Genomic DNA, 115,343 nt, shown 5'->3' with positions numbered 1-115,343 from the left:
ATCCAGCAGCGCCGGAAACGTATCGCGCAACATAGTCGGTCCGGTGGTCGGCAAAAGGCGGACGCAGCCGCAAGTTCGCCAATCGGACCCCTTGAGAAGTAGGTAGACGGGGTTCAGGCTGTCAAACGGGTCCGTTTCCATTTCGCCTTCGGTCTGCACTTCCCAATCGAGCCGCTTCTTGAAAACCCGATACCTAAGCCCGTGCATTTCCCTGAGTTCGCTCGCGAACTCGGCGTAGCAGTCGGGTGTTATCAGCTGCATCATTGTCGTCTCCGTGCGGGATGTGTCCACGCAATCGAAGGGCAAAGCCGTCATGAATGCAGCCTGTAGACCTTTACAGCTAGCCTTGGAGAGGATCAGGATCTCGCCCGAGCAGCCATCCGCACTATGGCCTGGTTGATGGTTCGCACGCCAAGCTTCGCCTTGGCGTTTTCCTGATGGAAGGTCACGGTGCGTTTCGAGACACCGAGAATCTGGCTGATATCCCAGGCCGACTTGCCGCACGCCGCCCATTTCAGGCACTCGAACTCCCGCGGGGTGAGCGTTATGCCATCTACCACGCAATCTTCGGCGAGCCTGCGCCGGGCATGGATATGAACGTTGATCGCAACCAACTGCATTGCTTTTTCGTAGCGCGTCAGCGACCTCAAAAGTGGCGGATGCGCCTCGTTGGAGGCGAAGGTCAGTGCGGCGAACCGGCCGCGATGATCATGCATCGACATGGTCAGTCCGCCGCGAATGCCGAACTCAGCTGCTTTTTCCAGGACTTCCTGCTGCGAGGTCGGCAAATAACGGTGATCGCGGTCCACACCCCAGTCGAAGGTATCCCAGCCTCGCAGTCCCCGCAGGATCACGGGATCCACGCTGTGGTAGCGCAGTTGCAGGTAATGTGATGTCCATGATGATGGATAATTCGAGATCAATCGCGGCGTGTCGCCGGAAGCGGATGGGTAGGTGAAATAAGCGAAGAACGGAAAGTCGAACCCGGCTGCGGCGGACGCCATTGCCTCATGGAGATCGACGGCATCGACGCTTGCAGAGAGTTGCTCGACCAAGGTTTCAAATACGCGATGCATCTGCGCTTTGCGTACCTCGCGGAGGTTGCTGGAAGCCGGGCGGAGACGTGGTTCTAAATGATGGCCTGTCCCTGCAGGGCGTACGACGCGCCGCCGTCATCACCGCAATTGCTGTGCTGCTTCCGATTGGAGAGAGCTCCGCGCACCTGACCAACTACCGATGGGTGATATTGCGACGTTATCGATGAGCCGCGTGTCGCCAAGCCAAGCCGCAGCAAGCAAGCGTGCCGGTCGGTCAAGGCTTGCTAACGATTGCAGGTCTGTTTCTCCGCGAAGCTCCAGGTATTCGAGCTCGCGATAGCCGCCAGCCAGAATTGTTGCACGCGCTTCATCAAGCGTAGGCAGGATGGGAGAGCCGCGTGCAAGCCGCTCGGCCGTATCGAGCAGGACCGATGCTAGTTTTGGGGCAATGGCGCGTTGGGCTGGGGAGAGCCGCACGTTACGCGACGATAGCGCAAGACCATCGGCTTCGCGGACTGTCGGACAGGGCACAATAGTGATCGGAATGTCGAGGTCCCGGACCAAGCGCCTGACAAGCTGGAGTTGCTGAAAATCCTTTTCGCCAAAAAAGGCGAAGTCAGCGCCGGCCTGCAGGAAGAGCTTGGCCACGACCGTCGCCACGCCACTGAAATGGCCGGGCCGGAATGCGCCGCAAAGGCATTCGCTGATGCCGGACACTGAAACGGCCGTGGCGAAGCCCACCGGGTACATTTCCTCTGCGTCCGGCACATAGAGCAGATGCGTGCCCAGCGGCGCGAGCTTGGCAGCATCTTCGCTTTCCGTCCGAGGATAGGCAATCAGGTCGGCGGGGCTGTTGAACTGCTTGGGGTTTACGAACAGCGTCACGATCACCCGCTCGGCCCTTTCAAGCGCCTTCCGCACAAGGCTCAGATGCCCGTCGTGCAAGGCTCCCATGGTCGGCACAATACCGATCGTGGCACCCGAGCGACGCCATTGCGCAACGACGGCGCGCAGCTCGCTCACGGTTCGAGCGATCGGCACGCTCATGTGAAGTCTCCGGCCTTCAAGGCGTTGACATAGAGATGTTCGACCGCCGGAAAGTGCCGGTTCCGCACATCGGTGGCGTAAGCGGCGATTGCCGCCTCAGCCTGCTCACCGAGCTCGGCATAGCGTTTGACGAACTTCGGCCGAAATGAGGTGAAGAGCCCGAGCATATCGTCGCTCACCAGAATCTGGCCGTCGCAAGCTGGCGAGGCACCGATGCCGATGGTGGGTATGTCGATATCGGCGGTTATCTGCCGTGCAAGCTGCTCCGGTATCTTTTCGAGCACCAAGGAGAAGGCGCCCGCCTCGGTTACCGCCCTGGAGTCGCGCCTGATCCGCTCTGCATCGGCTCCCCGGCCCTGCACACGATAGCCTCCGAACGTGTTTACCGCCTGCGGCGTCAGCCCCACATGGGCCATGACAGGTACGCCGCGCGCGGTAAGGAAGCGGATGGTTTCCGCGATGGTCTCGCCGCCCTCGAGCTTCACCGCTGAACAACCGGTCTCACCCATCACGCGCGCAGCGTTGCCGAAAGCGTGCTCTGGGCTTTCCTCGTAGGAACCGAAGGGCAGGTCGACGACCATCAGCGCGTGTTCAAGGCCGCGGCGAACGGCCTGTCCGTGCATGATCATCATGTCGAGCGTGACCCCCAGCGTCGACGACAGGCCGTGCAGCACCATGCCGACGCTGTCGCCGACAAGAACGATGTCGCAGTGGCGATCGAGCAGCCTCGCGACCGGCGTGGTGTAGGCCGTCAAGCATACAAGTGGCGTCTGGCCTTTTCGCGATCGAATATCTGGAGGAGTCATCCCTTTTATCTCACCAGCCGCGCTCAACCGAGGCCCCTTCCCTTACGTTACCAACAGCGGGTGTCGCGTTTGGCATATTTTTGTGCGACTGCGAAGAGCTAAAAACAGTGCTTGAGTAGTACGGTGTTGACGTGCTGGCTGCCAAGGTTACATTCAATCGATTAAGGCGCTCCGTTGGGCCAACCCACTTTCGCAAACATGGATCCTCAGACAAGAAGAACCAAGAAAGGCAAAGCCGCCGTCAAAGCTGACGAAGCCAAAGTGGACCTGACTGCCGTCGTGGTCGCCGTAAACGACAGTGAGCCCTGTGTCCTCACAGTCGGTCATGCGGACACCCTCCCTTCTGGACCTTTTGCCCTAGAGCATCGATCACTGCAGTCGGGTTTGAGGGGGTGGGTGGAGCAGCAGACCGGCCATGCACTTGGATACATCGAGCAACTCTACACCTTCGCCGATCGCGATCGCATCGGCACTGAGCGCCACCAGCGCGTCATCTCAATCAGCTATCTCGCATTGACCAGGAAGGAACAGGCAACGAACTCGGCCGCGTGCGGCTGGCAAAGTTGGTACGAATATTTTCCCTGGGAGGACCACCGCTTCGGCACGCCGCCTGTGCTGCTCGATAGATTGCGGCCCCGCCTGATTGAGTGGGCCGGCGGCGCCAGCGAGCCGACCACTCAACGCGAGCGCCGGCAGCGCGCTGCGATAGCCTTCGGCTTCGACGACCGCCATTGGAACGAGGAACTCACGCTCCAACGCTACGAGTTGCTCTATGAAGCTGCTCTGATTGAGGAGGCCGGTGGCGGCAGGGACGCGATTGCGGCCGCGGCTGGCAAACCAATGGTCGCTGACCACCGTCGTATTCTGGCAACCGGTATCGCGCGGCTGCGTTCGAAGATCAAATACCGGCCGGTCGTGTTCGAGCTTATGCGGCCTTCCTTCACGCTGCTGCAACTGCAGCGAACCGTGGAAGCTTTGGCTGGCAGGCTGATCAACAAGCCGAACTTCCGGAGATTGGTCGAGCAGCAGGAACTTGTTGAGGAGACCGGGGAGACCTCCCTCGACACGGGCGGCCGACCGGCGAAGCTTTATCGCTTCCGGCATGCCGTCCTCGACGACAGGGCTATCGCCGGGACAAAATTACCGCTGGCGCGGGCTTGACATACTTATAGTCAAGGTAGATATATTCCCTTATTGTCAAACCGAATATAATCGAGGCGCCAATGACTGGGGCGTTACCTATGGCTGCGTCCCTGTATGAGCGTGTCCGGCGGGTGATCCCACCCGTTGAATGGCCCGCGTTCGCCGGCGATATTGAAGCCATCTTAGCGCTGAAGCGTGAGCGCAATGCGGTGGTGCTGGCGCACAATTACCAGACGCCCGAAATTTTTCATTGCGTGGCAGACATCGTCGGCGACAGCCTGGCGTTGGCCCACAAGGCGGTGACGGTCGACGCTGACATCATCGTGGTTGCCGGCGTTCATTTCATGGCCGAGACGGCAAAACTGCTCAATCCGAACAAGACCGTGCTCATCCCGGATCTCCGCGCCGGCTGCTCGCTGGCCGAATCGATCACGGCAAACGACGTGCGGCTAATGCGGCTGCGGTATCCGGGGGTCCCCGTTGTTACTTACGTCAACACTTCCGCCGCCGTAAAAGCGGAGTCCGACATCTGCTGCACGTCCGGCAACGCCAAGGCGGTGGTGGAATCGCTTGGCGTGGCGCGTGTGCTGATGCTCCCGGACGAATATCTGGCGAGGAACGTGGCAGCCGATACAGACGTCGAGATCATCGCCTGGAAAGGCCATTGCGAGGTGCATGAGCGCTTCACCGCAGCAGACATCCGGGAACTGCGCGATGCCCATCCAGGCGTCATCGTGCTGGCCCATCCAGAATGCCCACCAGACGTTGTCGCGGAGGCGGAGTTCTCCGGCTCGACCGCGGCGATGTCGGATTATGTCGAGCGTGAGAAACCGACGCGTGTCGTCCTTCTGACCGAATGTTCGATGAGCGACAACGTCGCGGTCGCGCATCCCGACGTCGAGTTCGTTCGCCCATGCAATCTGTGCCCGCACATGAAGCGCATCAACCTGGCCAACATTCGCGCCGCACTCGAGCAGAACCGGCATGAGGTCCGGATTGATCCCGAAATTGCCGGCCCCGCCCGCCGCGCGGTCGAGCGCATGCTTTCCCTATGAGTCTGGAGGTTCGCGACATCGCCGGGGCGCCGGTCGTCATCGGCGGCGGCATTGCCGGCCTGATGACGGCGCTTCATCTGGCGCCGGAACCGGTCGTGCTTTTGACCAACGCGCCGCTTGGAACCGGAGCCTGCAGTGAACTTGCCCAGGGCGGTCTTGCGGCAAGTCTCGGGGGCGACGACGGCCCAGATTTTCACCTTTGCGACACGATAGCTGCCGGCGACGGACTCTGCGATGAGGCCACGGTGCGGCGAGTGGTACGAGCTGCACCCGAAGCGATTAGGACGATCCAAAGGTTCGGCGTCGACTTCGACCAGCACCCTGACCGCGCGTTGCGACTTGGGCTCGAGGCGGCACACTCGCGACGGCGGATTGTGCATGCAGCCGGCGACGCCACCGGTCGCGAGTTGGTGCGCGCGCTCGTCGCCGCGGTTCGGCGTACAGCCTCGATCACCATTATCGAAAATGTGGAGGTCCGCCGGCTGGTCGTGCAGGACGGGTCGGTCATCGCCGTGGTCGCAGCAGGACGAGCCGGCGCGCTCGCTCTGCCCACGCGTCGCGCGGTGCTGGCGACCGGCGGCGTCGGCGGGCTGTTTTGCGACACGACAAACCCCGCTGGCTCATGGGGTCACGGGCTGGCGCTCGCCGCATGGGCGGGGGCGGAACTCGCCGACTTGGAATTCATACAGTTCCATCCAACTGCGCTCGACGGTCCGCGCCGGCCGATGCCGCTGGTGAGCGAAGCCGTGCGTGGCGAAGGCGCGGTGCTCATCGATGAGCGAGGAGAGCGCTTCCTCGCCGACACACCTGGCGGTGAACTTGCGCCTCGCGACGTCGTAGCGCGCGCCATTTGGCACCAGCTTGCCGTTGGACGCCGCGTATTCCTGGACGCACGGCAAAGTCTCGGCCCGAGATTTGGCAAGCGTTTTCCAGGCATCGCCGAATTGTGCCGGAGCGCAGGAATCGACCCCGCGACCGACCTGATCCCGGTGCGCCCGGCGGCACATTATCACATGGGCGGCGTCGCCGTAGACAGCGCCGGCCGCAGCTCCATCGAGGGATTGTGGGCCTGCGGTGAGGTGGCCTGTACCGGCCTGCACGGCGCCAACCGCCTGGCCAGCAACTCGCTCACCGAAGCGGCGGTCACCGCGAGCTGGGTTGCCGAAAGCGTTGCCGGCACGTCGTATACCCGGCGACCGCGCAGATGCTCCACATTCGTCCCTCCACGACCAGACGCTTCCGTGGTCCGCCCGATTGTCTCCGCCGCCCTGGGTATCATCCGCGACGGCGAGGCAATGCGCGAAGCGGTGGCGACCCTGCTGCCGATCGCAGCCAATAGTGTCGCTGCCTCTGGTCCGGCTTTGGTCTCACTGATGATCGCCGCGGCGGCCCTGAGGCGGGAAGAGAGTCGAGGCGCGCACTGTCGGTCCGATTTCCCGCTCCACGATGCCAACGTGCGCCCATCACGGCTGACACTGCACAGCGCAATGCGGGCCGCGGCCGCACTCGATTGCCGGGCTACCATACGGAGCACTTGATATGACTTCATTCTCCCCCCTCCCCGCGACCCTGATCGAACCGATTGTGCGCGTTGCGCTCCTCGAAGACCTGGGCAGATCCGGCGACCTGACCACCGATGCGGTTATCCCGTATGATTGCACTGCCACGTTGGTGCTCAAAGCGAGGCAGGCGGGCGTCGTTGCCGGGCTCGATCTGGTCTCGTATGCCTTCCTTCTCGTGGAACCGGCGATCAACATCCAGATCTGGCGCCCTGATGGCAGCGAGGTTGGGGCCGGGGAAACCATTGCAAGATTGTCCGGACCCGCACGAGGCCTGCTCACGGCCGAACGCACGGCCCTCAATTTCTTATGCCGGCTGAGCGGCATTGCCACTGCCACAGCGGCCATGGTTGAGGCCGTGCGCGGTCACAAGGCGAGGATTGTATCGACGCGAAAGACGACGCCCGGGCTGCGGGCATTGGAGAAATACGCCGTGCGCGTCGGCGGCGGTGCCAATCACCGGTTCGGCCTCGATGACGGCGTGCTCATAAAGGACAACCACATCGCGATCGCCGGCGATATCCGCACAGCAATAGAGCGGGCGCGCGCCGCAGCAGGGCATATGGTGAAGGTCGAGGTCGAGGTCGACACGCTGAAGCAGCTCGATGCAGCGCTCGCGATTGGTGTTGACGCGGTGCTGCTCGACAATATGTCGGTCGAGGATCTTGCCCGCGCGGTTTCTATAGTGGATGGCCGTACGATCACCGAGGCGTCCGGTCGGGTGATGCCGAAAACGGCGGCGGCGATTGCGGCGACCGGTGTCGATCTCATCTCCATGGGTTGGCTGACGCACAGCGCCCCGATCCTCGACATCGGCCTGGACATGCCGGACCACCAGAACATCTGCAAGCACTTGAACTGAGGATTACGGCGTGAGGAGCAACATCAGCTCGGCAGACGTAGGAGGTGCTGGAAAGACGTGCCGCAGCTCGCCTTTAGCGAGTGTGCTCCAAAGCCAAGTCGGACCGGGCTTGCCGGTCGACAGACTCCTTAAGGCGTACCGGACTAGCAACAAAAGGTTTGACGATGACGATTGGAATGAACTCGGAGTTCGACGTGAACCAGACCATGCAATCGCTCGATGGAACGCCTCCGCGATGGAACCGCAAAGAGGCCGAGGCCATCTACGGCATGCCGTTCAACGATCTGCTGTTGCTAGCTCAGACGATCCACCGCCAGAACTTCGATCGAAACCGAGTGCAGCTGTCGCGGCTCCTTAACATCAAGACCGGCGGCTGCCCCGAAGATTGCGGCTATTGCAGCCAGTCTGCGCATTACGAAACCGGGGTGAAGGCGTCGAAGCTGGTGGACGCCAAGCATGTCATCGACGAAGCGGCCAAGGCGCGTGATGGCGGCGCAACGCGCTATTGCATGGGCGCGGCGTGGCGAAGTCCCAAGGAGCGCGACATGGACGTCGTGGTCGCCATGATCGAGGGCGTCAAGGCGCTCGGCATGGAGACCTGCATGACACTCGGCATGCTCGATCTTGAGCAAGCTGCTCGCCTGAAGCAGGCCGGTCTCGACTACTATAACCACAACATCGATACCTCTGAGCGCTACTATGGCGAGGTTATTTCAACCAGGACTTTTGCCGACCGGCTGGAAACGCTTGGGCACGTGCGCGCGGTTGGGATGAAAGTCTGCTGCGGCGGCATTGTCGGGATGGGAGAAGAAAAGACCGATCGCATCGACATGCTGGTCACGCTCGCGAACCTGCCCGAGCCGCCGGAAAGCGTGCCGATCAACATGCTTATTCCCATCGAAGGCACGCCGCTTGCCGCGGCCGACGCCATCGATCCGATCGATTTCGTCCGCATCGTTGCGCTCGCGCGGGTGATGATGCCGAAATCCTTTGTAAGGCTGTCCGCCGGCAGGACGGCGATGAGCGACGAAACGCAGGCGCTGTGCTTCTTTGCCGGCGCCAATTCGATCTTTGTCGGCGACACGCTGCTGACGGCGGGAAATCCCGGCGAGGACAAGGATACCCTTCTGTTCCGGCGCCTCGGCATTGAGCCTATGGAACTCGCCACGCAATGAAGGAGGCAATTCTTGCCCGCTATGACGCAACCTTGCGGGGACTGGGGCGCAAGGACCGGTTGCGGACGCTCGCACCGCGCGCCGGGCTCGACTTCTCGTCGAACGACTATATCGGACTTGCCGCCTCCAAAAGACTGGGCGATGCGGTTTCGACGGCGATTGCGCGGGGCACGCCAGTGGGCGCCACCGGATCGCGGCTGTTGCGCGGCAATGCACCGGAACATGAGCAACTGGAGGCGGACGCAGCGGCATTTTTCGGAGCCGAGCGTGCACTGTTCTTCGGCAGCGGCTATATCGCCAACTTCGCTCTGCTGACGGCCCTGCCGCAGAAAGGCGACCTGCTGGTCCTCGACGAGCTCGCTCATGCCAGCATGCATGAGGGTGCCCAGGCCGGGCGCGCTGAGTTCAAGCTGGCCGCGCACAACGACGTCGACGCTGTCGAGGACGCAATCACCCGCTGGCGCGCCGAAGGCGGCATGGGGCGGGTGTGGATCGCCTTCGAAAGCCTTTACAGCATGGATGGCGACCGTGCGCCGATGGAGAGCCTGGTCGCGCTGGCTGATCGGTACCAGGCATTCATCGTCGTCGATGAAGCGCATGCCACCGGCGTCTGGGGACCGGACGGCCGGGGACTGGCCGCCGCGTATGAAGGCCGCGACAACATCGTCACGCTCCACACATGCGGCAAGGCGCTTGGCGCATCCGGCGCGCTCGTTACCGGACCGCGAACACTGTGCGACTATCTTATCAACCGGTGCCGGCCATTCATCTATGCGACCGCACCATCGCCGCTGATGGCAGTCGCGGCACGTGAGGCGCTGACTATTCTGTCTGACGAGCCTATGCGTCGTGCTCAGTTGCACGAGCGTGTCGCTTTCGCGAGCCGGCAATTGGCCGAACGCTGCGGCGTGATGCCCAGCGGCTCGCAGATCCAGCCGCTTGTGATCGGCGATAACAGCCGCACCATGGCGGTGGCGGCAGGACTGCAGGCACGCGGCTTCGACATACGCGGCATTCGCCCGCCGACAGTGCCTGAGGGTACGTCGCGCCTGCGCATTTCGCTGACTCTCAACGTCGACGAAGCCGACATTTCCGCCATGGTCGAGGCTCTCGTCGGAGTGTTGGCCACAGCATGACCAAACGCATCGTCGTCACCGGAACAGACACTGGAATTGGCAAGACAGTGTTTTCGGCCGGACTTGCCGGGCTGCTCGACGGCTTCTACTGGAAGCCGGTGCAATCGGGCCTCGACGAGGAGAGCGACAGCGAGGTCGTCGCCCGGCTTTCCGGCTTGCCCGACGGACGCGTGCTGCCCGAAGTCTATCGACTGACGATGCCGCTGTCGCCGCATCGATCAGCCGAAATCGACGGCGTCGCGATCGAGGCCGACGATCTTTCATTTCCGGTCCTGCCGACACCGCTCGTCATCGAAGGCGCCGGCGGGCTGATGGTGCCGCTCAATCGACAGACAAGGTTCATTGACATATTCGAACAATGGCGGCTGCCGGTCATACTGTGCGCCCGCACCGCGCTTGGCACCATCAATCATACGCTGTTGTCGATCGAGGCCCTGAGAGCCCGCTCCATCCCGCTCATCGGCATTGCCTTCATTGGCGAAGAGGTGGCCGATACACAAAGGACAATCGTGGAATTCGGCGGCGTGCCGCAGCTGGGCAGGCTGCCGCACCTCGGTCCGCTGACGGGTGAAACGTTGAGAGATGCAATGATTTCCGGCTTCGACCTGGCCATGATTGCCGGAGGCGACTGATGGCGCAGTCTCGAGTCTGGCATCCGTTCACGCAGCACGCGCTAGAGCCCTCGATCCCTGAAATCGTGCTGACTGAAGGCGCCTATCTCCACAAGGCCGACGGCTCCCGCATCCTGGATGCGATTTCTTCCTGGTGGGTCGTCACTCATGGCCACCGCCACCCCCGCATCATGAAGGCCATCGAGACGACCGCGTCGAGCCTCGACCAGATCATCTTCGCAGGCTTCACCCACGAGCCGGCCGAGCGCCTGGCCGAGGCGCTTGTCGGCCTCGCACGCGCCGGCCTTGACCGGGTGTTCTATTCCGACAGTGGCTCGACCTCCATCGAAGTCGCGCTGAAGATGGCGCTCGGCTATTTCCGCAACATCGGCGCGCCGCGTTCGCGCATCGTCGTCATGGAGCACAGCTATCATGGTGACACGATTGGGGCGATGAGCGTCGGCGCCCGTGGCGTGTTCAACGCCGCCTACGAGCCCTTGCTGTTCGAGGTCGACACCATCCCCTTCCCGGCCGCCGGGCGCGAGCAGGAAACGCTGGATCGGTTCGAGGCACTCTCCCGCGACCGGCGCGCCGCCGCGCTGATCGTCGAGCCGCTCGTGCTCGGCGCCGGCGGCATGCTCATGTATCCGGCCTGGGTTCTGACCGAATTGAAGAGGATCACTGAGGCCGCCGGCACGCTGCTGATCGCCGATGAAGTGATGACCGGCTGGGGGCGCACCGGAACCATGTTCGCCTGCGAACAGGCGTCCGTCTCGCCGGACATCCTGTGCACCTCGAAAGGTCTGACCGGTGGTACCATCCCGCTGGCCGCCACGATCGCCACCGATGCCATCTTCCAGGCTCACTATTCCGAGGATCGCAAGAAGACGTTTTTCCATTCGAGCTCCTACACCGCCAATCCGATTGCATGCGCGGCGGCACTTGCCAATGTCGAGATCTGGCACGACGAGCCGGTGGCCGAGCGGATCGCGGCCTTGAGCGAGCGACAGGCCGCCGGGCTTCGACGCTTTCGCGACAACCCTCGCTTCACCGATTGCCGGACAACCGGCACCATCGCGGCAATCGACCTACGCACCGGCTCAGCCGGTTATCTGGCCGAGATCGGGCCAAAACTGCGCGCTTTTTTTCTTGAGCGCGGCCTGCTCGTGCGCCCGCTCGGCAATGTCCTGTACCTTCTGCCGCCCTATTGCATTACCGGCAACGAGTTGGATGGGCTCTATGACGCCATCGAGGAGGCCGGCGAACGCTTCGGCTCAAAGCCATGAGCCGATCATCGCGCATTCTCGGGCTTGGCCATCATGCGCCCGCGCGCAAGGTGGAGAATCCGGAAATCGAAGATCGTCTCGGGCTTGAACCCGGCTGGATCGAGCGGCGCACCGGGATACGGTCGCGCTTCTGGGCAGCGGACGAAGACACGCTGTCGGCCCTTGCCGCGCACGCCGGCGACATGGCGCTGACCAATGCCGGTATCGACCGCGGCGACATCGGCCTGCTGTTGCTCGCTACCTCCACACCCGATCATCTTCTGCCGCCAAGCGCGCCCCTGGTCGCACATCGGCTGGGACTAGGTCGCGCCGGCGCGATCGACCTGACCGGCGCCTGCGCCGGCTTCATCTATGCGCTGATGTTCGCCGACGGCTTCACCCGCCTGCACGGCAGGGCGGCCCTTGTCATTGCCGCCAACATCCTCAGCCGCCGCATCAATCCGGCCGAGCGCGCCAGCGCCGTGCTGTTTGCCGATGCCGCCGGCGCCGTGGTGATCGGCTCGTGCGACGACACTGACCGGGGCATTCTTGGCGCTTCGGTGGATTCCGACGGTTCGGGCTACGGGCTGATCCAGATTCCCGCCGGCGGAAGCAACACCCCGTTCCATGGCGACCTCGACCTCGAGCAGACACGGATGACGATCACTGACGGCCGTGAAGTGTTCAGCAAGGCCGTGGAGATGATGACCGCCTGCTCGAGAGATGCGCTCACTGCTGCCCGACTGAGGCCGCAAGACCTCGATCGTTTCGTGCCGCATCAGGCCAATGCTCGCATTTTCGAGGCGGTCGGCGGGAATCTCGGCATCGCAGATCACTCGATCGTCAAGACGATCGCCGAGTATGGCAACTCTTCCGCCGCGACGATCCCGCTCTCATTGTCGCTCGCCCATCGGGCGCAGCCGTTTCGGCCTGGCGAGAAAGTCCTCTTGGCGGCAGCGGGTGCGGGTCTCAGCGGCGGCGCGCTTGTCGTGGGAATTTAGTAAAGCGACGCTTGCGCACAGGACTGCTCATGAATGAGACTATGAGAATGGCTCAATACGTAAATAGTCGCCGGCAAGCTCCATAGAGCTGGTTCCGTGCGGTGCTCCGCGATGTCTAAGTACCGAACCGCTTGCTCAAATCGCAGCGCTCATCGAAGGCCAGCAAAACCTCATGCAGAGCGAAAATCCTCAACCGCCCGTTTCAAAGACGCTGGCTCCATTTCGAAACAAGGTGTTTCGCTCAATTTGGACGGCCACCCAGATTTCCAGCCTGGGTTGGCTAGTGCAAACGGTCGCCATCAGCTGGCTTATGGCAACGATTTCTGCGTCCGACCTTATGGTTGCACTCGTCCAGGCCGCATCTACATTGCCGGTGTTCTTCCTCTCAGTTTTCGCCGGAGCCATTGCCGACAACTTCAGCCGCCGGTGGGTGATGTTTGCGGGACACTGCCTGATAGCTTCGGCGTCGACGACGCTGATGATTTCTGTGGGTCTGGGATTTGTCAGTCCTTGGCTGATTCTCGGGTTAGGTTTCCTGGCCGGCTGCGGCTTTGCCTTGAATGATCCGGCCTGGCACGCTTCGGTCGGCGATATCCTTCACAAACGCGACATTCCGGCCGCAGTGACGCTTATGTCCGTCGGATACAACATTGTGCGCAGCGTTGGTCCGGCCTTGGGGGGCGTGATCCTGGCCGTCTTTGGGCCGCTGGCCGCTTTCGCCTTGGCTGCGGTGAGTGATCTGGCGCCTATAAGCGCGATATGGCGCACCAAATGGGAGGTCCGCTCTTCGCCTCTCCCTCGTGAGAGAATGACGACGGCAATTCATGACGGAGTGCGCTTTACGGCGATGTCTTTGGAGATCAGGGCAGCGACCGCCCGAGCAGCTCTTTTCGGATTGGCAAGCATCTCCATTCTGGCGTTGCTCCCTCTCGTCGTCCGGGATCAGTTGAAGAGTGGGCCAATTGTCTACGGTATCTTATTGGCCGGCTTCGGCATGGGTGCTTTCATAGCGGGCATGGGCAACGGCTTCTTGAGGAAGGTCACGTCTCAAAACAGGCTGGTGGCCTTCGCCTCTGTGGCTTGTGCAGTCTGTTGCCTCTCCCTTGCCCTGACATCGTCGGTTCCTGTGGCGGCCATTTCGCTGGCGCTCGGCGGAGCGGGTTGGCTTATCACCTGGACGGGCATTGACGTGTCGGTGCAGTTGGCAAGCCCAAGGTGGGTTGTAGGCCGCACGCTCTCCATTTACTACGCCTTGAGCGCAGGCGGTATGGCTGCTGGCAGCTGGATCTGGGGTTCTGTCGCGCAAAACTATTCCTTGACCTCAGCATTGGAGGGCGCCGCGGGCGCTCTGTTGCTGGTTGCAGCAGCGGGGATCGTGTTGCCGGTCCGTCCCTGGGAAGAAACGGATCAAGAAAGTTCAGTTTTTCATCCGCCGGACGTGGCTCTCGATCTGAAACCCAGAAGTGGCCCTATCGTGGCCAAGGTCGAGTATTTGATATCGGAGGAAAATATCGAGGCCTTTCTGGGCTACATGCGCACGCGGCGACACGTCCAGAGCCGTGCCGGTGCACGAAACTGGACGCTCCAGCGAAATCTGCAAACACCGTCACTTTGGACGGAGACATTCCGCACCCCCACCTGGATGGACTTTCTCCGCCTAAATCATCGACTCACCGCAGCAGATAAGGAAGTCGGCCAGCATCTCCTGTCACTGCATGAAGGAGAGCTGCCTCCGCAGACAGTGCTTTCGATTGAACGAACGACCGAGGCAATTCGTACCCGTACCTCGACAATCTTTTCTCGTCCTCCAAGATGACGCCAGCAAGCTGCTATCCAAGGACAGGGTGGATCACCGGTGCTTTGCAGAGCACAGCCTCACACCGAGAGCAGCGTGCTCCGAGTTGTGCGCTTTCGAGCGCACCCAGGCGAGATGATGGGAAACGCGGCGTCAAGTGGAAGTCCCCTGCATGCGCTTGCGGAGTCTTCTGCGAGAGCCCATGCCGACGAGCGCCAAACAAGGTCTGATGCCTTCCGAGTCGTGGCCTCAACTCATCGATTCGCGAGAAAAGCATCGAATGCAGCAGCAACGGCGCGAACAACAAAGCGGTGCTCCGGCCGCACGCGGATGAAGCCGTTTTCGACGTCCACGATCCCCTCCTCAGCCAGCGTCACCAAACGCTCAACTGAATCGAGAAAACGAGCTGGTTCGATTTCGTGGGCGGCACAGATGGTCGGCACGTCGGCCTCCAAATCGCACATCAGTCGCTCGATGATTGCTGCGCGCACCCGGTCATCGTCGGTCAGACGGTGGCCCTTTGATGTCGCCAGACGTCCACTTGCGATGTGCCGGGCGTAAGAATCCCGTGTTACTTCGTTCTGAACGTACCCCTCGCCGACTCGGCCAATAGCCGACGCGCCGAAGCCGATCACGGTCTTGCAAGTATCGGCCGAGTATCCCAGCGAATTACGCCGCAGACGCCCGGTCTTCTGCGCTAGCGCGAGTTCGTCGTCCGGCAAAGCGAAATGATCGAGCCCGATCTCCCGGTAGCCGGCGCCAACCAGTGTCTCGGCGACAGCTGCAGCCTGTTCGGCGCGAACATCGCCGTCCGGTAGACCTGCCTGCTCGATTAGGCGCTGATTCTTTATCACGGAAGGAATATGCGCGTAGCCGAACACCGCAAACCGGTTGGGGCGCATGGCGACCGCAGCCATCGCGGTCTGGATGCAGGACTGCACAGTCTGTTTCGGGAGACCGAAGATGAGATCGAAGTTGATATGGCCAACGCCATGCCGGCGGAGATTTTCGACGGCAGCGGCCGTCTGCACCTTACTCTGGATCCGATTGATCGCCTTTTGCACATCGGGATCAAAGCTCTGCACGCCGATGCTCGCGCGGTTGACACCGGTAGCTGCCAAGGCTTCGGCCATTTCCGGTGTGAACGTTCGGGGATCGATCTCCACGGCGATCGCAGCAGTTTTGCTGAAAGCGAAGTGGCGGCGTAGAAATTCCATCAGCGCCAAGTACTCGGCTGGCCCGATAAGGTGAGGCGTTCCGCCGCCGAAATGCACATCGCTCACCGGCAGCCCTTGCCGCGCTTGCTCCGACACCAAACTGATCTCCTGACGCAGCACCGCCAAATAATTAAGGATCGGGCCGTTGCGACGGGTGACCGCGGTAGGGAAGCCGCAATACCAGCACATGGATCGGCAAAACGGAATGTGGAAATAGAGCGACACCGATTCGTCGGCCGGGAGGCCCCTCAGCCATTCCTCATAATCGTCAGCACCAACCGCCGCAGAGAAGTCTGGCACAGTCGGATAGATGGTATACCAAGGCGGCCGGGGGTCCCGGTACTTTGTCAGGATTGAGGTGTGCAAGGAGCTGTCGTCCCACGTCGCTGATCCATCATTGTTTCGTTGCGCGCTCGTCCTGTCTCTGACCTAAGTCAGTGCGTCCCGCTTTCTCCGCGTTTTCAAGGCGGAGGCGGCGATGTCGCAGTCTCGCTTGGACAGGACGGTATCAACCGAGCGCGCGTGCCATGGTCCGCCTGAGGTGATGGTGCGGTGCCGCATTCAACGTTTGAGTACGTGACGCCGATGCAGTGTGCTTGAGGCGTCTGCGGAAGAACTTTGCAATGCGAAATTCATGTCCGACGCCAAACGTCGCAACGCACCTGTCAAGCCTCGTTCAGACGCCATCCAGGTCCAGCCAGCGGCCTTCCCTGCCGGCCGAAAAACCATACCGGCTTTAGCCACCGAGACGCTCTAAAGCTGACGTCCGCTCATTTGATGAAAGGAAGGCGCCGCTAGGGGGTGCACAAGGCTCCCCAGCTTGACGTCGCTTCGAGCGATGAGCGGCGGTGTGGCTTGTCGTCAAGCGCCGGGCAGCGTGCCCCCTACCGATATCCCGAAAAGATCGACCAAGATCGCCATCCCGACGCCACACGCGGTCTGGATGAGGCCGACCATGAAAATGCGATTGGCGCGTTCGTAGATGGGGCGGCGCAAGGAACTCATGTCGAGCAGCATGGACAGCGCTCTCATCTGCAGTGCGATGCCGAGCAGGATCGGCACTACGGCGAACAGATCGTAGAGTTGCCATGGCAAGGGGTTCGCCGCCCAATGAGTGAGGAAGCCGAGCGAAAAGGCAAGCAGGATACCCACGGCAGTGATTGTGCCGTTGCGGAAAATGGTCTCGATCAGTTCTTCCTTCGGATCGTGCTCGTCCAAGCGGCTTCCTTTCGTTGCTCTTTCCGTCGAGACTAAGTTCTCGAGAATGCTGTTCATCGCCAATTACTCGAGGCGAGCCGTAGGCAACCGTTTCAGGGTGCGATCCCTTCTCGCTATCGGCCGCGCAATGTACCTGCACGGCGAACTTACAGCGGCGAAAAGGTGCTTCGGCCACCATGCGACACATCGGACGTGGACGCCCTCTGTTCCTGGCGCAGCCCTTGCGGACCGCACGCGCGCAGTAATCCTTCTCGGTAGCGCATGAAGCGGCCTCCGTTGCGGTCAGACGGGAAGCCGTCGCTGTTAAACGAGACTGTCACATATCGAACATGGCGAACCGTGTCGCACATTGCTTTTCGCAGTGACCCTCAAAAAAAGTGATTCCAGCGAGACGAAGGCGCGTCGGCCCAATTTTGGTGTCGGCCGCATCTACGCTTCAGGTTGGCATGTCGCTTGCTGCTCTATTCCGAGGCTGCAGCGGTCTGACCGAAGTGTTTCACATATAAACGATAATGAATCTCCTAGCAGAAAACACTATTCTAAGTACATGTGGCTTCTACGCTGGATAACCTCCCATGTCAAGCGCTTTTACGTCCACAAATTGGAGACAACACGCACAAAATTTAGAGTAAAGCTTTCTCTTACGCCTCTATCCTTTTTATTCCTTCATGGAGATCTAGGCATGTACATCAAGAATCGTCTTCTCGGCTTAACTGCTCTGATCGCCGCCTCCGTCGTTCGAGCAGCTGGCGCCGAGCGGGAACCGGCCGAGTACATCAAGATCTGCGACGTCCTCGGCTCGGGGTATTTCTATATTCCCAACACCGACACCTGCCTGCGCATCGGCGGCTATGTCCGTTATGATATCGGCCTGGGTGATGTCCGATCCTATGACAGCGCAAGAACCTCGGATGTGAGAACTGGCGAGGACCAAGGCACTTGGCGAAACAACACACGCTTCACGTTCAAAACTTGGAGCGGCCAGCAGACCGAGCTCGGCGCGTTGACGACCTATACCGAAACCCACGTGAATTTTGGCAATAGCGCTAACTCGCGTGACAGTCCTCAGAACTATGATTTCAACAGCGGCCTCGCACTGGCTTCTGCCTGGGTCGAGCTGGGGCCTGCGAGTTGGCAAGGACGGGTCGGCCTTCGATACGTTTGTAAGCTACGCTGGCAACGTTCTCGATAGTATGCTCGTTCGGTCGGCCGGCTTCGACACCAATGTGGCTCAGTCCTACTTCGACGCCGGCAACGGCATTTCGACCGTGATTTCGCTCGAACAAGGATCGGGCTCAGCCGGTACTATCGACAGCTATATTCCGCACGTTGTCGCCGGCTTGAAATACACGCAAGGCTGGGGCTCGATCACCGGCGTCGCGGCTTATGACAGCAACTACGAAGCTTTGGCCGGCAAGATCCGTGTCGACGTCGCTGTCACAAACCAGCTGTCGCTGTTTGGACTGTTCGGCTACGGTTCCAATGGCAGTCTCAACGAGGACTCAAACGGCGCAATCGCCAATCATGGGCGCGGCTCGTACAAAATCTGGAACGGCCAGTGGGCTTTCTGGGCGGGCGCCACCTACGAGTTTGACGAGAAAACTTCGTTCAACCTTCAGGTCTCGGGTGATCAGCTCAAGGACTCTGGTGTGGCTGCAAACGTCGTCTATATGGTCGTTCCTGGCCTCACGGTCACAGCCGAGGTCGATTACGACCACTACGGCAACTTTGGCGTCGGCCCTGCCGACCCTACGACCGTCAAGGGCACGAGCAAGCCGAACAGCGTCGGCGGCATTCTCCGCCTGCAACGCTCATTTTGAAATCTCTCCAGCCGCGAGCATCTCTGGCAAAGGCACTTGCCTCGACAACGCACGTATGGAGAGCTTCTTTCGCCATCCTTGAAGTCTGCATCGACCGTCCACGGCCCATCGTACCAACTTGAGACTGAAAGGGGTGAGCCCTGTGTAATACAGCCTAGCCCTTGACCTGCCCAATGAACCGGCCAGGGGTGGTCAGTTCAAATTCGGGGCCGTTTAGAGGGCAGTGTGAGGCCGTGTCAGGTAAGTGCCACTGCTATGTCGGGACCGCGACACGCCTGTCGCTGTGGATGGCTGGAATTGCCCTTCGCGGCGCCATTCATTCTCTCAACATTTACGTGATAATGCACGCTTAGTCCGATCCGCGTGGCAGCACCCATCCTAGGTCGCTATCGGGTGGCCTTAAACCTGAACAGCTCCATCGTCGCGGCTGCTGCCGAAGCAGGAGCAATCACAGGGACCCGCACTGGTGCTTGTCAGCCGTCTGACCCGCTACTTCGTCTTAGGAAGAGCATTGTCTTTGCCAAAAGCCGGCCAGTATTTCGAGATTGCCAGTGTGGCGCCGGCTGAAGAGAAATGACCATAGTCGAAATACATAAACTCTCCTCTGTCGGAATAGGGGCAGCGTCCTGCGCTGCACAGGAATTTCAGCGGATCGATGAATGTGGCGCCTTTGGTAAATGAGCGCACACGTTCGTTGATGCCGGGGTCCATCGCCATCGGCCAGGACGTATCGTCCAGATTTTGGCGCTTGGCGAAGAACGCAATTTTCCGGACGTCAGTTGGGAACTGCGGAGACTGGCCGATGACAAACACGCGCACGCCCAGGGCACGAAGCGTATCGATTGTTTGCTGAAGACCGTCGAAGCCTCTGACCTCATAGTCACTCCATTTACCGCTGAGGATAACCGTCTTGATGTCCGCTTCCAAGATGATGTCCAAGGCCTTGCGATTGAACCGGACACAATCAAGACGAGCGTAAGAGTAGTAAGAGAGTATCGGCGGGCAGCCGGCGTACGTATATTCCACGATGTTCGCCTGCAACCGATTTATGTTAGCACCCAGGCCGGAAACATAGTGCGCGGCGAAGGAGTCGCCCCACAAAAAAACCGTTGTTGGAAAACCGCGAGTGCGCGTGCAATCCTCCATATTCCAGCTTTCGATCCGGCTGGTGCCCTCGTTGAAACAGATGCCATTCCTCCAGTCCCCGACGGAAATGCGCCGCTGGACATAGTCCGGAAACCGTTGCGGAAAGCCGTTGCCGAGCGCCCCCGCCGCTCCGCCGGCACAAAGAACAACGATCGCGAGCGCTGAAAAGGCGAAGATAGGCCCCGGGGCGGTGAAGGTCCTCTTCTGTCGAAACGGCTGCTCTACAAACTTCCAGGAGAATGCAGCCAATGCGAGGCTTGCCACCAACATCGCACCGGTCATCAACGGATCGAGTTTTTGGAACGAAAGATAATGCGCGAACGCATTGAGCGGCCAGTGAACAAGATACAACGAATACGAGATGAGCCCAATCCAGACCAGCGGCCGGACTTCGAGCATGCGGCTGGCGACCGTCGAGGGGGAATTTTGGCCAACATAGATCAGAAGGGCCGTTCCGATGCATGGATACAAGGCGTTGTAGCCTGGGAACGGATCACTCTCCGAAATCGCGAAGAACCCGATGGCGAGAAGGCCAAATCCGGCCAACCCCACCGACTCCATCAGGAATCGGTTGCCCAACGGCGGGGGGCGTTTGAGCATGAGCAGGGCGCCCAACATGAGTTCCCAGATTCGGGTCGGCAGCAGATAGAATCCGGCGGTGGGCGCCAGCGATGTCGCCATCACCGCCACTACGAAGCTGCAGAGAATTATCGGAAGAAGTGTCGTCAGCCAGCGCTTCCCGATGTAGCGATAGATTAGGAACATCAGGATTGGGGCGAAGATGTAGTACTGCTCCTCTACGGAAAGCGACCAGGTGTGCAACAGTGGTCGAAGCGCGGCATCGATCGAGAAGTAACTTGACGTTTTCCAGAAAAAAACGTTCGACCAGAAAGTCGAGGCAGCTATGATGCTAAGACTGAATTCGCGCAGATCCGATGGCAGAAGAATGAACAATGCCGCAATGCAGGTGAGAAGCATCACAAAGACGAGAGCCGGCAGAATGCGCCGGGCACGGCGCCAGTAGAAGTTGACGATCGAAAATTGGCCGCGTTCAAGGTCATCCAAGAGGCTTCCGCTGATTAGGTAGCCGGAGATGACGAAGAAGATATCGACCCCGCTAAAGCCACCCGGGATCGCCGAAATTCCGAAATGAAAGAGTACGACCGGAAGTACAGCAACAGCCCTAAGGCCCTCGATATCGCGCCTATATTGCATCCAGCGGTTCCTTTGATTTTAGATCAGGGCGAGATTGGAGCTTTCAATCCCCGGTAGGAGTGCTGCCAAGATAAGGGACGGTATCAGCCACCTTTATCCGTCCCGAATGTTCTGTAAGTGGCAACTGGTATAGAAGCACGATCGCCATCGCCGGACTTGACGGCCTGATTGTCGAGCAGATCGCGCGGATCGTTGACCATCACGGCCAGGTTATATCCTGTCGAACAACCAAGCGGCTGTTTGAAGGATTCTTCATTGGGTAAAGCACCATATGAGGGACAGACCGGCGGACGGGCGTGATAGACAATCGCCTCAATTCGCACTGAGCCGGCGTCGTGTTGATCGAGCAATTGAATGTTGTCTGCTTCGATTGCCAACTGCCTGGCCTGATGGGCTACCCGTGCGCTGAGCTGGGGCGAACCGCTGATCAGGAGGTGGAGGGCATCGAACCGGCCGCGACTGGCCTTGTCTAGGAAAACACGCAAACGCTGCCGTTCGGAAGCGCGCAGGCTTTGCAACGTCAGGACGGTGGTCTCCTCTCGGACAAGCATTGGTGCCGATGGTTCGACATCAACTGGCGTAGTGCTGGTGCAGCCACTTACGCTTGGTGCCAGAGCGACAAAGAGGATTATAAAACGCAACATCATTGGACGACACTATTCGATGATGAAGCCGAGACCGCCCTGGGCGCTTGGCGCGCCCGCACGGATAGCAGCGCGGTCTCGCGGGGGACTTGCCACGGAATTCGTCGGAGCGCCCCCTCCGTTCAAAGCCGGTGCCGCCCGCTCGGTAGGTGCGCTCATCTGGTTTGGGTTGGAGCCTGGTCTTACAATGTAAGGCGTAACTAGAATGACCAGTTCTGACTCCTCTTTTTGAAACGAGGACGAGCGAAAAAGCGGTCCCAGGATCGGCATTTCTCCGAGCCAGGGAAAGGCCCTGACATCATTGTTGACGTTCCGCCTGATTAGACCGCCGATTGCGAAGCTCTGCCCACTGGCGAGTTCGACGACCGTATCGGCTCGGCGCGTGGAAACTGCCGGCACGGAAATTCCGTTGATTTGCACGGCACCTTGCGTCGACAGTTCACTGACTTCGGGCGTTACGTGAATGTTGATTTGATTGTTGCTGAGAACTGTCGGCACAAATTCCAGACTGACGCCGAAGTGACGGAATTCAACCGATACCTGCCTGTTTTCCTGCAGGACAGGAATGGGAAATTCGCCGCCAGCGAGAAAGCTGGCTTTTTCACCCGACATGGCGGTGAGGTTCGGCTCAGCCAGGACGGAAGCTATATGCTCCTTGGCGAGCGCGTCGAGAACCGCGCTGACGTTGACGGCACCGTTGTCGAATCCGATTTCTGCTGTACCGCCACCCTGGGTTGAACCAGACCCAGCGCTTGCACCGCTTCCGCTTAGAACGCCCACTTTGAAATTGCCGATTTGACCGAAGGCGGACAGGTTGACGCCGAGTGACTTCATGGCGCTGCGTGAGACTTCGGCTACGCGCACGCTGAGGTTAACTTGCAGGGATCCAGTGACCTTGATGTTGTTGACGACTTGCGCTCCGTCGCCCAGATATTGCTCAGTGACTCTTTTTGCGGTGTCGGCGACCTCTGCGTCGGGCGCTGTCCCGCTAAGGATTGCGCCGCGCGGCGTATAGTTGACGCGGATGGGATAGTCGCCGACCTGCTCCCGCAACATGGCGCGTAAATCCCCGATCGGTTGCGTGACAACGATACGCAATTCGGCGAGAGGCTCGCCGTTGCCATCCAAGGCGAATAGGCTGGTCCGCCCCGATTTCTTGCCAAAGACGAAGATTGTTTTGCTCGATGGTGCCTGAAAATCCGCGATCGTGGGGTCAGCAACAAAGATGGTCGTGGCTGGCGCGGGCAGATGAACGGTCTCCCCGAGCGAAGAGGAAAGGGTCAGCGTGGCGTTGATGCTATTCGAAGCCGCACGCGGCGCGCCTTTGTCCTGCTTGTTTTGCGCCGCGACACCAAGTGGGAAAGTCACAATAAGCGCACAGAGGAGATGGCCCAGGTAACGGGGCACTGCAGGTCTAGGAACCTTGATGGCGATCGCCCGCCAATTGAGCGCAGGGCAAGGATGTTGAAGGATCAGCAAAATAGATCTTCTTTCGATTCGACAAACTATGCGGATGACGCGTCAGTCAATTCTAGAATGTAACCAATGCCACGGATGGTCTTGATCCGTGGCGTTGCACCTGATCTGGTCAGATGTCCACGTAAACGATAGATTCCGACTTCAAGCGCGTTGGCAGACACGTCGTCGTTGAACGAATAGAGGTGATCTTCCAACTGCGCACGGGGCACGATGCGGCCTGCCCGGTTAAGCAGATGCTCTAGAATACAGAGTTCGCGACGTGCGATCATCATTGGGTGCCCAGCAACGAAAACCTGTCGGGCGACCGGATCGAAGTTGAGATTGCCAAATACGAGCCTCAGGTCGGTCATTTGTGTCGCCCGGCGCAGAATGGCTCTCATTCTGGCGATAAGCTCATCGGTAGAGACGGGTTTGAGCAGAAAGTCGTCCGCACCACCGTTGAAGATCGCAATTCGCTTATCGAGATCGTTGAGGCTGCTCATAATGACGGCAGGAACTGAATGCCCGTGGGTCCTCAACTGCCTCAGCCAACCCAAGCCATCGCCATCTGGCAGAGCCAATTCCAGCAGGAGAATTTCATAGCTGGCGCAAGAAAATGCACTCGAGGCCAGTTCCAGAGTACCAACGACATCAACGACGAAGCCGCCATCCCCGAGCGCAAGTCGCATGGCGCGCGCAAGATCCGCATGATGATCCACGAGCAGCGTTCGCATTTCATCTCCTATCGAAGAGGGACGGCCCATCGAACGCGTCACCGGCGGCCATCTGATCGGAGCACACGGCGCGCAACTCGTCGCAGCTCTCGGAACTGGTCCGAGTCGGAGGGACATGCAAGTCGCTCGGTGGCAATAGGCGCGGGTGAGGACCAACTGGCGGGCTCAAATACGCCGGTCGGCGAACCCACGACGCCAGCAACCCGCGTGCGATTTCTCGTTGCATCATCTCTCCTACGTGCAGCCCCTACGCTCGCAAGGCAGCGTCGCGGCTCAGAGCCCGATTCCCACAGAGGGTAGGGTTAGCTTTCGAGAAACTGATTGAACAAATCGATTATTTGGATCAAATGCATCCACGGTATGGATGCAGCGCCGCATCTTCAACGACTGCGGCGTCCTGATGGATTCTTGTGTCTGTCGTGCTCTGCTTTTTTCGCTGTCCTTCAAGGCTGGCGAGTCTGGTGGAACCTGCGCGTCATTGGCTGTGGTAGCTTGATGCTCAAAAATGGAGCGCCCCGCGGAAAGCCGCTCTCAGATTTCCAAAAAGCCTTGCTGGTCCAAAAGAGCACTTCGCGTCTCGACACCAAAATGGGCGAGGAAAACTGACGTCTGACAGGGATGTGTATGCAACAGCCGATTTGCGGCACCAGGAAACGACCGCGTTCAGGCTGGAGATCGACGACCAACGTCCTCGATTTCCGCATTCAGGCCACGACGATCGACCGCTTTCCAAGCTCTTCCTGTGCGGGCGGATGCCGGCAAACAGCAGCACAGGGTCAGGGAAACCGCGAGCGGGCCTGCTTGATCGCCATGATCACATTGCCGCTGTTGCGCGTGCGGACCGGAATGCATTCGGTCCAGCCGGTGGCAATTTCGGTCAGCACCATCGTCTGCACGAAGCTCCCCGACCAAGACGTGCCCGAATGCGCTCAACCAAGCCGGGCGGCGGATCTTTCCAATCGCCGAAGGTGCGGGCTTGCACCGAGCGGCGAACTGCCGAACTCATTCCTGCCCGGCGGCGCTGGCCGCCGCGAGCGACGATGCGGACCTCAGCCGCTCCGAAGCCTCCCACAACACGATGAGCGCCTCGCGGACATCGCTGCCGTAACAGCGGCTGCGGCTCTTGCCCGCAGACGGCCTCTGCTCACGACGGTTCATAAGACGGATCGCGCGCGCTTGCGATAATAGCCGATTACCGCCCCGAACTCATTCAGAATGCGCCGCTTGTCAACGCCGCGATAACGCTCCACGATCGCCGCTTCAGTTCCGACCGTGTCGCCATGCTGAGCCGCGCCATACTTCCCCCGAACCGGAATGGCACGACCTGTCCAATGCGGCTCGTTGCCTTCCTTAATTCGCTGACCGGAAAGGTACCGGAAGTCGTCTAACGCATCTTACCCGCTGAAACGGCGGCAACACCTCGACCTCAATCGCAGATCTTAGGAAATAGACGATCGCGTGGGGGCCTGTGAGCATCCGTTCACCGGATTTCCGTCATCGGCTGAGGCGAATTGCCACCATCGACCGTTATCGGATGGGCCGCGATACGTCGCCGTATCATGATTAGGGGGCGCACCTAGCGGAGCCATAGCTCTCCACCCAGCCATGTTCCCCTCGTTGGAAGATGTCCGGCGGACCAGAGGGGTGCTGTCCCGTCAGCTTTTCCTGAAGAGCGGCCAAGGCGATCCCTACCAATCCATCACCACCTTCCCCGAATTGCCGCTCTTCATCGCCTCGAAACCGTCGAGGTAGTCATCGACCCCGATGCGGTGTGTGATCAGGCCCGACACGTCGAGAGGACCCTGCACCAGCGCGATCATCTTGTACCAGGTTTCGAACATCTCGCGGCCGTAGATGCCTTTGAGATGCAGCATCTTGAAGATGACCTTGTTCCAGTCGATCTCGAAGCCGGTCGGCGCGATGCCCAGAATGGCGATCTTGCCGCCATTGTTCATGGTGTCGATCATGTCGCGGAAAGCGGGGGCGGCGCCTGACATTTCGAGCCCGACGTCGAACCCCTCGGTCATGCCGAGCACCGGCATGACGTCGCGCAGCTTTTCCTTCGAGGCGTCGACGACATGCTGGACGCCGAGTTTCTTGGCTAGCGCCAGCCGCACCGGGTTGATGTCAGTGATGACCACTTTGCGCGCACCGACGCATTGCGCGACGAGCGCGCCCATGATGCCGATCGGCCCGGCGCCAGTCACCAGCACGTCCTCGCCGACCAGATCGAAGGACAATGCGGTGTGGACGGCATTGCCCAAGGGATCGAAGATCGCGGCGATCTCATCGGGCACGTCGTCGGGGATCGGCACGACATTGTGCTGAGGGATTGCCAGATACTCGCCGAAGGCGCCCGGCCGGTTGACACCGACGCCGACTGTGTTGCGGCACAGATGCCCCCTGCCCGCCCGGCAGTTGCGGCAATGGCCGCAGACGATGTGGCCTTCACCCGAAACCCGCTGGCCGACCTTGTACTCGGTCACCGCCGCGCCGAAGTCGGCGACCGTGCCGACGAATTCGTGACCGGTCACCATCGGCACCGGCACGGTCTTCTGCGCCCACTGGTCCCAATTGTAGATGTGGACGTCGGTGCCGCAGATCGCGGTCTTCTTGATTTTAATCAGAACGTCGTTCGGGCCGATTTCCGGCACCGGCACTTCTTCCATCCAGATGCCCGGCTCGGCCTTGGCCTTGACCAGCGCCTTCATCATGTTCGACATCAGGATTTCCCTATTCCGTGATTGCGCTTCTGGCGAGATAGCCTGCACAACGGGAAGGTAGGCCACTAACTCGTTTGAACGTCCGGAATGGTCAGCCCCGCCTGCTCGGCCTCGCGGCGCAAATTCTGACGGGGCCTGGGGCCGATCTGCTGGATCACCAATCCGGCTGCCAGTGAGCCAAGGTCGCCGCAAGTCTGCAGGTCGCGGCCTTGCGTGTAGCCATGCAGGAAGCCGGCGGCATAGAGATCGCCGGCGCCCGTCGTGTCGACCAGTTCCTTGATGGCGGTCGCCTTGATCACCACGGTCTCGTCGCCGCGCACGATGACGGAGCCCTTTTCAGAGCGTGTCACGGCGGCGATCCGGCAATCCTTGCGGATCTGGGCCAGCGCCTCGTCGAACGACGATGTCTGGTAGAGCGACTTGATCTCGTGGCTGTTGGCAAAGACGATGTCGACCGTGCCCGAGCGCATCAGGTCGAGGAATTCGTCGCGGTAGCGGTCGACGCAGAACGAATCCGATAGCGTCATCGACACTTCGCGGCCTGCCGCGTGCGCCAGCTTCGCCGTCTGGCGGATTGCCTCCTTGGCGCGCGGCGGGTCCCACAGATAGCCTTCGAAATAGGTGACCTTGGCGCCAGACGCCTTGTCGGCTTCGACATCCTCAGGGCCAAGCTCGACGCAGGCGCCGAGATAGGTGTTCATCGAGCGCTCGCCGTCGGGCGTGACGAAGATCATCGAGCGCGCCGTCGGCGGCTCACCCTTGAGCGACGTGGTGTCGAAGGCGACGCCCTGCGCATGGATGTCGTGGGCGTAGATTTCGCCCAGCGCATCGTTGGAGACCTTGCCGAAGAAGGCGGCGTGGCCGCCAAAGCTGGCGACGCCGGCCGCCGTGTTGCCGGCGCTGCCGCCGGAGGCCTCGATCGCCGGGCCCATGCGGCTGTAGAGCAACTCGGCGCGTTGTGTGTCGATGAGGTTCATCGCGCCCTTGATGATGCCGTTCGTCTCGAGGAATTCCTCGTCGCACTGGGCGATGATGTCGACAATGGCATTGCCGATGCAAAGCACGTCATAATCCGGCATCAAAATCTCCGCCATAACCCGAGCCGGCTTCTTGCCACGCCGGCCGGGCGTGGTCTCGCGAGTTGAAATGGGTTGCCGCATGCGCTTGATCCAGCCGCCCTCACGCAGCTGCCGGTCCGGCTTCACGCAGCAAATCGTCAGCTTTGTCCGTCTTCTCCCAAGTGAACTCAGGCTCTTCACGCCCGAAGTGTCCGTATGTCGCCGTCTTGCGGTATATCGGCCGTAAGAGATCAAGCATCTTGATGATGCCTTTCGGTCGGAGATTGAAAACCTCGAGAACAAGGCGCTCGATCCTTTTTTCCTCGATCCTTGCGGTTCCGAAGGTATTGACCATGACAGAAACCGGACTGGCCACGCCGATCGCGTAGGCAAGCTGAACCTCGCAGACCTCCGCAAGGCCGCTGGCAACGATGTTCTTCGCGACATACCGGGCGGCATAGGCCGCCGAGCGGTCAACCTTGGATGGGTCCTTGCCCGAAAAGGCACCGCCGCCGTGACGCCCGGTCCCACCGTAGGAATCGACGATGATCTTCCGTCCTGTGAGGCCGCAGTCGCCGGCAGGCCCACCGACCACGAACCGCCCTGTTGGGTTGACCAGAAATCTGATCCCCGAAGTATCCAGGTGGGCCGGCAGGACCGGTTTTATGATCTCCTCAATGACGCCTTCGCGGACCGTGGCTTGTGAGACCGCTTCGTCATGCTGCGTTGACAGGACTATGGTATCCAGCGCCACCGGGCGGAGCCCTTCGTAGCGTACGGACACTTGAGATTTCACGTCCGGACGCAGCCAGCCAAGCTGTCCCGCTTTCCGGACCTCGGCCTGTCTTTTCGTCAAATGGTGAGCGAGTTGGATCGGCAGGGGCATCAATGTATCCGTCTCGTTGCATGCGAATCCAAACATGATGCCCTGATCCCCTGCCCCTTGCCCGAGATCCTGCCCTCGTCCTTCATCAACGCCCTGGCTTATGTCGGGCGACTGCTCGGTGAGGGCCAGAACGACGGCGCAACGTCGACCATCAAAGCCAATCGCATCATCGTCGTAGCCAATATCGAGTATCGTATCGCGGGCGACTTGGCTGTAATCGATGTGTGCATGGCTGGTGATCTCGCCAGCCACAACGACCATCCCCGTCTTCACCAACACTTCACAGGCGACGCGCGCCTTCGGATCGGTGCGCAGGACCGCATCGAGAATGGCATCGGAGATGTTGTCTGCCATCTTATCGGGGTGTCCCGCGCCGACGGATTCGGAAGAGAACACGAACTGCCTGGTCATAAAAATGCCCTCGCTTCAAGTGCTGGAGTTAGTGAGGAGTTTCTGGATTGGGGTGGCTTATCGGTCGGTGATGCCGGGAACATCGAACGCAGTGCAGAAGTCGGCAACGTCTCTTCGTACGCTCGCATGAACTTCCTGGTCATCGGGCTGGCGGCAGACCGAGTCGATGAAAGCGGCGATCTGCACCATCTCCGTTTCGCGCATGCCCATGGACGTCACCGCTGGTGTCCCTAAGCGGATGCCGCTTGTCAGCGCCGGATGCCGTCGGTCGCCCGGGACCATATTGAAATTCGCAATGATGCCTGCACGCGATAAGCGCTCTGCATAGGCTTTGCCTGACAGCGGCCGGTCCCGAAGATCAAGGATCAGCATGTGATTGTCAGTGCCCCCGGTGACGAGTTCATAACCTCGCTCCAGAAGCGCCTGGGCCAGAGCCTTGGCGTTGTGGACGATCTGCTGACCGTAGACACGAAAGGACGAGTTCGCTGCTTCCTGCAAAGCGACGGCAAGCGCGGCGATAGTATTCATATGCGGTCCGCCTTGCAGAAGAGGGAACACGGCGCGGTCTATACGTTTGGCCAGATTGTGTTTGCTCTTCGGATGATGGAGGGGCTGATAACGGTCTTCATTCCTTGATAAAATGAAGCCACCCCGGGGACCGCGGATCGACTTGTGAGAGGTGCTGGTGACCACATCGCAATGGGACACGGGGTTCGGATGCACTCCTGCGACAACCAGGCCGCAGATGTGGGCGATGTCAGCCACCAGATACGAGTTCACCTCCGAAGCAATTTCGGCCATTGCCGCGTAGTCAAAAATACGCGGATAAGCAGTTCCGCCGACCCAAATTAGCTTCGGGCGTTCCCCCTTGGCGGTCTCGCGCAAGTGGTCATAGTCAATTTGCTGTGTCTTTTCGTGCAGCCTGTACGGGACGCGCTGATAATCGCTGCCGGAAAAATTGACGGACCAACCGTGAGTCAGATGGCCGCCTTCGGGTAAAGGCAAGCCCATGACTTTGTCACGGGGGCTCAAAAGCGCGCGATAGACAGCCTGGTTGGCTGGCGAGCCTGAATAAGGCTGGACGTTGGCGTGTTCACTGCCAAATAGCGCTTTCAGGCGCTCGATCGCGAGGATCTCAAGCTCATCGACGATCTCGTTTCCGGCGTAGTAGCGCGCACCGGGGTATCCCTCGGCATACTTGTTGGTGAAAATCGACCCGGTGGCTTCCAACACCGCCGAGGAGGCAAAGTTCTCAGAGGCGATCAGTTTGAGAGTTGTCCGCTCCTGGCGCTCCTGTCTTAGAAGCAGTTCGTGAACGCGGGAGTCGACGGCGGCTAAGTGAGGCCGCCCGTAAGTGTCGGGCTGCGCGATGGCGCCGCCGGCGGAGTTATCCATGGTAGTCGCGCTCCATTTGGACTGATCTATTTCACGATCAAGCAGGCGGTCCCTTCAACCGCGCGTCTTGTATTGCTTCTAGGCGTTGTAGGTCTCTTTTATGGTGGCCATCATCGTGGGGCAGGAGATCGACCACCAATTGAGCCAGCCCGCCATCCTTGCCTCCTGCTTGCATATGGTACGAAGACTGCGGACGTTGTTCGTTGCAGCAAAGAAAGTTGGCTCTGACCAGCCGCCGGACGTGGCGTCGAACCTGCTCGCGAGGCAGACTGGTAATATCGGCCAGCTCGCCGACGGTTAGATCCGCATGCGCGCAAAGGCCCAGGATTCGAAGACGATCAAGATGCGCTGCCGTCCTTAGGCGATTTACCAGTGTCAACATTGGTTGGCATCAACCCGGACGGGATGCAGCAAGCCGCTAGCCCTTCTATCCCCATCAATCCGCATGAGACCTCTCTCGTCATTTGCTGTAAATCCGCTGGTATGGATGCTAATGGAAGATGGATCACAGTCCTTTCTACGACTAAGACGCCAGATATTGTGGCGAATGTACCACCTGACAGGAGACTACGCTCACGAACATTATGTGAATTTTTTTTAACGTTGCTGAGAATCAAGAATGAGGTTTGGCGAATGTCTCGCCGTCGACTGCCGAATCCTGCCCGACGGGATTATGGGGTGCGTAGCCTACTTGTCCTTTCCACATGACCAGCGACGATGGGGCGAAGGCGGCAGACATAGCTCTGGAGCATGCTGCGGTGTCTTTGGCCTGAAGCCGAGGAAGGCGGACCGTGGCTTCCGCGCCGCTGCCGGGAGCCCGCGAACAGGCCAAGTGGATCAGCCGGGTGTTGCCGTCATAGAGCGTGAGACGCAAAGCTGGCCAGCCGCGCCCTGAGGCTGACGCACCGCTCAGCGTCCACCTTGCTCTCGAAGCCCATCGGCATAGCGCCGATAACGACTTGACCGCGTGCGTGTCGACGAGCGATCGGTGAGCGCAAGGATCGAGGGTGCAGTGCAGGATAATGCTGTTTTAAATCAGCGCTGTTTTCAGCCGACTGCCTTGAGCGTGGGCACAAGGATATAGGCCCAAGGCAGGAGATCATCGTCTGGCTGTTCGGGAGGCCGCCCTGGGCGCGCGACAGCCGTTCCTTCGGCTGCGCCGCTCCGCCACCATCCGCGCCGTGCCTTCCGGAGACCATTCCCGCTGCCGGCCGGCGCCCGTGAAAACCTCGACCCGGCGCACCGGCTCGAGATGGCTGGGCTCAGCGTAACTCTGAAGTCGTCATATACCGAAGCCTTCACAGACTTCGGACATCCCCCTCACAGTCCGATCCAGATGGCGTCAGGAACACCGCTTGCGTTGATGCGGATGAACCCCTGCTTGTGCCACAATGACCCTTATGTCAGCGCGCGAGCCAAAGCTTCCGCGCAAGGCGACGGCTAGGATAAGGCAATGCCGACGAAGGGCACATTGCTTGCCACACTCTGGAATGATGGCATGCTCGGCAGGCCTAGGTTTTGCTCAGGGCCGCCTGCAAGGCGCGCTTTGAGGTTATTCACATAGCCTTCTGCGTAGTCCTGCGCCGTCGAGACCGAAAGATCAATGCCTGCCGCCAAGGCCTCTTCCATCAGGTGCTTTACGAGCCCATTTCGAATGGCCAGCTTGACCTCGGGGCCTGCGATAAGGCCGATCGCCTGCGCGGCCATATTGAGGCCAGCTTCCTCCAGCGCTCGCTTCATATCGCCTCCGTTAATGGCCGTACGCAGGAGATTGGCTGCTTGCGACTCAGCCTCGAGAACCATCGAGGCAAGATCGGCTACTTGTCCGAGGCCCGGAATGAAGCTGAGCAGTCCCACCGCCGTTGCCGCCAAGTCGAGCACTTTCGTCTCGATTTTGAGCACGGAGTCGACGACGTGCATGACGGCCCCGCCGTTCTTTTTGGCTGACTTAATGTCAGGCTGGTCCATCAGGCCCATCTTCATGTCCGCGACGGCATTCTGCTCTTCTGCGGTTTGGGCGCCGTGGGTGATTGGCTGCTGAACGTTGCGGTTCGCAGACGACATGTTTGTGCAAAAATGGGCAAAGTCTTTTTTGCTGATATTGCCGGAATCAACCGTATGCCCGCCGCCAAAGTCGAAGAATTTATGATGGGTCTTATAGCCCGTGATCGAATTGTTCAGGAGGCCAAACAAAAGAGGATCTGAAAGGAGCTGAGAGGCTGCTTCCCGCACTTTCGGATCAAGGCTCTTGTCGTCTTTCATTTTCGCCAGTTTGTCGCGAGTCAGAACACCGCTTCCAAAGAACGTGTCCTGATGGTCCTTGATCATCTCGACCGTATTCAGCTCAGTTTGCGTGAGGCTCATCGACGATGAGGCGACTTGCAGGAAATCCTCTTTGTGCATCTTCCCTTTCGAGCCACCGCACAACTGGTTCCAAGCATCGGGGTGATCGAGGAAATATTGCGCCGCCGCAATGACCTGGGGCGGAAATTTGCCGTTTTTCGATTCGCCGCCGACCATTTTCTTGAACTCATCCAGACTCAGGTCCTTGGACAGATTTTCGGAGTACCGGTAAAACTCCCGCAAGGCATCGCTCAAAGTCATGACCGAAGGCTGCAAACCTCCGCTGCCGTCGGATGGTATGTAGTTCTGCTCGTAGCTTTGCGCTTGGGCTTCCTGAAATGCAGCAACTTGTGGGTGGTGGTTTGAAAATCCGGCCAAGTCCTTGGCGTTGATCTTGCCTCCACAGCGGCCGTCGCCCTGCGAGCCAATCGCATAAAAAAGTCCCGAATCCTGCTGCAGTCCCTGGATCGCCGCTTTCAGATCCGGTGGCGTAGAGGGATCATTGGCTTTGTCGGTCAACGACTTCCAAGTAAGCGGGCATTGGTCCTTGTGACGGTTGAGTACCGCAACAATCTGCAACTCAGCCGTGGTCAGCGACCCACCGTTCCACGTGATTCCGGGGCTCGGCCTGGGAGCCGGCTCGATCTTCGGGGTGACGCGGAGCAGATGTTGGGCTTCAGTCGCCTTGGAGCGTTGCGATTGGTCCTCCTTGAGAGCCGCCCTCATATTTGGCGGCAGCAGATCCAGTGGGTGTTGCTCCAAGCCCTTCAATGTCAATTCGACATCCGGTGCCAGATGGCCCAAAGGGTCCTGCCGCAAGTTATCCATTGTCGAATCAAGATTCGACGCTGGCAGATCCCCTTGCGCGAAAGAGCCGGGCTTGTCTGCCAGCACACAAGTGGACAGCATCGCTTCGAAGCACGATGCACTTTGCTGATGCTGGGTCGCAAAATGGGAAACTTTCAGGCCCGGCCAACCCCTTGCGGACTGTAGCGAATTTGAGCGGTAGAAAGTTGAAAGATTGCTGGCCGACATTATGCATCCTCAGACGTGACGTTGAAATCCCCACAAGAGACCCCGACAGAAGATCCCTTGCGTTTCACAAAATTCGACAATTCCAAGCGTCGGCAGGTCACGAATGCGCCTGCCCTGCCTTCAATTGCTGTGTTCCGGGCCGGCTCCAAGGTTCGGTCCAACACAATGGCCGGAGTCACCGCGAGAGCTGCCGGGACTCATCATGAGCGGATTAGCTTTCGAGAAACTGACGAGTTTGCGAAGAGTTCACAAAGGGGTAGCCGCAGTCATGTTCTTCAGAGCTGCGGGAAATCCTCAATGTTCATTTCTTGCCCAGCTCAGGCTTCCCGCCAACGCTATCCTGTTGTGGGATGTCAGAAGAATAAGAAGCATCCGGTCGTCCGTCGCGAACGACCGTAGTGGAGGAGCCACGAAACAAGATCAGCACTGATTCCTTTGGCGTGGCCGCTATGTGAGTCTGCGCCTGCGCCTCCGCCACCAAGCCGTTAAAGGTCTGCTCCACGAGTGCGACGAAGCGCGGTGGACCGGAAACGAAGACGAGGCCATTGCCTGGCACGGGTTTGACCACATAGCGCTCGTCGGAGATATCAAGCTTGTCGAGAGCCCCCTTGAACGCATCGAAGCGAATCGACGTCATCAAAAGCATTCGAGTTTGCGATTCTTGTGCAGCAGACACATAGAGTACAAGGCCGTCATAGTACCATTGGAGACCGTAAAGGTTCGTCAAGCGGTCGAGGAACGCGCGCGGTGGCAAATCAGGCATACGTCCGCGAATTCGCCCCTTCACCGCAGGACTGATGTTGACCCTGATATTCAGGTTGTTGCCGAATTCCTGCAACGCTGCAGCGAGTTCCTGATCCAGAACCGTGTATCTATAGGGTGTCGCCGGAAGGGACAGCGGGACTGCGTGCGCCGGTTGAATCCCGGTGGACAGAAAAAACCCGGCACAAAGAAGTCTCAAAACATGCAGGGTGACGGGTTGGATAAGCGTTCTCGGCATGTCGCACTGATAAACCAAACGCTGAAATCATCACAAGTGACTAAATTGCCGAAGAGATTTTAGATTGTCGAAATGACGCCGCCGTTAGTCAGCTTGTTGTCAGCTTGCCCCCCTAGGAGTGTTGCGCCGACACCGGGTGATGAATGGGCGGGGCTCGCCCGGTCAGAGAGAGCAACCGAGTCCTTACATGATGATGCCTGTCACGTCGATCTCTGCCACTCTAACGGCTGGCCTCCCCAGGGTCGGATCACCGTCGATTGTCGAGCAGGCCCAGTTTGAGCGCGCCTTAGGGCATGCAGCCGACTCGCTGAAAAACGATGCCGCCGCGGGGCCAGCGAGTGCGGCGCCAGTTGCTGCGGCGATGGATGTTCAGCGCGCGGCTGCGCCGACGAGCGGCATGGGCGATCGCGTGTTGCAGACGATTTCCTCCCTATATCCACACAATACTGTTTCCTTCCCCGCGCTCGACCATGACATAGCCCTTTCGAAGGGCGCTCTACCGGGACCGGCGCAGAAGCTTCCCGTCCCAGGTGAGGCGGGAACCGGAATCTCGGGCATTCCTCAACAAGGGCAAGACTTCGAAATGATGATGGCTGGTCTTCGGGATGTTTACAACGGCGTCACCCAGGTGGCGCTTATCTCCAAAGGCGTCAGCGGCGTCACATCATCCGTGAATAAACTTTTGAAGGAAGGCTGAACCGCGCGCATGATTGGCTTGGCCGAGGGCGAAATCATGCGTGGCCTGTCAGGGTGGCGGTCGGTTAGACTTGTCATGCTGCCAGTTCTCGTCGCCCTCACTGCTTGCAAAGCCGACCTCTACACGCAATTGCAAGAGCGTGAGGCAAATGAAATGCTCGCACTTCTTGAAGACAACGGGGTCGCCGCGATCCGGGTGGTCGCCAAGGATGGAACCAGCACGATCCAGGTTGACGAAAAGCTGCTCGCCTTCTCAATCAACCTTCTGAACGCCAAGGGGTTGCCGCGCCAATCCTTCAAGAACCTCGGTGAGATATTCCAAGGATCAGGCCTGATTGCCTCGCCGACCGAGGAGCGTGCCCGTTACGTGTATGCCCTGAGCGAAGAGTTGTCGCGGACGATCAGCGATATCGATGGCGTTTTTTCTGTACGTGTTCACGTCGTGCTGCCGCATAACGACCTTGTGCGAGCCGGCGCCACGCCATCCTCGGCCGCGGTGTTTATCAGGCACGACGCCAAAACAAATGTCGCGGCTCTGCTGCCAAAGATAAAGATGCTGGTAGCCGACAGCATCGAAGGCTTGTCCTACGATAAGGTGGAAGTGGTTTTGGTGCCGGTAGAACGGTCCGCACACGAGCAACGGCCCGATCCGACTGCTGTTTTGCCACAAGCATCAACACCTCTTCCTGCGCCAATTCTGGCGACCGTGACAGGTTTTGCCGCAGCCGTATTCGCAGTGGCCTGTTATCTCTTGGGCAGCGTTGCTACGCGTCGGCGCAAGCAATCAACCGGCGTTTCCAAGGTCGAGGGGCGCCGGGATGCTTCTGCTGTCGAGGCCATTCGCAAAAGAATGCCTGCAATTGGACGTGGGTGACATCTCATTGCCAATGCCTATACAGACCGCCCGACCTGATGGTCCGCACCAATTGCGTTTTCCGGGCGCGAGCGAGCTTGCGGCTTCGGCCCATCCGACCCGTCTAGCGGCGCGTCTTGATCCAGCGTTATCGGCAGAAACGTTAGTGAAGTTGCAGAAGTGTTCCAGACTGCATCCAAGGCTGGCAGAATTGCTGGGCAACTATGACGTGGATCTGAACCACATCGGCTGCAGGCCGGACCTTCTACGCGGGCACGATCCATATCGAGCTGCCCTTCTTGCTGGTAGTATCTGGCATGCCCGTTCGCTGGTCGCGTTTGTCTCTCAGCCTGAGCTTGCCATCCTTGTTAAACGCATCGGCGTGGATGCACACGCATTCGGAATCCGACACCTGCTGCATGCCGTTGAGAACAGACTGATCGCGGACCCAGAAAAACTCGCTCAGCAAATCGAATACGATGGACATGCATGTCTTGGGGTTTGGCTCCAGGACAGTTCAGCGACCGAGCGTAACCGCGTGCTTCTTCGGTTGCCCGAGGGGACTGCCGCGGAGACTCCAGCACCTGAGCATTGGACCGCCGCCGGCCAATTGCTTTCACTTGTACTAGCTCATTTTGAGACAGAGACCCCGGTGAAATGACAGCCGAACTTTCCGAGGGGCCAATAGCGCCGCAGATGCGTCCAATCGGACCACTGATACCCGCGAGCGAGCTCGAAACCTGGCACAGCGCCGCGCAAGCGCTTGCCGCGGCAGAACGGCATCGGCAGCGCGTTCGAAACTGGGCACGCGCCGTTTACCAGCGGGCGTGGGTGCGCGGCCACATGGAGGGCTCGAATGCAGGCACCGAGGAGATGGCAGGGCTGATTGCGGAGACAATCTCCGAAATCGCGCGACGAAAGGCGGCTCTGGAGCAGGAATTGCCGCAGCTCGTGATGGAAATATTGAGCGATCTTATCGGCGCTTTCGATCCGGGCGAGCTACTGGTGAGGGCTGTTCGTCACGCCATAGAGTGTCAATACAGCGGCGCCGAAGTTTGCCTTCATGTTTCTCCCATGCAAGTCGACATGCTTGCACGAGAGTTTGCTCGATGCGACGGCCAGGATGGTCGACCAAGGGTGCGGATCGAGCCCGACCCGACGTTGTCGCCGCAACGGTGCGTGCTGTGGAGCGAGTACGGCAATGTCGACCTGGGACTTGACGCCCAGATGCGCGCGCTGCGCCTTGGTTTCGGGACGCTATGTGAAAAAGGCGAGCTATGAGAAAGCCCGTCCCAGAACATAACGCTGACGCCGACACTCGAGCTCTCGTTCCAGCAATCTCGTCTTTGAGGGCTGCGGCCAAGCGAATTGACACGCGTGCGGTGCGCGGTCGGATCACGCGGGCTATCGGCACACTGGTTCATGCCGTCTTGCCAGATACTCGTATTGGGGAACTTTGCCTCCTAGAGGACCCGCGAACCGGGCTGTCGCTCGAGGCCGAGGTGATCGGCCTGTCGGGTGATGGTGTATTGCTGACACCGATCGGGGACTTGGTGGGCCTATCCAGCCGCGCAGAGGTCGTGGCCACTGGCCGAATGCGTGAGGTGCCCGTCGGCGGCGATTTGCTCGGTCGCGTGATCGACAGTCGTTGCCGCCCATTGGACGGCAAAGGCGAAATCAAGACCGTCGAAACTCGGCCCCTGCATGGCAGAGCCCCCAATCCGATGACGAGGCGCATGATTGAGCGGCCATTCCCGCTTGGGGTCCGTGTCCTCGATGGTCTGCTGACGTGCGGCGAGGGCCAGCGGATCGGGATTTATGGCGAGCCAGGTGGTGGCAAGTCGACGCTGTTGTCACAGATCGTAAAGGGTGCCGCCGCTGACGTCGTCATAGTGGCGCTCATAGGCGAACGTGGACGGGAAGTTCGTGAATTCATCGAAAGGAATCTTGGTGAAGAGGGCCTTCTCCGTACGGTCGTCGTGGTTGAAACCTCCGACCGCTCGGCGGTGGAGCGTGCGCAATGCGCTCCAATGGCGACTGCGCTCGCGGAATATTTTCGCGATCAGGGCCTACGCGTTGCTCTCATGCTGGATTCGCTGACGCGCTTCTGCCGCGCTATGCGCGAAATAGGCCTTGCTGCGGGTGAGCCGCCGACGCGACGGGGCTTTCCTCCTTCCGTTTTTGGCATGCTGCCAGGCCTGCTCGAGCGCGCCGGCATGGGTGAGCGGGGCTCAATCACGGCCTTCTATACGGTGCTTGTAGAGGGTGATGGCACGGGTGATCCAATCGCCGAGGAATCGCGTGGTATTCTCGATGGCCATGTCATCCTCTCACGCGCTATTGCGGCGCGATCGCATTTCCCCGCTATTGATGTGCTGCAGAGTCGCAGCCGCGTCATGGATGCAGTCGTTTCGGGGACACATCGCAAGGCAGCATCCATTTTCCGCGAGCTCCTATCGCGCTATGCCGAGACCGAGTTCTTGATCAATGTTGGCGAATACAAGCCAGGTGGAGATCCCCTGACTGACCGGGCCGTCGCGTCAATCGACGAACTGAGGGAGTTTCTGCGCCAGAGCGAAGATGACGCGTCAGATTTCGAGGAGACGGTCGCATGGATGTCGCGTCTGACCGCGTGAACTGGGTTCAGTCTTCGAGGTTACGGCTTCTGAAGGAAATGCAAGAGCGTCGTGCCCTTGGCGAGCTGTCCAAGAAGGAAGCCCAGCGCGATGTGGCCGCCTCAGCCGTACAAAATGCCTCTAGGGAGCTTGCAATGATACAGCAACATTGTTCAAGAAAAGAAGCAGCGCTCTATCAGCATCTGATGTCACTCGACAACTTGTCTAGCGCAGCGCTCGACCGTCACCGCCTTCACACTGAACAGCTTGCCGCTGAGATCAATTCCAGACGGCAGATGCTTGATGATACCCAAATCGCTCAAGAGGAGGCTGAGATGGCGGCGTCCAGGACGAGGGAGCTATGGGTCATATGTTCGGCGGCAAGGGACAAATGGCAACAAATCGAGGACGACGTGCGGCGCGCCGTCGAGACTCATTCGGAGGCCGCAGCCGAGATCGAGGCCGACGATGAGATACTGCTGAAATATGCGAGGGGGTCGCTTGCCTAAATGCCGCGCAACCGGATCCGACGGTCGCAAGAGGTCGTCCGAATGACACGACCGTGCAGTCTTTGATAGGCGCTGCGGTCACACCCGCCATGTTCGAACCAGTTCTGAAACTGTCCCGCACGGTTGTCTCGTGGCTCAATGATACAGGAGCGCCGCGCACGCCGTTTCAAAGCCGGATCAACGAGGTGCCGCTATCGGTGCGAACGGCAGGGCTTGTCTGGCAGCAGGAACCTGCTGCCATTCCGATGCTTGACTGCGTCTGGAGAGTGGGAGCCGAAACGGTCATCTTGTCACTGTCGCGCCCGCTCGTAGAGGAGTTCATCACGACAGTGCAGAACGGCTTGGCCTTCCCTTCCGAGCCAACTGCTTCGCTAATTCTCGAACTCGCTCTGGAGCCGCTTGTCACTCGACTGGAGGAGACGACGCGTCTGAACGTGCAACTCGTGCGGGTATGCGAAGCCACGATGCTGGCTCCTCATCTTGAACTCGACATCATTTTCGGCGCGGTCAAGGGCAAGGGCCGTCTATTCCTGTTCACGCCTCTTGACGGCTTAGTACCGCCTGCGTTTCGCGCGCTAGGCGAACTGCTTGCCCAGTTGCCGCGGCAGCTGGGCGGGCTGCCTCCAGAGCTCCCGCTCATTGTTGCAGGAGAGGTCGGCACGCTTCGCCTTCCTGCGGCGCTTCTTCGAAGCGCATGTGTCGGTGATGCATTGTTGCCCGATATTGCGCCGTTCGGCCGCGGCCAGATCACCCTAGCTGTCGGCCAGTTGTGCGCCGAGGCGGATCTTGACGGCGATGAATTAATCTTGCGGGGGCCTTTCCGCCCGCGACCGTGTCCTTTGGAGAGTGCGCATATGACACAACCCGGATCGCAACTGGAGCTTACTAAGGATCTCGACGATGTCGAGATCGTGCTTGTCTTTGAATGCGGCCGCTGGCCTATTTCTCTTGGGGAATTAAGAAGTGCCGGCGAAGGGCATATTTTTGAACTTGGATGGCCGATCGACGGCCCGGTCGACATAGTGGCCAATGGTCAGCGTATCGGGCGTGGCGACATTGTCCGCATCGGAGAAGAGCTGGGCATCAGGCTCCGTGGCGGGTTTGCATGCAATGAGTGAAGCTCAGCCGACAATCCTGGCGCTTCTTGCGGTTACCGCCGGACTCGGTCTGCTGGTTTTAGCAGTTGCCACGACAACGGCCTTTGTAAAGGTATCAATTGTTCTTTTCCTCGTCCGCAATGCGCTCGGGACCCAGACCATACCACCCAATGTGGTGCTGTACGCCGCGGCGATGATCCTCACTATGTTCGTTAGTGCGCCCGTTGCTGAGCAGACCTATGACCGCATGTCGGATCCCAAGCTCCACTATCAGACATTCGACGACTGGGTAAGCGCCGCTAAAGCCGGAAGTGAGCCCTTGCGCGAGCATCTCAAGAAATTCACAAATGAAGAGCAGCGGCGATTTTTCCTATCTTCGACAGAAAAGGTCTGGCCAGAGGAAATGCACGCTGCAGCCACGCCTGATGACTTTGCAATACTTGTACCATCTTTCTTGCTATCAGAATTGAAGCGCGGATTTGAGATGGGATTTCTACTTTATCTGCCTTTTATTGTTATAGATCTGATAGTGACAACTATCTTGATGGCAATGGGTATGTCGATGGTCTCACCAACTGTTATATCTGTCCCGTTCAAGATCTTTTTGTTTGTTGCCATTGATGGTTGGTCAAAATTGATGCATGGGCTTGTGCTGAGTTATACGTTACCGGGAGGCTGATCATCACTGAATCCAGCATCATTACTCTTATGAGCCAATCACTGGTGGTTTTCATGATCTGGATTCTACCGCCGCTCATTGCATCAGTGGTTGTCGGCCTCGTTATCGGCATCCTCCAGGCGGCGACGCAGATCCAGGATGAAAGCTTGCCGCTCACCGTGAAGCTTCTGGTCGTTGTCGCGGTGATTGGGCTGTTTGCTCCTGTGCTAAGCGCCCCGCTCATAGAGCTAGCCGATCAGATCTTCACCGAGTTTCCCGCAATGACACTTAGCTACTAGTCCTCCCATGGACGCGCTATCGGCCGATATTCAAATTCTGATCCAGACGGCTCTCGAACTCGTCGTTGCGGCAGGTCTTGGGGCAGCCCGCGCGATGGGCATCATGCTGATCTTTCCCGTATTCACACGCTCGCAGATCAGTGGGCTGATCCGGGGCTGTTTGGCTGTTGGCTTCGCACTACCATGCCTGGCACACGTCAGCGGCGGATTGCCGGCGCTGGATTCTGATACACGCCTGATCCAGCTAACCCTGCTCGGATTCAAGGAAGTTTTTGTCGGTGTACTCCTTGGCACTTTTCTTGGCATTCCGCTTTGGGGCCTTCAGGCTGCCGGGGAGCTTATCGACAACCAACGCGGCATCAGCAGCCCGACCGCTTCGGCCGATCCCGCGACGAACAGTCAGGCTTCCGCGATGGGCGTTTTTCTGGGGATCACTGCGATTGCCATATTCGTCGGATCAGGAGGCCTGGAAACTTTGATCAGTGTCCTGTACCGCAGCTACTTGATTTGGCCGGTGTATCAGTTTCACCCGACACTGAGCGGGCCAGGAGCAATGGAGTTGTTGGGGCTTCTCGACAGCATAATGCGCACGGCATTATTGGTATCGGGGCCTGTCGTGTTCTTCCTGATACTGATTGATATATCGATGATGCTGCTGCGTCGCTTTGCCCCGCAATTTAAGGCGAGCCAACTGTCTCCGGCAATCAAGAACATTGTCTTTCCAGTTCTCATGGTCACCTACGCTGCCTATCTGGTGGAGAGCATGAAACTGGAGGTCACACGTGCCAACGGCGTGCTGGAGTGGTTCGACAAATTGCTGCCATGAGCGACACAAGTGAAGAGAAGACACACGCCGCCAGCCCGAAGAAGTTAAGTGAAGCGCGCAAAAAAGGACAGCTGCCACGTAGCTCCGATTTCGTCCGCGCGGTCGGGACTTGCGCTGGGCTCGGCTACCTTTGGCTAAGAGGCAGCGTGATCGAGGACAAATGCCGGGAAGCGCTCCTATTAGCCACCAAGTTGCAGAGCCTACCTTTCGATACCGCGGTGCCGCAGGCATTGGTTGTGCTCGTCCAACTCACCGTCGCGGCTGTTGGCCCGCTGCTTGGAACCCTCGTCGCCGCGGTGATTTTGGCCAGCCTGCTAGCCAATGGTGGATTTGTCTTCTCTCTGGAGCCGATGAAGCTCAGCTTTAAGAAAATTGACCCCTTTGAAGGGCTGAAGCGCTTGGGGTCTGCTCGTTCCATGGTCGAAGTCTGCAAGACCATGTTCAAGGTATTGGTTCTCAGCGCAACCTTTTCCATTGTCCTTCTCGGGATGTGGAAGACAATGGTCCCTCTGCCGATCTGCGGCATGGGCTGTGTTGGCCTCATCTTTATGGAGACAAAATTGCTGATGGGAATTGGCGCCGGCGCACTGCTGGTCGGCGGACTGATCGATCTCCTGCTCCAGCGCGCGTTGTATCTGCGCGAAATGCGCATGACCAATACCGAAGTGACGCGCGAGTCGAAGGATCAGCAAGGAGCGCCAGAGTTGAAAGGTGAACAGCGTCGCATCCGCGAGGAGGCGGCCGACGAGCCTGCGCTTGGCGTGCATCGCGCCACGCTGGTCTTAACAGGAAGGGCGGTCCTGATCGGTCTGCGTTACGTTCGCGGTGAAACCGGGGTGCCGTTCTTAGTTTGCCGTGCCGAAGGTGAGCGCGTTTCACATGTGTTGAGTGAGGCGCGGGCACTACGCCTGACGATCGTCCATGACCATGTCTTAGCGCGTCAGCTGATAAGCACTACAAAACTCGGCCACGCGGTTCCTATGCAATATTTCCAGCCTGTCGCGAAAGCATTCTTTGCCGCAGGCTTGGCCTAGTCATTGGAAGTCCACGACTGCCCAGTTCAAAACTGACCTGGTTCCATGCTAGTGGCAAATGTCGGCTGGCCATCCGTGCCCCAGTGTCTCTGTCAGGCCAACCGCGCAACCGCGGGCCTGGGGCAATCACTCCCCTCGGATCTGCCACCCAGCAACTACGGCAAGTCCTCCGGGCATGACCTTTCAGCCTCTGCTGGCCGGTGCGTGGCGCAGTCCGAGGTTTTGAGGCCGGCAGTGCGGATTTGATTGGTGCAGCCGTTGGAATGCCCTCGTCAGCTAGTCGTCAACTAAGCGCCCTATGTTGAACAGCCGTGCTAACTTGAGCTCGGTTGCGAAACATAGGAGTACGAATCGTCATGTATGGTCGAATTGGTGGCTCATCCGATAGTTACCGCGCGCATAATGCCGGCGAGCAATCGGATGCAGGAAGCGAAGGGTTCGCGGACACATTTGCCCGAATGCACTTATCCGGATCGGAAGGTAGCGGCGCCTCATCATCGGCGGCTCCCCAAGCATACTCCCTCAATTCCCGACCTCCTGTGGTGGAGATCAACAGGACTTCCTTCAGGAGACAGGTGAGGCAATTTCATGGTGATGAAATCACGCACATCGCCGACAATCCTCAAGAGTATTCGGAGTTCGTATCGTCACGAGCCAGGCGCACCGCGGACGTTGCTCAGCAATATGGCATCCGTCGAGATACGGAGCACGCGCGATATTTCAGTTACCAATTGGGAGACCGGAGTGCCGGACTGCTGAGAATGGAAGGCGGATTCAGCATGAACGAGTTCGAATCGGAAAGTTGGCGGGAACAATTTCCTGGTCGAACTGAGGTCACTTCCATAGTGGATCTTCAAGTCGCCCATCCGCTCGTCGAAAATGCGGGCGATATTCTGCTGGAGCATCAACTTCGGATAGACGGCGACCGACCGTTGCTGAATTGGCGTGCGGCTAATCCGGAAGCACAAGCGCGCGCGCAGACGATGGGGTTTGTTGAAGTGGATCATGGCGACCTGGTGCTTGACCCTACGCAGCATCCCGACAAATGGACGAAGAACAGTGCCGGTGAGTGGCAGCGTGCAGGCAAACCTCCACTCTATCTCCACAAAACCGAGGACAGCGACAGCAGCGATAGCGGGTCCGACGACGATTTCATGTGATTTGTCGACCCGCCGCCGAGCCTTGCAACTGGTGACGGTTGCAAGGCTGTTGGCAGTGAATGCTAATTGTCCGGCGACAGCCCCGCCTTAGCGCCAGCGCCGCCGAGCAATCCAGCCCATCTCCCAGACAATAAACTGCGGATGCGCATCGTGGGTGCTTGCGAGCGGATTGTATTCGGGCCGGAACTCCGCCTCTTGGATACGAGCTCTCCCGAATCCAATTTTCTCCACCACACCGTTGGGTCGTTGCGATGCGCCGATCCCGATCGGATCGGCTATGCCTGCTCCGCGCTCGCAGGAAGACCTTCCGCCTCGATCTTGGCGGCGCGATCTCGGCGATAAGTTGGATGGGAGGCAAGATACGCCGCCACGTCAACAGCAGGTAACGCGACATCGCAAATCGGCCCTGACGGTAGCCGATCGACTCCAATCGCCGGACCGCAACTCGCGCAGCGGCATTCGCGGTTTGGCCAGGAGAAATGCTCGCTGACTCACAGCGTGGCCGGCCGCATTCTGCCCTAGACCCCAAAGTACGTGCCCTGTCATGCAGCCTGCGCCGACGGGAGCTCGGCACGCGAATGGCGTGGTTGGCGGCCAAGCCCCGAGGTCAACAAGGACTTACAGAAAGCGGGGGTGAGTTTGCCGCGATGAATTATGACCTTCTCGCGACCGGACCTAGCATCGGCTTCCTCTCGCTCTCGATTGTAGCCGCGCTGTTCGTTGGATTTAACGTGGCAAGCGGTGAATTCGGAATCAGCCAGCCCTTCCAAGTTTCTGGCCATGACGGGGCGACTCGTGTGGATGTGCACCCACATCGGGCTCGGCATCGCACCATTGACCAGCATCTTGGGCTGCAGCTTCATCTCAAACAGCTTTCCTGGCTCGCCACGCAGCGCGACCGGTGCCTCCGGCGGCATCAATTCGTCGGCATTGCACAAATGTTCCAGGTATTTTTGCGCCGGAAATGCGTAGGTCTTCATGCAATCAGTCGTAATGCCGGCTTTTCCTTCATTCAATGCGTTGGCCTGTCCCAGCACCATGTTCAGCAACCCTTTGAGCTGGTCTGTGCGTTCGTGCACTTTGGGTAGCTGGGTGGAGGTGAGTAGCAGGCGTACATTACGCCCCTGCAACCCGGCGAGACAGGTTTGCATCTCAATGGCCTGGGCTCGCAGGTACTGGGCCACATCGTCCACGACCTTACCGGCCTCCTCAGGCTTCATCTGGCGCACTTGGGAGACGACGCTTTGCTGACCGGCCAGATCGAACTGCAAAAGTTCGTCCAATCGTTTGAGCCGCTCCGTCAATACCTCCATTGACAACGCGGCGCCCCCGATTGTCGAGCCTGCCCCCGACGAACTCGCAGCCACCTCTTGCGCTCTCACCTGTGTACTCGCAACTTGATCCGAGCGCGCGAGAACCTTGGCTGCTGGCACTGTGCCGGCGTTCGCAGCGACTGGTGTTGATGGCTGCCCGGCGGCAGAAGTCCCGGCGCGAGCTGCCGACTTATGCTTTGACTTCCCTTTCCTTCGCGCTGTAGTGCCTTCTGACACTGCAGCCGTACCAGCAGTGTCAGCCGGTATCGCAGCGCCTGCCCTGGCCGGCATCGCAGCGCCCGCCTGGGCCTGTGGCGCCATGATGGCTGACGGCGGAGACTGCAGGTTCAACAAGTGCATGGCATCGTGCGCAGTGATCCATGCATCGTCCACGATCCGTTCGAACAGTTTCAATGGGAGGCCGGCATCTGGGTAGGTATGGCTTAGCTTGGTATGCACCTCGTGCAACGCCAATCCAAAATCCGAAAGCCGCTCCATGATTTTTTCTACAACCGCGCAATCATGAGCGTTGAGTGCTTTGCCATCATCCATTATGCCCTTCGCCAAAGAGAGGGCGCGAAGAGCTTCTTGAACGGCGCTTGCCATCAGCTGCACCACTCCATTTCGACCGACGAGGAGTTCCTTCAAATCTGGCTCGAACCTGCTCGCCCGCAGTTCAATCTTGGCCCGCGCAAGACCGATCCGCTCACGGACCAGCCAGATCCTGACACTCAGTACCGAGCCGGCACGCAGCCGCAGTGCGCACCGCTCGGCTTCCCGCATCACGGGCGTTCCACTGGATAGGCTAGCGGTGGCAGCGCAGGCGGATCGCTGCCGTTCGGAGCGCCATGCCTTTTTTTCCCACCACTTAATTGCCGCCGTATGGTGGTTCTCCACATTTAAAATCAACAGCTCCTGCCGGTCCGCCTGGGAGTAGGAGTAGAGTTTATCGACCATACCTGCCGCTTTCTTGGTCTTTTTGTCCAATTTCGTGATCGTCGACAGGCCAAGTTTGTCTACTTCATTCGCGGCGTCGCACACGATCTGGCAACATCTACGCACCTTGTCGTCTGGCATAATTGTCTGCGCCTCAGCCGCAGGCAGGCTAGCGCGGTACTCCAGAATTGCTGAGGCTGCATCGACGACCCGACTGATCAGCTCCACCGCCTCCTCGGGGACGTCGGTTTTCCTGGCCGCAGCCTCGCAATCAGTCAGTTGTTGAACAAGACTGTTCATTCTGAGCTGTGTCGGACTGATATCTTGATTTGACGATGAGCTGGTGCCTTCCACCTGCGCGGTTGATAGTTGGCTACCGACCGGCGCCATGGCTTCGCCCTCAGACATGGAGGGAGAACCGCGCCGCCTTGCGGCTGCGCCACGTGGCGCTACGGTTCCGCGTGGTGGCGCAGCGGCTCCACGTGGCGGTGCGTTCAGGATTTGATCTTCGCCAATCGAGGCGCCTGGCAGACTTTCGCGGGCATCGCCTGGACCGCGCGCAACTGGAAGGGAGGAGGGCCTCCTATCGGCGTCCCCAGAGCGCATCTGCTCCACAACGGAATCGAATGACTGTCCACCTTCTCCCGCAGCAAGACTTGATTGCGAAAGGGAACTGCTCGCCCGCCCCGCGCGGCTGGCTCCAGTTTCAGCCTGCGATTTCCGTGGTCGGCCAATGCCCTTCATATTGCGTCTCCGTAGTAGGCGAGAATGTGCTGCTATTGTGCTGGCGGCTGACGAGACCAGCGGCATCTTTCGGTTAACGTCACGGTCAGCCAGACCCGCGACGGCGTAATGTTCCCGCCAAAGTGCTTCTCAGTAGCAGGCCAAGATTGGCCCGAGCTCACAGGACTTTCGCAACGTTGCCATCGATGTCCTGAGATTATCAGCGCTTCAGTCCGCCGATTTCCAGGAACAGCGAATGAAATCAGACCAACTCGGCTAGCTCCCCTTCCTAGACACGTGCCTGACGATTTTATTGAGGCGTCACTCCTCTCGTTCGCCACCGACAAAGTCACACATTTGCTTCAGAGAAGCGTGTGCGTTGCGTATCGCGCGGGAAACCATTTCGATCTATAGTTACAAAAAGTGTCGAGACGGGACCTTTGGATCCGAAGGTCAGGCACGGCCGGCCTAGATAGACCGCTTGGCTGACGATTAGCTGACGATGGGAGTTCTCACGAACAGGGCAAGAAAATCCGACCGCTTCAAGCTTTCGATATGGTGAGAAGAGGATCCGCACCGGCCTCCCAAAGCCGGCAGACCATCCCATGTTCGTACGGTCGCCGACCTTCTCGAAGCCAATGAGCTCACCGCGCCGGGCCGTGATGTGCAGGCGAGAGAATGGTGATGCAAAGACCGAGTTCCTGCTCGTTGCGTGCGCCCGTGGAGCCAGCAAGAATACGGTCATTGCGGTCATGCAGCACGTGGACCGTGTCTCCTGTTCGACACCACAGCATCGAGGATACAAACGAGCTGCTGCGGCTGCCATTCGGTCGCGGCATGCGTGGACGGCGGGATTGGCCGAACAGCCGAGATCGTGGTCGACTGTTCGATGCGAGAGCAACATCCTGCAGAGCATACGTTTTTGCGCTGGCCGGTTTTTGTCAAAAGCCGTCAGGTTCTCGAAAGCTCCCGCCCTTAGCTTGATCGAGGTTAACCTTTAACACGTCGCCGCCAATGGCAAATGCCGGAGTACCTGATGATAGCAGCAATTGGGAGTGGAGTTGGCAACCTCGGGACTTCCTTGATCCGAAAGGGCCATGGGGATTCGAAATCCGAGCATTCTGGTGATGGCAAGCCGGCTGGTGGCAATGATGGCAAGCCAGCTGGTGGGAATGATGGCAAGCCAGCTGGCGGGAACGATCGGGCGGATAACCGGACCGTTTCAAATGATCAACTTCAAGACAACTCACAGTCTGCAGCACAAAGTGAAGCCTTCCAAAGTATCCTGCGATCGTTCGCGTTCCAATTCGCGAACGATGCGATGGCTGAGGCCGATGAAGCTTTGGATGACACAGAAGATGCCTGACGCGGGAAAATCCGGCGTGAGGTCATACAGGCCGTTATTGACGGCACAACTCCAACAGAAAAAGGAATGATCATGGCTGCAGTTGATAATAATAAAAAATCAGGCAATACCAATACCAGTAGCGCCGGCAATACCGATAAAACTAACAGTGGCACTCCCGGCAATACAAGCGGAGCTGATGCTACTGCTTTTCAGGCGCAAGTGCAGGAACTAACCAATGTTAGCTTGGAGGCGACGAAAAGGAGTGTCCAGTTGCGCACTCTAACGACCAATCTCCAGACCATCAAGAAGGCCGCCGACGAACGCGTTTCGTAATGTCGGAAGCGGCTTTTAGACTGCCCCTAGCGCGTCTCCTTATTGACGCGACGTAGTCCCGAAATGAGCCGCATGGCAATTGCCATGCGGCTTCTATCCTGTTTGAGAGATGCTCTGTGGATGACGCCGTTTCCCTCCGTTTCGAAGTGCTTTCGGGGCTCTATTGCGGACTGACCGGCAAGACGGATCTTCAAACGTGTTTAATCGGCAGCGGCTTCGATGCCGATTTGGTCTTTGTCGAGCAAGGACTGGCACCGCATCATCTTCGTGTAACTCTTCTTGGCAAGTCGATCGAACTCGAGGCGCTTGCACCCGGACTCAGTATCGAGGGCAACCGGAATATCGCCGCAGGCCAGTCCGTTGTTGTGCCCCTTCCTGTCGTCCTGCTCGTAGGCGAGATGTCCATTGCTTTGTCCGTGCAGGATGCAGAGCCGCCTGGTTCGACCGGCATACCGCGCCTACCGATCGGTGTGCTCGCCATGGTCATAATCAGCTCACTCGGGATCGGCGCGCTTTCAGGCACGATCTCCTATCTTGGCGATGCAAGTGGATCGAGCCCCAATTCACTTCGGGCTGAAGTCGCGTCCAGAACGATCAGTCACCGCGCTGACAATGAACTTACGGAGGCAGCGGCCCAAGAGCTGCAGGAGGAAGTCGATCGAGCGGGTCTTCTCGACGTCAAGATTGGGTCGGCAAAGGGTGTTGTGACCGCCGAAGGCACCGTCACGTCTGAATCGGTCATCAGCTGGCAGAAGCTTCAGCAATCGTTCGATCGTCGCACCAAGGGTACTCTAACACTGGTGAACGGAGTGCTCATCAAAGAGGAGAAGGCGCCATCCGCAATCGCGGTCGAAGCTGTGTGGCATGGGGTCCAACCATATATTGTCATCGACAGCGAGAAGTATTTTGTCGGCGCCATTTTGGCTGATGGATGGGTGGTCGATCGTATTGAGGACAGCCGTGTGCTGCTGAGCAGGAATGGCCGCATTGCTGCTCTCCAATATTGAAAGCTCGCAGGCCCCATCAAGCAGCACTCTATGGCCAGCCAAACATCCTGTCGCGCTCGGTGCTGACAAGCTGGCTGCGTTGGAAACATTTGCTGCCCAGCCATTTCGCGCCTGCTTGTGGCTCTCATGCAGGGTCACGCGCTGGCCAAGGCTGAGGCGCCTTCGGAGTTCGAAAGCCACGTTTCATGGCGTAACAGCAGAGTAAGTCTCAACCGATTGCAAAGGTGTCTCGATGGCCAACGTCCTGCGTGACTTCATCAAGCGTGCGCCGGCCAGCCCGGATTTAATGGTTGCGTTGATGCTGCTTCTGGCTGTCGCGATGATGGTCATGCCTATCCCGGTCGTGGTGGTCGACGCCCTGATAGGATTCAATATGGGGTTGGCCATACTGCTGATGATGGTTGCCCTGTATGTCAGTACTCCACTTGATTTTTCCTCTTTGCCCGGCGTTATTTTGATTTCCACTGTATTCCGTCTCGCGCTCACGGTCGCAACGACGCGACTGATCCTGGCCGAGGGGGAGGCCGGCAGCATTATTCATACTTTTGGCGATTTCGTCATTTCAGGCAATATCGTGGTGGGTTTCGTCATATTTCTGGTCGTCACCATGGTGCAATTCATGGTCCTCGCGAAGGGTGCCGAACGGGTGGCAGAAGTGGCGGCGCGTTTCACGCTGGATGCTCTGCCGGGCAAGCAAATGGCGGTCGACGCAGAGCTACGCAACGGCCACATCGATGCCAACGAATCCCGCCGGCGGCGCGCCGAATTGGAGAAGGAAAGCCAACTCTATGGCGCGATGGACGGCGCGATGAAATTTGTGAAGGGCGATTCCATCGCCGGGCTGGTGGTTATCTGCATCAACATGCTGGGTGGAATTTCGATCGGCCTGCTCTCCAAGGGCATGTCCTTCGGCGAGGTACTGCATCACTATACTCTGCTGACGATAGGCGATGCATTGATATCGCAGATTCCGGCCCTTCTGCTCTCCATTACTGCGGCGACCATCGTCACCCGTGTGGCTGGGACGGCGAGGATCAACCTCGGTACCGAAATGGTCAGTCAGCTCACGGCCAGCACTCGAGCCTTGCGACTGGCGGCCGGCGTCCTGGTTGTAATGGGGTTCGTTCCTGGGTTTCCCCTCCCCGTCTTTCTGATGCTGGCCGCAGTGTTCGCTGCGGTAAGCATTGTCAAGGCTGATGTGCTGGGCGCCGGCACTGCCGATGCGAAAGGTGGAACTGCAGCGGAGCCTAAGCAAGCCGCGCCTGCGAAGGAATTCCCGATCGCATTTTTTCTAGCGCCAGATCTTATGCAGGCGGTCGATCAAGCCGAATTGCAAAAACATATTGGGCGCGTTTCGCTCCTGGTCACAGCCGATCTGGGCATTATCGTTCCTCGCATCCCTGTCTTGGTTGACGAGCAGCTGCCTGCATCGCAATTCCGGATTGATGTCGAGGGCGTGCCAGTCGAACAGGACGCCTTAGATCCAAACCAGATGACGCTCCGAGCCGATGTAGCGCACGTCGACTCGAGCGGTGTCCCCCTTAGACGTGAGCCGAAAACGGACAGACTCCCGGTTGAACATACCCCTGCAAAGGCCCTTACGGGCGCCGGCACGGAGCATAGGGCTCCCGGCGAACTCCTCGCCTTGCGCGCCCATGCAGCGTTGACCCGCTACGCACCGCGATTGGTGGGCATCCAAGAGACCCGACATTTCCTGGGCCGAATGGAGCAGGAATATTCTGAGCTTGTGAAAGAGGTGCTACGCACGACGCCGATTCCTCGGATTGCCGATGTTCTGCGCCGCCTCCTGGAGGAAGGTATCCCAATCCGCCACACCCGTCTCGTGTTGGAGGCATTGGCCGAATGGAGCGAGCGTGAGCAAAACGTTGCCCTGCTGACGGAATATGTCCGTTCTGGTTTGAAGCGACAGATCTGCCACCGCCATGCCAACACGGAGGGCATCGTGTCCGCCTTGGTCGTCGAGCGCGAGAGCGAGGATGTGATGCGTGGCGCGGTTCGAGATTCGGATGCAGGCCCCTATCTCGCACTGGAGGATCGGCAAAGCGAAGCGATGCTATCACAGATACGTCAGGTCCTTTCGAACGCAGAACCGGGTCAAACCCGCCCTATTCTGTTGACGTCAATGGATGTCCGACGTTTCGTCCGCGGCTTTCTGACGCGAAACGGGATCGATCTCGCCGTGCTGTCTTATCAAGACCTCGCCTCCGACTTTACAATTCGCCCCGCAGGATCCGTCAAACTCCCGCACGGATCGAACAGCGGATTGTTAGAGTAGTTCCACCTTTCCTAACTGAACGCCACGCGCCTCCCTGATAACCGAGAGATAATATGAATAGTAATACAGTTTCTCCATCGCCTATGTTTCTGCGCCGGAACTCACTTCTTTTTGCCGTACTCGCCATTCTGCCTTTGGGCGGTTGCGCCAGCTGGCAAAAGCCGGCTCTTTCCGTGCAGGAGACATCTTCCCCCGAGTTGCTCAGCGCCGATCAAATCGATCCGGCTATGCGCGAACGCATTTTGCGCGAAGTTGGTCAGGATGTTCAAGAGCGGGCTTTGCGGGATGAGGTGAAGCAGCACCCGGACAATGTTGATGCGGCGATACGACTTACAAATGCCTTGGTGGGCCAGAAGCGCCCGCACGAAGCGGTTGAGGTGCTCGACAGCGTCTTGGTTGCAGCCCCAGGAAACGTACGTGCATTGAATGCGAAGGGCGTGATTTTGGACATTGAGGGGCGGCATGACGCGGCACAGGCCCTGTATCGGCGAGCTCTCGAAAACGAGCCAGGCAATCAGATGGTGCAGCATAACTTCAATCTGTCGCTTGCCTTTAACGGCAAGTCCGAACAACCAAGGTTAGCACGATCGCAATAGGTGGGCACAGTGCATGCGCAGCCTGTTCCCCGGCTCGAACACGCGCTCGGCTCCCATCATAGATGGCCCCCTGAAGAGAGCCATATCTATGCAAAACAGTTGCTCCAGATCTGGCCGGCAGAGATCGGCAGGAGAGCCGGATGACATCACGCGGCCACCCGCAAGGCCACCCGCCTCGCTTCGTTGCCAGAGCGCCCTCTCCCTCGCCGGTCACCGTCTCGCAATGCGGCGACCTGGCTTAAGGCGGTCGACCGAGCGCCCGATGCAGTAGCCATGAATACGTAACGCAGCGATGGACCCGCCGGAGCGTGTCGCGCTTGTGCTGGCCGTCCCTGCCATTACAGCACGGTGATTGTAGCTGGATCCTATTCTAGAGGCATCGATGGTGTGGATGCCTTCGATCCAAACAATCGATTTGTTGAATTCGTCCGCCTGAGGAAATTAGCTGCGGCGATCCGACTTCCGACGCCTGCAGGCGCAAAACCAACAGCGTGAGCGCTGCGGGTCCGGAGGCAGGCTGCAAAGTGCAATCACCAGCGCTGATAAGCGGCAAGTGAAGAATGTATCGCTCGGGCGACTCCTGTGTTGTGCACGGTTGCCCCGCGAGGTGAACTGTAGCAGCTTGGCAGCTCAGCGTTCACGAAAGGAGAAAAGATTTGGGGCCAAGCAAAGACCGGCTTTTTTGATTGTCTTGCTGTATCGCTATGGTGGGGCGGGCGCGACCGCTCCCATAATTCAATACGCTGCCTTTAGCGATGGACGATGACGGGATGCGTCGCCGAGACTTCAATGGTGGAGGAGCAGCGCACCGTCGATCCATTTGCTTTCAGCGGCAACCGCCACTATGTAGCGACACTTCGCCCAACTGTGTTTCAAGCTGCCCGGAGAAGTTTATGACAGAAGAACCCCACAAGACCGACATCCTCATCGAGCTCACTGCCGATGTTGTATCAGCCTACGTCTCCAACAACCCCGTCCCGGCGGGGGAGCTTCCTGCCCTGATCGCCCAAGTGCACGGGGCTCTAAACGGCACGGCCGGACTCATACCGGCAGAAGAGCCTGTGCCTGTAAAAAAACCTGCTGTCCCGATCAAAAAGTCGATCGAACCGGACTACATCATTAGCCTTGAAGACGGCAAGAAATTCAAATCGCTAAAGCGCCATCTGGCGACGCACTATGGTCTGACCCCAGACGAATATCGCGCCAAATGGGGTCTGCCGTCGGATTATCCCATGGTGGCGCCGAATTACGCCGCTGCGCGCTCCGCCTTGGCCAAGACCATGGGACTCGGCCGCAAACCGAAAGAGCCGGAAGCCCCAGCCACGGCGCCGGCGAAACGGACCCGCAAGAAGGTCGCAGCCTAAATCCGTATCAACAGTCGTTCGGACGCGCAGCAGCCGTAGGCCCAATCTGCGCGGAATCAAAGGGCGGGGATGAGCCCCGCCTTTCCCGTCCAAGAGCCTCATTTCCAGAGTAATTCATGATGGCTCCAGCAATCCCTGCCGCGGCATTAACTTGCATGCTCCGGCCCGGGTTTCGAGCCGTCAATGCGTTCCGGCGATGACGAACCTTGCCAAGGCTTTCCCGGACCGTTAGCCAGCCTTGCTGAGGCTGCCTGCAGAGGACTTTCCCGTGCGGCGATCCTGTTCCACCTCGTAGTTGATCTTCTGGCCCTCATTAAGGGTCGACAGGCCCGCTCGTTCAACAGCGGAAATGTGGACAAAGACATCCTGACCGCCGTTGTCAGGCTGAATAAAACCAAAACCCTTCGTGCTGTTGAACCACTTCACCGTTCCAGTCGCCATATCCATTCCTTTGTAATAAGTCGCAACTTAGGCAGGCCATTCACGCCAGCCTGATTTGTACACGAGACTTTAGGCGCAGCAAAATCGGAAAATTGCAAGGCCCACTCGATCGCCTGATCTCCAGCAGCAACTGCAACATATGCGAGGCGCGTGCCAGACGAGGCGTATGCCAGACGTTTCGTCGTGCGCTGTCGCTCGAACGTTGACAGAAACAATGACACACCTTGCAAACTCGGCACATCTTGTGGACGTGCTCGGGTCGCTTCTCGACTGCGATACCCGCTCCTGACCGGGTATCGTCGGCCAAAATGAGGGTTTTTGTCATGTGCCGCCAGACCGAAAGATCAGGCGCGCAGCGACCTGCACACTCAAACCGGAACCCGCGAACCTCGATTAGCTTCTGCCTGCTCCGAAGGGCGGTAGCCTGCTCTGAGGCGGGCCACTGTCGGGTTGAAAACCAACTGTCGGGTTCGGAACCCCAGATTGTCGGCAAGGTACGCGCCGCCCACTGGTTGGCCAAAGGGGCACTGGCTCCTGATCCTGCCGCCATGCTCGCCCGATCTCAACCCGATCAAGACAGGTCTGCTCAAAACTCAAGGCGCGGCTGCGGAAGAAGGCGGCCAAAACTTTCGACGCTCTCTGCGGAACTCTCGGCGATATCTGCCAGCTGTTGGAGCCAAATCAAAAACCATTAATTGCGACAGGTGATTTTATGACATTCATTGCGAAGAGGCCAGAATGAACAGCGGAAGAGAGTAGCAGCTCTCTGGTCGCGGCGAGGTGGATCGTCGACACGATCGGCACCTGGCCCGTGCGGGGATCGCACCGCAGCCAGCACCAGAGCCAGACCTTGACCGCTTGCCTTGCTCAGGCGCCACAACAACGAGTGGCTGGAGCAGATCCACGTGAACTCAGCGATATCGATCAGACGATGCTTACCCTCATGAAAGCCGATCCCGACGCTGTCCAGCGCCGCGAAATCCTGACCAGCATATGGCGCATCGGATGCCACCGCCTGCACACTCACCATCGACATGCCGGAACTCGGAACCAAAGGCCGCAAGCCTCGCCGGCCTCGGCAAAATGGAGCGGCCGCGCCTTCATCCGGGGCGGCCGGGCCAATGTTCGCCAGGCCCTCTACATGCCCGGCCTTCGCCCTGCGCTTCAACCCCGACCTCAAGGCAAAATACCAGGCGCTAAAGGCGGCAGGCAAACCCGCAAAGGTCATCATCTTGTTGCGAAAGCTCCTCATCCTAGCAAACGCTCTCCTCAAGGCGCAGCGAAAATGGCCCCTAAAACCCTTGACCGAAACGGATACCTTAGCCTTTCAGGTGAGGCGGGCCGAGATAGACCAACCGCGGGTTTAACTTCGCGAGTTTAAGCTGATTATGCCGATGCAACTCTAGCGCCTGCGCGACCGTTTTAGCTTCCATCAACAAGGCGGCAGGGTGGGAGGAAGTACCCTCCCCTGCCGCGAACAAGCTTTGGACAAAGCCCCGCCTTGTCCGTAATGTGATCGGGAGGCCGGGGCGCGGCGGTGCTCAGCGGATGTGACGCGCGAGATCTGCGACCCTACCCATCAGCACTTCCATCGGTCCTCGCTGGAAGACGCGCAGCCAAAGCACCGCAAAAGTGCTGATAACCACAACGAAGCCAAAGAGCGTGGACAGGCTCTCGTCTTTGAAAATGTTTATCTTCATAAGATAGGCTATTCCCGCAATGTGCAGCACATAGGCCGTCAAAGACATCGAGCCGACTGCGATTATTGGCCAGACCAGCTTTCGCAGACGCGGGAGCGCATCCACAGCGAGCATGCAAGCCGCCAAGATGATCATTGCGCAACCGGTGCTGCCCACGATCGAAAGCGTCGTTTCGCTATGAGGTGCGGCTATCCATGACGACTTGACTATAAATGACGACTTGGAAGGCTCAAAAGCGCCGTCAACGTCAGACCACCACAAGGAGGTTTCAGTCAAAGCGCGGGAACTCAGCGCGAGCAAGGATCCCCCATGGCCCAACACGGCCAGCCCGACCCCCGCCAGACCAAGGCGCCAATGCGCTGCTAGCGTATTAAGATTAAGGCGCGCGATGGCCATGCCAGCGATGAGGAAAGGAACCCAGGTCACCGCGGGATAGTAGCCGTTGACCATGAGGTTGAAGACCGGGTCGAGGAGGTTGGGGGCAACCGACAGAAGGGAGGAACGGACTTGCGGGAGAACTAATGCCGTAGCGGCAGCGATCAAGCCCAGCTGATATGCGCTGAGCCGATGGAGCGGCAATACCAACAAGAAGCAAATTCCGTAGTATTCTAGGATGACTTCGACCTGGGTACCGAGGCAGCCCAGGATTGAGCCAAGCGCGAGCAAAACAAGGGCACGAATTGCGACTCTGGCGATGGCCTGTCTACCGGCTATCCCCGACTTCGGCGCCTTGCGACCTGTAATCAGGAGGATTGAAAAACCGGCCAATACGGCAAACAGGGCCGACGGCCGCCCATGGGTTAGTTCCATCAGAAACCCGACTAGTCCTCCTTCGCCGGGGTCGGGACCGAGATGGGCGGCATACATCCCGAAGACAGCCAGGCCCCGAGCGAGGTCGATGCCGACCAGCCGATCTACTACCGACCCATTCCTAGCGTCGGCAACCGGTGCCTTCATTACCATGGTAGATTCCCTTGTTGGGTGTGTGGATCGCGGGAGCCGCGATAGGAGAGCCGGTCGGCTGCTGCCGTCGCCTCGTGAAAGGGTTCAAAACATCGCGCCATCTGGCGCATCGAGCCGGCGACAGAGCTGTTCAGCCATTAGCCTGGGGTAAGAACAACAGATCGGCTCACAAAGCCTGTGTCACGGACCTGAAAAGTGGTGTCGCGGAACCGTCGTTTTTTGCATGATGGCTAAGCCGAGAGATCCACTGCACCGACGAGAGACTCAGCGACGTTGGATATCCGATCAGTACGCCGCGGCTCCGCCGGTGACGATCACCCCGGGTGTCAAGGCCAGGGCGTAAACCTGCCATAATCTGTGGTGGTGCGCCCGCGACCAATCCGTTCGACAAAGCTCGGCGCATGGTCGAGCCAATCATATTCTTCCATGTGGCTGTTGCCTGAAAAACCGAAGACGCCGTTCGCTGGTCCAGCTGTTCCAGACCTCGGCCTGCGTCGGTCGTTAGAACCGGCGCGCCTGTTTCCCAAATCAATTTGCTGATGCAGCCGCCGGGGGTCACATTGAGCAAAAGTGCCGAGGTCAGGACGGGTTTCATAGGGGCTCTTCGTTTGGCTTTGTTAACGACCCCTTTCTTGCAAGTTGTAGCTGACAGCAGCCTGAAAGCTCCCCAAATAATTCGCTGCCGCCGGTTCAGCCTATTGTCAGCTTCGACCAATAAGATGGGAGCCTTGCCCTCATACCGGAGCTCGGCAGCATGATGCGAATACTGCTCACTGAAGACGATAAGGACCTTGGAAGTGCTATGCACGATCATTTGGTGGCTGGTGGCCACGCGGTCGACTGGGCCAAGAACCTGTCCGAAGCGCGCGATTATGCAGCTGTGGTCGGCTACGACCTTATTTTGCTCGACGTTCACCTGCCGGACGGCAATGGGATCGACTATCTGCGGGAGCTGATCAAGGAACTTGAATCGGCACCGGTCATCATTCTGACAGCCTGCGATCGGATTTCGCATCGCATCGAGGGCTTCAACGCTGGAGCCGACGACTATTTGGTCAAGCCGTTCGATCTGGGGGAACTCTCAGCGCGTATCCATGCAGTGGCACGTCGCCATGGGCATTTTCCGGAGCCGCAATTTTCGGTTGGGACGCTTTCCATACAGGCAGCCGAGCGACGCCTCTTCCGCGACGGGCAGGAGGTCTACCTGACTTGACGCGGATGGGCGGTGCTCGACTACCGTCTGCCCCAGCCCTGCACGGTCGTTTCAAAAGGGAAGATCGTGGACGCGCTTTTCGGCAGACGGCGCTGATTCATACTCTAAAAGAAAATTCGGCTTCCAGTTGCCTTGGCCATGACCGATGTTTGGAGTGCCGGGGCAGATTCGCACCCGGGACGGGCGCGTGCTTTTGTCTTGGTCCAAACATCGCTAACATGGTTATCCAGCGGATCGGTGGCAGTCTAGAGCTTGCATGGATTGACATTTGATCGCGGCATCGCTCGCTCTCATGGTGACCGTCTCCTTGCCCTGCAAGATCCGCACTCATTTACAGATCACATCGCCTCCCGAACCCAGGCCCTGGCCCTGGCCCTGGCTGGAAACCCTTAACGCCGGCCCGCTCAGACACCTACGCCACGCTCCACGCTGGAACGATGGTGTATTGACCACGGGTGGCGCCGGTGGCATACGCGACGATAAACCCGCCAGGCGTTAGGCATAAGCGCCGAGGAACCCCGTGGACTACCGCCGCGTGCAGCTTGCCTGCGGCAATCTCGTGCTTTGCGAGGCCGATAACTGGTACGTCCCATCGAGCCTCACACCTCAGATGAACCGGCTGCTCGGCTGGCACGCTTACCGCCCTCGTAGACAAGCTCGTTGCTATGAGCCATGTGTAACCGATGCCACCAAGAAACACTACGCTCTTGTCGGGCGCCGAATAGATCGTACGATCCGCCCCTAAAGCGACGGTCGACAATGAGGAATGATAGTGTGCAGCGATTCACTCGGAAGTCCTTAGTTTTGCCGCAACGGCGAGCAGCTGCGAGGAGAAAGTTCTTGCCGGCTGCCATCGTCGGCAACAGCGCATGACGATCGGCGATGGGGGTATTCTGCATGGGTCTACTCCGTAAGTGCCAAAAGACGCGAATTAGGCGCGTGATCAGCAGGCAAGCTCTATCGACGCACCCAACGGATTGGAGCCGAGATCGACGGGCTAGAGCGGTTCGCGTTTTCTCTGAATCGGGATTCCCAAGAATGAGCAAATCAGATTCGATGTCCTGACCGTTGGAGGTCGGGACTGATGACGAAGCCTTATTCGATGGATCTGCGGGAGCGGGCGCTTGCCCGCCTTGAAGAGGGTGAGACGAGCCGCGAGGTGGCTGCGGCGCTGAAGGTGGCAGTGTCGAGCGTGATCAAGTGGGCAGCGCGCAAGCGTCGGTTGGGCAGTGCGGCACCTGGCAAGATGGGCGGTCACCGGCCCTATCTGATCGATGGGGAGTATCGTGCTTTTGTCCTGAGCGAGGTCGAGCGAGATGCCAACATGACGCTTCATCAATTGACGGCGGCACTGGCTGAACGTGGCCTCACCATTCACCCTGCGAGCGTCGGGCGCTTCCTGCATCGCGAGGGCAAGAGCTTTAAAAAAAACCGTTCTGCCGGCCGAACAGCTCAAGCCAAAGCTGATGCGCCGTCGTGCGCAATGGATGCGCTACCAGATCCGCATTGACCCTACGCGCCTAGTCTTCCTGGATGAAACATGGGTCAAGACCAACATGGCGCCATTGCGTGGCTGGGGTGTGCGCGGCAAGCGACTGATGGCCCACGCGCCGTATGGTCATTGGAAGACGATGACCTTCATCGCTGCGCTCCGACATGATCGGGTAGAGGCGCCTTGGGTCATTGACGGCCCCATCAATGCGCAGGTCTTTCGCGTCTATGTCGAGACCGAACTCATCAAAACACTGAAGCCGGGTGACATCGTCATTCTCGACAATCTTGGTTCTCACAAGGGTCAAGCCGTCCGCGACATCGTCAGGACCGCTGGCGCAAGGCTCTTCTTCCTGCCGCCCTACAGTCCAGACCTCAACCCGATAGAGAAACTGTTCGCCAAGCTCAAACACTGCATGCGACGGGCCGCCAAACGAAGCGTCGAGGCCGTGCACGACGCCATCGCCCAAACCCTCGACGAGGTCAGCCCAAACGAATGCAACAACTACATCGAAAGCGCAGGCTATAAGTCAACCTAAATGCGAAATGCTCTAATAAGGCCTTCTTGGTCCTCGGCAGAGAACACGGCCGGGACAGGGGATCACAAACACTTGACCGTTCCAGACCCTGGCAGTGGCGCATCGATTGACCGTTGGCTCTGTTCGTGGGCACCGAAAATAGGGCCTTCTTGGTCCTCGGCTGAGAATATGGCCCGGACGGGGGATAACGAACACTTGACCGTTCCAGACTCTGGCAGTGGCGCATCGATTGACCGTCGACTCTGTTCGCGAGCGCCGAAAATACGGACGACCCCTATGGTCAAAGTGCACTTCTGACCTGCTAGGCACTGTTCGATAACTGGAGGCACCCGCTACGGTGCCCTCGTATTTAAGACACCTGTCAGTTTCAAGCCTGGACATTGACGCGTGGCGCGGCTGCCATTCGTTGACCGCCACGTCGAATTGCCCGCCAACCAGTGTACAGCCGCCGGTGGTCACATTGAGCAAAAGTGCTGAGATCAGGAGGGGTTTCATAAGGCCTCTTCGTTTGGCTTTGTTAACGACCCCTTTCTTGCAATTGTAGCTGACAGCAGCCTGAAAGCCGCCAGATATTCGCTGGCGCCGGTTCAGCCTACTGTCAGCTTCGATCAATAAGGCAGGAGCCTTGCCCTCATACCGGAGCTCGGCAGCCTGATGCGAATACTGCTCATTGAAGACGACGACGACCTTAGAAGTGCTGTGCGCGATCATTTGGTGGCTGGTGGCCACGCGGTCGACTGGGCCAAGAACCTGTCCGGAGCGCGCGCTCATGCAGCTGTGGCCGGCTACGACCTTATTTTGCTCGACGTTCACCTGCCGGACGGCAATGGCATCGACTATCTGCGGGAGCTGATCAAGGGGCTTGATACAACGCCGGTCATCATTCTGACAGCCCGCGATCGGATTTCGCATCGCATCGAGGGGCTCAACGCTGGCGCCGACGACTATTTGGTCAAGCCGTTCGATCTGGGGGAACTCTCGGCACGCATCCGTGCAGTGGCACGTCGCCAAGGGCATTTTCCGGAGCCGCAATTTTCGGTTGGGACGCTTTCCATACAGGCAGCCGAGCGACGCCTCTTCCGCGACGGGCAGGAGGTCTCCCTGTCTGGACGCGAATGGGCGGTGCTCGACTGCCTTCTACGCCAGCCCGGTTCGGTCGTTTCAAAGGGGAAGATCGAGCACGCGCTTTATTCATTCAATTCGGAGTTCGAGAGCAACACAGTGGAGGTTTATGTCAGCCGGCTCCGCAAGAAGATCGGCGGGGATAGAATAGCAACCGTGCGTGGCTTCGGATACAGGCTCGTGGTCACATGACGAACTCGAACAGCATGACGAGAAAGCTGATATCGTGGTTAGGCGGGGCAACGCTCCTGGTTTGGATCGCCGCCCCAACCATTGCTGCGTTCATTTTTTGCAATATTGTAAACGAAAGTTCGGATGACTTGCTCCAGGCGAGCGCAAAGTACAGACAACCAGAGCTGATCAAGGTCTTGAATGGAAAACACGTTGATCAATACAATAACCACTTGCCAACTTACGAAAAGTACTTGACCTATCGTGAGCAGGTTATTAATAAGTACGGGGTAGTGCTTATTTCTGAACCGGAAGAGGGTCAGCAGCCCTTCCCTGATGCTCCCCTGAGTAACGGCTTTTGGGGAAACGCTGATTACCGCGTCTACACAGAGCAGATCCAAGACGGCGTGTATCATCAGTTGGCCGAACCGCTTGATGGCCGCCGTACCACAATCGCGAAGGGCGCACTTTTTGTCTTCCTTCCGACACTCGTGCTCCTGCCCTTTAGCTTAGCTGTTTGGTGGATCGTGATCCGGCGCTCGCTGCGGCCAATCGAGGTACTGCGACAGCAGATCGGATCGCGCGACGGCGGCAATCTGTCACCAATGGACTTGAGCGATTTCCCGGCAGAGTTGGCTCCAATCGCGGCATCCGTCAATCGGCTTCTCGATCGTCTGCGGGCGGCTCTCGAGGCCGAACGCGAGTTCGCCGCAAACAGTGCGCATGAACTGCGCACGCCGATCGCAGGTTCAATCGCTCAGATGCAGAGATTAGTGGCCGAGCTCCCCAATGGGTCGGCCAAAATGCGTGCGCGCGGCATCGAGCAAGCGCTGTCGAGCCTTGGCCGCCTTGTCGAAAAAGTGCTTCAGCTCGCTCAAGCTGAATCGGGGGTTGGCATGGCGGATCACGCGATCGATCTTGTCCGATCGGTTCGGCTGGAAATCGACGACCTGAGGAAAAAGCCGCAATATGCCGGACGCCTGCATCTTAACGTCGACGGCTGCCCCACTTTGATGCGCAAAGTGGATGTCGATGCGTTTGGGATCCTCCTTCGTAACCTGATCGAGAATGCGCTGATACATGGACTGGCCACTGTTCCGACAACAGTTTCCGTCCAAACTGATGGAACCATCGCTATTGCAAACGCCGGACCGGTGGTGCCCCTCCCCGACCTCGAAGGGCTTACAAAGCGATTTAGTCGTGGTGCTACTCCTGCTGCGGGCTCAGGCCTTGGTCTACATATCGCTAACATGGTTATCCAGCGGATCGGTGGCAGTCTAGAGCTTGCGTCGCCCGCCCGCGGTCGCAATGATGGTTTCGAGGCGATCATACGAATTCCTCAATGACACCGGTGAATTCGACGACAGTTGGACACAGGGCGGATTGCTGGCAAGGCTGCTGACATGGCGAACTGTACGGCAGTATGTATACGGCGTAGAAATCGTACTTCACACAACGCATTTCGGCCGCGGCAATCAATGCCGCTATCATCGTCTGAGCAGTTCGATCGAAGCGACACGACATGATCGGCAAAATCGAAGGCTCCGCCTCACCGCTCGCTCGATTTCGCCCGGGGAGAAAAAAGGCCATCCGAGAAAGTGCAAGCCGCCGCGCAAAGGCGACGTGTCCAATTGTCTGGGTGCCCCTGTGCGCCGGCCCGATCGGGTTGGCGCAGGTCCAGTAAGGACCCGGACCAACCATTCCATTTAGACGACCGGCAGGTTTTAATCGGCGTCCGGATCGCCGTCCCAAAATGCCCCAAGTATACGGCTAGAAAGGCTGCCAACGATCGAGCTTTGGTCGGAGGCGTGCTTGTCAGCGTCTTGGGTGCTTGACCGGCCTTTGCAATGGCCATCGCCATCGCAAGTATCGTGCGTGGCCAGTGAGACCGCAATTTCATCAGCCTGGAGCCGACCGTATCGGTGCTTTTTCCTGATTTAGGGATTTTCGTTTTCCTCTTGGATCATCACGGGTTTGGAGAGGATCTGGTGTTAAGTGCCATTTCGGAGCGCCGGCGAACCGCCCGAAATTAATGTGGTCGAGTCATGAAGCCTCCCGAATGCGTTAAACGAGACCCTTTATGGCGGCCCTGGCTGACAACAGTCTGAAAGCTGCAAGCGGCATGCGAAAATGGGGCGATCCTGAATGACGACAGATGCTATCAACATGAAAGAGGCTCGCCCTGAAAGCTGAGCACGCTTTATGCTCAGGGTGCTGACAAGGCCAAAGCAGCGTAAGTGCGTAGTGAAATCCAAGGTCCACATGGGTCGTCGCGCGTCCCGTGCGCCTGGGAAGGCGCCGGCCCGGCCAAGCTTTCCCAGATCGTCCGCATGATGCTTCGCTGAGCGTCAATGGACGTTGGCGCGAGACCAAGGCGTCGTGCGTTGCAATCCGGACGGTCCAGGGTATCAGGAGTTTCACGGCCTCGGCCCGCTTGGCTGGCCACAGTTGAAGCTCCAACGTACCGGCTGGCACCGGGAAATTGGGCTCTGCGCTGCCTCAACGCTGGTGGCACGGTCAATGCTGCCTACCGATGGGGCCGCCCATGCCGTGATGCTGTCGGTCGACGTTCGCAAACCAGACCCTCGCGAGACCCAGCGAAGGGGCTCGCCGGTACGACGAGGGACCTTACCTCTTTATGCGCGGCATCATTATCGAGGATGACATGTTGCCTTACACGTCGTCCCTCGCGCTCGGGTCTTTGTGGGGCGGATGAAGTCCTGATCGCGGTGGCACTGCTGCATGTTTGCGTAAGACCCATCCAGTCACGATCGCGCTGTCCTTCGATGTCGCGGTGCTGATAGGCGGGCAGATCGGTGTGCGCGGCGCCCGCCAAAGGATCGTCGTCACGCCGGAGGAGGCGAGCGTCATAGCCGGCGCGCCGGCGAAAGGCGCTTTCTGTCGGATGCCCGACAATGTCGGATATCGCAAGTATCAAGGTTGGATCAAACCTTGCGAATCGGGGCTTTCTTACTTGGCACGGGGCATGCTCAGGTATCCGCAAACACCCAATGGATAACGAGCAGACTTCCCATGGCCTCACCATGCCGAAAGTTTCCCGGACGCATCCAAAGATGAGGCTCGCGTCAGGCCCAGCAACACGCTGACGGCTCATGTGGCTCGGCGTCGCGTGCCGATCCACTTTCTCCCAATAGGCGTTCGGGAGACATAGATCCTTCAAAATGAGGAACAGATCACTTTGCCAGGAACGCAGCCCATAACCCCACTCTCCCTATCAGAACTACCAAGCAAGCCCCGCACTCATGGGCTTCGCAGGACGTCCGTTGCGTCCGAGTTGGTCGGCGCGGGGCCGGCTCCGATCCCCGTCGCATGGGAGGACGGCAAGGCGAGGGATTTCGTGCTCGACAACGGCATGGAGGTGGTCGTCATTCCCAACCACCGGGCGCCGATCGTCACCCACATGGTGTGGTACAAGATCGGCAGCGCCGACGAGCCGCCGGGCAAATCCGGCATCGCCCATTTCTTCGAGCATCTGATGTTCAAGGCGACGACCAACCATGCGGGCGGCGAATTCGACCGCGCAGTGTTCGAGATCGGCGGCTCCAACAACGCCTTCACCTCCTCCGACTACACCGCCTTCTATCAGACAGTGGCGCCGTCGGCGCTCGAGCTGATGATGAGCTTCGAGGCCGACCGAATGCGAAACCTCATCCTGACCGACGATGTCGTCAAGACCGAGCGCGATGTGGTCATCGAGGAGCGCCGCTCAAGCACCGACACCAACCCGCAGGACGTTCTCCATGAGGAGATCGACGCGACGCTGTGGCAGAACCACCCCTATCGCATCCCGATCATCGGCTGGATGTAGGAGATCGAGCAGCTGAACCGCGTCGACGCCACCGTCTTCTATGAAAAGTACTACTGGCCCAACAACTCCGTGCTGATCGTGGCCGGCGATGTCGAACCGGACACGGTGCGGGCGCTGGCCGAAAAGACCTATGGCAAGGTGGCGCGCGGACCTGACCTGCCGCCGCGCATCCGGCCGGTTGAGCCCGAGCAGAACACCAGGCGCACCGTCACGCTCTCAGACGCCCGCGTCAGCGTGCCCAGTTTTTCGACGCAGTGGGTGGTGCCGTCCTACCACACCGCCAAGCCGGGCGAGGCCGAAGCGCTCGACCTGCTGGCCGAAATTCTCGGCGGCGGTAACCGCGGCCGGCTCTACCAGGCGCTCGCTGTCCAGCAAGGTATCGCTTCCAGCGCCCGCGTCTATTTCCAGGGCACTATGCTCGACGACACCAAGTTCGCCATCTATGGCGCACCGCGCGGCGATGCCAAGCTGGCTGATCTCGAAGCGGCGGCCGCTGCCGAAGTCGCCCGCATTGCCGAGGATGGTGTCAGCAACGAGGAACTAGGCAAGGCCAAGGACCACTATTTGCGCAATATGATCTTTGCGGAAGACAACCTGGACTGGCTCGCCAGCATCTACGGCTCGACGCTGGCCACCGGCGGTACCGTGAAGGATGTCGAGGAACGGCCGAATCGCATCCGCAAGGTTACCCCCGAGCAAATCAAAGCAGTTGCCGCCCGCTATCTCGCGTTCGACCGTTCGACCACGGGCTATCTCTTGCCCAAGACGCAGAATCAAGAGATGACGCTCGGCGCTCGGCCCCATGCTGCGATGAACATCCAGGAGGTGAAGTCCGAAAAGGGCATCATCGCCTGGCTGGTGGAGGACCACACAGTGGAAATCGTCAACATCGGCTTTGCCTTCAAGGGCGGCACCAAGCAGGACCCGGTCGGGAAGGAGGGGATGGCCAAACTGATGGCCGGCCTGTTCATCGAAGGCGCTGGCCATTACGACAGCGATGCCTTCCAGGTGAAGCTCGACCATGCCGGCGCCGAAATGAGTTTGGACGCGCAAAGCGACGACATCTACGGATCGGTGTGCATGCTTTCCAAAAAGCAGGACGCGGCGTTCGGCCTGCTTCGGCTCGCGCTGAACGCGCCGCGCTTCGAGCAGGGGCCGATCGATCGCGTCCGCGCCGAGATTGTCTCCCGCATCGTCGGCAGCGAGCGAGACCCTAACGCCATCGCTCAGCGCAAATGGCTGCGCGCGATCTATGGCGCGCATCCTTGTTCAAGGCTGGGAGAAGGCACAAAAGAGAGCCTGCCCGGCATCACGCCGTCCGACCTCCGCGCCTTCCACCAGGCCATTTTCGCTCGCGACGGGCTCCATATTGCCGTGGTGGGTGACATTGACGCGAACACGTTGAGGGAAAGGCTTGACCAGCTGTTTGGTGATTTGCCTGAGCAACAAACCCTCGTCCCCGTCTACGATGTCGCGCCGAAACTCGGTCAACTGGTGGAGGAGAACTACGACCTGCCGCAGACTTCGCTGACGTTGGCCTGGCCTGGCGTGAAGCCTAGCGCGCCGGATTTCTACGCGGCCGTGCTGCTGAACGACATCCTTGGCGGCTCATACTTGACTTCCCGCCTTTACGAGGAGGTACGTCAAAAACGCGGCCTTGCCTATCACGTCAGCTCTGAACTAACCCTTGACTCGCTTCTGGTTACGACAGAGACACGCTCGGACTGCGCTGCCCAAACACTGAGCATCGTGCGAGATGTGGTAAAGCAGATGGCGCAGCAAGGACCGACCGGGGCCGAGCTCAAGGCGGCGAAGAAGCACCTGATCGGCGCCTATGCCATCGACCAACTGGGCTCGACCCGCTCGATTGCAGACCGGCTCCTGGATTTGCAGATTCACAAGGCTGACGTCGACTACAACCAGCGTCGCGCCCGCAGCATCGGTCGGGTGACGCTCAAACAGGTCAAGGCGGCGGCCAAAAAGCTGCTTTCGGCCGAGCCCGCCATTTTGGTGGTCGGCCCGCCGCTGGGCGGCAAGGATGAGTAAAGAAACTCATCTCACCTTCCTTCTTCATCGGGGCTTCTCGTGGGAAGAGCGAATGTGGAGGCCCGTGGGCCAAGCAGATCATGCAGACGCGCGGAGTCGTTTTCGCCGACCTTGGGCGGCATTGGCGGTCCGGCGGCCTCTCGCCGAAATGGCGCTCCTCAGCATGTATGCCGCCTTTTTGCAGAATTCAGTCGCATGCCACCAGCAGGCATGGTGGATGAAGCAAACATCCGACTGCTTAATCCATCAATTGATGAACCGCGGGCACTCAAACTAACGAAACTGCTGTCTTTTCATCGGGCTAGCGTGGTCTACCAGCTGCTTTGCCGAGGCCCTACGACGAACCCACTGGTGCAGAATACACACTGACGGCCTGTCGACCTGGATGTTCGCTGCGTTGAGGAGGAATCCGGTATTGCCCCTGTGCCTGCCGATGATCCGCCGTCTGAAATCCCCGCACCTGTTTGGAGCCATCGACCGCCTGCCGGCACTCGGCAGACCAGTTGGCAATAAGACGTTCGAGGTCGTCAATCCGTCGACCGGCGAAGTTTTGGCAGAGCTTCCCGATATGGGCGTGGAGGAGACACGTGCTGCGGTAGACAAGGCCTATGTTGCGCAGTCGGGATGGGCCGCGTTGACGGCCCGAGAACGTAGCGACGTTCTTTGGCGATGGCATCAGCTGATCATCGACCATGCAGGCGATCTCGCCGCGATTCTGACTGCGGAAATGGGCAAGCCGCTTGCCGAAGCCATTTCAGAGGTATCGCATGCGGCGGCGTATCTGCAATGGTATGCCGAGGAGGCCAATCGCGTCTATGGCGAGACGATCTCGGCACCCTCGACAGACCGCCGAATGCTAGTGATCAAGCAGCCCATCGGCGTTGTTGGCACGATCACGCCATGGAATTTCCCGGCCTCCATGGTGGCGCGCAAAATCTCGCCGGCCTTGGCTGCGGGCTGCACAATCGTGCTCAAGCCCGCTGAACAGACGCCGCTCGTGGCTGGCGCAATGTTCGCCCTCGCCCATCAGGCCGGCTTTCCCGATGGCGTGGTCAACCTGATCTATGCGTCCGAAGGTGATCGCGTGGGCCGTGAACTCTGCACCAATTCCAAGATTCGAAAGATCAGCTTCACCGGTTCGACCGAGGTCGGACGGCTGCTGATGCGTCAGTGCTCTGACCAGATCAAGAAGGTCAGCCTTGAACTCGGCGGCAATGCACCTTTCATCATCTTCGATGATGCCGACATTGACGGTGCTGTTGACGGTGCGGTCCAGGCGAAGTTCCGCAATGCCGGCCAGACCTGCGTTTCCGCGAACCGCATTTACGTCCAATCGAGCGTTCACGATGAGTTCGTCAAGAAATTCGTGGAAAGAATCCGGCACTTGTCGGTTGGCGACGGATTCGATGCCGGAGTGGACATCGGACCGCTCATCGACAAGCATGCTCTGGCCAAGATCGAGTCTCACATCGCAGATGCCATTGCGAAAGGCGGCACAATACGATGCGGCGGCCAGCGTATCGGCAAGAATGGCACGTTTTTCGAACCCACGGTCCTCACCGAGATTTCCAGCGTCATGGCAGTCGCGCAAGAGGAGACATTCGGGCCGCTCGCGCCGATCATTCGCTTCAACGATGCGGATCAGGTCGTGCGCGAGGCCAATGACACGATCTACGGCCTCGCCGCATACTTCTATGCCTCAAACCTGAAGCGGGTCTGGCGTGTGGCAGAGGCTCTGGAATATGGCATGGTTGGCATCAACACGGGACGCATGTCCTCGGAGGCGGCACCGTTTGGCGGGATCAAACAATCCGGCATCGGGCGGGAGGGTTCCCGTCATGGCCTCGAGGACTATCTGGAAATGAAATATCTTTGCATGGGCGGGATTTGAAACCTGCTGCACTGTCTCTCCGCCCCACCGGGGGGCGGCCTGCGGTCAATGCCGCCACCTAATTGGAAGTTCCAAACGCCGTTGACCTGAAACACGGATGCCCGGCAGGAGACTGAGCTCGCTGCCGGGCCGGACATGCCTTGGGAGGGCATAAGTCAGCGCTCCTAGGGCCGATGGGCCACTCAGTTCGTGCGCCTTTTGCCGATTGCGTTGCATGTGCCGTGCCAAGCCAAAAAGCATTGATAAACCGCCGATGGATCAGCTTTTGCCCTGTTGCGCATTCTACATTGTGGGATATGCGACAATGCCCAAGCGGTTGAATCGTCGTGTTGCAGACCCCCAGACGGGTCATGACTGCTATTCTTAGGACAGTGCGCAGCAAGCCGCTACTCGCTGCACTCCAGGCACACCATTTCCATAATCAAGCGGTGGGTGCTATGTCTGACCGAGCTGTCGACCAGGGAACGGTGTGAGGCCTCAAATCCCTCCATATTGTTGCACCCGCCGGTCCAACAGGACTGCAGGTCCGGACTCAAAGGATCTTGGCTGCTATGGCGACATTGCGGTGCACGCCGCTTTCCGACCAATGATGTGCGTCCAGGTCGAGGCCGGCCCTAATGAACCACCCTCGCCCATCTCATTTCGGCATCGACAAGCTAGACCAGAGCGCACTTGCAAGGCGCCATGCAGTCCTGTCGGCGGGCGAACTGTTGGTGACGGGTACAGCTGCGAGCGAACGTTCATCCACCGACGCACAGCGCGGACTGTCGCTTTTCAAATTAGGAAATCTCTGTAGCCACCATTCATGAGCGCGCGGCCACGCGAGACGGCCCGACGGATGCGGTCGCGCAGATGATCGCGAGGATCCGCCCAGTCGGCATGGACGCGCCGTTGACCGATGAGAACTTCGGCGAGCTCGCGATGAGGTGCTCCGGCGAGCGAACCGTCGAGCGCACGAAGAACGAAGGACAAACGGACGCCGCGCTTTTCCGGCGCAAACAAGCGGGGGGGCAACTGTTGCCCTAGACTGAGAGCATTGAGGCACTCCAGTCCCCTCAGTCGATGCTTTAAAAGCACCGCGGGCCAGATGGCTTGCGTATGCAGGCAAACAGGGTGGAGGATATTCGCGCCCGAGACGGCGAGCTGCAGCGCGTGGTCCGCATTGCGAAGAAGAACATGCTGGCTCTTGTCGGGCGCCAGCAGGACGGTTGCACGACAGGGCAATGCCGAGAGTTCGAACGGCGGTGTCGGCGACGAGGCAGGCAACCGTTCCGCAATGACCGGCAGCACATGGACGCACCAGAGCGGACACCAGAATACGACCGAAGCGCGGCCACAAGACTCCGCGAAACAGAACACCCCAGCGTGACAGGTCGCCGGCCGACGCGACCATATCGAGAAAGGATTGGAGAGACCAAGTCTTGCAATGCTGGCGCGCAGCGGTCAGATCGCGCTGGAACGCTGGATTGCGGCGTAAGAACTCCCAAGCCCATTCCCGCAGCGTCAGGCCAGCGGTGTAGTCGTATGATCTTTCATCCCGCCAATCGGCCTGATCCGCGCCAGTCAGGAGATTCATGACTGACATCCCCTGCCCGCGCCTGCGTGCGTCGAAACATTATGCCACTTCGCAAAGCATCGGCGAAGGCAGCAGACGTCGAAGACCCCGTTTCGTTGAAGCGTCAGCCATCGCCACTGTCGGCGACAGAAGATGTGCCCAAATTGCCACCAGACCGTCGAACGGGCACAGCGACGGCCAGCGCGACCTGGAATTGATTCCGTAACGGTCATCGGCTCCTGCGTCGCGATCCAGACGTCCCTTGAAGGCGCAGTAGCGCGGCAGTGGATCGCACGCTGCTTGTCGGCAAGTTGTCGTAGCGGCGGCGCCATAGGCACGGTCATCGGAGGGTCTCCTGCGGCAAGTTTTCGCCATTGGAGGCCAATCTCCCCGCTAGGGCAGCCTGTGCAGTTGCACAGGTGAAGCGGATCAATCAGGGGGAGCCATGGCGGAAACTGGATGATGACGGCTTGAGGAGAGCGGCGTATCGAGGCGGGTGATGAAGCCTGCCAGTACCTCTCAAGGAGAGTGATACGCCATGAACGAGACTATCAACACATTGTTCGCCTTTCGTCAGCCCGACGAAATCGATGATACCCCGACGGATGTACTTCGCAGCGGCGCGCGCAAATTGCTTGCGCATGCGATCGAGATGGAGGCCGAGGCGTATGCCAAGGCGGTCGACTGCCTGACGAAAGATCAGAATGCGTCGCTGGCGCTCTACGATTTCCCCGCCGAACACTGGGATCATCTGCGAACGTCCAATCCCATCGAAAGCGTCTTTGCAACCGTTCGCCATCGCACGGTGCGTAGCAAGGGCTCGCTATCCTGGAAAATCGCCCAGCTGATGGTCTTCAAGCTGGTCATTGCCGCGGCCAGGAGGTGGCACGATTGAAAGGACAAAATCAGTTGCCGAAACTCATCGCAGGTGCCAGGTTCCTGGACGGAATCGAGGTCATCGAAACGAAGCCGCAGAGCGCCGCTTGATCAGCCTCGTCACCCAAATTCCAGCATAGCTCCATCGGAACTGCCAGCCTTCCTTGCCGATCAGGCGCATATCAGCGCTGACGATACCGAGGACGGCGATGGCGGTCACCTCCAGGCCGCCGAGTAACGACCCTCAAAACACCGCACTGGTCGAGGCCAGCCTGAACCGGTATCTTGTGCCTGCCCTCGGGAGTCGCTCTATCCACCATGTGATCGACACCGACATTGCTAACATCACCAAGAAGATCGTCGCCGGGGGTCACCCGCAAGCGGCTAACACGGCCTTCTGGTGTATGCGGGCATTTTTCAACTGGTGTCGCAAACCGCCGCAACGGCTCATCGCGGTTTCCAACGCGAGGGATTGGAAAATCCGGATCCGGCCCCGATCGTCAAGCGCAAGCGAGTGGTGAACGATGCCGAACTGGCGGCTATATGGACGGGCTGTGAGCCCGAACCGGGCGATATCGGCTATTCGTTCGGCTCCATCGTCAAGCTGCTCATTCTGACCGGACAGAGGCGTACGGAAGTTGCCGCGATGCGTTGGTCCTCAACCTTGAAGCCGGAACATGGAACTATCGGGTGACCGCACGAAGAACGAAGAGCCTACGCTTATTCCGCTGTCCACACTGGCGGTGTCGGTCCCCCAGTCGGTACCGAAGACCAATGACACGTTTTTTTCCCTGCGAGGGGCAACGAAAGAAGCCACTTCTCAGGCTACGCGAAGGGCAAGAAGGCTCTAGACGGCAAGGTCAATACTGACGGGGTGGCTTTGGAGAACTGGACCCTTCACGATCTGCGCAGGACGCTCGCGACAAATCTCGGCAGGCGGCAGGTATTGCCACACGTCATCGAGCACATAGTGAACACAAGGCGGCGTCCTTGACAGACATTGGCGAAATCTACAATCTCTATAGCAACGTCAAGGAGAAGCGCGAGGTGTTGCAGATGTGGTCAAATCACATCGAATGGCTGATCAAGCAGGCTGCGGATGACGCTCTGGCGGCGTAGCTGCTGGCATGGGCGGAAGATGCGGCGCAACAATCGTCAGAGCCTCATCGAATTGGAGATCATGCTTGACCAGCAAATGCGCGGCCAATGCTTCGATGGCTGACCAGTGATCGAGTACTAGCCGGGCCGTGCGATCTTCGATCCGCCTCCAACGGGGGCGGCGCGGCATCAAGAACCGCAACTCACCATAGATTCGCTTGGCATCCGCGTAGTCGCTGCTCCCCTCATTCCCATCGGACGCATTCATCGCCATATCGCGCGGGTCCAGATAGCCTTCGAATGCGGATTCTGCAAAAGGACCTGCCAGACACGCAACTATCTCTTGGATCGCTTCATCGCGTTGGAAATGTCGATCCATATCGTTCTCGAAAATCGGCTTTCGCTTCGAGGTGAATCCTTGCGCTGAATAAAAACCCGCGCCTTCGACAACACCACCGCACTCTCCGTCACCGGCGTCGGGGTAAATACTAACACTTGAGAAAGCAGGGAGTTCACGGTCGTCGTCGAACACCTGACGGTGCAAAACGATGGCGGCCACCGCGTGCCCGGCTTCGTGATGCGCCACAAGCGGCAGATATTGGGAGGCTACATTCATGCGGTGCGGCTCTCAGGTCTAGTTTGCTTTTGCGCATAGGACCGCAATTGTCGTGCCAACTGGGAAAATCATTTCGGGCAATGCGATCGCTCCGATAGCGTTGTGTCTCCTGTCTGACATTGTTGGGAAGTCGACACGCGCCCGTCGCAATGCGGTCGACCTTCCGCGCGAGTTGGGTGACCCGTGAAGGCGGCCGACCAGGACGATGTTGCGCTGATCGGCGACGAAGGCGCCGCCGGGCGAGATCGCGCATCAGGGGGTGACCGGCGTGTCGGCGAAGTCGAAGTCGTCGATGTCCTTGGCCAGCGGCAACTTGGCGACAGCGAACTGGTATTTGATGGAGCGGGCCTGCTTCTCCGATATCTCGGCCTGCAAGAGATCACCGACAATCCTGGGCGGCTCGTGCCGTCGCTTGATGGCGACGCGCCCATGATCTCGTCATAGGCTCTGCGCATTCCGTACAGCTTCAGCGCTCCCATCAGTTCCAGTACCTCGGTGCGTTCCATGGCTGTTTGTCCTCCTGAGACTGTCATAGCGGGCGCAGTCGGCGACCGCTCGTGAGCTAGCTCCAGCGCCTGGGGAATGGAAAGGATCGTGCCCGGCGCCGGATCGCGGCTGCGGGCCAGGATGTTGAGGATCACCGGCGCCGACGATGCACCGTGCTCGATGGCTTCCTGACAGGCGGCCTCGACCGCGCTCAATCCGTCGGTCAGCACCCAGGTGAGGATCAACACCATCTGCCGGTCGACGTCATCAACCGCCTTGAGCTGCGCCGCACCTTCTCCATTGCCGACCGCAGGACCCAGCCAAGGAACGGCGCGCGCCGTGTGCCAGGGATCGTAGACGACCTCGTTGCGGCCAAAGGAGCGAACGTGTTCTCCCACGACCACGCCATCCTCTGGCGGATGCGATCCGATCGACATAAGCATGGATCTCGACGGGCCGACCGACGGCACTCGACAGCACCGAGTATTTGTTGTTGTCGAAGCGCACCGTGCAGGTCTTCGACACCGACGGGGGAATGCAATGGAAGCCGTCGAAGCGACCGGCAGCCGCTGCCGCTGCGGCTTGGCCGCATTCGCCGACAGAAGCCGGTCCAGCGTCTCACGCCGAGCTCCCATGCGGGGATAGGGCTGGTGCTTGCGCTCGTAGCGGAACTGCGTCTCCTCAGAACGCAGGACCTTGCGCACCACCTTGCGCGAGATCTTCAGCTCACGGCAGATCGCTTTGATCGACTTCCGCTGGACCAGCGACAGCCGACGTATCTTTGCAATCGTCTCCAAAACCAACATCCAAAACACAAACCGGAGGCATCTTGATGACCCCATCGTTAAGGGGTCCCGTTTGGACGAAAATCACCCTTTAAACAGGGTCCCCATTCCACGAAAAATCAATGCACTACCTTCCAAAGCTGCGAGAGATCGCCACCGACCGCTTTGAAGGGGCTTTCGGCGGTCTCGTCAGCGAGGTTGTGGCATGAAGAAACATCAATCCACAGCATTGGGCCGAAGCATGCCACGGGCTCATGCCGCGGGAGAGCGGGAAGATATTCTTGAAAGAAGCGGTCTCCGACATCAATACCGACAGGATGGGCAGCTTTCTCACATCACTTGAGGTCGAGCGTGGCAGTTGCGACCCGCAATGCAAGGCTGGCGGCGATGCATGCCTTTGCGCGGTTCCTGATTTCGGAGCACCCCGAATATATGGATACGCTGCAACTGGTGGTGACACTTCCCTTCAAGAGGGCGCGTGGGTGGCACCTGTCGAACATCTCGATGAGCCCGGAAATCAAGAGCGTCCTGGCGCGTATCGACCGCCGCACGCCTTCTGGACAGCGGGATTACGCTCTGTTTTCGCTGATGTTCAATACGGATGCACGAGTTCTGGGATCCTGAATCTTCGATTGTGACCTTCGTCTGGTATCGCCCTGTCCCGCCGAGCAAAGCAACGACCGCCCCACACTGCTCACCCGGTTCGGTGTTCGATACTTGCTGCGCACACATGGCTGCGGGCGAAGGAACCACCCTGGCTGAAAAAAGCATCCATCATCGCCCTTTGCGGGACACGACGGCATCCACCTCGTCAAGGCGGGTGTTGACATCGCCACCATCAGTCGATGGCCAGGCCACTCGGGCTGAACTAACGATGCGCTACGCCCAGGCCGGTATCGATATGAAGCGGCAAGCGCTCGAACAAGTCGTCCCCGACGTGATGTCATCGGCAAAAGATCAGACGATCATCGCTTTGATGGCTGGATGTTTGGCTGGCTGCACCGCTTGTAGACGCTCAGTTATGTGGAGTTGTATCGCGGGAAGTCGCGCGTCTTGGGCTTTTGCGGTGTCAGCTCCACATCTCTCCGCAGTGCACGTTGTCACTGTTGAAGAGCCGTTTGTTCAATCTTCGTCCTGGCACGGCAAGGGTTGTCCATATTGTGGGCGTCTTGCGCTTGCCGAGCTTGTCCGAAATCCAGCGCCGGATCAGGCGTGAACACTGTTGCGTAGTTCGTCAGCCAGAGCGCGGAGAACGTCGGCGCTTCCTTCCAGCGCCGTAAAAGCGTAGGGATTGAGGAACTGTCGGCCCCAGAACAGATTGCGATCTATGCCGGATAGCGTAGCTTCCTCGCTGACACGCGGCCAATTCTCCGCAATGCATCGGAGCTGGCCTTCAACAATCGCAAGAGCTTCCGGCGCGCTGAGCAGGAAGTGATGCGCGGCTTCAAGGCAGGACGCTATCCGGCTCATGCGGTTATTGCCGCTGATGAGCATGGCCTGGCTGGCCTCCTGACCACTGCGGGCCTGCGGACAAATATCGTACGCAGGCGTGAGGGTGAGCTTAGCCCCGTCCCAGAATGCCGCATGGTTGCGGGCATGATCGTCGGTGTTGCCGCAAAGTATGTTGAAGACAATGCGGCTGAACAACTCGCGCAGAGTTTCCGACGGCGCGGTGAATCGGTGGCGAATGATCTCCGCCAAATCCTGGTAGCTGGCGTAACGCGCCATCATCTCATCGAGCGCGAGCATCGTCAGCGCTGAGACCATGGATTTGCGTTGCCAGCCGCCCGTGACCTTGATCCGGTCGAATCGCTCGACGAGCAACACGTCGTTGCCTGCGGCGCGAACGAGCGAGACGGATGCCGCTCTGATGCCGCACAAGGCGGCAAGCCGCATGGCTATGAATTCTCCTTTGACGACGCTGTAAAGGTCGGCAGACGAGGAAAATTTCGCGACATGCTTGACGGCGTCATCCTCGATCAGCGCCTTTGGCCTTGCGCCGCCGATCGAGCTGCCGTGATGCAGCGCCTGATCTAATTCGGGGGTGAGCGGAATACCTTTCTCTACCCGCTCCGCCGATTGGACAAGCTCTTCGAGAGTGGCATTGGCCAGTGCGCGCGGCTCGTAATGCATGGGCGAAAACTGAAAATCGAGCGCGCCGATGCGGTCCGAGCCTGATTCCAGCAAGAACGTCAGTTCTGAAATATCGAGCCGCGCGATTTCATCGCCCTTCACACCGAATTTGCGGTTTAGGATAACCCGTCGTCCCCAGGCATCAGGGGCAGCATCGCGGATGCATCCCGGCATGGTTAGGCCAGGAAGCAAAGGCAATTCGCCTGCCTTCAGGGGCAGTTCCGGGAGATAAAGCGGGATCGCGCTTCCCAGTTCACGAAAGCTCCTGCCATAGTTGAAGCTGACGAGTCCGTCATGGGCATATAGCCGCCCGGCGACAACCGGCGCGGTCTCGCCCGGCAGCCAGACCCAGACATAGGCTTCGTCGTACTTGGGGACCTTAGAACTCATCGACGATCTGCTTGCCGGCCTTGTAGACGTGCTTCGGCAGCAGCGCGATGCGATCGTCCATGCGGCCTGTGAGGGCTGTGATGCCATTGCCGTCGGCATCGAACAGCTTCACACCGACAATGGCAGCAGCTTCGAACATCAGTCCGATTTCGACTTTGGGATCGCCCTTCTCGATGCGCTGCAGGGTGCTGCGTGAAACACCGATTCTCTCGGCTAACTCCTGTGCGGTTAACCGGTGCTGCATCCGGCCAAGCCGGATGGTCTTACCGAAAAGGCCAAGCGCTTCCATCGCGTAGCGCGAATAGGTGCGTTTATACGTTGCCTTCATTCGGGTCTCTGTGACCTATGCATGATCCATATCGCCTTCTTTCGAACTTTATATAGGTAATGTCACAGAGCGACTCCCAAAGTCAAGACTCCGTATCGCAAGCGTTACCCATCCGAACGAGGAAGGCGGATATTGCCTACGGCTCCTGCACAACCGGCCAGCTCTGCGCCCCTCGGGCGAGGCGGAGATCTGGCGCTGGATCGCGGACAGCCTTGAGACGCCTCGCATGAGTCATTCATGGGCGGTCCCTGGTGCGAGGCCGCGGCGCTCGACTGCTGGCCGACATTCTCGGTGGCGGGACCCGCAGCCGGCTACACCAGCACTTTTCGACCGCATACGCGCCCAGCTTCTCTCCGAAATCATTGCCAATGAGCGCGAACCTCATGCGATCGCCGAGCTGGCCTGGCGGCGCGGAATCTACGGCACGCATCCGTATTCGAGACCGCCCAAGGGAGCCTGACTAGCGTAACGCCCTCCGATCTAAGCGCCTTCCACAAAGCCGCTTTCGCACGCGACGGGCTGCATGTGGCGGTCGTAGGCGACATAGATGCCAAGCCCTGAGAGTAAGGCTCTACCAGCTGTTCGGCGATTTGCCTCAGAAACTGGCGCTTGCCGGCGCGAACCAGTGGTATCGCGAGGGCGAGCACGCCGAGCGCTTTTCCTCCGCCCTCCACTGACCACAGACCCGCACGCAACGAAGCCGCGCTCGATCTTATCGTGGCGTGGCTAGGTGCAATGTTTGCTCTCGCCCATCAGGCCGGCTTTCCCGATGGCGTGGTCAACCTGATCTATGCGTCCGAAGGTGATCGCGTGGGCCGTGAACTCTGCACCAATTCCAAGATTCAAAAGATCAGCTTTACCGGTTCGAACGAGGTCGGACGGCTGCTGATGCGTCAGTGCTCTGACCAGATCAAGAAGGTCAGCCTTGAACCCGGCGGCAATGCACCTTTCATCATCTTCGATGATGCCGACATTGACGGTGCTGTTGACGGTGCGGTCCAGGCGAAGTTCCGCAATGCCGGCCAGACCTGCGTTTCCGCGAACCGCATTTACGTCCAATCGAGCGTTCACGATGAGTCCGCCGAGAAATTTGTGGAGAAGGTCCGGCACTTATCAGTGGTCCGACGTCTACTCCCGGAGCGAAGCCGTCGCCAACCGAAGATCGAGTCCCAAATCGCAGATGATAATTCGATGCGGGGCCGAACGATAAATATGCATGCTTTGGCCACCCCGAGGCAGGGCTCATTGAGATGATCCGACCGCCTTGGAACAAAGATGGGGTAGAGCAGATGAAGCGTTGGCAGCGTGTCTCCATTCGACGCGAGCGCTGAGGATGGGATCACGATCATTCGCATCACGCGCAGCCGCAAGGGCGACGCCATGGCTACTTTGGAATCGTTGAAGTGGTTTGAGCCGGACAGTCACAAATACACCCGTTACGCCGCGGCTCAGGAAACGTGGCGGCGTCCGGCGGTGGAGGTGCTCGCTGACTTAAAAAGGTGCGGGCAGTCGTTGCGCTTGAGAGCGACGACATTTGGGATCCGGCACGGGGTGACCTGCTGCCAATCGGCAGTTAACAGGGTCCGACAAAAGTGTGCACAACATGCTGCTGAAGTGGCCTCCGGAAGCGCTACCGGAAGTTACGCGTCTTGAACTTGATAGGGTCGATATGGTCATACTGCATCGACGATGTCGCGCCCCTTCGGCATGCCGCGCGGATCGATGCCCGATCCGCCGTGATGAGCCTCGTCCCTCGGCCGTGCGGCAACGGAAACGGCGTCTTGCGGTTTCCCACGCTGGCCATCCCAGCCGACAGATCGGTCAGCTCGTGGGCGACGAGGTGCACCACCTCCTCTTCCCGCCGGACGCGTCCGCGGACGCCGAGCATGGCCGACGCAAGAAGCACGCGCCGGAATTTCTCGAAGATCTTGACCCAGACGACGACGTTTGCCGCACCCCGTCTCATCCTCCAGAGGAACATGAAGCCTTTGGCCGAGCCCGGCCGCTGCCGGACCAGCACCAGGCCGGCGGCCTCGAGCCAGCTTCTGCCTCGCGCCTGCATAGCATCCTGACAAGTCACGGTGCGGCGCCGGTTAGGCGGCACGCCGATTTTGGCAACGCTAGCCTGTGAACTGAAGAATGAAGGTCGGACTTGCGGCACATCGATTACGTTCAAATGATAAGTTGCTGCCCGGCGAGGTCGTTTCAGCGCATCTCGACTGGTGGGTCGGCAAGACAATGCGGAACGGAAATGATCGCAGGCGTAAAGGACGGCTTTCGGGGCCGGAAGCTTCGGACCTGGAACCGGACCCCAGTTTTGCGCAAGCATCGTGGCCTCCGTCCGGTCAGGCATTCACCGGCTCGCGAAATGCCGATTGATTCTGCTTAACCGGGCATACCTAAACGGCCACTTGCGTTCCGATCTCGACCACACGTCCGGTCGGGATCTGGAAATACTCCGTCGCGTCGGCGGCCGTGCGCGCCAGCCCGATGAACAGCTTGTCCTGCCAGACCGGCATGCCGGAATTGGGCGAGGCCTTGAGCGAGCGCCGCGACAGGAAGAAAGAGGTCGTCATGATGTCGAACTTCCAGCCCTGCTTGCGGCAGATCGCCAGCGCGCGCGGGATATTGGGCTGCTCCATATAGCCGAAGGTCAGCGTCACCCGCATGAACAGCTCGTTTACGGTCTCCATCTTGACGCGCTCACTGTCGGGCACCACGGGCTGCTGCGCCGTCACCACAGAGAGGATGACATTCTGTTCGTGCAGCACCTTGTAGTGCTTCAGGCTGTGCATCAACGCGGTCGGCGCGCTGGCGGGATCGCTGGTCAGGAACACGGCCGTACCGGACATCAGCTGCGGTTTCCTCTTCAACAGATTGCCTGCAAGGAAATCCAGCGGGATCTCGTTCCGGCGGGTCTTTTCGAACAAATAGCGGGTGCCGCGGATCCAGGTCCACATGGTCAGCACAATAACCGCGGCAATGGCAAGCGAGGACCAGCCCCCTTCAAACACCTTGACTATGTTGGCTGCAAAGAAGCCGGTATCGACGAAGGCGAACACCGCCATCAGGGCGACCGCGACGCCGAGCGGCCATTTCCAGATGCGCGTCATCACAACAAAAAGCAGTATGTTCGTCACCAGCATGTTGCCGGTCACCGAAATACCGTAGGCCGAGGCCAGGCGGCTGGATTCGCCGAAGCCGACCACCAGCAACATCACCACCAGCGCCAGCATCAGGTTGATGCGCGGCAGATAGATCTGGCCCGACTGTTTTTCCGACGTGTGCTGGATGACGAAACGCGGCAGCATATTGAGCTGCACCGCCTGTCTGGTCAGTGAGAAGGCGCCGGAGATCACCGCCTGGCTGGCGATAACGGTCGCCGCCGTCGCCAGCACGACCATCGGAATAAGCGTCCAGCCCTGGTTCATCTCGAAGAATGGATGACCGACAACGCCGCCATTTGCCAGCACGAAGGCGCCTTGCCCGACATAGTTGAGCAACAGACAAGGAAACACGATGGCCAGCCAGGCAAGCACGATCGGCTTGCGCCCGAAATGGCCGAGGTCGGCATAGAGCGCCTCAGCGCCAGTGACGGCGAGAAAAACCGCACCAACCGTGACGAAGGCGACTTCGGGCGAGTTGATCAGGAATGACACGATGTAATGCGGGCTGATTGCCAGCAGGATTTCCGGGTCGTCCATGATGTGGTTGAGGCCGGAAAGGCCGATGGCCAGGAACCACAGCGCGGTAACGGGCCCGAACACCAATCCTACGCCACCGGTGCCAAACCGCTGTACCGCAAACACGATCGCCAAGATGGCCAGTGTCAGCGGCACCACATAGGGCTGGAATGTCGGCGTGACGACATTCATACCTTCGACCGCCGACAGCACCGAGATCGCCGGCGTAATGACTGCGTCGCCGAAAAAAAGCGCCGCGCCGACAATGCCGATGCCGAGGATCACCGCCGAGCGCGTCGGGAAACTGTTGCGCGCCAGCGCCATCAGCGACAGCACCCCGCCCTCGCCGCGATTGTCCGCACGGAGCACGAACATGATGTATTTGATGGTGACGGTGATCGTCAGCGACCAGATAATCAGCGAGAGTACGCCGAGGATGTCGCCACGGTTGGCGACGTTGCCACCGGCCGATGCGTGCAACGCCTCTCGGAATGCATAAGATCGGGCTGGTGCCGATATCGCCGTAAACCACGCCCAACGCGCCCAGCATCAGCACCTTGGTGCTGTGCTGCTCGACCTCAGAATGGCTCGATTGTTCGACAGGTTCTGCCTCGTTACCAGCATTGGTAAGGGCCATGGACGACACTCCGATAAGCGCGCGGTGCTCTACGCTTGCTGCACTGCAATATCAAGTTCCGTTACGTAATGTCTGCCGTCTCGCCTGTCGTTGCTCGCCTTGGTAGACTCGCCAGCCCGCAGCCCTACCGAGCAGCAATAGCGCCCCGGCAGAACCCTCAATCGCCCAGATCAATGAATGGTTATCGCCCACAGTGCCCCCCCGCGATGCGGCCGATGGCGACCAGGGTGTCGTGGGCGCACAAGGATGGCGCTTTCCTGATGACGCCGTGCTCCAGGTGTGATCGCACCGTTGCTGCGCAAGCCATTTACTTGCTCGTCCCAGCGAGGACCGTGGCCAACTGGAACGCAGGGCCACGCCGCTCACCGGCCGCACTTTGCGGCGCAGATAACGATTCGATCTCCGCGGCGAGATTCTGGTTGAAGAAGCCACCAAGCTTGTCGAAGGACACACGGTCGTAATATCGACATGCCAGTATCCGCAACCCAGAAAAGCTCCTTGGGCTCCGCTGCGCGCGCCACGAACAACCCGATCTTCTCTGCGAAGAGGACGCCGTAATCCTTCAGGTTGAAGCCAAACCGGGGGGCGGCCGTGACGTATGGGCGAAGGGCTAGGAGGCGGGTTCGGTGAGGAACGGCATTGATGTCCACGCCGTCTCCTGGAAAGACAGAGGAATGCGGTGTCACCGACTGGCGCCGGAGGTTGATCCGGTGATTAGGAGGAGCACTCGTTGTCGGATTCTCGACGATGTCGGACATCTGACACAACGCTGCCAGAGCGATCGCATTGTTCCGAAACGATTTTCCCAGTTGGCACGACAATTGCGGTCCTATGCGCAAAAGCACTGCGATGCCGCACCGACTGGAAGAACTCATCAATGATCACGCTTTTCGAACATGTGGGCGCCGCTACCAACACTAAGCGTTCCCGATCAAACGGAAGCCTCTATCCCTTCTTTCTGAAGGCTGTCCGGACATGAACGCATTTGATGTCCGTCCAACGCTGGATGCTCCCGACGACGATCTCTATCTTTGGCTTGAAGATGTGGAAGGCGAGCGGGCACTTGCCTGGGCCGCCGGCCAGTCGGCAAAGACCCTGAAGCACTTCAGTGGAACGCAGTTCGAGCGCGACCGCGCGACTCTGAAGGCAGGCCTGTTCCCTAAGCGGCGTCGCATCTCCCCCGGCCGAGTCGCATGGCTTGAATCCGATATCAGGGCTTGGATGGAAACTAGATCTGAGAGCCGCACCGCATGAATGTAGCCTCCCAATATCTTCTCCCGTCTGTGGCGCATCACGAAGCCGGGCACGCGGTGGCCGCCATCGTTTTGCACCGTCAGATGTTCGACGACGACCGTGAACTCCCTGCTTTCTCAAGTGTTAGTATTTACCCCGACGCCGGTGACGGAGAGTGCGGTGGTTTTGTCGAAGGCACGGTTTTCTATTCAGCGCAAGGATTCACCTCGGAGCTAAAGCCGATTTTCGAGAACGATATGGATCGACATTTCCAACGCGATGAAGCGATCCAAGAGATAGTTGCGTGTCTGGCAGGTCCTTTTGCAGAATCCGCATTCGAAGGCTATCTGGACCCGCGCGATATGGCGATGAATGCGTCCGATGGGAATGAGGGGAGCAGCGACTACGCGGATGCCAAGCGAATCTATGGTGAGTTGCGGTTCCTGATGCCGCGCCGCCCCCGTTGGAGGCGGATCGAAGATCGCACGGCCCGGCTAGTACTCGATCACTGGTCAGCCATCGAAGCATTGGCCGCGCATTTGCTGGTCAAGCATGATCTCCAATTCGATGAGGCTCTGACGATTGTTGCGCCGCATCTTCCGCCCATGCCAGCAGCTACGCCGCCAGAGCGTCATCCGCAGCCTGCTTGATCAGCCATTCGATGTGATTTGACCACATCTGCAACACCTCGCGCTTCTCCTTGACGTTGCTATAGAGATCGTAGATTTCGCCAATGTCTCCGGTGCGGGCTCACAGCCCGTCCATATAGCCGCCAGTCTGCTGCCTTCGAGTGGCCCATGTTGGCCGCGGCCAGGAAGTGGCGACGATTGAAAGGACAAAATCAGTTGCCGAAACTCATCGCAGGTGACGGTCTGGTGGCAATTTGGGCACATCTTGTGTCTCGTCGCCAGTAAACACGGATGCCCGGCAGGAGACTGAGCTCGCTGCCGGCGGAAATCGTAGAGCGCCAGCGACGCATTCTGATCTTTCGTCAGGCAGTCGACCGCCTTGGCATACGCCTCGGCCTCCATCTCGATCGACCTGAACCGGTATCTTGTGCGCCATCCGGACGATCTGGGAAAGCTTGGCCGGGCCGGCGCCTTCCCAGGCGCACGGGAAGCGCGACGACCCATGTGGACCCTGGATTTCACTCCGCACTTACGCTGCTTTGGCCTTGTCAGCAGCCTGAGCATAACGCGTGCTCAGCTTTCAGGCCGAGCACTCATCCATTGTTGACAGCACCTGTCGTCATTCAGGATCGCCCCATTCTCGCAGGCCGCTTGCAGCTTTCAGGCTGTTGTCAGCCAGGGCCGCCATAAAGGGTCTCGTTAAACAACATTCAGGAGGCCGTTCCAATGATCAATCAGTTTGCGAGACTTTTTCGAGGACCAGGTATGCAGGCTTGTTTCAGGACAAAGAACTTTCTGGCGGCAACCACCGCGATGACGACGGTATTCCTGCCGGCTGTGTCTCTCGGGGTGGGTCTGGTAGCATTTCCAACTGGAGAAGCGTTGGCCGACGACCCGATTTCGATCCCGCTGGAGTATGTCGGGGAAGGCCATGACCGCCTGGGCATCTGGGCCAAGATCAACAATGGCAACGCGCAGCGATACGTATTCGACACGGGCTCGGACCAGCTCAACACGCAGATCGGGTCAGAGGTGACCGGGGTCCGCCCGATTGCCGACACGCCTTACGTATATACGTACGGGGACGGAACGTATGGTAATAAGCTTCAGAACGTGGAAATTGATAAATTTACATATGTCGATCCAGATCAAAAGATAACAATCGACGGGCCATCTGTAAGCGATAAGAAATACCGGGCTGCTCGCATTCTCGATTTTGTCTATACCCATGCGTATTGCAAGGACAACAATCTTAAGTGCACGCCGGGATCCGTGACGGATGGACTTAAAGATATGTATGGTCAGGATCTCCAAGAACCTTATCACGCCGATAAGGAGCAGCGGGCGAAAATGACCGCTGGCAAGATGGCAGACGAAGGCGGCGATTTCGCAGGTACATTCGGGGCCGGCGATTTTCTTGGCAAGACAAGTGTCTGGGGCATGATGGGCAGTGTCACCAGGTCTGGCTACGTGGTCTCCGCCAATGTGAATCCGGATTCCGAGAGCGACCAAACGCCTGGCTGTTCCCCCTGCACGATTGTCAACCTCAATCCAAGCCTCCGGGCCCAATATACTAATGCCATGCCATGGGGAGAACCCGAGGAAAAAGATCAGGATTCTTATCAGAATTTTCCTGGCTCTGGCGCCAATGCCTCGACCGAATACGAAGGCAGCTACAATCTGCAGTACACGGTTAAGGATGGAGCCCCACCAATCACCGACCCCAACAAGACCGCGGTATTGCTCGACACCGGCACACCGGGCGGTGGCAGTCTGGAGATCAGTGATGCGATGCTGAAGCAATTTCAGGATGCGGGCGTCGAACTTAAAAATGTTCGGAGAAATGAGCAACGCGAGATCGTAAGCGCATCGGGCAACATCCCGAGCGTTACAATCGCAGGAACGGATGGCGATCCGGTAAGGCTGGACAATATCGACTTCACCTACACCAGCGGCACGACGGAACAACCCAACGACCAGACCAGTTTTGTTGCCGGTCTTGACTTCTTCAAAAACAGATCGGTCATTTTCGATCTGGAGAAGAAGTATACCGCTTATACGTCACATTTCGTCACTGCCAGCAACTTCTCTACCGATTCATCCGCACCCGAAGGGACCGGTCTGAGCAGGATCACGACGAGCATGGGGAATGAGGGCGGGGTCGGCATAGCGGGTGTCGTCTCCGGCTCCGGATCGCTGACGCTTGATACAAAGACGGTGGTCCGGATGACGAATGTCAACACCTACACCGGCGAGACGAATATTGCTCAGGATGCCTATCTCTCGCTTGCGGGGCTCGGCAACATCCAACGGTCAGCGAAAGTCGTTGCAGACGGCACGCTCGATATCTCCGAACATGGAAATGGCAGCGACTATTGGGGAATCTCCGACGCCTACAACGATGCCCGTATTCGTAGCCTGAGTGGCAGCGGAACGGTCGAACTGGGCAAGCGTACCCTGGTGCTAACGGCTTCGAACGACACTTTCGCCGGCAGCATCAACGACCTCGACGTTGATAACAATAATATGGGCGGCAAACTATTCGTTGCCGGTGGCGTGCAAACGCTGAGCGGAAAGAACAATTTTTCCGGCATGACGACGGTCGGTTCCGGCGCGGGATTGCTGCTTGCCGATACAGGTGTGCTTTCCCATGATGCGACCACGTCCGGCTTTCTCGGGAATGACGGGCAGATCGGGGGCACGGCTATCGCAAACAGCGGCGGTGTCGTCGCAGGCGGCGGCACCTACGGTGCGGTCACCATTTCCGAGGGCGGCACGGTCGCTCCTGGCAATGCGACCGATCTGAGCAGGATCGTCACCACAATGACTGTCACGGGCGATTTCGCGCAGCAGTCCGGATCGATCTATCAGGTCGACCTCGCAAGGTCGTCCGATCTCATCGATGTTGGCGGAGCAGCGGCGATCGACAGCGGCGCGCAGATCGAGCTCCTGCGGCAGGGAACGCTATCGGTCGATGCCCGATATACTCTGCTCTCCGCAGCAGGCGGCGTAAGCGGCACCTATGGCGGGCTGACGGGGGCTCTGGCGACAGACGCGACGCCCTTCGTCGATTTCCAGCTCGTCTACGATGCCAACAATGTCTATCTCGATATCAGCCGCACATCGACGGCGTTTGCCGATGTAGCCAGCACCTTCAATCAACGCTCGGTCGCCGCAGCGGCTCAGGCGCTTGGAAGCGGTAATCCGATCCAGGACAACATCCTGTTCCTGACGGCGCCGGAAGCCCGCAACGCTTTCGATATGCTATCAGGCGAGGTTCATGCTTCCATTCATAGCGGCCTCATCGAGGACAGTCATTCTGTACGCGATGCCGCGAGCGAACGGATCCGTGCGGCGTTCGACGGCGTCGGTGCCTCCAGCGTTCCGGTGATGACTTATGGGCTGGGTGGTCTGGAACTGGCCCCTGCAACGAGTGAGAATTTCGCCGTATGGGGCCGTGGCTTCGGCGCCTGGGGTCATCTCGACAGCGACGGCAATGCCGCCGGTCTCGATCACTCGACAGGCGGCTTTCTGGCTGGCGGTGACGCGGCTGTCGGCGAAAGCTGGCGGCTCGGCCTCATCAGCGGCTACAGCCATACCTCCTTGGAGGCGGACGATCGCGCGTCGTCGGGCTCGAGCGAGAATTACCATCTCGGTCTTTTTGCCGGCACGCAGAACGGCAATCTCGGTTTTCGTTCCGGCCTTGCCTATACCTGGCACAGCATCGAGACCGGCAGGTCCGTGGTCTTTCCAGGCTTCGCCGACAGCCTTTCGGCCGATTACGACGCCGGCACGTTCCAGGCCTTTGGCGAGCTCGGCTACCGTATCAATACGGCTTCGGCTTCCTTCGAGCCCTACACTAATCTCGCTTATGTGAATTTTGACGCCGATGGCTTCACCGAGAATGGCGGCGCAGCCGCCTTGTCGAGCGGGGATCGCTCGAGCGACACGGCGTTTACCACGCTAGAGCATTTCGCATTTAGGTTGACTTATAGCCTGCGCTTTCGATGTAGTTGTTGCATTCGTTTGGGCTGACCTCGTCGAGGGTTTGGGCGATGGCGTCGTGCACGGCCTCGACGCTTCGTTTGGCGGCCCGTCGCATGCAGTGTTTGAGCTTGGCGAACAGTTTCTCTATCGGGTTGAGGTCTGGACTGTAGGGCGGCAGGAAGAAGAGCCTTGCGCCAGCGGTCCTGACGATGTCGCGGACGGCTTGACCCTTGTGAGAACCAAGATTGTCGAGAATGACGATGTCACCCGGCTTCAGTGTTTTGATGAGTTCGGTCTCGACATAGACGCGAAAGACCTGCGCATTGATGGGGCCGTCAATGACCCAAGGCGCCTCTACCCGATCATGTCGGAGCGCAGCGATGAAGGTCATCGTCTTCCAATGACCATACGGCGCGTGGGCCATCAGTCGCTTGCCGCGCACACCCCAGCCACGCAATGGCGCCATGTTGGTCTTGACCCATGTTTCATCCAGGAAGACTAGGCGCGTAGGGTCAATGCGGATCTGGTAGCGCATCCATTGCGCACGACGGCGCATCAGCTTTGGCTTGAGCTGTTCGGCCGGCAGAACGGTTTTTTTTAAAGCTCTTGCCCTCGCGATGCAGGAAGCGCCCGACGCTCGCAGGGTGAATGGTGAGGCCACGTTCAGCCAGTGCCGCCGTCAATTGATGAAGCGTCATGTTGGCATCTCGCTCGACCTCGCTCAGGACAAAAGCACGATACTCCCCATCGATCAGATAGGGCCGGTGACCGCCCATCTTGCCAGGTGCCGCACTGCCCAACCGACGCTTGCGCGCTGCCCACTTGATCACGCTCGACACTGCCACCTTCAGCGCCGCAGCCACCTCGCGGCTCGTCTCACCCTCTTCAAGGCGGGCAAGCGCCCGCTCCCGCAGATCCATCGAATAAGGCTTCGTCATCAGTCCCGACCTCCAACGGTCAGGACATCGAATCTGATTTGCTCATTCTTGGGAATCCCGATTCAGAGAAAACGCGAACCGCTCTAGGTCTGCGTGCGTCGACGGTACTGACCCTCGGCACCGTGACTGCTACCGCGCGCGGCGGTCTTGGCTGGCGCCACGCCTTCGGCGACGTCAGGCCGGATACCGCTCTTGCCTCTGCTGGCGGTTCCTCCTTCGCCATCAAGGGCGTGCCGATCGCAAAGAACGCAGCTCTGCTCGAAGCTGGGCTGGACGTAAACATCACCGAGAACGCGACGTTCGGCATCGCCTATCAGGGACAGATCGCCTCGGATGCCCAGACACACGGGTTCAGCGCCAAGCTCGGCGTCCGTTTCTAAATCACCCGCAAAAGAGATTGGTTATGAAGTCAGTGAGTGCATTTTCTTTTACCGTCGTTCTCGGCTCAGCGACGGTGATGTCTGTGTCCGCCGCGCGAACGGACGATGCCTGCTACAACAAGGCACAAAGCCTATGATGACGCAATGTTCAATCGACGACCTGAAGCCAGTCGATGGCGAGCTTGACAAGCTCTACAAGGAGATGGAGACCCGGCTCAAAGAGTCCCGGCGCATGTCCAGGAACTGGTCGAGACCGCGAGGGGCTACAACGCCACCTCGGAGAACACGCGCGACGCCTACCCCAAGGATTGGCGGCATTTTTCCTCCTGGTGCCGGCGCGCTGGCTTCGATCCCCTGCCTCCGGGCTCGAAGGTGATCAGGCTCAATATCAGCGCCTGTGCCTTGGGCACCGCCGCCGGCGATCCGAAGCGTGGCGCCCCTGCCCTTTCGGTTGCGACCATCGAGCGGCGGCTTTCCGGCCTCGCCTGGAACTTTACCCAGCGCGGCCGGCCGTTGGACCGCGCGGAGCGGCATATCTATACGGTTCTTGCCGGCATTCGCCGCGCAAGCACGCAAAAGCCACCGCGGCAGAAAGAGGCGGTCCTGGCGACGATCTGCTGGCGATGATCGCCACGCTCGGCCACGACCTCAGGGCCTGCGCGACCGCGCTATTTTGCTCCTGGGCTGTGGCGGCGGCCTGCGGCGCTCCGAGATCGTCGGTCTCGACGTCATGCGCGACGACAACAGCGATGGCGCCGGCTGGATCGAGATTTTTGACGGCAAGGGCTGCTGGTCACCCTGCGCGGCAAGACCGGCTGGCGCGAGGTCGAGGTCGGCCGCGGCTCCAGCGACCACACCTACCCCGTAGTCGCGCTCGAGAGCTGGATCCGCTTTGGCCGCATCGCACGTGGACCCCTGTTCCGCCGCATCTTCAAGGACAACAAGACCGTCGACGTCGAACGGCTCTCCGACAAGCACGTCGCCCGCCTGGTCAAGCAGGTGACGATCGCCGCCGGCGTCCCCTCCGATCTCCCGGAAGGGTAACGGGCGCTGCTGTTCTCGGGCCAGTCGCTGCGCGCCGGACTTGCCTCGTCGGCCGACGTCGAGGAGCGTCACGTGCAGAAGCAGCTCGGCCATGCCTCGGCCGAGATGACCCGCAAATATCAGCGGAGGCGCGGCAGATTCCGGACCAACCTCACCAAGGCGTCCGGGCTCTGAGAAACCCCTCCCCTCCCTCGGTTGGTCGCTAGGTCGTGGGGGTCAGGTTCTTTGAGTGATGACAACACCTCGTCGAGCACAGCGAACGCTGCGTCCAGACTGTCGGCGGCCGACGCTTCGTAGTCAGGGCATGATCATCAGCTGTGCAATGGCGCGGCCGACGAATTCATTGTTGAGTTTTTCCATCCGCTGTCTGGTTCGAGCGACCTGTTCTGGGAGCGCACGCAGAGCGTTGACGACCTCGTCCAATTGCGACCGGGCTGCGGCGGCGATGTCGAAGATGTCGCGCGGGTTGGCTTCCGAAATCCCCGGTAATAGACCTTCTTGGCGATGATTTCCGGGATGGTCTCGAGCCGCACGGTCCTGCCTTCCACCACGCGGGTCTAGAACGGCTTCGTTGTTAGCGCTCCGGCAACGATGAAGTCGATTTCGCCAACGTCTTCGAAGGCGAATTTCTGGAACCGAAGCCCGTCCCCCAAATAGTCGGACGGCATCGTTTCAAAGTGCAGGTGGCTTTTGGATGGTCGATGACCGAGCAATTGAGGGTCGTCGAGGAAAATATCGATGTCGTGGCTTTCGCGATGGCCGATCTGGATCATCATAGCCGTTCCGCCGCCAAATGACCATTCAAAGTCGTAGCCCCGGCATTCCCGCGAAGCTGGCCGATCAGGTCGATATAATACGAAAAAGCCGCCGCCATTCGGACGGGCGTCGGCTATCATGTCCAGCCATTACGCGGCGAGCGGATAGCTTTCGCCGGACCAGGCAGAGAACTTGGCGGCAAAAGCCTTCATCTCGTCGACCGAATGTGGTGCGCGGTTGCGAACTCGACTTGCTGGGCCAGTCACGAGAACTGCAGGCACGACTGTGCCCCCTTGCCCGCCCCCACGGACGTCCAAACATGCAATTTGGCAAAGCACCGGCGCCGAAGCCACCCGACCTCGATGACGCCATTTCGTCGAAGCATGTGTCGTCGGCACTGTGCAGGGCAGAAGCAGGCTGTCGGTCCCGCGCAGCGACAGCAAGCGCGGCCTGAGCATGCGAAGGGAGTCGCTTTGATAGGAGTACCCGGCTGGGTTCCGTTCAGGACGTTCCCTGAAGACTTGGTGGCGTGGCGGTGGCTTCGACGCTGGTGGTGGGCAGGTTGTCGTAGCCCGGGTGCAATAAGCTTAGTCATCTAGGTCTCCTGGGGGAAATTTCCGCCATTGGGGGCCAAGTTTCACGCTATGCCAGCCCGTAGTTGTACAGGTGAAGCCGACTGGTCAGTGGACCGCAAAACGAAAGGCGCGCCGCTTCTCTTTGGTGATGCTCGCGCCGCGCTTTCTTCGCTGACGGTATGGAGATGAAGCGCGGCATGCCCCTGTAGCAGCCGATTTCACAACCAGACTTGCGCCCGCACTGCCCCTGTTGCTGCGGCATACCAATGCGTGGCGTCAGGAAGACTTCGTCGACCATTAGCCGTCGCGCTGAGATACTACCGAGCCCGAGCTCCCCTATCCTAGACCCTCGTATCGCATATCGGACGGCCCCACATCAGCCCAAGTTGCCATGGGGACCAGCCCCATGCGTTCGCCCGAATGCAGCTTCCTGGCTTGATCGACAGCAATCCAGGGGACGGTGCAGGCCAAGATTGCGGCAGGGCTTGGGCAACCATCAGGTCGCCCAAGGGGTGCCCCACCCTTCTCCTCAGAACTCAGCTGCTTCCAGCTGGCGGCTGAAACTCACAGGCGCAGCCAGCTTGGTCTCTAACCGCATCGATCGCATCATGGTGTCTGCCATGAATCCGTGTGCGTGAAGCGCTCCAGAGCGAAGATGTTGGGCGTCAACCAGGTTCACCAATGAGCTTCACTGCTCGAGTTCTGCACGGTGTCACCGCCTGGCGCCGGAGGTTGATCCGGTGATTAGGAGGAGCACTCGTTGTCGGATTCTCGACGATGTCGGACATGTGACACAACGCTTCCAGAGCGATCGCGTTGTTCCGAAACGATTTTCCCAGTTGGCACGACGGTTGCGGTCCCTATGCGCAAAAGCACTGCGATGCCGCACCGACTGGAAGAACTCATCAATGATCACGCTTTTCGAACATGTGGGCGCCGCTACCAGCACTGAGCGTTCCCGAGCCGACGGAAGCCTCTATCCCTTCTTTCTGAAGGCTGTCCGGACATGAACGCATTTGATGTCCGTCCAACGCTGGATGCTCCCGACGACGATCCCTATGTCTGGCTTGAAGATGTAGAGGGCGAGCGGGCACTTGCCTGGGCCGCCGGCCAATCGGCAAAGCCCCTGAAGCACTTCGGTGGAGCGCAATTCGAGCGCGACCGCGCGGCTCTGACAGCCATTTTCGACAATCGCGACAATCTTCCCCTGATCGCGCGCCGTAGTCAGTACCTCTACAATTACTGGCGAGATGACGGTAATCCACGCGGACTGTGGCGCCGGACCACCCTTGCCGCCTACATGAAGGCGGATCCCCAATGGGAGCTACTGCTCGATCTGGATGCTCTCGCGGCTAGCGACGGAGAGGACTGGATCTGGGACGGCGCGTCCATCGAGCCGGAGAGACGGGAAAGAGCCGTTCTGCGCCTGTCGCGCGGCGGCAGCGACGCGGTCGTGCATCGCGAATTCGACCTGATCTCTCTGAGCTTTGTCGCCGACGGCTTCAACCTCCCCGAGGCCAAAGGCTACGTTAATTGGCTGGACCCTGACACGCTTCTGCTTTCCAGTGCGCTTGGTAATTGCATGGCCACCCGCTCCGGCTATGCGCGCACCGTTCGACTGTGGAAGCGTGACGCGGATCCCCTCACCACGCCGGCAATCTTCGAGGCCGGGTTCGAAAGCTTCCAAGTGTCTGGTCATTCGGACCGCACCGGCCGCAGCGAGCGCCTTTGGTTCATCGAGCAGCCGGCCTTCTTCGAGAAGATCAGCTGGATCGGCGATAGGAGCGGGCCGAGGAGGCAGATCGATCTTCCTCGCGACGCGTCGTGGCGGGTCTTCGGCGACTGGCTGGCGGTAAGGCCGCGCAAGCCCTGGACGGTGGGAGGCACCACCCATCCCGCCGACGCGCTGATCGTCATCTCGCTTTCCTCTTTCCTCGCTGGCGGACGCCGTTTTGAGACCCTGTTTCAACCAGGGGAAAGGCGCTCCATGCAGTCATTCTTCTGGAATGACGGGAAGCTCATTATCTCTTACCTCGTCAATCTCGCACCGCGTTTCGAGATGTTCACTCCCGGCCACCAGGAATGGACGCGCCGAGTCCTGAACACCCTGCCCGCCGAAGGTACTGTCGACGTCTGGTCATTCGATGCGGCAGTTCACGAGACCAATGGAGAGGTCCTGATCTGTGCTCAGGATCCGATCACGCCGCCGCAGCTCTTGCTGTTCGATCTGAATGCCGCGCCGTCTCTCAGCGCTTCAGCAATCCTGAAGCGCAGCCCGGAGAATTTCGATGCATCCGGACTGGTGGTCACGCGCCACGAGGCAGTCTCTATCGATCATGAGCTGATCCCCTATACGCAGGTTGGTCCGGCGAACGGGAACGGAGATGCTCCGATTCACCTTTCCGCTTATGGCGGGTTCGGCGTATCACTCCTGCCCTACTACAACTCCCCGCTGGGCAAGCTGTGGCTCGAGCGCGGCGGCACGTGTGTCGAGGCGAACATCCGCGGCGGCGGCGAGTTCGGCACCCGCTGGCACGAAGCCGGGCGCAGGGAGGGCAAGCGTCTCGCCCATGACGATTTCGCCGCCGTTGCCGCCGACCTCGTGCGAAGGGGCATCACCCTGCCGAGGCGGATTGCCGCCGAGGGTGGCTCAAATGGCGGCCTGCTGATCGCAAACATGCTGACCCGCTATCCTGAGCATTTCGGGGCTCTGTTCTGCACAGCACCGCTTATCGACATGCGTCGCTACACCAAGCTCTTGGCGGGCGCGAGCTGGATCGACGAATATGGCGATCCGGACAAGGTTCACGATTGGGCTTTCCTGAAGGAAATCTCCGCCTATCACGCCGCAGCGCCGGGACAGCCCTATCCGCCTATCCTGATCGCCACCACGAAACGCGACGACCGCGTCCATCCGGGCCATGCGCGCAAGATGGCCGCAAAACTGCAGGCTCTTGGCTATCCCGCTTACTTCTACGAGGCCAGCGCAGGCGGGCACGGCTGCGGCGAGGACAATCGGGAGCAAGCCGCATTCATCAGTCTAGGCACCAATTTTCTCCGCAGCGCAATCGGCTTCAACGATCACCTTCCGGAGACGGCGGAACGCGTTGCAACGCAAGTGGGGCATTTGAGGTCCATCAACAATTCATTCGAGCAGGAGACGAAATAGTGCAGTGCATCCTTTCTGAACATCAAGGAGTGAATCTCATGGCGAGAACGCGAATGGGCGTAGCGCGGGCAACAGCAGCGGCGGTGGCCCTGATCATGGTGGGACAGCAGGCCGTCGCCGCGGAGCCTGCGCAAGCAGAGACCGTCCTGGCGGAGACGGGAGCCTCGGTCACCGAAGCGCCAATCCCTTGGCAGGTCCGCCTGCGGGCGTTGGGCGTCGTTACGAAAGATCTGGGCTACGTTGATACGCTTCCCGGCTCCGGTCTTTCGTATTCGGACACGGTGACGCCGGAACTCGATATCTCGTATTTCTTCACCGACAACATCGCCGCCGAACTCATACTCGGTACCACTTATGCCAACATCGCGGGCCAAGGGACGATCGGAGGATTGGGCAACATCGGCAAAGTTTGGCTGCTGCCGCCGACGCTCACGTTGCAGTACCATTTTACCGATCTCGGCGCGTTCAAGCCTTATGTCGGCGCCGGCGTGAACTACACGATCTTCTACAACCAGGACACTGGCAGCGCTGATGCTCTCAAGGTGAAGAACACGTTCGGCACGGCGCTGCAGGTCGGATTCGACTACATGGTGGACCAGCACTGGGGCCTCAACTTCGACGTGAAGAAGCTTTTCCTGAAGCCGGACTTCGACGTCACGGTGGCCGGCGCGAAGCTGACGGGGAAGGCGGAGCTCGATCCCTGGCTGATAGGCGCAGGTGTCACCTACCGCTTTTGAATATCAGAGTGAAGTCTGCTTCCCGACTGCCGGTTTAAATGAAGGGCGCCTCGCGCGCCCTTTTTTACGGTCGACACTGCAGGGCGAGACCTCATGAAGCCGATTGTCGAGAGGGCGGGGCTCTCTTCCGGCGGACCAAGAAGGTGAACTGGCCAGCTGGCCCCGCGCCTGAGATGGAGTGCTCAGAAGCGCTTTGAATCGGGACGGGCTTTGGTATTGTGGGTGGAATGCTTCAGCCAGACTATTTGCCAGCATCGTCTCCCGGACGTCATGTCTGAGCTTCGTGTCAGCGCAAGGCGAACACGCGGCTCCTAGATGCCGACACGATGGCTGGTTCAGCCATACTGCGACAGTTGCCGGTTTTTTCGGTTCCTTTGCTGTTCGCGCGCTAACCGCAACGCTCCATACTAGTCTCGCGTGCCTGTCCCCGTGGGGCGGGCAACAGAAAGCGATTAGGCCCGCTGAAAGAGGCGGACCGCATCCGAAGGACCGTAAACAAGAGAAGGACCTGAAGCGAGAGCGAAGGTTGCGGCAGGCCGCGGCGGGCCTAAAAGGGAATGCCGACCACCCCACGTCCCAGGAAAAGCTGACAAAAACGCAGCGTCCGACTGTCCAATAGGGTGCGCCCGCGCGAGGGCGAGCTAAATGGCAGGGGCTGCCGGGGGACCTAAGAAAAGCGTGGGTTCACAAGCACCCGGCGCGCGCCATCAGGCCGCCAGCTACTTGGAGGGCGGGTGCATCAGCCCTGTTTGTCGGGCCGAACCAGATCCATGTGGCTGACGCCGAGGGCCAATGCCAGTTCATAGATCGTGATAATTGTCGGATTTCTTCGGCCTTTCTCCAAGCCGCTGATGTACTGCTGACTGAACCCGGAAATCTCCGCAAGCTGCTCCTGCGTCAGGCGCTTCCTTTGCCTGATCCTCTGCACATTCCGTCCGACCAACTTGCGCATATCCATGCACGCAAGCCAGCGGATCAGGCGGCTTGAGTTTATCAACTATAATATGTAATCCACATTTAGCAGGCACAGGGCTTCGCGGGTCCATTGGCCGGAGATAGAATTAGCGATGTTGCAGCCCAGATCGAACACGCCGTTCGCCGACGAGGTCCCCTGGTCGGACCGCATTACAGCCTACGACAAGGACCACTTTACAACCTATATGAGGCTCCTGGACGCCTCGGCAGACAACGCCACTGAAGAGGAAATGGCCAAAGTGATCCTCGGCATTGATCCGGCACGCGAACCTGAGCGCGCACGCAACGTTCTTCGCAGTCATCTCGACCGTGCAAACTGGGTGGTGACGAGCGGCTACAAGGATTTGTTCGCCAGTTGACGAAATGGGCGGTGCGGTCGCTTCGCTTCAAGCAACGAAGTCGCGTAACACCATGCATCGACGTATCACCACAGCGCGGATGGCCCAGCGCTTCGCTGTCTCATCATTTTGTCCTCCGCTCGCCAATGGCTGCTTCCCAGGAATGGGTGCGTCGGCGAATCATGACAGGAACGGGTCCGCCGTCTGAGCCGCACCGCATCCGAAGGGCCGGATGGACAACCTACTGAAAGCTCACAGCTGGCTAAGGGTTGCGGGACGCCGCGGCGGGCCTAGAAGGATGCGGCGCCACCTGCTGGGAAAGGCACAAATAGAGCGAATTGCGAGAGTCTAACGACGCGCTAGGAGGCGCAGCGGAATGGTCGAGACGCCAGAGCCAAGAAAAGCGGGGCTCGACCCACCGGCACACGGCACGCGCGGTGATGGGCGCGGGCGCCCACTACGTGCGCAGGCTCAACAGAATCTCACACGGATCAGCATCGAGGGCCGCAGTTACGTCGAGAAACTCAATGATATCGAGACGCCGCTCGCCACCCTCATATTTCGCCACGAAAGATTGCGGACGACCAAGCTTCTCAGCCACCTGCGCCTGCGTCAGCCCTTTGACATTGCGCAGTGAGATCAACTGGGCCAGAAACCGCTGGTGGCGGGGAGATCGAAGAGATTTGGGCATTTAGGTGAACCGGTCAGGTAGAGACCGGCTCAGCGACTAATCCCCGTTTCGGATTATCCCATTTTGGGATATTCTGCCTTGGATCCAGCGATCAACATGCGAGGTTCGCGGCAGACATGAATCGATCAACGGGAACAGATAGGACTCAAAGCTCAACACTGCTCGACGAAGTCCCTTGGTCTGACCGTCTTACCGCCTACGACAGGGCGCACTTTACCATCTATATGAGGCTCCTGGACGCCTCAGCCGATGAGGCGCCCGAAGAGGAAATGGCCCAACTGATCCTCGGCATTGATCCGGCACTTGAACCGGAGCGCGCCAGGAAGGCGCTTCGTAGTCATCTCGACCGTGCGAACTGGATGGTGACGAGCGGCTACAAGGAATTGTTCGCCAGCTGACAAATTCGCAGTGCTCGGTCATAGAAGCAGGCAGTTCCTGTGCCATTGGTCAGGCTGATCGGGGCCTGCACCACAGACGCGCCGGCAAAATGGACCCGGTGGCGAGCACAATTCAGTTCCCAGGAAATCGGGTTTTGGCAATTGTCCGAGCGTCTGACGTGATAGAAGGTTCCGCTCTGTCTGGATGGGTATTAGCCCGGAGCAGCACTCCATATCGTACCGGCGCTCGACGAAGGGTCCACCTCTTCGCTTTCAAGCCGCATAACCGATAGCCATCGCCCTAAGTCAAGGGTTAGAGATTACCGGCAGGCAGGTATGCAAGCGGGCCATCCTCGGAAACTATATAACCGCACGACTAGCTCGTCAGCGACGAAACACCCGCTCGAGCACCCATAGACTATGATCACCGGCGCGGACTGGAAGAATACGGCTGCATCGCCCGAGCCGGCGGAACAGAAGATCTCGGCATCCAGTCAACGCTCGATACAAAGCGCGCGATCGAATGGCCCGAGCACAAGGGGATCAAAAAGCTTCTCAGAGAATTGAGGACCCTTCGGACCCCAAAAGGGCTATAGCCTGATTTTGGGTTCGCACGCCTAGCTTCTTCTTGGCATTGTCCAAATGAAAAGCGATCGTGCGTGGCTTGATGCCCAAGATGCGGCCGGTCACCCAGGCTGAATTACCCCGCGCTGCCCACCTCAGGCACTCATATTCGCGGGATGTCAGCGAAATCCCATCCACTGTTCGATCGCTCGGCAATTTGCGGCGAACGCAACGATGAAAGCAGGCCGCCATCAGTTGAAGAGCTTGTTCGTACCGCTCAGCGACCCGAAGAAATACTGGACGAGGCTCATCGGCGGCAAAAGTAACCGCAGCGATGCGGCCGCGGAGATCGACAACTGGGATCGTCAAACCGCAGCAGATGCTGAATTGAGCCGCCTCATCGAATAGCTGCTGTTGAGCCGGCGACATTTTATCGCCTCCCAAATTCGATCCCCAGTGAAACGGGCAGCCGCCATTTCGAGCACGCAAGACCACAGGATCGAGTTTCTCATACTGATTTTCCAGATACTGTCTGGTCCAGCGGGGTGGATAGTTTGAAATTAACCTCGGTTTGCCGGAAGGCCGTGCTGGCAAGGAGAGGTAGGCAAAGAAGATTAGGTCAAGTCGTCCGGCCGCCTCAGCCATGGCATCCCGGAAATCTGCCTCATCGATACTCTGTGACAGTCTTTCAAGGAATGTCTCGAAAACAAGTGGCATGTCCCTCGTCATCGTCGCGCTCGATTCTTCCTCTTTCTGCACGCCTTCCGGCTGCGTCGTGTATGTCCCGACAAACGTGATTGAATTCGCGGGCGTCGCTGGGCTGACCGGGCTCCAGAATGCTGCCACACTTCGATCTTCGTCGGTCATCCCAATCATGCTGGGCTCACCCGATGGGCGTCTGGCAGACGCCTCGTGATCTCAACAGCTCAATCAGAGAATCTCCATGCATTAAATCATGACCGCCCCTGCACCGTCCAAATCAGGAGAAATCATCCTGCGCTGACCAAAAGCCATCATTGACCCCAGCTTTTGCAGGAATTTGGGTCGGCATTAGCATAACAATTCGGATGGCCGCTCATCCCCCACCCGGGGCGCCGTGATCCGCAAAGAAGTGTTGCGATGCTTTCTTTTCTTTGTAGGCAAGTCGTCTCAACAATATTAAAATGCCTTTCCTTGTGAACAGGGTGGCGTGTGAGTGTCGTCCTTTTATATACCTGACGTGATAATATTCACCGCAATGATTATTCTGCTCTTTGTGATGTGAAGGAAGATATCTTCGGCATTGCCGCACTTTGGAACCGGCGACCGTGGCCCGCTGCAATGATGTAAAGGGCACGTCTAAGCTCAATCTGCATCGGAACGTGCAGATGACCTTTACCAGACCCTCGATTCCGCACGGGCCATAATGATACTGATTACGTGGGTCAAAAAGGGCGCCCTGCCGGCGGGGAGGTACACCCGCAGGGCGCGCCGCACAGAGGTCCTGGTCGTTGGGCAACAGGACAGCGGCGGCAGAACTGATTCGGTTACAAATCGTGACTGAAATAGCCCGGAGCATGCTCAAGATCAGATATCTGGAATTCAACAGTTTTGGGTCTGCTCGGCGCAGTAGCGCGCAGGGACATGCCTGCCTCCGGACTCGCTCCTTCGCGATCGCAAAATCATACGGCACCCTCGGCCTTCAGCGCGCGATAGGTGGTATCGACCGACTTTACCGTCGCGTCGACAATGATGTCGATCTCTTTTCGGGTAATGATCAGGGGGGGTGCATAACCGAGGATGTCGCCATGTGGCATGGCCCGTCCGATGACACCATTCTCAAACAGAGCAGCTGCAGTGCGCACCCCGACCTGAAGGTCGGGTTCGAATGGTATCCTTTGTTTTGGGTCCCGCATCATCTCTACGGCCGACAGGATACCCACTCCGCGAACTTCACCAACGATGGGATGTCCCGCCAGCTCGGCCTTCATCCGGTCTTGCCAATACGGTCCAACATTGCGGACATGCTCCAAAATATTTTTTTCGTTAAGCAGTCGGATATTGGCGAGCGCGGCTGCGGCACAAAGCGTGTGCCCCGAATATGTCCAGCCGTGGCCGAGTGCGCCGTGCTTCTCAGTTCCTTGTTCCAAAATCGACCAGACACGGTCGCCAATGATTGACCCGGAGATGGGGAGATAGGCGGAACTCAAACCCTTTGCGATGGTCACGAAATCCGGACGCATGTTATACAGGTGGGAACCGAACTTCTCGCCGGTTCGCGCGAAGCCGCACACCACTTCATCGGCGATTAGAAGGATATCGTATTTGTCGAGCACCGCTTGAATGGACGTCCAGTACCCTGTGGGGGGCGGCACAATACCTCCTGTCCCAAGTACCGGCTCTCCGATAAAAGCTGCAACCGTTTCCGGTCCTTCGGCCAGGATCAAGGCTTCAAGCTCATCGGCACAGCGCCGGGAGAACGCTTCCTCGCTCTCCTCGATACGCGCCTGGCGGTAATAGTGCGGCGTGGTTGTATGGCGCACCAAATCCAGAGGCAGGTCGAAGAAATTGTGAAAGAAGGGAAGGCCAGTTAGGCTACCCGTGACCAATCCAGACCCGTGATAGCCGCGATTTCGCGAGATGATCTTTTTCTTTTCGGGCCGGCCAAGAATGTTATTATAGTACCAGACCAGCTTGATGTTGGTTTCGTTAGCATCGGAACCGGAGAGGCCGAAATAGACCCTTCGCATGTTCTGACCGAAATACTCGACCACGGCCTCTGCCAACAGGGCGACCGGCTCCGTACCTTGGCTGGCATAGACGTGTGCGAACGGCAATTCGTGTGCTTGCCTGGCAATGGCCTCGGCGATCTCCGTGCATCCATATCCCATGTTGACGCAGTAGAGTCCTCCGAAACCGTCGAGGCTCCTTCGGCCTTCGGTGTCCCAGATATAGACGCCTTCCGCACCGGCCATAATCCTATTTGGCGTTTCGCCTCGGCTGTGCTTGGCCAAATGCGTAGAAGGATGGAAGACGAAGCTTCTATCCTTCTCCCGGAGTTGCTCGGTTCCCAGATTGCTCAAGCGCATGTCCCTCTCCTCGCGATAAATTGGCGGAGGGCACTCGGCCAGCCACCTGTTTAGCAAATAGCATACCGGAAACGTCCCTTGAGTTTCTCGGGAATGCAGGTTATTCGCCGTGGAATTCGCGGGATCGGCCCGAATTGCCGTGAAAACTAAGGCGTCACCTTCGCCTTAGCCGAGGGTCGGGGGCGCGTCCTGCAAACACGAACAGCTTACGACGCGCATGCGCCCAGCATAGTGCCCGATTAGCGGGCGATATTGACGGATGAATAGCGCTCGGGACGCTGTTCCCGCCGGCCGCGCGAGGCACGATAGAGCGCCGGCGGCCATGTTCCGCCGAACTGCCGGTCATCCCTTACATTCTGACGGTCCGGATCGGTCTTGCCCTTCCAAGGGTGGTAATGCAGGTGATCAGGGGCAAAGCACATTCGCCTCGATCAGCAGGCAGCGGGTTCCGTGCCGCGGCACAGGCTCCAACCTGGTTGGCCAGCGCTGAGAGGCTGAGGTCGTGCCCTCGCGCATATTGATCGCTTTGGCGGTGCGGCGGCTGGTGCTCGGCAGACTTCTCGAAGGAGCATAGCCAGAAGGTTCGGCCCGGCAAAGACGCGCGGCGAGAGCTCCTTGCCATCGACATCTTGATTCGCAGCCGACCAGCGCCGCCAAGTTCTATCGTCAGCGTGTTGCCTTTCTTGCGATCGCAAATTCGTGGTTGCTGCGCAGGGCGAGCCGAGCTGCGGCTCGCAGGAGGCGGCAGCATGCCTCCATCAATGCTGGCCGCTCGTGCAGTCTCGAAACGCTGGATCAAGCCTCAAACGTCGAACAGCCGCTCCTTTTCCTCGCGAAACCAGCGCCCTCGCGCGACGTGATCTTGTCTGACGATCCGACGCTTCGAGCGGGGCTCCTCTAATAGGTTGCACATGACCTGCAGCTTTCAGCCAAACTCAGCAAATCGGACGTCTCTTCTTATCATCGCTCGGCAAGCTCGGAACACGCTGGCGGACGTTGCTAAGGCTAGTCGCCGCCAGCGGATGGCGAGGATGTTTGGGCGGCTAAGTGCTTTTAGGTGGGCGATTATAAGCCGAGATCGCGATAGGTGCTTTCGCCATAGCTCCTGGCGCCATCGCCACGCTGAGCGTTTGAAAGCCGATGAAATTCGCTCGGCCAATTGGCTAGCGCGTGCTTGATGGCCTTCATCTTGAACGGCACGTGCACAACACATTTGTCCCTGATGATAGGCGGACAGCTCACATCTTGTTGCCGCGAGCCGTTAAGGTTTGCTGCGATTATCGGCAGACCTAGATCAAGAGCCAATTCCATTTCCCAGCGCACGAAGCGAAAAAGGTTTTTCGTCTTCTCACCGATCAGGACAAGTACCTGGCTCGATCCATTCATTCTGTTGCGAAGATTGCGTTTAACATAATCTTCGTCCTGTGCTCGGCTCGTCATATTGTCCAGATCGTGAGCGTTCGCGAATTCAAAACTCACATTCTCGCTGGCGTTCCACCCTTTCATAAAGCGGTATGCCCAAGCGTCTTCATCGCCGTCAAATATTACATAGGTCGGATCGCTGTATGCCATTGTTGTCTCTTAGTTGTTTTGACGAGCAACCCACTGGGTGTGCTCCCGTGAGAAAGCCAGTTCGGCTTCGTTCACCGCGGCGGAGAATGCCTCATCCGAGTTGGCGTCCGTAATAAGGTCGGCAGTCAAGCCGATCTCGTGAGCTGTCAACGTGTAAGCCGATGCCAATTCGTTAAATTTCTTGATCTGGGTCCACCCGATAAGGGAGGCGGCGATGACAATTAGCGGCTCGGTCGGCCAGCCTGGCATCGCGGGGTCAGCGATGCGTACTACGATGAACGAGAATCCCAGAGCGTATGCAAAAATACCAAGGCCCATCCAGACTTTCGCGGACCTCTTGTTCGAGCGCGCCTTCTTCTCGTACCACTTCCGTTGGTCGCAGATTCGTCTCTGCAGATATAGGTCTTTTCGTTCTTTTCGCGGGGAGTCCCTTATCGACATCATCTCGTCCGTTGTTTGGGGCGATGCTGAATCGGTGCCGCTCAACGCGCTACCAAGGTGACGATTGCTATCAAGGATATCTTCCATGAGCTTTCGAAAATCAGCTCTGGCGTCAGCCGCGCGCGCGTCATCGAACGGCTGTGCTCGCATCGCGAAGCGCCAAGTCAATGTCTTCACCGACTCTGCCAGAGCTCGAGCCTGATACCAGACCTGCTCGGGCTTTGTGACCGACCGGAAAATGAGGACTCCCATTGAGCAAAGAAATACCGCAGCATAGACACCGAAATAGGCTTTTGATGACGACAAGTCCAAAGAGAGCACCGACGCTAAAAAAAGAAGAACGTACTCTGCCCGGATCAGGCGGAGAAACGTCGCCTGCTGCTCGTTGGATGCCACGTCGGCGCTATTATAGAGTCCAGGATATTTCATTTTTGAAGCACACCAGTCTATTTTGTGGCGGTAAATTCTTTAAGCCAGGATTTGGCAAACGTGAGGTTAGCAGTCGAGCTTACAGAGCCTATTCTTGAGCGAGGCGCGGTCCCTCTGTTCATAAACAGGAATGCAGGTCCTGTCCCATCAATGTAAGGGTATAGGCCCAAAAATTCTTGCCCGGAGAATGTTTCCGAAGAATTTTTTGCCACGGGCAGAACCGCTACCGCGGTCCGAAACCCATCGAAAAAGCCAAGCTCCCAAGGCATCCATCTGGATCCTGGAGAATTGTTTGAATGCACATAGATAAGCGTCTTTGACTGCCTCATACGGGTCCGCAGCAACTCGGCGGTGGCCGAGGAGACCTTTGTGCGGTCCAGTTGTGAATCTTCGACCCAATCTACGTAAGCAGTGAACCCAAGCTCCTCGAAAATTCGCTTCACACCGAGAATGATCTCTGCGTCCTTGAAAGAATGTGACAGAAAAACGTCGAATGACGATCTGGCTGTAGCTGCGGCCGTCTCTTCCTTTAGAACGATCGATGCGGCTCTATGTCCTCGACTGGCATTCGCAACTCTTTTCAGCTCTGCCTCGGTCAGTAGCACTATTCAAATCCCCCCATGATCTGTTCGCAATCTATGAACTTGACGCCCATTCGATTAAGCGACCCTTGTCTTGTGAAAACTGGCACCATGCTCTCCAGCCGGTAGCGCAACCTCCACCTTCTCAAAGACCACGTCGGGTGGCAGGAGTGACGGGCCTTGTCACCCACCTACGCGACCCCGGCACAGCCATGCTCTTCGCTTAGAAGGCTGCGGAGACCAGCAATGTCAAACAGGACAGACGATCTCCTAATCTCGATCAGCAACGAACTTAGGACGTAAAAACGCGATGGAGCGATCTCCGAATGTCCGCAGGCGTCGAGGGCCGGGTTGGTCGCCAAGGCCGAGCGGGCCAGCTTGCACTCCCGCTACCCGTCGGCTTGCCAAACCCTCGCTGTAGATTCGCCCCCTACACGGATGCGCTGACCGCGACTAAGCTCAATCGCCACTGATCGCCAATCCAGGGCGAAAGTTCCCCCCTTGAAGTAGCGGTAGAGGCATTTTTCGGCACTTCGCATCTTAGATATGGACGCCTCCTCAACCAGGCACGATCCGGTTTGGCTTCTCGCCGTAACCGTGCTGGCCAAGTGCGTCCGATGGCTGCTTCGATCCGTCTCCTGGAATGATCGGTTCCAGATTGCTCAAGCGCATCGTCCTTCCTCGCCATCATAGCGCTCGGCCACGTTTTTCCAGCAATTACTATACCGCAAATGTCCCTTGAGTTTCGTCGGAATGGGCGCCTTTTGCCGACGAATCTACGGGATCCGTGCCAAACACCGTTGAAACTTAAAATTTCGGTTTCACCGTTGCCTCAGGGCGGACAAAGGTATCGGTGAATTGGACTTCACTGGTTTCGTGACGACAAGGCTATAGTATTGATCAATCCCCAAGCCTGCCTGCAGCAGTCCCTCCATGAAATCCTGATAGGCGGCCATAGAACGAGATGCGACCCGCATCAGATAATCCACGCGCCCCCCAATTGCCCAGCAGTCCAGGATTTCCGGAACCTCTTGGATTGCAGTTTCGAAGAGTCGTTGGTCCTCAAGACGATGACGATCCAGCACGACCTCCACCATCACAAAGATCATGCCGCCGATGAGGGCAGGACTCAGTCGCGCATAAAATCCCTCAATAATCCCTGCGGCCTTGAGTGCTCGGAGCCGCTCCGAACAGGCGGACGCCGAAAGATGAACTCGTTTTGCAAGCTCACTTTTTGAAATCCGACCGTCTGCCTGAATTTCGGAGAGAATCCGGACGTCCCAACTGTCGAGTTGCACGGGATCGGGTTTCGACTTCATAACCTATGCTCTCAAGCAGCGATCGAGATCGCGTTGTGTGCCGATCAATTCTATCATCAATTGAAACGACCGAATGTAGCAGTGGAAGGCATCCGTTCCAGGCCCGAGATGTGCCAGAATGGGGTACGAAAATCAGCTGAGGGAGGGCGATCAGCTGAAAAAAGCTGCAGAAGTAGTTTGGCTATCGCCCCGACGCCTAACGGGGCAATGATGCAGCTGGAGAGGATAGCCGGCCGCGGCGGAGACCTCCTGATAGAATAGATAACCCATTTACTGAACTCCGCTGCCGTACTTGATAGACGCCGCGACGGCATTCGAGCCTCGATCGCGTGTACGGCATATTCAATGCAGTATTCACTGGCACATTCAGCTATTGGAGTGAATTGAAGGCCTTGCTCGTCCGGCTCGCCGAGGCGCATGGCACCGCAAATGCCGCTCGTCTTACGGCTTGCCCGACAATTTGGCGCGGGAGTCTGGCCGAAATCGCTCAACGGAAAGACTCAAACGCCGATGTTGCGTGCGATGCTGTCTGCCGCCATACGCTTCCGCCATTCAAGAGGCCCGGAATTGTGAATGGAGTTTCCCTCAACATCGACAGCCATGATGACAGGCATGTCCTGCACCTCGAATTCATAGATGGCTTCCATGCCCAGGTCTTCAAAGGCAACGATCCGCGCCGCCTTGATCGATTTTGAAATCAGGTAAGCAGCGCCACCCACTGCAGCAAGGTATGGCGTTCTGTGTCTTACAATCGACGCGATGGCCGCCGGTCCTCTCTCCGCTTTGCCCACCATCGCGAAAAGGCCGGTTTCGGCGAGCACCTTGTCCGTAAAATCGTCCAAGCGGCTGGAGGTTGTTGGACCGGCAGGTCCAACGACCTCATTTCTCACTGCCCGGACGGGACCGACGTAGTAGATCACGCGTCCCCGCAGATCGACTGGAAGCGGCTTGCCGGCATCGATCAGTTCGACCATTCGTTTGTGGGCAGCGTCACGGCCCGTCAGCATCTTTCCAGACAGCAGGAGCGTTTCACCGCAGCGCCACGATGCCGTCTCTTCCTTCGTCAGCGTATCTAAATTGACCCGCCGGACGCCGGCTGGGTTCAATTCGTCGGCTCCGATGTCGGGCCATTCGCGCAAATCGGGCGGCTGGAGGCTGATGGGTCCAGAGCCGTCCAAAGTGAACTTCAGGTGCCGGTTGGCGGCGCATTGCGGGATGAGCGCCACAGGCTTGGACGCTGCATGAGTAGGATAGGTCGCAACCTTGATGTCAACGACTGTCGTCAGACCACCAAGGCCTTGGGCGCCGATACCAAGCGCGTTGATCCGCTCATAAAGCTCAATCCGCAGCCCCTCCTCTGCGCTTGACGCCCCCCTTGCGATCAGTTCCGCCATATCGATGGGCTCGTTCATGGCCTCCTTGGCCAGCAGCATCGCCTTTTCAGCGCTACCACCGATGCCGACAGAGATCAGTCCAGGTGGACACCACCCGCTGCCAAGAGTCGAAACGGTATTGACCACCCAGTCGGAAACGGACGCGCTGGGATTGAGGGTGGTAAAACGTGCCTTGTTCTCCGACCCGCCGCCTTTTGCGGCGATGGTGATCTCAATCTGGTTACCTTGCACCAGGTCGACATGGACAACTGCCGGCGTGTTGTCTCGGGTGTTGACCCGTCTAGCGAGGGGATCCGCAACGATCGATGCCCGAAGGGGATTGTCCGGATCGAGATAGGCTTGACGTACGCCCTCATTCACAAGATCAGCGAAACTGGCCGTTGACTTAATGCGGGCATCCATGCCGACCTTTGCGAAGACAACCACAAGTCCGGTGTCCTGACAAATCGGGCGCCGCCCAAAGGCCGCCATGCGGGAGTTCAGCAGAATCTGACCTATGGCATTCTTCGCAGACGGGCTCTGTTCTCGCGTGTATGCGTGAGAAAGAGACCGGATATAATCTGGAGGATGATAGTACGAGATGTACTGAAGGGCGTCGGCGACGCTCCTTGTGATGTCGCTACCGGCTATGGTCCGTGTTCTGTTTCCCACCGGATTTTATCCAAATGAACCGAGGCCATTGACCATTTTCAGAATCTGGAAGCTTCGCACCCCCTGCTCGCCGCCTTCATATCCATAGCCACTTTGCTTGACGCCTCCATAAGGGGCATCCGCGGAAACCCCTTTCAGGTAATTCACACTAACAGCGCCCGCAGAAAGACCGCTGACAAGCTTCTGTTGCGTATCGGCCGCGCCAGTAAACAAGTAGGCGGCCAGACCGTACTCCGTGGCGTTGGCTTCATCGATCGCCTCTTCGATCGTATCGAAAGGCGCCACAGTGAGGATCGGTCCGAACGGCTCTTCATGAAGCACTGTCGCTTCCTTCGGTACGCCCGTCAGGATGGTTGGCGGCCAGTAAAATCCCGGTCGGTCAAGGGGGATGCCACCGATCTCGATGCGGGCGCCGCCTTCTACCGCATCCTTGGTCAGGCGCTGCATGGCCTCTATTCGCCGCGCGTTTGCCATTGGCCCCATTTGCGTTGCAGGGTCATCCGGTGGTCCGATCCTGATTTTTAGGACCGCCTCCGTAATCCGGAACAGGAATTCCTCATAGCGGGATCGGGCGACAAGAATCCTGCTGGGCGCATTACAACTCTGGCCCGCGCACTCGAATTTGTATTCCGAAATAGCCGGTATCGCCTTTGCCAGATCCGCATCTTCGCACACAATAACCGGGGAATGTCCACCGAGCTCAAGGATGCAGCGCTGCAGATTATTCGCGGCCAGCGTGGCCAGCTGTTTTCCAACAGCGGTCGACCCCGTGAACGTCAAGACTTTCACAATTGGCGAACTGAGCAGATGCCGCGATATATGCACAGGAACACCGAACACCAGGTTGACCACGCCTTCCGGTATCCCTGCTTGACGCAAAGATTCCACGATATGGACAGCCACGCTTGGCGTCTCCTCGGCCCCTTTGAGGATCACCGGGCAGCCTGCCGCCAGCGCGGGGGCGAGCTTGCGGGCGATGAGAACGGCCGGATAGTTCCACGGCGTAAAGGCAGCGACGACACCGAGCGGCTCCGGGACGATCATCCTGTTCGGGCCTAACGGAATCGGGACCGATAGCTCATCGGCATGCCGGCCGTTCCATTCCAGCGTTTCGACTGCGCGAGCGTATTCCCCTGTCGCTTCGGCAATCGTCTTTCCCTGTTCGGACGACAGGTCCCTGGCTGCGACGCCAGCCTTCTCTGCCAGAATGCTAGCGGCAGAGACGAGGATCTCGCCACGCTCTTTGGCGGATCGGGAAGACCACGCCTTGCGGCTGCGTTCTGCCGAAGCAAGAGCTTCATCCAAGTCCGAAAGCGTAGCCGAGGCTACCGAGGCAAATACCTTCTCCGTCGCCGGGTTGATCACCGGCAAAGTGGCTAGGCTACCACCGGCTCGCCATTTGCCATTAATGAAGAGCTCGTAGCTCTTGGCGTCGGACATCGCGGGCACCACTTGACTGTTTCTTGCCGTACGAGCGCGGTTTCGATATCGAAACTGCTGAACTCGCTTGAGCCAGTTTCATCGCGATGGTCGCGGCGGGTCAAATATCGATTAGCGCCTAAATCCATCTGGAATCCAGATCGAATGTTCCGATGGCATGGAAGTCATGCCGTTGTTTACAGATCGATGGTTCTCAGGTCGCGTCAGGAGCCGATGCTACCCAGCCCCGGCTCTCAATCAATTCTCTGGCGACCTTCGGAATGAGCTTGCGGACCGCAGAAACGGCCGCAGAGCGCTCATCTTTGGGATTTACAGCAAGCACCACGGAGCGGGTAATCACCGGATCGACGATCTTGACGGTCCGGACCAGCCCTTGGGAAGCTTCTTTCTGAACCGCAGACGGGGCGAGAATAGAATGCGCTTTTCCCTCTACGACCATGTTGATGATCGTTGAGAGGGAGTCCACTTCAAACTTGACGTCCAGCGCGCAACCGTGTTGTGCGACGACATCAGCCACCGAACGCCTGACATTGTTGTTGCGCATGGGAACCGCCAGGGGGAATGCATGCAGGTCGGCCAGAGATATCGCATCTTCAAACGGTGGCTCGCCGGACGGAACCACCAGACAAAGGTCTTCGCGCGCTAGCACCGTCATTCGCCCCACACTGTCTGCGGTGCGGTACAGAACCGCCAGATTGAAGCGTCCAGCCGCCATCCATTCCTCTAGCGGTCCCGTCATACCCTCGACCATCTTGAGGGACACCTTGGGCAGTTCGTTTCTCACCGTCTCAAGCAGCGGACCGCTCAGGACGCGAGCAGCTCCAGACGGAATGCCAATAGTCACCTCCCCGGCAGGGGAAGCGGCTGTGTTGGTCAATTCCACCTCGGTAAGTCGAATTTCTTTGAGAATTGCCCGCGCCCGCTCGAGCAGTTTGGCTCCTGACGCCGTCACGCTCACGCCGGTCCTGTCGCGTATCAGCAGCTGAGTGCCGAAGCCTTCCTCCAATTGGCGTACATGCAGACTCAGCGCACTCTGGGCGACATTCAGAAAGCCAGCGGCCTTCGTGAAACTGCCTGCTTCGACCACGCCAACGAAGTATCTTAACTGCCTGATTTCCACGGGTACTCTTCCGAGGGCGGACTGCAATTGACGTAATCTATCTTGAAACATGATGGCGCGACAGCAATAATTGTGCCGAGCTGCTGACGCTTGCTGTCGTCGTCCCAGTCTTGTTGATCAACCCGCTGAGGACTCAAACGGTCAACTCGGCGCCCGGATCCGTCGCGATGATTTCTCGGGCCCTTCGAATAACCGGTGGATCGACCATCTTTCCGTCCAATGCGAACGCGCCTCTGCCTTGCGCCGTCGCATCTTTTTCCGCCGCGAGGACACGACGGGCCCACTCGAGTTCCTGTGGGCTTGGTGAGAAAGCCTCATTGAATATGGCAACCTGATTTGGATGGATCGCCAAAGCTCCGGTAAAGCCAAGCCGCCGCGCATGGGCCGCGGCCTCACGAAGTCTATCATTGTCTGAGAACTCGCTGATACTTCCTATGAAACCAAGCGGTAGCAAGCCAGCGGCGCGAGCCGCAAACAGAACGGAAAGATTCGGTGTCAAAAGAAGGTCGAATTCCGGGGCACCGCCAACAGAGGCACTGAAGTCTTCAGGACCCAGCGCCATTGCAACCATCCTAGGATGGGCCGACGCAATGGCTGAGAGACTTTGCAATGCTGCCGCAGCCTCGATCTGGGCAAGGAACCGGATTCGACCCAGCGCAAGGTTTCTTTCTCGTTCAAGTTCCGATACCGCATTCGCGATCTCTACTACCCACGCTGCCGAATCCGTCTTCGGAAGGACAAGTGCATCAACACCCGCCACTACGGCTGCATCGAGATCGGCCGCCAAGGCACGCAAACCGCGATTCACGCGAACTAAAACACATGCGCCCCTGCCGCCCACCTTTGCCACGGACGCAGAAAGCTGGCGCCGTGACTCATCTTTTTGATCCTGGGGAACGGAGTCCTCGAGATCGAGTATGACGCCATCTGCCCCGCGCTCATGAGCCGCCTCCACAAAGCGCGGAACATGAGCGGGAACGAAGAGCAGAGATCTCCAGCGGGGAGCAGCCATCGGGCTTTCAACGGCCTGAACGGCGTCATTCATGAAATCGCCTTTGCGGTCGATTCTAGCGCGGGCGCAGTCAGTGAGCTTGCTGGGCGGCCGTGGCACTCGGAGCGGCCCAGACTAGGTATGCACTCCGTAAATCGTGATCGCGCTCCCCTCCCGACAACAGGCACGCTCATGCTGACGCGGCTCTTGCGCGCAAACCTGCTCGAACCTCCTCGCGGACAGCCTCCGTATGCGCACCAAGGCCCGGAACTGGGCGCAGCGAGGGGCGCTCAGAGTTGAAGATCGCCGCCGGGGCGATCGTCTCTACCGTTCCTTCAGGTGTGCCAATCTCAACCCTGCGAACATGTGGATGCCTTGAAATGTCCGCCACTTCGTTCAGTCGCCCATATGCCAAACCGGCCGCCTCAAGCTCCTGCATTGCTTCGTGGCTGGACAATTTGGAAAATCGTCTTTCAACGATCTCATCAAGTTCCTCACGGTGACCCAGGCGCTCCATGTTGTCGGCGAAACCAAGTGCACGAGTGAGCTCAGGTCGCTTCAGGAATTTCTCGCAGAAATTCACCCATTCCCGATCATTCTGGACGGAGAAGATGACGTCTTTGCCATCGGAGCAGCGATAGGCACCATACGGCGCCAGTGAGGGGTGTTTCACGCCCGCGCGTACCGTCTGGTAGCTGCTGTAGTCGTGCTGAAGAACCGGCACATTCATCCAGTCTGCGACGGCATCGAACAGGGACACCTGAATGCTAGCCCCCTCGCCAGTGACCTCGCGATGATACAGAGCCTGGAGTATGGCGCTATGTGCTGTCATACCTGCCGAGATATCGCAAACCGACACCCCTACTCTGGCGGGACCCTGTTGCGTACCGGTGATCGCACACAGACCAGTTTCGGCTTGGACGATGAGATCATAAGCCTTGAGGTGAGAAAATGGCCCACCCTCCCCAAATCCCGAAATGTCGCAGGTGATTAGCCGCGGAAAACGGCGACGCAGATCCGCAGATCCGAAGCCGAGTTTTTCGATGCTGCCTGGCTTCAGATTCTGGATAAAGACGTCAGCAGCAGCAACAAGCGTGTCCAGCACGGCACGGTCCGCCTCCAACTTCAAATCCAAGCATACTGACTCCTTACCTCGGTTGAGCCAAACGAAATAGGCGCTTTGCCCCCGCACTAACTTATCGTATTTCCGGGCAAAGTCTCCCTCAGGCCTCTCAACCTTGATCACCCGGGCGCCTGCATCGGCAAGACGAGACGATGCATACGGTGCAGCAACGGCCTGCTCCACAGCTACGACGTTGATCCCCTCAAGAGAGTTCTGCATGCAACACCGCGCTCTTCATCCAACATTTTCGTTTTGAGCCCGACGACGATTCAGCATCGCCAGCAACCGATTCTGTTCATTGCCCACGATCGAGAATGCCTCGTCGACTCCCATTCCAGGCTTCGCAAGCATCATGTCTGCCTGGGTCGCCACCGATATGTGGACGGAAGCCTGGGCAGAGAGATCTGTCTCCGTACAGCTTCCTCCAACGTACGCGCCTACCTTGTTCTCCTTACACAGGAGCACAGCACGTGCCGTGTCAGCCAATGAGCCGACATCAGGCGTCTTGATTTGAATGAGATGCGCGGCCTTCGCTTCGGCAAAGAGCCGAATATCCTCAAGCGTGTTGCACCTTTCGTCCACGACAATGCGAGCGGTGGAACCCCGGTTGTCCAAAATTGATACGATGTTGGCGTAGTTCTCAATTTGAGCTTGCGTCGAACCAAAATCCGCCGGGGACTCGACATTGACGGTGAAACCCGGAACAGTATCGGCGACCCTGCAGATAAAGTCGGCGATGAGTTGCGGCTCCAGGCCGATTTCCTGGCCGATCCAGCCATACACATCGAAATGCAGCACCGGATGATACCCCGGGCGGCCAATTTGGCGCGTCCGCGCCGCAACCCACTTCACGAACTCCATGAAGGCCTGGCCCTCGACGCCGAATTTCTGCCGTGAGTTGATCAGGCCGTGGGGAAGCACATCCACGGCTCTCAAAATCATCTTGTCGACGTTAATTTCGCGAACATCGCCGCTCTGGCAGTAAATCGGGACCCTACGCGTCGGCAGCGGCAAATCAAATTCGGCACATATGACCTCTGCCATCGTCTTTCGGCGAAGATGGGCCACCGCTCGGAGCAGCGCTTGGCTGACCCCATACTCAACCGCGAGGGGTAGCCGTTTATGTTTGTGAGGTTGGAATACATGGCCGCATGCTTCCAGGTAGCGAGACGCATCAACATCGAGAAGCCGCGGCGCAACGACGCGTGACGTTAAATCCGAAATTTGATCGACGTCAAACAGCGAATCGCGTCCGCCAGCACCAGAGTATTGGACGCCCATCATGTCGCCCCAGACAACGCTGTCTTCGGACAGGACAAGCCCAATGCTGAGCGACAATGCTGGATGCCGAATGAAATCGAAACCAGGCGTTATCGGTTCGCCGACATACAAAAAGCCGTCCTGCACCGCGCCGGACCGAATGGCGGCCTGATCGTCATAGAAAAATGCTCCATTGCCAAGCGCGACAAGCACTTCTTTGATCTGCACTTTATTCCCTCGATTTGTCGGACGGCGTTGACGTGGGGTGCAGTTCTGTATGCGCCTCTGCCCTTGAGTTCGCCAATATAATGTTCCGGGCGGTACCATCGCGTTCTCAGATGGCCGACGGCTCCATGGAGCTCTGCAGCAGTCTTTTGAAGCGCGCGGAGTAGTGCCAGAAGCAGACGCCGCTATCAGAACCCCTGACCATCGCCTCCATGCGCCGGTGGTACAGCCAGCTTGGCGCGCTCGACGTCCCTCCTAACGCCAGGACAGAATAGGTCCGCGTGTTGTGTAGTTAAGTTGCGGATCATTTTAATTTCCACGTCCCCCAGGTGGTGTAGCTCGGCGGTAGCGAAGCCGCTCGCGAGCGCTCCCTCGATAGCGCTGTAGCGAGCGAGCGGCTTTGCGGTAGTCATCGACGGTTCGCCGGTAAGGTCGGGGTTGCTGGCCAACATGGTACGAAGGAACCATCGATGACAGACGACATTATGAACTGCGCGCGCTCGTGGAGAAGACTCCGGACTGCGATCTCTTGCGCGAGATGATTGGCTTTGCCACCGAGCGGCTGATGGAGCTGGAGGTTGCGGCTGCCACCGGCGCCGCCTATGGCGAGAGGAGCCCGTTGCGCACGGCCCAGAGCAACGGCTATCGCGAGCGCGACTGGCAGACGCGCGCCGGAATCGTCTGCGCATCCTCAAGCTCAGGAATGGCTCCTATTTCCCCGGGTTTCCTCGAACCACGCCTCCGCATGGCCGAGAAGGCGCTGACCGCCGTCATCCAGGAGCCTACGTCCAGGGTATCTCGACCCGCTCGGTCACGATCTGGTCAGGCCATGGGCATGAGCCGCATCTCCAAGAGCCAGGTCAGCTGGCTGTACGAAGATATCGA

General features: G+C 58.8%; 88 protein-coding genes and 11 pseudogenes (2 of these 99 cut by a window edge). 53 read left to right on the top strand and 46 right to left on the bottom strand.

All coding sequences use genetic code 11. The features are described 5' to 3' along the window. From EJ075_RS17000 to panB, 4 genes are all read right to left on the bottom strand, one after another. Window positions 1–264: the 5' end (the start) of an acyl-homoserine-lactone synthase gene (locus tag EJ075_RS17000; RefSeq protein WP_095486082.1), read on the bottom strand. It extends 369 nt beyond the left edge of the window; the window shows 264 of its 633 coding nt (coding positions 1–264); the start codon lies at window positions 262–264; its stop codon lies beyond the left edge, outside the window. A 92-nt stretch (window positions 265–356) separates the two neighbouring features. Continuing rightward, a complete protein-coding gene (locus EJ075_RS16995; RefSeq protein WP_029354898.1) occupies window positions 357–1,076 on the bottom strand; it encodes a LuxR family transcriptional regulator in 720 nt (239 codons plus the stop codon). Window positions 1,077–1,175: 99 nt separating this feature from the next. Further along, on the bottom strand, window positions 1,176–2,084 hold the full coding sequence (gene panC / locus EJ075_RS16990; RefSeq protein WP_126105046.1) for a pantoate--beta-alanine ligase: 909 nt from the start codon (window positions 2,082–2,084) through the stop codon (window positions 1,176–1,178). Next, window positions 2,081–2,917, bottom strand: coding sequence for a 3-methyl-2-oxobutanoate hydroxymethyltransferase (panB, locus tag EJ075_RS16985; RefSeq protein ID WP_095486075.1), 837 nt, complete (start codon window positions 2,915–2,917; stop codon window positions 2,081–2,083). The genes panC and panB overlap by 4 nt, the downstream gene beginning before the upstream one ends. A 171-nt stretch (window positions 2,918–3,088) precedes the next feature. Here panB and EJ075_RS16980 point away from each other — a divergent pair, with 171 nt between their 5' ends. From EJ075_RS16980 to EJ075_RS16935, 10 genes are all read left to right on the top strand, one after another. Next, window positions 3,089–4,051: a membrane protein gene (locus EJ075_RS16980; RefSeq protein WP_024505567.1), complete on the top strand. Its 963-nt coding sequence runs from the start codon at window positions 3,089–3,091 to the stop codon at window positions 4,049–4,051. Between the two features lie 62 nt (window positions 4,052–4,113). Beyond that, complete coding sequence (gene nadA, locus EJ075_RS16975; protein WP_095486074.1) at window positions 4,114–5,088, top strand: quinolinate synthase NadA; 975 nt, start codon at window positions 4,114–4,116, stop codon at window positions 5,086–5,088. Next, the gene (locus EJ075_RS16970; protein WP_024505569.1) at window positions 5,085–6,626 is read left to right on the top strand and encodes an L-aspartate oxidase; all 1,542 of its coding nucleotides are present in this window, start codon (window positions 5,085–5,087) and stop codon (window positions 6,624–6,626) included. Before nadA ends, EJ075_RS16970 begins: the two co-directional genes overlap by 4 nt. A gap of 1 nt (window position 6,627) precedes the next feature. Continuing rightward, the gene (gene nadC, locus EJ075_RS16965) at window positions 6,628–7,509 is read left to right on the top strand and encodes a carboxylating nicotinate-nucleotide diphosphorylase (RefSeq protein ID WP_024505570.1); all 882 of its coding nucleotides are present in this window, start codon (window positions 6,628–6,630) and stop codon (window positions 7,507–7,509) included. A 206-nt stretch (window positions 7,510–7,715) separates the two neighbouring features. Further along, window positions 7,716–8,684 (top strand): biotin synthase BioB, encoded by a 969-nt coding sequence (gene bioB / locus EJ075_RS16960; protein ID WP_245458206.1) that lies wholly within the window; start codon window positions 7,716–7,718, stop codon window positions 8,682–8,684. Continuing rightward, window positions 8,681–9,820 carry an 8-amino-7-oxononanoate synthase gene (locus EJ075_RS16955; protein ID WP_024505572.1) on the top strand — a complete coding sequence of 380 codons (1,140 nt, stop codon included), beginning with the start codon at window positions 8,681–8,683 and terminating at the stop codon, window positions 9,818–9,820. The genes bioB and EJ075_RS16955 overlap by 4 nt, the downstream gene beginning before the upstream one ends. Next, window positions 9,817–10,452 carry a dethiobiotin synthase gene (gene bioD / locus EJ075_RS16950; RefSeq protein ID WP_126105044.1) on the top strand — a complete coding sequence of 212 codons (636 nt, stop codon included), beginning with the start codon at window positions 9,817–9,819 and terminating at the stop codon, window positions 10,450–10,452. Before EJ075_RS16955 ends, bioD begins: the two co-directional genes overlap by 4 nt. Beyond that, window positions 10,452–11,717 (top strand): adenosylmethionine--8-amino-7-oxononanoate transaminase, encoded by a 1,266-nt coding sequence (locus EJ075_RS16945; protein ID WP_095486070.1) that lies wholly within the window; start codon window positions 10,452–10,454, stop codon window positions 11,715–11,717. Before bioD ends, EJ075_RS16945 begins: the two co-directional genes overlap by 1 nt. Continuing rightward, window positions 11,714–12,697 (top strand): beta-ketoacyl-ACP synthase III, encoded by a 984-nt coding sequence (locus tag EJ075_RS16940; RefSeq protein WP_095486069.1) that lies wholly within the window; start codon window positions 11,714–11,716, stop codon window positions 12,695–12,697. Before EJ075_RS16945 ends, EJ075_RS16940 begins: the two co-directional genes overlap by 4 nt. Before the next feature lie 172 nt (window positions 12,698–12,869). Beyond that, window positions 12,870–14,513: an MFS transporter gene (locus EJ075_RS16935; protein ID WP_095486068.1), complete on the top strand. Its 1,644-nt coding sequence runs from the start codon at window positions 12,870–12,872 to the stop codon at window positions 14,511–14,513. A gap of 233 nt (window positions 14,514–14,746) precedes the next feature. On the opposite strand, the gene hemN is transcribed toward EJ075_RS16935, so the two are convergent. Together hemN and EJ075_RS16925 are read right to left on the bottom strand one after the other, a co-directional pair. Next, window positions 14,747–16,075, bottom strand: a complete 1,329-nt coding sequence (hemN, locus tag EJ075_RS16930; protein ID WP_095486067.1) for an oxygen-independent coproporphyrinogen III oxidase — start codon at window positions 16,073–16,075, stop codon at window positions 14,747–14,749. A gap of 495 nt (window positions 16,076–16,570) precedes the next feature. After that, window positions 16,571–16,927 carry a hypothetical protein gene (locus EJ075_RS16925; RefSeq protein ID WP_091595902.1) on the bottom strand — a complete coding sequence of 119 codons (357 nt, stop codon included), beginning with the start codon at window positions 16,925–16,927 and terminating at the stop codon, window positions 16,571–16,573. Between the two features lie 547 nt (window positions 16,928–17,474). Here EJ075_RS16925 and EJ075_RS16920 point away from each other — a divergent pair. After that, window positions 17,475–18,747 (top strand): annotated as a pseudogene (locus tag EJ075_RS16920) (porin). A 489-nt stretch (window positions 18,748–19,236) separates the two neighbouring features. Here EJ075_RS16920 and EJ075_RS16915 read toward each other — a convergent pair. The 4 genes from EJ075_RS16915 to EJ075_RS16900 all read right to left on the bottom strand — a co-directional run bounded on the left by EJ075_RS16915 (window position 19,237) and on the right by EJ075_RS16900 (window position 23,944). Further along, window positions 19,237–21,108, bottom strand: a complete 1,872-nt coding sequence (locus tag EJ075_RS16915) for an acyltransferase family protein (protein WP_095486065.1) — start codon at window positions 21,106–21,108, stop codon at window positions 19,237–19,239. Between the two features lie 83 nt (window positions 21,109–21,191). Beyond that, on the bottom strand, window positions 21,192–21,755 hold the full coding sequence (locus EJ075_RS16910; protein ID WP_095486064.1) for a CpaD family pilus assembly lipoprotein: 564 nt from the start codon (window positions 21,753–21,755) through the stop codon (window positions 21,192–21,194). Between the two features lie 9 nt (window positions 21,756–21,764). Continuing rightward, window positions 21,765–23,186 (bottom strand): type II and III secretion system protein family protein, encoded by a 1,422-nt coding sequence (locus EJ075_RS16905; protein ID WP_245329905.1) that lies wholly within the window; start codon window positions 23,184–23,186, stop codon window positions 21,765–21,767. Between the two features lie 71 nt (window positions 23,187–23,257). Continuing rightward, window positions 23,258–23,944: a response regulator transcription factor gene (locus EJ075_RS16900; RefSeq protein WP_095486062.1), complete on the bottom strand. Its 687-nt coding sequence runs from the start codon at window positions 23,942–23,944 to the stop codon at window positions 23,258–23,260. 321 nt (window positions 23,945–24,265) lie between these two features. Here EJ075_RS16900 and EJ075_RS16895 point away from each other — a divergent pair, with 321 nt between their 5' ends. After that, window positions 24,266–24,550 carry a hypothetical protein gene (locus EJ075_RS16895; protein ID WP_126105043.1) on the top strand — a complete coding sequence of 95 codons (285 nt, stop codon included), beginning with the start codon at window positions 24,266–24,268 and terminating at the stop codon, window positions 24,548–24,550. A 1,082-nt stretch (window positions 24,551–25,632) separates the two neighbouring features. Here EJ075_RS16895 and tdh read toward each other — a convergent pair. The 7 genes from tdh to EJ075_RS16850 all read right to left on the bottom strand — a co-directional run bounded on the left by tdh (window position 25,633) and on the right by EJ075_RS16850 (window position 34,795). Continuing rightward, complete coding sequence (gene tdh, locus EJ075_RS16885; protein ID WP_126105042.1) at window positions 25,633–26,667, bottom strand: L-threonine 3-dehydrogenase; 1,035 nt, start codon at window positions 26,665–26,667, stop codon at window positions 25,633–25,635. 65 nt (window positions 26,668–26,732) lie between these two features. Further along, on the bottom strand, window positions 26,733–27,746 hold the full coding sequence (locus EJ075_RS16880) for an adenosine kinase (RefSeq protein WP_126105041.1): 1,014 nt from the start codon (window positions 27,744–27,746) through the stop codon (window positions 26,733–26,735). 100 nt (window positions 27,747–27,846) lie between these two features. Further along, entirely contained in the window at window positions 27,847–29,022 is a 1,176-nt protein-coding gene (metK, locus tag EJ075_RS16875; RefSeq protein ID WP_063169265.1) for a methionine adenosyltransferase, read from the bottom strand. Window positions 29,023–29,079: 57 nt separating this feature from the next. Then, on the bottom strand, window positions 29,080–30,417 hold the full coding sequence (glyA, locus tag EJ075_RS16870) for a serine hydroxymethyltransferase (RefSeq protein WP_126105040.1): 1,338 nt from the start codon (window positions 30,415–30,417) through the stop codon (window positions 29,080–29,082). Window positions 30,418–30,454: 37 nt separating this feature from the next. Further along, window positions 30,455–30,799, bottom strand: coding sequence for a helix-turn-helix domain-containing protein (locus EJ075_RS16865; RefSeq protein WP_084831489.1), 345 nt, complete (start codon window positions 30,797–30,799; stop codon window positions 30,455–30,457). 1,058 nt (window positions 30,800–31,857) lie between these two features. Further along, complete coding sequence (locus EJ075_RS16855) at window positions 31,858–33,669, bottom strand: HrpF/NolX family T3SS translocon protein (RefSeq protein ID WP_245329904.1); 1,812 nt, start codon at window positions 33,667–33,669, stop codon at window positions 31,858–31,860. A 427-nt stretch (window positions 33,670–34,096) separates the two neighbouring features. Continuing rightward, the gene (locus EJ075_RS16850) at window positions 34,097–34,795 is read right to left on the bottom strand and encodes a secretin N-terminal domain-containing protein (protein ID WP_095486058.1); all 699 of its coding nucleotides are present in this window, start codon (window positions 34,793–34,795) and stop codon (window positions 34,097–34,099) included. 187 nt (window positions 34,796–34,982) lie between these two features. Between EJ075_RS16850 and EJ075_RS16845 the strand changes: the two genes are divergently transcribed. From EJ075_RS16845 to EJ075_RS16790, 12 genes are all read left to right on the top strand, one after another. Next, on the top strand, window positions 34,983–35,492 hold the full coding sequence (locus EJ075_RS16845; protein WP_095486057.1) for a nodulation protein NolB: 510 nt from the start codon (window positions 34,983–34,985) through the stop codon (window positions 35,490–35,492). Between the two features lie 36 nt (window positions 35,493–35,528). Then, window positions 35,529–36,365, top strand: coding sequence for a type III secretion inner membrane ring lipoprotein SctJ (sctJ, locus tag EJ075_RS16840; protein ID WP_280953371.1), 837 nt, complete (start codon window positions 35,529–35,531; stop codon window positions 36,363–36,365). Next, window positions 36,310–37,005 carry a nodulation protein NolU gene (locus EJ075_RS16835; RefSeq protein WP_281033425.1) on the top strand — a complete coding sequence of 232 codons (696 nt, stop codon included), beginning with the start codon at window positions 36,310–36,312 and terminating at the stop codon, window positions 37,003–37,005. Before sctJ ends, EJ075_RS16835 begins: the two co-directional genes overlap by 56 nt. Continuing rightward, a complete protein-coding gene (gene sctL / locus EJ075_RS16830) occupies window positions 37,002–37,625 on the top strand; it encodes a type III secretion system stator protein SctL (protein WP_091595841.1) in 624 nt (207 codons plus the stop codon). Before EJ075_RS16835 ends, sctL begins: the two co-directional genes overlap by 4 nt. Continuing rightward, the gene (gene sctN, locus EJ075_RS16825) at window positions 37,622–38,980 is read left to right on the top strand and encodes a type III secretion system ATPase SctN (RefSeq protein ID WP_024505372.1); all 1,359 of its coding nucleotides are present in this window, start codon (window positions 37,622–37,624) and stop codon (window positions 38,978–38,980) included. Before sctL ends, sctN begins: the two co-directional genes overlap by 4 nt. Further along, window positions 38,956–39,468, top strand: a complete 513-nt coding sequence (locus EJ075_RS16820; RefSeq protein WP_095486055.1) for a hypothetical protein — start codon at window positions 38,956–38,958, stop codon at window positions 39,466–39,468. The genes sctN and EJ075_RS16820 overlap by 25 nt, the downstream gene beginning before the upstream one ends. 89 nt (window positions 39,469–39,557) lie before the next feature. Next, a complete protein-coding gene (gene sctQ, locus EJ075_RS16815; protein ID WP_126105039.1) occupies window positions 39,558–40,586 on the top strand; it encodes a type III secretion system cytoplasmic ring protein SctQ in 1,029 nt (342 codons plus the stop codon). Beyond that, complete coding sequence (sctR, locus tag EJ075_RS16810; protein WP_095486053.1) at window positions 40,579–41,244, top strand: type III secretion system export apparatus subunit SctR; 666 nt, start codon at window positions 40,579–40,581, stop codon at window positions 41,242–41,244. Before sctQ ends, sctR begins: the two co-directional genes overlap by 8 nt. Window positions 41,245–41,246: 2 nt before the next feature. Next, window positions 41,247–41,522, top strand: a complete 276-nt coding sequence (locus EJ075_RS16805) for an EscS/YscS/HrcS family type III secretion system export apparatus protein (RefSeq protein ID WP_024505375.1) — start codon at window positions 41,247–41,249, stop codon at window positions 41,520–41,522. A 7-nt stretch (window positions 41,523–41,529) separates the two neighbouring features. Then, on the top strand, window positions 41,530–42,348 hold the full coding sequence (gene sctT / locus EJ075_RS16800; protein ID WP_126105038.1) for a type III secretion system export apparatus subunit SctT: 819 nt from the start codon (window positions 41,530–41,532) through the stop codon (window positions 42,346–42,348). Next, window positions 42,345–43,382 (top strand): EscU/YscU/HrcU family type III secretion system export apparatus switch protein, encoded by a 1,038-nt coding sequence (locus EJ075_RS16795; protein ID WP_029354843.1) that lies wholly within the window; start codon window positions 42,345–42,347, stop codon window positions 43,380–43,382. The genes sctT and EJ075_RS16795 overlap by 4 nt, the downstream gene beginning before the upstream one ends. 356 nt (window positions 43,383–43,738) lie before the next feature. Next, the gene (locus tag EJ075_RS16790) at window positions 43,739–44,542 is read left to right on the top strand and encodes a hypothetical protein (protein WP_024505378.1); all 804 of its coding nucleotides are present in this window, start codon (window positions 43,739–43,741) and stop codon (window positions 44,540–44,542) included. A gap of 542 nt (window positions 44,543–45,084) precedes the next feature. On the opposite strand, the gene EJ075_RS16785 is transcribed toward EJ075_RS16790, so the two are convergent. Further along, entirely contained in the window at window positions 45,085–47,199 is a 2,115-nt protein-coding gene (locus EJ075_RS16785; protein ID WP_245329901.1) for a hypothetical protein, read from the bottom strand. Window positions 47,200–48,550: 1,351 nt separating this feature from the next. Between EJ075_RS16785 and EJ075_RS33165 the strand changes: the two genes are divergently transcribed. The 6 genes from EJ075_RS33165 (at window position 48,551) to EJ075_RS16755 (ending at window position 54,458) form a co-directional block, all read left to right on the top strand. Continuing rightward, complete coding sequence (locus EJ075_RS33165) at window positions 48,551–48,880, top strand: hypothetical protein (protein ID WP_091595908.1); 330 nt, start codon at window positions 48,551–48,553, stop codon at window positions 48,878–48,880. Window positions 48,881–48,952: 72 nt separating this feature from the next. Further along, the gene (locus EJ075_RS33710) at window positions 48,953–49,195 is read left to right on the top strand and encodes a nodulation protein NopA (RefSeq protein ID WP_224570034.1); all 243 of its coding nucleotides are present in this window, start codon (window positions 48,953–48,955) and stop codon (window positions 49,193–49,195) included. 116 nt (window positions 49,196–49,311) lie between these two features. Further along, a complete protein-coding gene (locus tag EJ075_RS16770; RefSeq protein WP_095486051.1) occupies window positions 49,312–50,202 on the top strand; it encodes a hypothetical protein in 891 nt (296 codons plus the stop codon). A gap of 232 nt (window positions 50,203–50,434) precedes the next feature. Beyond that, complete coding sequence (gene sctV / locus EJ075_RS16765; protein WP_126105037.1) at window positions 50,435–52,498, top strand: type III secretion system export apparatus subunit SctV; 2,064 nt, start codon at window positions 50,435–50,437, stop codon at window positions 52,496–52,498. Between the two features lie 53 nt (window positions 52,499–52,551). Further along, window positions 52,552–53,094: a tetratricopeptide repeat protein gene (locus EJ075_RS16760; protein WP_082826568.1), complete on the top strand. Its 543-nt coding sequence runs from the start codon at window positions 52,552–52,554 to the stop codon at window positions 53,092–53,094. 893 nt (window positions 53,095–53,987) lie between these two features. Continuing rightward, the gene (locus tag EJ075_RS16755; protein WP_024505385.1) at window positions 53,988–54,458 is read left to right on the top strand and encodes a MucR family transcriptional regulator; all 471 of its coding nucleotides are present in this window, start codon (window positions 53,988–53,990) and stop codon (window positions 54,456–54,458) included. Window positions 54,459–54,686: 228 nt separating this feature from the next. Here EJ075_RS16755 and EJ075_RS16750 read toward each other — a convergent pair whose 3' ends face one another. From EJ075_RS16750 to EJ075_RS16740, 3 genes are all read right to left on the bottom strand, one after another. Beyond that, window positions 54,687–54,899, bottom strand: a complete 213-nt coding sequence (locus EJ075_RS16750; protein WP_008874821.1) for a cold-shock protein — start codon at window positions 54,897–54,899, stop codon at window positions 54,687–54,689. 691 nt (window positions 54,900–55,590) lie between these two features. Further along, a complete protein-coding gene (locus EJ075_RS16745) occupies window positions 55,591–56,130 on the bottom strand; it encodes a hypothetical protein (protein ID WP_126105036.1) in 540 nt (179 codons plus the stop codon). Window positions 56,131–56,440: 310 nt separating this feature from the next. Further along, window positions 56,441–57,562, bottom strand: a complete 1,122-nt coding sequence (locus EJ075_RS16740) for a DUF418 domain-containing protein (RefSeq protein WP_095486047.1) — start codon at window positions 57,560–57,562, stop codon at window positions 56,441–56,443. A 754-nt stretch (window positions 57,563–58,316) separates the two neighbouring features. Between EJ075_RS16740 and EJ075_RS16735 the strand changes: the two genes are divergently transcribed. The 7 genes and pseudogenes from EJ075_RS16735 to EJ075_RS16705 all read left to right on the top strand — a co-directional run bounded on the left by EJ075_RS16735 (window position 58,317) and on the right by EJ075_RS16705 (window position 69,864). Further along, entirely contained in the window at window positions 58,317–58,775 is a 459-nt protein-coding gene (locus EJ075_RS16735; RefSeq protein ID WP_224570033.1) for a response regulator transcription factor, read from the top strand. Between the two features lie 1,084 nt (window positions 58,776–59,859). Further along, window positions 59,860–60,805, top strand: a protein-coding gene (locus EJ075_RS16730; protein WP_126104195.1) for an IS630 family transposase whose coding sequence is annotated in 2 segments (ribosomal slippage) — window positions 59,860–60,198 and window positions 60,200–60,805 — 945 coding nt in all. Because the reading frame shifts where the segments join, the coding sequence is not laid out codon by codon here. Window positions 60,806–61,459: 654 nt separating this feature from the next. After that, a complete protein-coding gene (locus EJ075_RS16725) occupies window positions 61,460–62,119 on the top strand; it encodes a response regulator transcription factor (protein ID WP_126105034.1) in 660 nt (219 codons plus the stop codon). After that, a complete protein-coding gene (locus EJ075_RS16720; RefSeq protein ID WP_126105033.1) occupies window positions 62,116–63,444 on the top strand; it encodes a HAMP domain-containing sensor histidine kinase in 1,329 nt (442 codons plus the stop codon). Before EJ075_RS16725 ends, EJ075_RS16720 begins: the two co-directional genes overlap by 4 nt. Window positions 63,445–65,393: 1,949 nt before the next feature. Then, a pseudogene (locus tag EJ075_RS16715) lies at window positions 65,394–66,698 on the top strand (pitrilysin family protein); the annotation flags it as partial. Window positions 66,699–66,707: 9 nt separating this feature from the next. Then, the gene (locus EJ075_RS16710; RefSeq protein ID WP_245458204.1) at window positions 66,708–67,973 is read left to right on the top strand and encodes a pitrilysin family protein; all 1,266 of its coding nucleotides are present in this window, start codon (window positions 66,708–66,710) and stop codon (window positions 67,971–67,973) included. Window positions 67,974–68,388: 415 nt separating this feature from the next. Then, window positions 68,389–69,864 carry an NAD-dependent succinate-semialdehyde dehydrogenase gene (locus tag EJ075_RS16705; RefSeq protein WP_095486045.1) on the top strand — a complete coding sequence of 492 codons (1,476 nt, stop codon included), beginning with the start codon at window positions 68,389–68,391 and terminating at the stop codon, window positions 69,862–69,864. A 774-nt stretch (window positions 69,865–70,638) separates the two neighbouring features. Here EJ075_RS16705 and EJ075_RS16700 read toward each other — a convergent pair. Continuing rightward, window positions 70,639–71,154, bottom strand: a complete 516-nt coding sequence (locus tag EJ075_RS16700) for a DUF2285 domain-containing protein (protein WP_245329899.1) — start codon at window positions 71,152–71,154, stop codon at window positions 70,639–70,641. Window positions 71,155–72,092: 938 nt separating this feature from the next. Here EJ075_RS16700 and EJ075_RS16695 point away from each other — a divergent pair. Then, a pseudogene (locus tag EJ075_RS16695) lies at window positions 72,093–72,406 on the top strand (IS256 family transposase); the annotation flags it as partial. On the opposite strand, the gene EJ075_RS33160 reads toward EJ075_RS16695, so the two are convergent. Then, the gene (locus EJ075_RS33160) at window positions 72,375–72,515 is read right to left on the bottom strand and encodes a hypothetical protein (RefSeq protein WP_164546995.1); all 141 of its coding nucleotides are present in this window, start codon (window positions 72,513–72,515) and stop codon (window positions 72,375–72,377) included. The pseudogene EJ075_RS16695 and the gene EJ075_RS33160 sit on opposite strands and share 32 nt — an antisense overlap. A 180-nt stretch (window positions 72,516–72,695) precedes the next feature. On the opposite strand from EJ075_RS33160, the gene EJ075_RS16690 reads away from it, so the two are divergent. Continuing rightward, window positions 72,696–72,989, top strand: a complete 294-nt coding sequence (locus EJ075_RS16690; protein ID WP_126105032.1) for a hypothetical protein — start codon at window positions 72,696–72,698, stop codon at window positions 72,987–72,989. A 296-nt stretch (window positions 72,990–73,285) separates the two neighbouring features. Further along, window positions 73,286–73,414, top strand: a complete 129-nt coding sequence (locus tag EJ075_RS34025) for a hypothetical protein (protein ID WP_135907184.1) — start codon at window positions 73,286–73,288, stop codon at window positions 73,412–73,414. On the opposite strand, the gene EJ075_RS16685 is transcribed toward EJ075_RS34025, so the two are convergent. From EJ075_RS16685 to EJ075_RS33705, 3 genes and pseudogenes are all read right to left on the bottom strand, one after another. Beyond that, complete coding sequence (locus EJ075_RS16685) at window positions 73,380–74,009, bottom strand: hypothetical protein (protein ID WP_126105031.1); 630 nt, start codon at window positions 74,007–74,009, stop codon at window positions 73,380–73,382. The genes EJ075_RS34025 and EJ075_RS16685 overlap by 35 nt on opposite strands. Before the next feature lie 192 nt (window positions 74,010–74,201). Then, window positions 74,202–74,515 (bottom strand): annotated as a pseudogene (locus EJ075_RS16680) (ATP-binding protein); the annotation flags it as partial. 10 nt (window positions 74,516–74,525) lie between these two features. Further along, window positions 74,526–75,059: pseudogene (locus EJ075_RS33705) on the bottom strand (IS21 family transposase); the annotation flags it as partial. 572 nt (window positions 75,060–75,631) lie between these two features. On the opposite strand from EJ075_RS33705, the gene EJ075_RS16670 reads away from it, so the two are divergent. Beyond that, window positions 75,632–75,904 (top strand): hypothetical protein, encoded by a 273-nt coding sequence (locus EJ075_RS16670; protein ID WP_126105030.1) that lies wholly within the window; start codon window positions 75,632–75,634, stop codon window positions 75,902–75,904. Between the two features lie 582 nt (window positions 75,905–76,486). Here the strand turns inward: EJ075_RS16670 and EJ075_RS16665 are convergent. Further along, entirely contained in the window at window positions 76,487–77,803 is a 1,317-nt protein-coding gene (locus EJ075_RS16665; RefSeq protein ID WP_095486040.1) for a HipA domain-containing protein, read from the bottom strand. Beyond that, a complete protein-coding gene (locus tag EJ075_RS16660; protein ID WP_063169282.1) occupies window positions 77,793–78,131 on the bottom strand; it encodes a helix-turn-helix transcriptional regulator in 339 nt (112 codons plus the stop codon). Before EJ075_RS16660 ends, EJ075_RS16665 begins: the two co-directional genes overlap by 11 nt. 612 nt (window positions 78,132–78,743) lie before the next feature. Between EJ075_RS16660 and EJ075_RS16650 the strand changes: the two are divergent. After that, window positions 78,744–79,313, top strand: a pseudogene (locus EJ075_RS16650) (aldehyde dehydrogenase family protein); the annotation flags it as partial. 448 nt (window positions 79,314–79,761) lie between these two features. Here EJ075_RS16650 and EJ075_RS16645 read toward each other — a convergent pair. After that, window positions 79,762–80,193, bottom strand: a complete 432-nt coding sequence (locus EJ075_RS16645; RefSeq protein ID WP_206437493.1) for a hypothetical protein — start codon at window positions 80,191–80,193, stop codon at window positions 79,762–79,764. Window positions 80,194–80,530: 337 nt separating this feature from the next. Continuing rightward, window positions 80,531–82,451 (bottom strand): annotated as a pseudogene (locus EJ075_RS16640) (potassium transporter Kup). A 975-nt stretch (window positions 82,452–83,426) separates the two neighbouring features. Here EJ075_RS16640 and EJ075_RS16635 point away from each other — a divergent pair. The 3 genes from EJ075_RS16635 (at window position 83,427) to EJ075_RS16625 (ending at window position 88,348) form a co-directional block, all read left to right on the top strand. Then, on the top strand, window positions 83,427–83,705 hold the full coding sequence (locus tag EJ075_RS16635) for an AlpA family phage regulatory protein (RefSeq protein WP_063169289.1): 279 nt from the start codon (window positions 83,427–83,429) through the stop codon (window positions 83,703–83,705). Continuing rightward, a complete protein-coding gene (locus tag EJ075_RS16630) occupies window positions 83,702–84,334 on the top strand; it encodes a hypothetical protein (RefSeq protein ID WP_063169290.1) in 633 nt (210 codons plus the stop codon). The genes EJ075_RS16635 and EJ075_RS16630 overlap by 4 nt, the downstream gene beginning before the upstream one ends. Window positions 84,335–85,039: 705 nt before the next feature. Beyond that, entirely contained in the window at window positions 85,040–88,348 is a 3,309-nt protein-coding gene (locus tag EJ075_RS16625) for an autotransporter domain-containing protein (protein WP_126105028.1), read from the top strand. Here EJ075_RS16625 and EJ075_RS16620 read toward each other — a convergent pair. Beyond that, a protein-coding gene (locus EJ075_RS16620; protein ID WP_126104195.1) for an IS630 family transposase occupies window positions 88,293–89,238 on the bottom strand; the annotation gives its coding sequence in 2 pieces (ribosomal slippage) (window positions 88,293–88,898 and window positions 88,900–89,238; 945 coding nt in all). The two genes, EJ075_RS16625 and EJ075_RS16620, sit on opposite strands and share 56 nt — an antisense overlap. A gap of 38 nt (window positions 89,239–89,276) precedes the next feature. Between EJ075_RS16620 and EJ075_RS16615 the strand changes: the two genes are divergently transcribed. Beyond that, window positions 89,277–89,618, top strand: coding sequence for an autotransporter domain-containing protein (locus EJ075_RS16615; RefSeq protein WP_164547119.1), 342 nt, complete (start codon window positions 89,277–89,279; stop codon window positions 89,616–89,618). Between the two features lie 219 nt (window positions 89,619–89,837). Continuing rightward, window positions 89,838–90,836, top strand: a pseudogene (locus tag EJ075_RS16610) (tyrosine-type recombinase/integrase); the annotation flags it as partial. A gap of 383 nt (window positions 90,837–91,219) precedes the next feature. Here the strand turns inward: EJ075_RS16610 and EJ075_RS16605 are convergent. Then, window positions 91,220–91,558 carry a nucleotidyl transferase AbiEii/AbiGii toxin family protein gene (locus tag EJ075_RS16605; protein WP_126063908.1) on the bottom strand — a complete coding sequence of 113 codons (339 nt, stop codon included), beginning with the start codon at window positions 91,556–91,558 and terminating at the stop codon, window positions 91,220–91,222. 1,441 nt (window positions 91,559–92,999) lie between these two features. Here EJ075_RS16605 and EJ075_RS16600 point away from each other — a divergent pair. Continuing rightward, window positions 93,000–95,162, top strand: a complete 2,163-nt coding sequence (locus EJ075_RS16600; protein WP_126105026.1) for a prolyl oligopeptidase family serine peptidase — start codon at window positions 93,000–93,002, stop codon at window positions 95,160–95,162. Between the two features lie 38 nt (window positions 95,163–95,200). Then, window positions 95,201–95,899: an OmpW family protein gene (locus tag EJ075_RS16595; RefSeq protein ID WP_024505687.1), complete on the top strand. Its 699-nt coding sequence runs from the start codon at window positions 95,201–95,203 to the stop codon at window positions 95,897–95,899. 739 nt (window positions 95,900–96,638) lie between these two features. Here the strand turns inward: EJ075_RS16595 and EJ075_RS16590 are convergent. After that, the gene (locus tag EJ075_RS16590) at window positions 96,639–96,857 is read right to left on the bottom strand and encodes a helix-turn-helix transcriptional regulator (protein ID WP_126105025.1); all 219 of its coding nucleotides are present in this window, start codon (window positions 96,855–96,857) and stop codon (window positions 96,639–96,641) included. A 109-nt stretch (window positions 96,858–96,966) separates the two neighbouring features. On the opposite strand from EJ075_RS16590, the gene EJ075_RS16585 reads away from it, so the two are divergent. Further along, window positions 96,967–97,233 carry a DUF2285 domain-containing protein gene (locus tag EJ075_RS16585; protein WP_063169299.1) on the top strand — a complete coding sequence of 89 codons (267 nt, stop codon included), beginning with the start codon at window positions 96,967–96,969 and terminating at the stop codon, window positions 97,231–97,233. Window positions 97,234–97,669: 436 nt separating this feature from the next. Here EJ075_RS16585 and EJ075_RS16580 read toward each other — a convergent pair whose 3' ends face one another. Beyond that, window positions 97,670–97,903, bottom strand: a complete 234-nt coding sequence (locus EJ075_RS16580; protein WP_126097360.1) for a helix-turn-helix transcriptional regulator — start codon at window positions 97,901–97,903, stop codon at window positions 97,670–97,672. Window positions 97,904–98,019: 116 nt separating this feature from the next. Here EJ075_RS16580 and EJ075_RS16575 point away from each other — a divergent pair, with 116 nt between their 5' ends. Then, complete coding sequence (locus EJ075_RS16575) at window positions 98,020–98,301, top strand: DUF2285 domain-containing protein (RefSeq protein ID WP_126105024.1); 282 nt, start codon at window positions 98,020–98,022, stop codon at window positions 98,299–98,301. 534 nt (window positions 98,302–98,835) lie between these two features. Here EJ075_RS16575 and EJ075_RS16570 read toward each other — a convergent pair. The 12 genes and pseudogenes from EJ075_RS16570 to EJ075_RS16520 form a co-directional block, all read right to left on the bottom strand. Then, window positions 98,836–99,573, bottom strand: coding sequence for a LuxR family transcriptional regulator (locus EJ075_RS16570; RefSeq protein ID WP_126107353.1), 738 nt, complete (start codon window positions 99,571–99,573; stop codon window positions 98,836–98,838). Window positions 99,574–100,505: 932 nt separating this feature from the next. Beyond that, window positions 100,506–101,912: an aminotransferase gene (locus EJ075_RS16565; protein WP_126105023.1), complete on the bottom strand. Its 1,407-nt coding sequence runs from the start codon at window positions 101,910–101,912 to the stop codon at window positions 100,506–100,508. Between the two features lie 190 nt (window positions 101,913–102,102). Beyond that, a pseudogene (locus EJ075_RS33700) lies at window positions 102,103–102,523 on the bottom strand (transposase); the annotation flags it as partial. Window positions 102,524–102,977: 454 nt separating this feature from the next. Beyond that, window positions 102,978–103,484, bottom strand: a complete 507-nt coding sequence (locus tag EJ075_RS16560) for a TIR domain-containing protein (protein ID WP_063169304.1) — start codon at window positions 103,482–103,484, stop codon at window positions 102,978–102,980. A gap of 9 nt (window positions 103,485–103,493) precedes the next feature. Further along, a complete protein-coding gene (locus EJ075_RS16555; protein WP_095488148.1) occupies window positions 103,494–104,354 on the bottom strand; it encodes a DUF4231 domain-containing protein in 861 nt (286 codons plus the stop codon). A 1,402-nt stretch (window positions 104,355–105,756) separates the two neighbouring features. Then, entirely contained in the window at window positions 105,757–106,254 is a 498-nt protein-coding gene (locus tag EJ075_RS16550; protein WP_126105022.1) for an Lrp/AsnC family transcriptional regulator, read from the bottom strand. Window positions 106,255–106,754: 500 nt separating this feature from the next. Continuing rightward, entirely contained in the window at window positions 106,755–108,299 is a 1,545-nt protein-coding gene (locus EJ075_RS16545) for a fumarate hydratase (RefSeq protein WP_126105021.1), read from the bottom strand. 6 nt (window positions 108,300–108,305) lie between these two features. After that, on the bottom strand, window positions 108,306–109,739 hold the full coding sequence (locus EJ075_RS16540; protein ID WP_126105020.1) for an NAD-dependent succinate-semialdehyde dehydrogenase: 1,434 nt from the start codon (window positions 109,737–109,739) through the stop codon (window positions 108,306–108,308). A 193-nt stretch (window positions 109,740–109,932) separates the two neighbouring features. Continuing rightward, entirely contained in the window at window positions 109,933–110,859 is a 927-nt protein-coding gene (locus EJ075_RS16535; RefSeq protein ID WP_126105019.1) for a LysR family transcriptional regulator, read from the bottom strand. A gap of 133 nt (window positions 110,860–110,992) precedes the next feature. After that, window positions 110,993–111,904 carry a CoA ester lyase gene (locus EJ075_RS16530; protein WP_126105018.1) on the bottom strand — a complete coding sequence of 304 codons (912 nt, stop codon included), beginning with the start codon at window positions 111,902–111,904 and terminating at the stop codon, window positions 110,993–110,995. 136 nt (window positions 111,905–112,040) lie between these two features. After that, window positions 112,041–113,192 (bottom strand): CaiB/BaiF CoA-transferase family protein, encoded by a 1,152-nt coding sequence (locus EJ075_RS16525; RefSeq protein WP_126105017.1) that lies wholly within the window; start codon window positions 113,190–113,192, stop codon window positions 112,041–112,043. A gap of 15 nt (window positions 113,193–113,207) precedes the next feature. Then, window positions 113,208–114,461, bottom strand: a complete 1,254-nt coding sequence (locus EJ075_RS16520) for a methylaspartate ammonia-lyase (RefSeq protein ID WP_126105016.1) — start codon at window positions 114,459–114,461, stop codon at window positions 113,208–113,210. A gap of 535 nt (window positions 114,462–114,996) precedes the next feature. Between EJ075_RS16520 and EJ075_RS33695 the strand changes: the two are divergent. Then, window positions 114,997–115,299 (top strand): annotated as a pseudogene (locus EJ075_RS33695) (transposase); the annotation flags it as partial. Beyond that, window positions 115,197–115,343, top strand: a pseudogene (locus EJ075_RS34020) (transposase); its annotated part runs 510 nt beyond the window's last position; the annotation flags it as partial. The pseudogenes EJ075_RS33695 and EJ075_RS34020, both read left to right, overlap by 103 nt.

This window comes from Mesorhizobium sp. M6A.T.Cr.TU.016.01.1.1, assembly GCF_003952585.1.
GTDB lineage: Bacteria > Pseudomonadota > Alphaproteobacteria > Rhizobiales > Rhizobiaceae > Mesorhizobium > Mesorhizobium mediterraneum.
Note: the sequence above shows the minus strand (reverse complement) of the source record. Positions and strands in the feature narration are given on the sequence as shown.

Coding starts and splice junctions, on each gene's coding strand:
- EJ075_RS16945 (WP_095486070.1), top strand. CDS start 10,452: ATGGCGCAGTCTCGAGTCTGGCATCCGTTCACGCAGCACGCGCTAGAG.
- EJ075_RS16585 (WP_063169299.1), top strand. CDS start 96,967: ATGTTGCAGCCCAGATCGAACACGCCGTTCGCCGACGAGGTCCCCTGG.
- EJ075_RS16560 (WP_063169304.1), bottom strand. CDS start 103,484: ATGGCATACAGCGATCCGACCTATGTAATATTTGACGGCGATGAAGAC.
- EJ075_RS16980 (WP_024505567.1), top strand. CDS start 3,089: ATGGATCCTCAGACAAGAAGAACCAAGAAAGGCAAAGCCGCCGTCAAA.
- EJ075_RS16955 (WP_024505572.1), top strand. CDS start 8,681: ATGAAGGAGGCAATTCTTGCCCGCTATGACGCAACCTTGCGGGGACTG.
- EJ075_RS16665 (WP_095486040.1), bottom strand. CDS start 77,803: ATGAGTTCTAAGGTCCCCAAGTACGACGAAGCCTATGTCTGGGTCTGG.
- EJ075_RS16755 (WP_024505385.1), top strand. CDS start 53,988: ATGACAGAAGAACCCCACAAGACCGACATCCTCATCGAGCTCACTGCC.
- sctQ (WP_126105039.1), top strand. CDS start 39,558: ATGTTCGAACCAGTTCTGAAACTGTCCCGCACGGTTGTCTCGTGGCTC.
- EJ075_RS16635 (WP_063169289.1), top strand. CDS start 83,427: ATGAACGCATTTGATGTCCGTCCAACGCTGGATGCTCCCGACGACGAT.
- EJ075_RS16745 (WP_126105036.1), bottom strand. CDS start 56,130: ATGATGACCTTTGCGGGTTTGCCTGCCGCCTTTAGCGCCTGGTATTTT.
- nadC (WP_024505570.1), top strand. CDS start 6,628: ATGACTTCATTCTCCCCCCTCCCCGCGACCCTGATCGAACCGATTGTG.
- bioB (WP_245458206.1), top strand. CDS start 7,716: ATGCAATCGCTCGATGGAACGCCTCCGCGATGGAACCGCAAAGAGGCC.
- EJ075_RS16820 (WP_095486055.1), top strand. CDS start 38,956: ATGGATGTCGCGTCTGACCGCGTGAACTGGGTTCAGTCTTCGAGGTTA.
- EJ075_RS16865 (WP_084831489.1), bottom strand. CDS start 30,799: ATGTTGACACTGGTAAATCGCCTAAGGACGGCAGCGCATCTTGATCGT.
- glyA (WP_126105040.1), bottom strand. CDS start 30,417: ATGGATAACTCCGCCGGCGGCGCCATCGCGCAGCCCGACACTTACGGG.
- EJ075_RS16970 (WP_024505569.1), top strand. CDS start 5,085: ATGAGTCTGGAGGTTCGCGACATCGCCGGGGCGCCGGTCGTCATCGGC.
- EJ075_RS33165 (WP_091595908.1), top strand. CDS start 48,551: ATGATAGCAGCAATTGGGAGTGGAGTTGGCAACCTCGGGACTTCCTTG.
- EJ075_RS16570 (WP_126107353.1), bottom strand. CDS start 99,573: ATGACGAGGGACATGCCACTTGTTTTCGAGACATTCCTTGAAAGACTG.
- EJ075_RS16735 (WP_224570033.1), top strand. CDS start 58,317: ATGATGCGAATACTGCTCACTGAAGACGATAAGGACCTTGGAAGTGCT.
- EJ075_RS33710 (WP_224570034.1), top strand. CDS start 48,953: ATGGCTGCAGTTGATAATAATAAAAAATCAGGCAATACCAATACCAGT.
- EJ075_RS16750 (WP_008874821.1), bottom strand. CDS start 54,899: ATGGCGACTGGAACGGTGAAGTGGTTCAACAGCACGAAGGGTTTTGGT.
- EJ075_RS16725 (WP_126105034.1), top strand. CDS start 61,460: ATGCGAATACTGCTCATTGAAGACGACGACGACCTTAGAAGTGCTGTG.
- EJ075_RS16595 (WP_024505687.1), top strand. CDS start 95,201: ATGGCGAGAACGCGAATGGGCGTAGCGCGGGCAACAGCAGCGGCGGTG.
- EJ075_RS16720 (WP_126105033.1), top strand. CDS start 62,116: ATGACGAACTCGAACAGCATGACGAGAAAGCTGATATCGTGGTTAGGC.
- sctV (WP_126105037.1), top strand. CDS start 50,435: ATGGCCAACGTCCTGCGTGACTTCATCAAGCGTGCGCCGGCCAGCCCG.
- EJ075_RS16880 (WP_126105041.1), bottom strand. CDS start 27,746: ATGCCGGATTATGACGTGCTTTGCATCGGCAATGCCATTGTCGACATC.
- EJ075_RS16540 (WP_126105020.1), bottom strand. CDS start 109,739: ATGTCCGACGCCAAGAGCTACGAGCTCTTCATTAATGGCAAATGGCGA.
- EJ075_RS16580 (WP_126097360.1), bottom strand. CDS start 97,903: ATGCCCAAATCTCTTCGATCTCCCCGCCACCAGCGGTTTCTGGCCCAG.
- EJ075_RS16605 (WP_126063908.1), bottom strand. CDS start 91,558: ATGATAGCCGACGCCCGTCCGAATGGCGGCGGCTTTTTCGTATTATAT.
- EJ075_RS16625 (WP_126105028.1), top strand. CDS start 85,040: ATGATCAATCAGTTTGCGAGACTTTTTCGAGGACCAGGTATGCAGGCT.
- EJ075_RS16630 (WP_063169290.1), top strand. CDS start 83,702: ATGAATGTAGCCTCCCAATATCTTCTCCCGTCTGTGGCGCATCACGAA.
- tdh (WP_126105042.1), bottom strand. CDS start 26,667: ATGTCGAACATGATGAAGGCGCTGGTCAAGGCCAAGGCCGAGCCGGGC.
- EJ075_RS16835 (WP_281033425.1), top strand. CDS start 36,310: ATGCTTCTGCTGTCGAGGCCATTCGCAAAAGAATGCCTGCAATTGGAC.
- EJ075_RS16900 (WP_095486062.1), bottom strand. CDS start 23,944: ATGCGAACGCTGCTCGTGGATCATCATGCGGATCTTGCGCGCGCCATG.
- EJ075_RS16645 (WP_206437493.1), bottom strand. CDS start 80,193: ATGCAGGCGCGAGGCAGAAGCTGGCTCGAGGCCGCCGGCCTGGTGCTG.
- sctJ (WP_280953371.1), top strand. CDS start 35,529: ATGCGTGGCCTGTCAGGGTGGCGGTCGGTTAGACTTGTCATGCTGCCA.
- EJ075_RS16550 (WP_126105022.1), bottom strand. CDS start 106,254: ATGAAGTCGAAACCCGATCCCGTGCAACTCGACAGTTGGGACGTCCGG.
- EJ075_RS16785 (WP_245329901.1), bottom strand. CDS start 47,199: ATGTCTGAGGGCGAAGCCATGGCGCCGGTCGGTAGCCAACTATCAACC.
- sctL (WP_091595841.1), top strand. CDS start 37,002: ATGACAGCCGAACTTTCCGAGGGGCCAATAGCGCCGCAGATGCGTCCA.
- EJ075_RS16575 (WP_126105024.1), top strand. CDS start 98,020: ATGAATCGATCAACGGGAACAGATAGGACTCAAAGCTCAACACTGCTC.
- EJ075_RS16995 (WP_029354898.1), bottom strand. CDS start 1,076: ATGCATCGCGTATTTGAAACCTTGGTCGAGCAACTCTCTGCAAGCGTC.
- EJ075_RS16525 (WP_126105017.1), bottom strand. CDS start 113,192: ATGCAGAACTCTCTTGAGGGGATCAACGTCGTAGCTGTGGAGCAGGCC.
- EJ075_RS16795 (WP_029354843.1), top strand. CDS start 42,345: ATGAGCGACACAAGTGAAGAGAAGACACACGCCGCCAGCCCGAAGAAG.
- EJ075_RS16555 (WP_095488148.1), bottom strand. CDS start 104,354: ATGAAATATCCTGGACTCTATAATAGCGCCGACGTGGCATCCAACGAG.
- EJ075_RS16740 (WP_095486047.1), bottom strand. CDS start 57,562: ATGGTAATGAAGGCACCGGTTGCCGACGCTAGGAATGGGTCGGTAGTA.
- EJ075_RS16940 (WP_095486069.1), top strand. CDS start 11,714: ATGAGCCGATCATCGCGCATTCTCGGGCTTGGCCATCATGCGCCCGCG.
- EJ075_RS16685 (WP_126105031.1), bottom strand. CDS start 74,009: ATGAATGTAGCCTCCCAATATCTGCCGCTTGTGGCGCATCACGAAGCC.
- EJ075_RS16590 (WP_126105025.1), bottom strand. CDS start 96,857: ATGGATATGCGCAAGTTGGTCGGACGGAATGTGCAGAGGATCAGGCAA.
- EJ075_RS16790 (WP_024505378.1), top strand. CDS start 43,739: ATGTATGGTCGAATTGGTGGCTCATCCGATAGTTACCGCGCGCATAAT.
- metK (WP_063169265.1), bottom strand. CDS start 29,022: ATGACCAGGCAGTTCGTGTTCTCTTCCGAATCCGTCGGCGCGGGACAC.
- EJ075_RS16660 (WP_063169282.1), bottom strand. CDS start 78,131: ATGAAGGCAACGTATAAACGCACCTATTCGCGCTACGCGATGGAAGCG.
- sctR (WP_095486053.1), top strand. CDS start 40,579: ATGAGTGAAGCTCAGCCGACAATCCTGGCGCTTCTTGCGGTTACCGCC.
- bioD (WP_126105044.1), top strand. CDS start 9,817: ATGACCAAACGCATCGTCGTCACCGGAACAGACACTGGAATTGGCAAG.
- sctN (WP_024505372.1), top strand. CDS start 37,622: ATGAGAAAGCCCGTCCCAGAACATAACGCTGACGCCGACACTCGAGCT.
- EJ075_RS16915 (WP_095486065.1), bottom strand. CDS start 21,108: ATGCAATATAGGCGCGATATCGAGGGCCTTAGGGCTGTTGCTGTACTT.
- panC (WP_126105046.1), bottom strand. CDS start 2,084: ATGAGCGTGCCGATCGCTCGAACCGTGAGCGAGCTGCGCGCCGTCGTT.
- EJ075_RS16855 (WP_245329904.1), bottom strand. CDS start 33,669: ATGCTGTCCACTTGTGTGCTGGCAGACAAGCCCGGCTCTTTCGCGCAA.
- EJ075_RS16845 (WP_095486057.1), top strand. CDS start 34,983: ATGATGATGCCTGTCACGTCGATCTCTGCCACTCTAACGGCTGGCCTC.
- EJ075_RS16760 (WP_082826568.1), top strand. CDS start 52,552: ATGAATAGTAATACAGTTTCTCCATCGCCTATGTTTCTGCGCCGGAAC.
- EJ075_RS16565 (WP_126105023.1), bottom strand. CDS start 101,912: ATGCGCTTGAGCAATCTGGGAACCGAGCAACTCCGGGAGAAGGATAGA.
- EJ075_RS16530 (WP_126105018.1), bottom strand. CDS start 111,904: ATGAATGACGCCGTTCAGGCCGTTGAAAGCCCGATGGCTGCTCCCCGC.
- sctT (WP_126105038.1), top strand. CDS start 41,530: ATGGACGCGCTATCGGCCGATATTCAAATTCTGATCCAGACGGCTCTC.
- EJ075_RS16850 (WP_095486058.1), bottom strand. CDS start 34,795: ATGCCGAGAACGCTTATCCAACCCGTCACCCTGCATGTTTTGAGACTT.
- EJ075_RS16710 (WP_245458204.1), top strand. CDS start 66,708: ATGACGCTCGGCGCTCGGCCCCATGCTGCGATGAACATCCAGGAGGTG.
- EJ075_RS16600 (WP_126105026.1), top strand. CDS start 93,000: ATGAACGCATTTGATGTCCGTCCAACGCTGGATGCTCCCGACGACGAT.
- EJ075_RS16910 (WP_095486064.1), bottom strand. CDS start 21,755: ATGATGTTGCGTTTTATAATCCTCTTTGTCGCTCTGGCACCAAGCGTA.
- EJ075_RS16935 (WP_095486068.1), top strand. CDS start 12,870: ATGCAGAGCGAAAATCCTCAACCGCCCGTTTCAAAGACGCTGGCTCCA.
- nadA (WP_095486074.1), top strand. CDS start 4,114: ATGACTGGGGCGTTACCTATGGCTGCGTCCCTGTATGAGCGTGTCCGG.